The organism is Chitinimonas viridis, from assembly GCF_030409555.1.
GTDB lineage: Bacteria > Pseudomonadota > Gammaproteobacteria > Burkholderiales > Chitinimonadaceae > Chitinimonas > Chitinimonas viridis.
In genome coordinates this window covers 1-115,343 of the sequence record NZ_JAUFPU010000010.1, presented here as the reverse complement: position 1 = coordinate 115,343, position 115,343 = coordinate 1, and the positions used below count along the sequence as shown (strand labels likewise).

The following is a 115,343-nucleotide window of genomic DNA, read 5'->3' as shown; positions in this document are numbered from 1 at the left end:
CGCTGCATGCCGTACTGGCGCAGCTGGATGACTTCATCCTGGGCAAGCCACGCGAAACCCGCCTGGCCCTGGCCTGCCTGCTGGCGCGGGGCCATCTGCTGATAGAGGACGTGCCGGGCGTCGGCAAGACCACCCTCGCCCATGCCCTGGCTGCAACGCTGGGCCTTGCCTTCCAGCGTGTGCAGTTCACCAGCGACATGCTGCCGGCCGACCTGATCGGGGTCTCGATCTACGACCGCGACAGCCACGCCTTCCGCTTTCACGCCGGCCCGGTATTCAGCCAGGTGGTGTTGGCAGATGAGATCAACCGGGCCACGCCCAAGACCCAGTCGGCGCTGTTGGAGGCCATGGAGGAACGGCAGGTCACCCTGGACGGCGAAACCCGCGAGTTGCCCGACCCCTTCTTTGTCATCGCCACCCAGAACCCGTCCAGCCAGATAGGCACCTTCCCGCTGCCAGAATCCCAGCTTGATCGCTTCCTGATGCGCATCACCTTGGGCTATCCCGATGTGGCGGCCGAGCGCGCCATGCTGCTGGGCGAAGACCGGCGCGAGATGCTGCGCGACGCCAAGCCGGTGATCAGCCTGGCCGAGCTGGCCGACAGCCAGCACGCGGTACGCCGGGTACATGTAGCACCGGCCCTGGTCGACTATGTACAGGCCCTATGCCGTGCCACCCGCGAAGCGCCGGATTTCCACAATGGTCTGTCGCCCCGCGCAGCCCTGGGCCTCTTGGCCGCCGCCCGTGCCTGGGCTCTGTTGGCCGGCCGTGACATGGTGATACCCGAGGACGTACAGGCCGTATTTGCCGCTGTAGCCACCCACCGGCTGCTGGCACGGGCCAGCAACCGCCCGCAACCGGAGCTGGTGGCCAAGCTGCAAGCCGCTGTCGCCATCCCCTGAACCAAGCCATGCACCCAGCACCTCCCCCCCGCCGCACCTGGTTGGCTGGCCTGCTCGCCCCCTTGCAGCAGCGCTGGAACCGCTGGCTGCAACGGCGCCATCCACACGGCATCGTGGCGCAGCGGCTGACCCAGAACCGCGTTTACATCTTTCTCAGCCGTAGCGGCCTGGTGTTCTGCATCATGCTGGTGGCCATGCTGGGCGGTGCCATCAACTACGATCTGGCACTGGCCTACCTGCTGGTCTTCCTGCTGGCCTCGATGGCGCTGGCCTCGGTATTCCATACCTTCCGCAACCTGCTGGGCCTGAGCCTCATGCCCGGCAGGGCAGACCCCTGCTTTGCCGGCGAGGTGGCACGCTTTGAAGTGATATTGGAAAATGACAGCCGCCTACCCCGGCACAACCTTGGCCTGCGCTTCGAGGGCCTGGTCGAAGCCAGTGATGTCGCCCCCGGTGATACCGCGAGAGTCTGGCTGCCACTGTCGGCAAGCAAGCGCGGCTGGCTGGTGGCCCCTAGGCTACGGATAGAAACCCATTGGCCGCTGGGCGTATTCCAGGCCTGGTCCTATGCCTTCTTCAGCCAACGGGCCCTGGTCTACCCAAAACCGGAGAACGACCCGCCTCCCCTGCCCATGGCCGCCACCGGAGACGGTGAAGGCACCCTTACCCCGCGCGGCCAGGACGACTTTGCTGGTCTGCGGCCGTTCCAGCGCGGCGACTCGCCACGGCATGTGGCCTGGAAGGTTGCGGCGCGTGACGATGCGCTGATGGTCAAGGAATTCCACGGCCAGGCCGCAGAGGCCCTCTGGCTGGACTGGGACGCGGCATCCGGCCTGATCGACGCCGAGGCGCGCCTTTCCCGCCTTACCGCCTGGGTCCTGGCCGCCCATGCCGCCGGCCTGGCCTATGGCTTGCGCCTGCCGGGCGAAGTGCTGGCGGCAGACCAGGGCGAAGCCCATCGCGATGCCTGCCTGGCAGCACTGGCACTGCACGGCATACGGGAGGCCACATGAACCCGGACCGGCTGGACCGTACCCAGATACTGGCCTTGCTGGCGGTACTGACCGGCCTGCTGCTGCCGCACGCCGGCCGCCTGCCCAACTGGCTGCTGGGCGCCCTGGCCATTCTGTTCGGTTGGCGCATCTGGCTGATCCGCACCCAGGGGCGCATGCCGCCCAAATGGGTGCTGCTGCCCATCACCTTCGGCCTGATAGTCGGTGTCTTCATCGAATTCCGCACCCTGCTGGGCCGTACCGGCGGCATAGCCCTGTTCGCAGCCCTGATAGGCGCCAAGCTGCTGGAGACCCGTAGCCGCCGCGATGCCCTGCTCCTGGTCTACCTCGGCTACTTTCTGGTGGTGACCAACCTGCTGTTCGACCAGACCATGACCCTGGCCGCCTATCTGTGCGCCATGGTACTGATCATCACCACCCTGCTGATAGGCTGGCACACCCTGGGCGGCTGGACCGGCCAATGGCGGGTAGCCTTCAAACAGGCACGCTTTGCCGGCGTGCTGATGCTGCAGGCCCTGCCCGTCATGGCCCTGCTGTTCGTCTTCTTCCCGCGTATCGAAGGGCCGCTGTGGCGCTTGCCGCAGGATCGCGGCAGCATACGCTCAGGCCTGGCCGACAGCATGTCGCCCGGCAGCTTCTCGAATATGTCCAAGGACGACTCGGTCGCCTTCCGGGTGAGCTTCGAAGGCGAGCGCCCCGCCCAGGAATTGCTGTACTGGCGCGGCCCGGTATTCCTCGATTACGACGGCAGGACCTGGACCCAAAGCCCACCCAATGCCACCACCTCGCCCCGCATAGAAGGCGGCACCCAGCCGCCGCTACGCTATGCCATCACGCTGGAGCCCCACCAGCGCCCCTGGCTGCTGGCCCTGGACATGCCTGCCATGGTGCCGGACGAAGGCCGCATGTCCGACCAACTGCAACTGGTCGGCCGCCGCCAGGTCAGCAAGCGCCTGCGGCTGGAACTGTCGGCTTACCTGCAATACCGAGCCGGCGTGGACGAAGACGAGGCCATGCTGGCCCGTGCCCTGGTACTGCCCGAAGAAGGCAACCCCAGGGCGCGCCAGCAGGCTGCAGCCTGGCGCACTCTGCCGCCACAGGCACGGGTCGACGCCGTGTTGCAGCTGTTTACCGGCCAGGGCCTGCAATACACCCTGGCCCCGCCGCTATATGGCAGCAATGCGGTTGACGACTTTGTCTACGGCGGCAAGCAGGGCTTTTGCGAACACTTTGCTGGGGCCTTCGTCTTCATGATGCGGGCCGCTGGCGTCCCGGCCCGGGTGGTGGGCGGTTATCAGGGCGGCGAGGAAAACGGCGACTACCTGATCGTCCGCCAGGCCGATGCCCACGCCTGGGCAGAGGTCTGGCTCGAAGGCCAGGGCTGGCAGCGGGTAGACCCCACCTTTGCCGTGGCCCCCTCGCGTATCGAAGAAGGCCTGGCATCGGCCGTGAACGACTCCGACCTGCCCTATCTGCTGCGGCTGGACAACAATCTGGTCAAGCGGGCACAACTGGCGCTGGACAGCATGGTCAACGGCTGGAACCAGTGGGTCATAGGCTATACCCCGGAACGCCAGCGGCAGGTCCTGAAACGGCTGGGTATCACCGACCTGCTTTCGGGCAAGTTCGTGGCCGTTTTCCTGGGCAGCATCGGCCTTTGCATCGCCCTGATCGCCGGCTGGCTACTCTGGCGCATGCGCCCGCCCAAGCCCGATGCCGCACGCCAGCTGTGGGACAGCTTCTGCCGCAGGCTAGCCGCCTACGACCTGGTACCCGCCAGGGCCGAAGGCCCCCGCGACTTCGCCCACCGCGCCATGGCCCGGCTGCCACACCGCAAAACCGAGATACAGGCCATCCTCGACGGTTATCTGGCTGCGCGCTACGGCAGTGGTGGCGGGCTGGAGCAACTGAAACAGCGGGTGGTGGGGTTTGGCCGGTAGCAGTAAATCCACCTGCCTTCATTCATCGATACCGGTGTACCAAGAGAGGCACGCGGCAGTCCCGGTCATCAAAGCATCCAGGCAGGCTCCGGCTTGCACCGCACCGATACAGCAGCATGGCTACTGCTGTTCGCCCCCAAAAAAAACGGCACGGTTAACCCGTGCCGCTTTATCCATTGGCGTGCAGTCACCACACTCCCATATAAGCCAACATACCTTCCGCCGCCTGCCGGCCTTCGAACACCGCGCGCACCACCAGGTCAGCGCCCCGTACCTGGTCGCCGCCGGCAAACACCTTGGGATTGCTGGTCTGGTGCTTGAAGGTCTGCTTCTCGCGGGCCAGGGTGCGGCCGCGCTCGTCGGTCCGGATGCCATTCCCCTCAAACCAGGGCTCGGGTTGGACCTGGAAGCCGAAGGCGACGATGACATGGTCGCACTCTATGATTTCCTCCGAGCCTGCCACGATGACAGGCGCACGACGGCCCTTGGCGTCGGGCTCGCCCAGCTGGGTGGTGACCAGCTTTACACCCAGCTTGCCATTCAAGCGCACGATCTCGACAGGCTGGCGGTTCCACAGGAACTCCACCCCTTCTTCCTTGGCATTGGCCACTTCACGCTTGGAGCCGGGCATATTGGCTTCGTCGCGGCGATAGGCGCAGATCACCTTGGCAGCGCCCTGGCGTATGCTGGTGCGGTTGCAGTCCATGGCGGTATCGCCGCCACCCAGCACCACCACCCGCTTGCCCTCCATACTCAGATGGCTTTCGCCCTCCGGCAGGGTGGCCATGCGATGGCGGATGTTGTTGACCAGAAAAGGCAGCGCCTCGATCACGCCCGGCAGTTGCTCGCCGGGGAAGCCGCCCTTCATGTACTGGTAGGCACCCATGCCCATGAAGACGGCATCGTAGTCAGCCAGCAGGCTCTCGAATGCGATATCGGTGCCGATCTCGGTATTGAGGCGGAACTCCACCCCCATGTCCTCCAATATGGTGCGGCGCCGGCGGACGATATCCTTCTCCAGCTTGAACTCCGGAATACCAAAGGTCAGCAGGCCGCCGATTTCCTCGTAGCGATCGAACACCACTGGTGCCACACCATTGCGCACCAGCATATCGGCCGCTGCCAGGCCCGCCGGGCCGGCACCGATGATGGCGACGCGCTTGTCGGTCTTGATCACCTGCGACATATCCGGCCGCCAGCCCTGCTTGTAGGCCTCGTCGGTGATGTACTTCTCGACCGAGCCTATGGTGACGGCACCGAAGCCGCCCTGGTTCAGGGTGCAAGCCCCCTCACACAAACGGTCCTGCGGGCAGACGCGGCCGCAGATCTCGGGCAGGGAGTTGGTCTTGTGGCTCAGCTCGGCGGCCTCGAACAAGCGCCCTTCCTCCACCAGCTTGAGCCAGTTGGGGATGTAGTTGTGCACCGGGCACTCCCACTCGCAGTAGGGATTGCCACAGCTCAGGCAGCGGCCGGCCTGTTCGGCGGCGTCGCTTTTCTGCAGCGGCGCGTAGATCTCGATGAACTTGCTGCGGCGGAACGCCGCCTCGAACTTCTGGCCAGGATCGCGCGGCAGGTTCAAAAACTTGAATACGTCACCCATGTGATGCCTCGTGAGGTGGGATGGGCAAGGCTGGCGGGGTCGGCCCGCAGGCGCTTGCGCATCGTTTGATCTTCACAGAGCGTGGTAGGCATGCGGTGTCTCATCCCGCCATACCGGCCCCGCCCCTCACACTTAGTCTTTCAGCAGGCTATCGAGCCTGGCCGCCTTGGGCTTGACCAGCCAGAAGTAATCGACGTAGTCGTCGAAGTCTTCCAGGATCTGCGCACCAATTACCGAGCCGGTCAGGGCAACGTGCTGTTCGATCTTCTCCTTGAGGAAGGCACGGTACTGGCCCATGGCTTCGCCGTTGATCAGATGGATATCGATCAGCTCATTGTTGTAGCGATAGGCAAATTTCTCGTCGCGGTCGTAGACGAAGGCAAAGCCACCCGTCATGCCGGCACCAAAATTCAGCCCGGTCTGGCCCAGGGCAATGACACAGCCGCCCGTCATGTATTCGCAGCCATGGTCGCCCAGGCCCTCCACCACCGCCAGCGCGCCGGAATTGCGCACGGCAAAGCGCTCGCCGGCCAGGCCAGAGGCAAACAGCTCGCCGCCGGTTGCGCCATACAGGCAGGTATTGCCGATGATGGTGCCTTCGTGCGGCTGATACATCACACCTGCCGGTGGGTAGATCACCAGGCGGCCGCCATTCATCCCCTTGCCCACATAGTCGTTGGCATCGCCTTCCAGCGTCAGGTGCAGGCCCTTGGCATTCCATACGCCAAAGCTCTGGCCGGCCGAGCCCTTAAGCTGGATATCCAGGCAGCCTGCAGGCAAACCCTCGGCGCCATGCTGGCGGGCAATCTCGCCACTGAGGCGGGCACCGATGGAGCGGTTGATATTGCGTACCGCGTACTCCAGCTGGACCGGTGTCTTGCTGCTGATGGCCGCCAGGGCGTCCTTGACCATTTTCTCGGCCAGCTCGCCCTTGTCGAAGCTGGGGTTGCCCTCGCTAATGCAATAGCGCGGCTCATCCTCGGGTATGCCACCCTGGCTCAACAGCACATCCAGCCGCAGCTGGCCCTGGCGGGTGCTTTCGCCTTCCAGCAACTCCAGCAGCTCAGTACGGCCTATCAGTTCGGCCATGGACCGCACGCCCAGCTTGGCCATCCACTCGCGGGTCTCGCGGGCGATAAAGGTGAAGTAGTTCACCACCATGTCGGGCAGGCCGATGAAATACTTGGAGCGCAGCTTGATCTCCTGCGTGGCCACCCCGGTCGCGCAGTTGTTGAGATGGCAGATACGCAGGAACTTGCAGCCTAGCGCCACCATGGGGCCGGTACCGAAGCCAAAGCTCTCGGCTCCCATGATGGCGGCCTTGATCACATCCAGGCCGGTCTTGAGGCCACCGTCGGTCTGCACCCGCACCCGGCCACGCAGGCCGTTGGCGCGCAGTACCTGCTGGGCTTCGGTCAAACCCAGCTCCCAGGGCGAACCAGCATACTTCACCGAGCTCAGCGGCGAGGCGCCGGTACCACCGTCGTAGCCCGAGATGGTAATCAGGTCAGCGTAGGCCTTGGCCACACCAGCCGCCACGGTGCCGACACCAGGCTCCGCCACCAGCTTCACTGAGACCAGCGCACTGGGGTTGACCTGCTTGAGGTCAAAAATCAGCTGGGCCAGATCCTCGATGGAATAGATATCGTGGTGCGGCGGCGGCGAGATCAGGCTGATGCCTTCCTTGGCGTGGCGCAGGCGGGCAATCAGGCCGCTGACCTTGTCGCCCGGCAGCTGGCCACCCTCGCCGGGCTTGGCGCCCTGTGCCACCTTGATCTGCAGCACTTCGGCATTCACCAGGTAATGCGGGGTCACGCCAAAGCGGCCAGACGCCACCTGCTTGATCTTGGACATCTTGGCTGTGCCATAGCGCGCCGGGTCTTCGCCACCCTCGCCGCTATTGGAACGCCCGCCCAGGCGGTTCATGCCCTCGGCCAAGGCCTCGTGCGCCTCGGGCGACAGGGCACCCAGCGACATGCCGGCCGAGTCGAAACGCTTGAGTATGGCCTCCAGCGGTTCGACCTCATCCAAGGGAATGGGGGTGGCGCCTGCCAGCTTCAACTGCATCAGGTCGCGCAGCATGGCTACCGGCCGGGTGTTCACCAGCTCGGCATAGCGCAGGTACTCGGCATAGTCGCCGTTCTGCACGGCCTTCTGCAGCTGCATCACCACATCGGGGTTGTAGGCGTGATATTCCTCGCCGAACACATACTTGAGCAGCCCCCCTTGCGAAATCGGCCGCATGGGGTTGAACGCCAGCTTGTGCAAGGCCTTCATGTCGGCCTCGAAATCGGCAAACCCCGCCCCACCGACACGGCTGACGGTAAAGGGCATGCAGCGCTCGACGATCTCGTCGGCGATGCCCACGGCCTCGAATAGCTGTGCGCCGCGATAGGACGCCACGGTGGAGATGCCCATCTTGGACAGCACCTTGAGCAGGCCCTTGTTGATGCCCTTGCGGTACTTGCTCATGGCCTCGGACTGGCGGTCGGTCACCTGGCCGCCAGCGATCAGGTCGGCGATCACCTCATAAGCCAGGTAGGGATGCACTGCCGTCGCGCCATAGCCAATCAGGCAGGCAAAGTGATGCGGGTCGCGCGCCGTGGCGGTGTCCACCAGCAGGTTGGTCTTGCAGCGCAGGCCCGCATTGACCAGGGCGGTATGCACCGCGCCGGTGGCAAACAGCGCATGGATGGCCAGACGGTCGCGGCTGAGGTTGCGGTCGCTCAGCACGGCGATGGCAATGCCGTTACGCGAGGCTGCCACCACCGCCTCGGCCAGGGCAGCCAGGGCATCCGCCAGATTGGTGCTGGCCGGGTCGTAGCTCAGGTCAAAGCTCTGCGAACGGAACTGCTCATCGGTCTGTCCGGTCAGCAGCTTGAACTTCTCGAAGCTGAGCACCGGGCTGCTTACTTCGATCCGCTTGGCGTGGTCGGCCGTCTCTTCAAAGATATTCTTCTCGGAGCCGAACACCGTGTTCAGCGACATCACCACCGCTTCGCGTATGGGGTCGATGGGCGGGTTGGTCACCTGGGCAAACTGCTGGCGCAGGAAATCATAGGGCGAACGCACCCGTTGCGACAGCACGGCCATGGGGGTGTCGTCACCCATGGAGCCGACAGCCTCCTGGCCATCCTCGGCCAGCACCCGTATCACGGCGTCGCGCTCCTCGAACGACACCTGGAACTGCTTCTGGAACACATTGAGCTGCTCGCGCGACAGCTCAGGCCGGCCGCTGTCCTCGTCCATGCTCAGCTCCAGCCGGTTGGCGTACTGCTTGATCCAGCGCCGGTAGGGGTGGGCAGACTTCAGTTTCTGGTCGATCTCATGCGGCAACAGCAACTGGCCCGACTGCAAGTCCACGGCAATGATCTGGCCGGGCCGCACACGGCCCTTCTTCACCACATCCTCGGGCTTGTAGTTCCACACCCCGATCTCGGACGAGATGGTGAAATGGCGGTCGCGGGTCAGCACATAACGGGCCGGGCGCAGGCCATTGCGGTCCAGCATGCAGCCAGCGTAGCGGCCGTTGGTCAGCACGATGCCGGCAGGACCGTCCCACGGCTCCATATGCATGGAGTTGTATTCGTAGAAGGCCCGCAGCTCCTTGTCGGTGCTGTCCACGTTCTGCCAGGCCGGCGGTACCAAGAGGCGCAGCGCGCGGAAGAAATCGATGCCGCCCATCAGCAGGCCTTCGAGCATATTGTCCAGGCTCATGGAGTCCGAGCCATCGGTCTGCACGATGGGGCGGATGGCATCCATATCCGGAATCAGCGGCGAAGCCATGATGGCCTCGCGGGCGCGGGCCCAGGAGCGGTTGCCCGAGATGGTGTTGATCTCGCCGTTATGGGCCACATAGCGGAAAGGCTGTGCCAGCTTCCACTGAGGCCAGGTATTGGTGCTGAAACGCTGGTGGAACACCGCCAGCGAGGCGGTGAAGCGTTCGTCCTGCAGGTCGGGGAAGAACACCGGCAGGTTTTCGGGCGTCACCAGGCCCTTGTACGAAATGGTGTGGGCCGACAGCGTGGGTATATAGAAGCTGCTATCGCCGCCATTGGCCTTCTCGGCCAGACGACGGCCGATATAGAGGCGGCGCTCGAAGCTGGCAGCATCCATATGCGGCGGGCAGTTGACGAAGACCTGGGCAATGGCCGGCAGGGTCTTGAGCGCATAGGCGCCACAGGCACGGGTATCGGTCGGCACGGTACGGAAGCCGGCCACTTCCAGGCCCTGCTCTTCAAGCTGCGCCTTCAGGGTGGCCAGCGACTGCTTGCCCAGTTCCAGATCGGCACTATGGAATACCAGGCCGGCGGCGTAATGGCTACGCAGCTCCAGGCCCTTCTCCTTGGCCACGGTACGCAGGAAGCTGTCGGGCTTGCGGAACAGCAGGCCACAGCCATCACCCGATTTGCCATCCGCCGCGACTGCGCCACGATGAGTGAGGTTGGCCAGCGAGGAAATCGCGGTCGAAACCAGCCAGTGCGATGGTTTGTCGTCCATGTTGGCGATCAAGCCAAAGCCGCAGGAATCCTGCTCGAAGCTGGGTCGGTAAAGCGTGCCGTCAAGGCGGCGCTGTCTGTCATCCATGTCGTATTACCCGTACGCGAGCGGGGCGGCATTCGTTCATGCGAGCCGCTTGTGGCGGCAACATGCTGACGCGGCCCCTTTTTTTGGGGAGTGGCGCTTGGTTCCGGCCGGCGTGGAAACACGCTGGTGTGGCGTTGCGGCCGGCCCGGCGAGGGTCACTCTGCCGGGCGGCGGGTGCCGCGCGGGTGTCGCGGCATGGGGAGGCAACTGCGGAGAGGATGGCGGAAACAGCCGTCCAAGCGCTTCGAAAACAAAGCCTGCCGAACCAAGTGAGGTTCTGACAGGCTTGAACGATTCTAGCGGAGCGAGGGCGGCCGGCGCAATGGTTTTGTGCGCCGCACGAATTGTTTTTAATCAACAACTTACGTCAATATAACTGTCAAATATTTTCAACACATCGACAGATTATTACGAAAGCGCGACATCGGCCCTCATGTAGTGCTCTGGCCACGACAACATGGACACAATCCGGGATTACGGCAATGTATGGACAAGTTGCCCAGGACATTACGCCAACGCCAGTGCCAGACCCAAGGGCACGAACAGCAGGCTGGCCACATTGCCCAACAGCACGATGGAGGCGACCTTGTCCGGCTCCTGCTGGTAGCGCTCGGCAATCATGAAATTCATGACGGCTGGTGGCAGTGCCGCGTACACATAGAGCTGGCTCACCGCCATGCCCTGCAAGGGCAGCAGTTGCGCCGCCAGCCAGGCCACGGCCAGGCCGGCCAAGGGCCCCAGCGCAGCCCCGACTATGCCTACCCGCCAACCGGCCAGGCTGATATCGAGCATGCGTGCACCCAGGGCAAACAGCATCAGTGGAATGGCCGCCTCACCCAGCAGCTTGATGGGCAGCGACAGCCACTCCGGCAGGTGCATGCCCGCCAGGTTGCAGGCTATGCCCGCCAGCGAGGCCAGTATCATGGGGCTGCGCAACATGGCCCCCAGCGAGGCGCCCGGGTTGACCATGCGGGTGCCCACCGTGAAGTGCAGCATATTGGTCATGACAAACAGGGCCACCGCCGGTGGCAAGGCAGCCGGGCCAAATGCCAGCACAGCCAGCGGCAGGCCCATATTGGCGGTATTGCCGAACATCATGGGCGGCACAAAGGTACGCACATCCCAACGCCGCCAGCGTGCCACCAGCCAGGCCAGCCCCCCCGAGCCAAACACCACCAGCGCGCCCCCCAGCAGCAACCAGCGGTTGGCCAGCAGGTCAAAATCGCGCGAGGTCAACCCCGAGAACACCAGCAAGGGCGCCAGCAACTCGATGGTGAGGGTATTCATGGCCGCCAGATCAGGCTTGTGGCGGCGGGCATAGAGGTAACCCACCAGCACGATCAGCAGTACCGGGGTGATGATGGCAAGAATGCGAAGCAGCATGCTCCTAGCTCGGCAAAACCGTTTGTAGCCAGTCACGCCCTGTCAGGAAGTCGCTCAGCAGCGACGCCTCCGCGCTACCTGCCTCGGGGTGGTAGTCGTAGCGCCAGTTCACCACCGGCGGCAGCGACATCAGGATGGACTCGGTACGCCCCCCCGATTGCAAGCCAAACAGCGTACCCCTGTCCCAGACCAGGTTGAATTCGACATAGCGGCCTCGACGGTAGGCCTGCCAGTCACGCTCGCGCGGGCCGTAGGCCATCTGCCGGCGGCGTTCGACGATAGGCAGGTAGGCCGCCAGGAAGGCGTCGCCCACGGCGCGCGTCATGGCAAAGCTGCCCGCTTCGCCCAGTTCGGCAAAGTCGTCATAGAACACACCGCCTATGCCCCGTGGCTCGTTGCGGTGCTTGAGAAAGAAATACTCATCGCACCATTGCTTGAAGCGCGGGTATTTGTCGTCGCCTGAAGCCTGCAGAGCGTCGCGGCAGGTGGCATGGAAATGCATGGCATCTTCCTCGAAGCCGTAATAGGGCGTCAGGTCCATGCCGCCCCCAAACCAGAACACATCGGGCTCACCGGCCTGGTAGGCCCGGAACATCCGCACATTCATGTGCACGGTAGGGATATAGGGATTGCGCGGATGGAACACCAGCGACACGCCCATGGCCTCCCAGGCGCGCCCTGCCAGTTCAGGCCGGTGTGCGCTGGCAGATGGCGGCAGCTGGTCGCCCATCACATGGCTGAATCCCACCCCACCGCGCTCCAGCAGCTCGCCCCCTTCCAGCAGGCGGCTGATGCCACCGCCGCCGGCCGGCCGGGTCCACTCATCGCGCAGGAAGGCCTGCCCGTCGGCCGCCTCCATGGCACTCACGATGCGTTGTTGCAGATCGAGAAAATAGTCTTTGATGGGGCTGGTATTCATGGTGTCTGTTCTATATCCGGCCGCATAGGGCCACTTCTATCAATAAGCGCCGCCAGCCAACCCCGCCGCAGCCGGTGTGCAAGCTTGCCGTATGACCTGCTGCTGCGCGTCTGGCATGTGCTGCCGGGCTGGGCTATAGCACCAGTTGCGCAGCGCCTGCTCGGCCGACAGTGCTATATCCCGCCGCCCGGGTGCTGCAGCAGCACATCAGGGGTACGTTCCTCGTTGCCCGCGCCGTCCGTCGCATCGATCTGCACAAAGCCCTGGCCCTGGTAGAACCGTCGCGCTCTCAGATTGGCCGCAAAGCACCAAAGCTGGCGCGGTTGGCCATCGGCCAGCGCCTGGCCCAGCAACTGCGCACCCAAACCCTGCCCCTGCGCTACGGGCGCCAAATACAGGTGGTGTACCCAATGCGCATCGAAGCTGACAAAGCCTGCCAGGCAGCCCGCCGCGTCGTGCGCCAGCCAAACATGCTGCTCCGCCGGCAGCCCCGCCAGATAGGCCTGGGTCTCCGCCTCGCCATGCAGCTCCGGTAGCCAGGGCATGGCCTGCCGGCGGCTGGCCAGGAACACGGCGGTCAACGCCGCCACACAAGCGCTATCGGCTGTCGCCAGGCGGCTCAGCACAAAGGCGGATTCAGCCAAGCGTTACCTCCAGGTTGTCTATCAGCCTGGGCTTGCCCAGCCGTGCAGCGCCCAGCACCACCATCTCGCGGTCACCAGGGCGGGCATGCTCCAGCCTTTGCTGGTCACGTATTTCCACGTAATCCACGCGCCAGCCGTGGTTCTCCAGGTCTGCCCGCGCCGCTTCGGTCAACTTCACAAAATCTGTGGCACCCGCCTCCAGCGCAGTCTTGATGGCCATCAGATTGCGATAGAGCCTGGGCGCCTCAGCCCGCTCCTCGGCGGTGAGATAGCCATTGCGCGAGGACAGCGCCAGGCCATCGCCGGCGCGGCCGGTGTCCACCGGCACAATCTCGATGGGCATATCGAGGTCGGCCACCATGCCCTCAATCACCTTGAGCTGCTGATAGTCCTTCTTGCCGAACATGGCGGCATCAGGCTGGACGATATTGAACAGCTTGGTCACAACGGTGGCGACGCCACGGAAATGACCAGGGCGGAACTGGCCGCACAGCTCATTCTGTATGGCTGGCGGTTCCACCTTGTATTGCTGCTCGGTGCGCGGGTAGAGCTGATCCACCGTGGGGTGGAACAATGCATCCACGCCGGCAGCGACCAGCTTGTCGCAATCTGCCTCGAAGGTCCGCGGATAGGTGTTGAAGTCTTCGCCCTGCCCAAACTGCAGCGGATTCACGAAGATGGATACCACCACCTTGCCACCCCGCGCCTTGGCGGCCTGGCAAAGGGAGATATGGCCCTCGTGCAGGTTGCCCATGGTGGGCACGAAAGCAACCTGGCCGGCAGTTTTGCGCCAGGCCCTGAATTCAGCAACGGTAGTGAATATCTGCATGATATCGGTGGACTGTAGAAAGTGCGTTAAGGGCAGGCCAGGCAAACCCCGTTCGCCAGGCCCTCGCCAGTGCATGCCAGGCAAGTTGGTTGGGAAGTTCCAGGCATGGCTGACAGCCAGGCTTGCCAGCCTATGGAACTATCAGAACGTGTGTTCAGGCGCAGGGAAGGTCTTGCCCTTGACCTCGCGCACATAGGCTTCGATGGCGCCATGGATGCTGGTGACGCCCTGCATGAAGTTCTTCACGAAGCGGGCCTTCTTGCCGGGATAGACGCCCAGCATGTCATAGACCACCAGCACCTGGCCATCGACGTCGACACCGGCGCCTATGCCTATGGTCGGCACATGCAGGCTCTCGGTGATTTCGCGGGCCAAGGTCGCCGGCACCATCTCCATCAGCACCATGGCGGCACCAGCCGCTTCCAGCGCCTTGGCATCGCGTCTCAGTTGCTCGGCGCCCGCATCGGTCTTGCCTTGCACCTTGAAGCCGCCAAACATATGTACCGATTGGGGGGTGAGGCCGATATGGGCGCATACCGGAATACCTCGCTGCACCAGAAATTGCACCGTCTCCGCCATGTACTCGCCGCCTTCCAGCTTGACCATCTCGGCGCCGGCCGCCATCAGCCGGGCCGATGCCTCAAAGGCTTGCTGCGGGCTGGCCTGGTAGGCGCCAAACGGCAGATCAGCCAGCACCAGCGACTGCTTGGCATTCTTGGCCACACAACGGGTGTGGTAGACCATCTGCTCCAGGCTGACCGGCAGGGTCGAGCTTTCGCCCTGTATCACCATGCCCAGCGAATCGCCGACCAGCAGCACTTCCACTGCGGCATCGGCCATCATGCTGGCGAAGCTGGCGTCGTAGCAGGTCAGCATGGTGATCTTCTGCCCTTCCTGCTTGAGCTTCTGTAGCGTGGATACGGTGATCTTCATAGGCTTACGTCCTTGGGCTGCTCGCCCCACCTGGGTAAGGCAGGGCGCAATAAATTAGGTTTGCAGCGGCGCAACATACGGGCCTGCTCCGCCACCCCCGCCGCTTCGCGCATGGCATTAGATACCATGTTGAAAACAGGGGCTTAGGGCAACACCCTGCAGCCCCTTTCGGGCTGCTGCCATGCACCACCAAGTTGCAATCAAGCGCTTGCTTGCCTAGTGTCGGCTGTCAACGCCATCTTGTCCAGCCTGCCGATTCAAGCATTTAAGTCGCTTCAATGGCCTGCCGCCAGGCGCGCACGCTTTCGATGCGGCGCAACAATAGCCCAAACCCAAGGCATCACTCAACCTCGGCCCATCATGGCCGGCAGCCCGCTAGGCCTTGTTGAAGTATTCGCGTGCGCTACGCATGCCGGCAATACGGTCCAGCAGTAGCTGAAAATCGTCGCTATTGCCGGCCAGGTTGAGATTCTCGGTATTGACGCTCAGCACCGGCGCCTCGGTATAGTCATAGAAGAAGCGACTGTAACGCTCGGTCAACCGCCGCAGATAGCCATCGGGTATCTTGGCCTCATAGTCACGCGAGCGGCTCTGTACACGGCTGATCAGGGTATCGACGTCGGCTTGCAGGTAGATCACCAGATCGGGCGTCGCCGCCCTCACCCGCAGGTGGCGGTAGATGTCGGCATACAGCCGGAATTCATCGTCGCTCAGTATTAGCTCGGCGAACAGCGGATCCTTGTCGAACAGGAAATCCGCCACAGTCTGGCCGCCGAACAGGTCTATCTGGGTCAGGCTCTCCACCTGCTCCACCCGCTGGAACAGGAACGACAGCTGGGTGGGCAGCGCATAGCGCTGCATGTCCTGGTAGAACTTGGGCAGGAAGGGAATGGCATCCGGATCCTCCAGCAGGAGATTGGATTCAAGGCGCTCGGCCAGCTTGCGGGCCAAGGTCGTTTTGCCTACGCCTATGGGGCCTTCCACGACGATATAACGGTAACGCTCCAAACCCATGCCCAGCTCTCCTGGTATCACTTGGCTGCAAGTACCCGCGCACCGCCCACTGTAGGCGCCAATCTGCGGGTATACCCCGTTTCCTCATGGTGTCGATAGAAAGGCCACCAGCACAGTGCCCCTATCGTCGCCAGCAACATATCCTTGTGAGCATCCCACATATCACCCTGCTGCCCGTTGTAGGACTCGGCATCCTGCGGTGACAGCGTAATGGCAATCAGCCACTCAAACCATTCATAGGCCACACTGCTGGCCACCACCAGCAACACCGCCAGTTGCGCGGCCGGCCGCCAGGCGATGGCATGGCGCCGAGCCAGCCACTCCACCAGGGCAGGTGTCAGGCAAACGCCGTACAGCAGGTGGATCAGACGATCGGTATGGTTGCGCGTCACGCCCCAAGCCTGTCCTGGCGACCAGCCGAACATGGCGTCCATCCAGCGGTCGTACGGCACATTCGAATAGAGCCAGCGCGCCGCCAGGCAGTGCGCTGCAATAAACAGGCACACCAGGGCATAAGCCCGGACCGTCATTGCCGCACGCCTATCATGCCAGTACAACAGTATCAGCCCGACCACCGTAAGGCTGCTGTGCAAGGCCTGCTCGCGTGGCCAAAGGGGGTATAGCCAGCTGAGCCCGAATACCAGTAGCGTCATGCCCATCAGGCTGCGCTTGCCACTCATGCCAGCCTCTCCAGATCGCAGGTATCCAGCTTCGCCAACAGGGCAGCGCCATCCCCCAGTCCGGGTATCTGTATGGTCGGTGCTATCTCCAGCAGGGGCAGCATGACAAAACCCCGCGCCGCCATACGCGGATGCGGCAGGGTCAGCCTGTCGTCGTGACACACCGTGTCGCCATACAGCAGCAGGTCCATGTCCAGCGTACGCGGTGCGTTACGGAAGCTGCGCTGGCGACCGAAATGCTGCTCAATGGCCAGCAGGCCATCCAGCACCGCATGCGGCGCCAGCTCGGTCTCGATGGCGGCCACCGCGTTGGTGAAGTCCGGTTGATCAAGATAGCCCACAGGGGCGCTGCGGTAGAGCGAGGATCGCAGCAGCAGCCGGGTGCCGGGCAGGCTGCCCAAGCGCTGCATGGCCTCATCCAGCGTGGCGGCCGCGTCGCCCAAGTTGGCGCCCAGGCCGATATAGGCAAGGGTACTCACTGGGCGCTATCCGCCGCGGCCTCACCCTTGCCACCACTGCGCCGACGCCGGCGCTTCTTGTTGGCACCCTCGCCCGCTTGCGGACGCACCAGCATGGCCTCGCGCGCCTGGCTATCGGCTTGCTGGAAGGTCGTCCACCAATCGGCCAGCTCCTTGTCCACCTCACCCACCGAGGCGCGCAAGCACAGGAAATCATAGCCGGCACGGAAGCGCGGGTTCTCCAGCAGACGGAAAGGCTTGATCCCGCTACGCTGCTCGAAGCGCGGCTGCAGGGTCCAGATTTCCTTCATGGCAGTGCCATAGCGGCGTGGAATGGCCAGTTTTTCTTCCTGCACAGCCTCGACTTCATCGATGGCCGAGAACAGGGCCAGCATGGCCTTTTCGCCGGCCTGCTTGCGCTTGTCCCAGTTATCCAGCACTTCCAGCCACAGCAAGGCGGCAAACACATAGCCTGCCGAGACCGGCTTGTCCTCGCGTATGCGGCGGTCGGTATTCTCCAGCGCATTGCGCAGGAAAGCTTCGCCCTGGGGGGCCTTCATCATCTTGTCCAGCAGCGGGAAGAAGCCATGATGCAGCCCTTCGTCACGCAGCTGCATCAGGCAGGCCCAGCTCTGGCCGCTGAACAGCAGCTTGAGCATCTCGTCGAACAGCCGTGAGGATGGCACATTCTCCAGCAGCGAGGCCAGCTCGCGTATGGGCTTGCGGGTATCGGCATCGATGCTGAGCCCCAGCTTGGCAGCCAGGCGCACCGCACGCAGCATGCGCACCGGGTCTTCCCGGTAGCGCACGGCCGGCGTGCCTATCATGGTCATGCGCTTTTTCTCGATATCGGCCACGCCGCCGTGGTAATCGATGATCTCTTCCCGGTTCGGGTCGTAGAACAGCGCATTCACGGTAAAGTCACGGCGCTTGGCATCATCCTCCTGGCTACCCCAGGTATTGTCGCGAATGATGCGGCCGGCTTCGTCGGTCAACGATTCGCCACTGCCCCGGAAAGTGGACACTTCCACCACTTCGTCGCCGAACAGTACATGTACCAGCCGGAACCGGCGGCCGATGATGCGTGAGCGGCGGAACACCTTGTGGACTTCTTCTGGCGTGGCATTGGTGGCCACATCGAAATCCTTGGGATCCTTGCCCAGCAAGAGATCGCGCACGGCACCGCCCACAATGAAGGCCTCGTAGCCAGCTGCCTGCAGCTGATCCGTGGTCTTGAGGGCAAAGGAAGGCAAGCGGTTACGGCGTATGCCGTGGCGCTTGAGGGGGATTACCACGCGGCCGCCGCCATGACGCTTCTTAAGCTTGAGTACGCGACCGATCAGTTTGCGAATCATTGTGTTATTCGAGGGTTAGCGCTTCGGGAAGCCCGATTATACGGCCAAGCGTGCTCTCGCCTGTGAAGAACTATTTTGTCCCCTGGACACCTTGCCAAGGAGTGTTTGATGCCCGCAATACGCTATCGCCTGCTGAACGTGTTTGCCGAGACCCCATTCGGCGGTAATCCCCTGGCGGTGATCGAGGATGGCAGTGGCCTGTCCGATGCTGAAATGCAACTGGTTGCGCGCCAGTTCAACCTGTCAGAAACCACTTTTATCCTGCCCTCCACCCAGGCCACTGCCCGGGTGCGTATCTTTACCCCAGGGTATGAGATGCCCTTCGCTGGCCACCCTACCCTGGGTAGCGCCCAGGTGGTCAGAGCCTTGCTGGGCACAGGCGACGCCATCACGCTGGAGATGCAGGCCGGCCTCATCCCGGTCCTGGCAGACGGTGATCGCTGGACCTTGCAAGCCATGCCACCGGTCAACCGCCCGCTGGAGGCCAGCTCCACGCAGCTGGCCGCCATGCTGGGCCTGCCGGCATCAGCCATCGCCGGCCCTGGCCTGTGGGTGAGCTGTGGCAACGAACAGCCCATATTGCAGCTCAACTCGGTGGCGGCAGTACAGGCCTGCCGGCCCGACAGCGAACTGATACGCCGCTACTGCACCAATGCCGACGGCAAAGCCAAGGTCTATGTGTTTGCCCGCACCGACGAGGGTTTCGAATCACGCTTTTTCTGGACGCCCGATACCGGCATCAGCGAAGACCCAGGCACCGGCTCTGCCGCCGCCAACCTGGGCGGCTGGTGGCTGGCTACCCAGGGTGGTGCAGCGCTGAACGCCACCATACGCCAGGGCACTGCCATGGGCCGCCCCAATGTGCTGCGCCTGCAGATCGCCGACCAGCGCATCTACGTGGGAGGACGGGTGGTGGAGCTAGGGCGCGGCGAGCTGCACTGGTAGCGCATCAACGCGCAGGCGGCGCATCGCGACGGAATACCAGCCGGTCTTCCTGGCTGAGTGCCGCCTCGTAGCGATAGCCTTCCACATCAAAATCACGCAGCCCGTCCACCGTGCTGATGCGGCGCGTCAGGGCATAGCGCGCCATCAGGCCGCGGGCCCGCTTGGCGTAGAAACTGATGATCTTGTACTGCTCGCCCTTGCGGTCCTCGAACACGCACTCCACCAGCCTGGCCTTCAGGTGGCGGGGCCGGACAGACTTGAAGTACTCGTCGCTGGCCAGATTGACCAGCACGGCTGGCTTGTCGTGGGCCAGCTCCTTGTTCAAGGCCTCGGTAATGCGGTCGCCCCAGAAGGCGTACAGATTGCTGCCCGCCGGATTGGCCAGCCGCGTCCCCATCTCCAGCCGGTAGGCCTGCATACGATCCAGCGGTCGCAATACCCCGTACAAGCCTGACAGGATGCGCAGATGCTGCTGGGCGTAATCGAGGTCAGCCGCATCCAGGCTGGCCGCATCCAGGCCCTCGTAGACGTCACCCATGAACGCCAGTACCGCCTGCTTGCTGTTGTGGGCGGTATAGCGCGGCCGCCAAGCCTGGTAGCGTGAGACATTGAGCGCAGCCAGTGGCTCGGAGATGTCCATCAGGCTACCGATCTCAGCCGGCGTCTTCTGGCGCAGCAAGGCAATCAGCTCGGCCGATTGCTCTGTAAAGGCAGGCTTGGTGAACTTGGCTATATGGGCAGGGGTATCGTAATCGAGGGTCTTGGCAGGCGAGATGACAAACAGCATGGGCAGGCAGCAATCGGGGCGAAAACCGCATTTTACCTGCGGCCGGCCAGCCATGCGGCGCGAATCCCCAAGCACCCCCCAGGCTCCCAGGCTGGCCCTGGGTCACCTGCCCCTCCCGGCCCCAGGAGTGACGGGACCGGGAGGAGATGCCGCGCTCCCCAACGCGGTAGGTGATCTTGCGCTCGCAAACTGGGCTAATCTTTCTGACAGTACCCGGGCCGCTAGCGTCGCTGTTCTGGCTGGGTGCCGATGCAGCACCTGGGATGTAGCATCGGCCAGATTTGATATTCACAAAACGAATTAAAAATTCATTCAATATAACTTTTTGTACAGTTTAAGATACCCCTTATGCTTGGCCAGCACAGTCAGGCACCGCTTACCGCAAGGCCCGAACATCTTGATTCTTGATATATCCCTGCCACCCCCTAGAGAGGACAGCATATGAACAAGCGCACTTTCCTTACCACCCTGCTGGCTGTCGCCCTGGCCGCTACCGCCGGCGCTGCCGACCTGCTCGATACCGTGAAGCAGCGCGGCACGCTGAAAATCGCCCTGGAAGGCACTTACCCCCCCTTCAACTTCAAGAATACCAAGGGCGAGCTGGATGGCTTCGATGTGGAGATCGGCCGTGCCCTGGCGCAAAAACTGGGGCTCAAGCCCGAGTTCATCACCAGCGAATGGAGTGGCATCCTGGCCGGCCTGCAGGCAGGTAAATACGATGTGATCGTCAACCAGGTATCCGCCACCGACAAGCGGCGGGAGATTTTCGACTTCACCCAGCCCTACACCCTCTCCAGCGCCCAGCTGATCGTGCGCAAGGACGAAAAGCGCCAGTTCAAGAGTCTGGCCGACCTGAAAGGGAAGAAGCTGGGCGTAGGCCAAGGCAGCAACTATGCCGACCTGGCCAAGGCCGTCGAGGGTGTCGAGGTCAAGACCTACCCCAGCGCCGCCGAATACCTGCAGGACCTGGCGCTGGGCCGGGTGGATGCCGCCTTGAACGACAGCCTGCTGGTACCCTATCTGGTCAAGCAGGCCAAGCTGCCGCTCAAGGGTGGCGCGGGTGTCGGCTCGGTTGAAGGCAGTGCCATCCCTTATCTCAAGGGCAACCCACGGTTTGGCGCGGCGCTCGACAAGGCCCTGGCCGATATCAAGGCAGATGGCACCTTCCGCAAGATATCGATCAAGTACTTTGAACGCGATGTCAGCCGGCCACTGAACGCCAGTTGATACTATGCTGTAGCAGCGCTGGCACAGCACGGCGGCCGCAACCGACAGGTTGGCGGCCGCCTGCCATTGAATGGAACACCCTACCACGATGACTGAGCTTTACACCCTGCTGCTGGACGCCGCACCCATCCTGTTCAAGGCCACCGGCTGGACCCTGGTCTTTGCCCTGTCAGCCATGGTGGGCGGCCTGCTGCTGGCCAGCATCGTCGCCACCCTGCGCCTGCTGGGGCCACGCTGGCTGCAATACCTGCTTGATACCTATGTCAGCGCCTTCAGGGGCACGCCGCTGCTGGTGCAGGTATTCGTCATCTACTACGGCCTGCCCAGCGTCGGCCTACAGTTCGAGCCGCTCACCGCCGGCGTGCTGGCGCTCAGCCTGAATGCCGGCGCCTACCTGGCCGAAAGCCTGCGGGGCGCCATCAACGGCGTGCCGCAGGGACAGTGGCTAGCCGCCAGCAGCCTGGGGTTCGGCCGGGCCCAAAGCCTGCGCTACATCATCGCCCCCCAAGCCTTGCGCCTGGCCCTGCCCAGCATGGGCAACACCCTGATCAGCCTGATCAAGGACACCTCGCTGGTATCGGTCATCGCCGTCACCGAGTTGATGCTGGCCACCAAGGAGCTGATCTCCACCACCTTCCAGCCACTGCCGCTCTACCTGGCCGCCGCCGCCATCTACTGGGCCTTGAGCGCCCTGCTGGAGCGACTGCAACGCAAGCTGGAGCAAAAACTAGCGCGCGCCTATTAGGCAAAGTGGCAAAACTCAAATACTTGGGTACAAACCGAAGCGGGACTTATCGCCATACGCTACCCCCTGGAGCACAGCGCCTCACACCCTGCTTCGGCTTCGTAACGTTGAAGCTGATTCGCGTCAGGTCTGAACCCAGCAGCAAGCACGCCAGACATTGCGGAGCAGGCTCCTCGCCCAGCACCGCATAGCCTGCACCACGCGCCGCAGGACTCCCACCAAAAAAACGGGCGCACCTTGCGATGCGCCCCCGAAGTGAGACCCTAAGTAAAACACGGTAGTAATCAGGCTAGGCGTTTCTCGCTAGTCGGATCGAACAAAAGCGCCTTGGTGGGGTCCAGTGTCAGCTCCACCTGCTGGCCGGGCGCGCCAGCTGCGCGGGGATGGCAGCGAGCAACCGTCTTGATGCCATTGAAGGTGACGGTCACCAGGGTATCGGGGCCGGTCGGTTCGGTGATGGCCACGGTGGCCTGCAGGGTCTGCAGATTGCCGTGCTCGCTGTGGGCGCTTTCGGGGTCAGTCAGTTGTTCCGGCCGTATGCCCAAAACCACCTGCTTGCCCACAAAGGCCCGCTGGCTGTCGCTGATGGGGCTCAGCCTGACCTTCTGCACGGCACGGCCATTGTCCAGCTCCACCACAGCATGGCCATCCTCCTCGCGCAGTTGCACCGGGATGAAGTTCATCGATGGCGAACCAATAAAGCCTGCCACATAGAGATCAGCCGGGGCATCGTAGATTTGCTGGGGCGAGCCGAACTGGCGCACTTCGCCATCCTTCATCACGGCAATGCGGTCGCCCAGGGTCATCGCTTCGATCTGGTCGTGGGTCACATACACGATGGTCGTGCCCAAGCGCTGGTGCAGCAACTTGATCTCGGAGCGCATCTCCACCCGCAGCTTGGCATCAAGGTTGGAGAGCGGCTCATCGAACAGAAACAGGGTGGGGTTGCGGGCCAGCGCCCGGCCCATGGCCACACGCTGGCGCTGGCCACCCGACAACTGCATGGGCTTGCGGTCAAGCAGGTGCTCTATCTGCAGGGTCTTGGCCACCCTGGCGATGATTTCCTCCTGCTCGGGCTTGGGCACCTTGCGGATATCCAGGCCAAAGGCGATATTCTTGCGCACCGTCATATTGGGATACAGCGCATAGCTCTGGAACACCATGGCGATGTCGCGATCCTTGGGTGACAGCTTGTTGACCACCCGGTCACCGATGGCAATCTCGCCGGAGGTAATGTCGTCGAGGCCGGCGATCATATTAAGCAGGGTGGATTTGCCACAGCCAGAGGGGCCGACCAGGATCAGGAACTGGCCCTTTTCTATCTCCAGGTCTATGCCCTTGAGTATGTGGGTGTTGCCAAAGCTCTTCTTGACGTTGCGTATGCTGAGTGCGCCCATGTCGATTCTCCGCAAGGTTGGGCAGGTAGGGCGCCTGGGCAGGGTGCCGGCACCGCCTGCCTGTCCTCGGTTAGCCCTTTACCGCGCCGGCAGTCAGCCCGCGCACAAAATATTTGCCGCCTACCATGTACACCAGCAGGGTAGGCAAGGCCGCGATGATGGCGGCGGCCATGTCCACGTTGTATTGCTTCACACCGGTACTGGTGTTCACCAGGTTGTTGAGCGCCACCGTCATGGGCTGGCCCTCGCCCGAGCTGAACACCACGCCGAACAGGTAGTCGTTCCAGATCTGCGTGGTCTGCCAGATCAGGCACACCATGATGGTGGGCACCGAGATGGGCAGCAGTATCTTGAAGAAGATGCGGAAGAAACCCGCGCCGTCTATGCGCGCTGCCTTGACCAGTTCGCCCGGCACTGTCACGTAGTAGTTACGGAAGAACAGCGTAGTGAACTGCAGGCCGTAGATCACATGCACCAGCACCAGCCGACCGGTACTGTTCTCCAGCTGCAGCCAGCCCAGCACCTGGGCCATGGGCAGTATCACCACCTGGAAGGGCAGGAAGGTGCCAATCAGCAAGGCCATGAAGAACATGTCCGAGCCCTTGAATCGCCACATCGACAGGATGTAGCCATTGAAGGCCCCCACCAGGGTGGAGATAAGCACCGCCGGTATCATCATCTTGAGGCTGTTGGCGAAATAGCTCTTCATGCCGCCACACTCCACCCCGGTACAGGCGGTGGACCAGGCTGCGCTCCAGGCATCCAGGCTGAAGGTGCCAGGCAGCGACAGCAGGTTGCCGGCACGGATTTCATCGAGGGTCTTGAAGCTGGTGCTCAGCATCACGTACAACGGTGCCAGATACCACAAGGCCATCAGCACCAGCACAGCATAGATGCCGAAGCGTATGAGCTTTGCCTGCAGGGATTGTTGGTAATCAGCCACGACGCTCCCTCCTCAGTTCGGAATACAGCAGCGGCATGACCACGGCGCAGGCAGTGAACAGCATCATCATGGCGCTGGCGGCACCTAGACCAAGCTGGCCCCGGGTAAAGCCATGCTGGTACATGAAGATGGACGGCAGATCGGTGGCAAAGCCGGGGCCGCCGCCGGTCAGAGCCATCACCAGGTCAAAGCTCTTGACCGCGATGTGCGCCAGTATCATGAAAGCACTCAGGAACACCGGCCGCAGGCTGGGGATGATGATGCGGGTGTAAATGGTCGGCAGTGAGGCGCCATCCATCTGTGCCGCCTTGATGATGCTGTCGTCCACCCCGCGCAGGCCCGCCAGGAACAAGGCCATCACAAAGCCCGAGGACTGCCACACACCGGCAATGACCACGGTGTAGATGGCGAAGTCGGGGTTGATGATCCAATCGAAGGTGACGCCGGTAAAACCCCAGTCATGCGCCATCTTTTCCAGGCCCAGGCCGGGGTTCAATATCCATTTCCAGGCGGTGCCGGTCACGATGAAGCTCAGCGCCATGGGGTAGAGATAGAGCGTACGGATGGCGCCCTCAAAGCGGATCTTCTGATCCAGCAGCACGGCCATCAAGAGGCCCAGGGCCAGGCTGACCAGGATGAACAGACCACCAAAGATGCCCAGGTTCTGCATGGCGCCCCACCAGCGCTCATTGCCGAACAGCTCGACATACTGGACAAAGCCTGCCCACTCATAGCGTGGCAGCAGGCGGGATTCGGTGAACGACAACCAGGCCGTCCAACCTATGAATACATAAAAGCCGACCAGGCAGGCCAGCACCGTAGGCGCCAGCACCAGCTTGGGCAGGATCACATCGGCGAGCCGGCTTAACGAAAAACCGGGTGCGCCTTGACGGGAAGCAGTCATGGCGTCTCCTTGTGCAGGTTGGAAAAACAGCGGGTAGGGGACTCCGGCAGCCGTACAGGCCTGCCGGAGCGTTCACTCCTCGCTGGCGCGAGTTATTTACTGCTTGTTGTACTTATCAGGCACAGGCCTGGCCGCAGGACAAAGCGGGACGCTTGCCCACGGCAACCCGTCACGACACCAGCGCTGCTGGCGGCGCAGCGCTTAGCGCTTCTTGGCAGCAGCCAGCAACTTGGCAACGGCATCCTTGCTGCTCATGTTCGAGTTCATGAAACTCGACACCACATCCTGGATAGCACCTTGTGCGGCAGATGGCTGGGCCATTTGATGGGCAAAGGAAGGCACCAGGCCGCCCGACTTGTTGGAAGCCACGAAATCGGCCGCCGATTTCTTGGCGCAGTCGTCAAACTTGCTCATGTCGTGCCCCAGGCGCACCGGGACAGAGCCCTTGTTCTGGTTGAACACTTCCTGGAAAGGCGTGGACAGCACGGTGGAGGCAAAATCGGAAGTCGCCTTGAGATCCTTGTTCTTCTGCGCAAAGACGATAAAGGAGTCGATATTGAAGGTGAAGGCATTGGCCGTACCCGGTGCAGCCAGGCAGAGATAATCGGTACCGGGCTTCTTGCCAGCGGCGGCGAACTCACCCTTGGCCCAGTCACCCATGAATTGCATGGCAGCCTTGCCGTTGATCACCATGGACGTCGCCAGATTCCAGTCGCGGCCCGGCATGTCCTTGTCCATGTACTTGCGCACCATGCGCAGGGTATCGAAGGCCTTGATGGTGGTGGCGCTGTTGATGGCCGCCGGGTCCAGCTTCACGAAAGCCTTGTTGTAGTAGTCGGCACCGCCCACACCCAAAGCGATCGATTCGAATACCGTGTTGTCCTGCCAGGGCTGGCCACCATGGGCCACCGGAATGAAGCCGGCCTTTTGCAGCTTCTCTGCCACGGCAGGGAACTCATCCCAGGTCTTGGGTGGCTGCACGCCGGCCTTCTTGAAAACTTCAGGATTGGCCCACATCCAGTTGACGCGGTGTACGTTCACCGGCACGGCCACGTAATGGCCCTTGTACTTCATCACATTGGCCACCACGGGCGGCAGCAGGGTGTCCCACTTCTCCGTCGCCGATACACCGTCCAGATTGGCCAGCACGCCTTCGGCAGCCCATTCCTGGATGGCAGGCCCCTTCACCTGGGCAGCCACGGGCGGATTGCCCGATACCACGCGGGTCTTCAGTACGGTCATGGCATTGTCGCCACCACCGCCGGCCACGGCGAAGTCCTTCCAAGTATGGCCCTTGGCCTCTATCATTTTCTTCAGTTCAGCGGCGGACTTGGCCTCGCCACCGGAAGTCCACCAGTGCAGCACTTCAACAGTACCGGCAGAGGCTGGGAGGGAAAGCACACAGGCGGCGGCCAATGCCAGGGTCAGGCGACGGGGTTGCATCTGTCTCACTCCTTATTTGAATTAGGTCGGCTGCGTCATGCACACGACTGGAGCGAAATATAACTACGCATGTAAGCTTTGTGAAGGATTTTTGTAAGTTTTCAGTAAGTTTCAATATTGCATTGCACCATGAAAGCGCAAAGCTCCAGCCTGTGCTCCATTTCAAGGCGATCGCAGCACAGCATCGGGGCAAGGCCCACTGTGGTGTGGGGTACACTTAGTCATAGCCAACTGGGCAACATCTTGTTTTGTTACACAGTCGGTCGCCACCCCGGCCTGCTTGCAACCCACCACCGCAACCCGGCACCGCGCACTGGTATTGGTACCAAGCAGCCAGCTGCGTCTCAGTGGTAAAATTTATGACATATAACTGAGCCGATATCCTTACCCATTCGATGCCCTTCATCACCAAGCCCCGCACCCACGCAGAATCCGTCGTATTCAAGCAGGCACATGCCCTGCGTCCGCAAGCAGTCATCGAACCCGGCATGGCCTACGGCAGCGCTTCGCGCTCCTGCAGCCGCTACCAGTTCGATGAGTACGCCATGCCCTATGATGGCGACTTCGCCCTAGACAAGCCCGTACTGGCTGCGCTGCTGCCCACCCTGGTGCAGACTGATCCAGAAACGGCGGTGCTGCTGGTCGCCAGCACCCAGACCCTGCCCGACAAGCCGATGACACCGGAGCAGGCCAATGCCAGCTTCAACGCCTGGTATGGTCCGCTGAAGGATTCCTTGATCGGGCCGGGCAATATCGCTGGCAACATCCATGGCGTGGTTGAAAGCAGCCTGAGGGCCTACTGGGCCCGCCATGCCGCACAGGGCTTTGCCCGGCTGCGGGCTGGCGGCGTGCAGTCGATACGGCTCAGCCCCAACATCACCATCTACGCCCACCGCATTGGCGCCAACGGCCAGTTGCGGCGCGGCGCCCAGATACGGGTGACGGTACGCAACCTGCCTGTGCAGGTATTGCACCAGATACCCACAGCGGCATTTGGCGGCCGTGCCACCCAGTCGTTTGCCAGCATGCGCAGCAGCGCCCATGACATGCGCCGCCTGCAGGCCCTGGCCGATGGCGTAGCGGACTCCCGTGCGCAGTCGAGCATGCTGCTGCGTGCCGCCGGCAGCAAGGTGGGCGGCGGCATCCTGGCCTTTGGCCCCACGGCCGCCTTCGATTTTTACGACAGCACCAGCCGCACAGCCGATGGCCTAGCGGTGGACTGGCGTGGCTTCGCCGTGCGCTCGGCCAAGAGCCAGAGCGGCAATGCGCTGGGCGTTGCCGCCGGTACCGGCACCGCCGTGGCAGTGGGCATGATGGCGGCACGTGGCCTGCTGCTGCTCACACCGTTTGGCTGGCCTGTGTTTGCCCTGAGCCTGGTTGCCGGGGTCGCTGTGCAGGCCGCCTGGAGCCGCTACGGCGGCGACGAAGCCGCCGGCAACGCCGCCGCCTCGGCGCTCGGCGTCAAGCGATGACCCACCCGCCGGCATCCCTGCCGCTGCTGCTGGGCAAAGCCTGGCATGGCTGGCTGCTGGCCGTGCCGGCCAGCCTGGCCGTATGGGCACAAGCCGACTGGCGCTGGGCCTTGGCGGCCTTTGTCGTCCTGGGGTTCTACTTTCTGCTGGATGGGCTGGCGGTCTGCTATCTGTCGCTGTTCGGCAGCCGGGCAGCCATCATCAGCAGCCTGCACGCCTTGCTGTTCATGCTGCCCCTCTCCTTCTGCCTGGCAACGCTGGCCTTGGGCCAGGCACAGGCCGGCCTGACCTGGCTGGCGCTGCTGGCGGCCTACCTGATCGTGCTGGGCAGCATGGTCGTGCTGGAGTGGCGCAAGGCGCCCTGGCCCAACTCCGACGCCAAGACCCTTGCCTGGCCCGGTACCCAGATCAAGCTGGACAGCCGCCAGTTGCAGGCCAGCACCACAGCTGCGCAACGCAGCAAGGCCAGCTGGCTGATCGCCCCAGCAGCCTCGGTTCCGCTTTACCACGTCCTGCGCCCCTGGCTGGAGCAAGGCAGTGGCTTGCATTGGCTGGCCCTCTTGGGCAATCTGCTGTTGCTATGGATGGCTGCCACCCTGGGCCGCCCCTTGGCCCAAGGCTGCAAGCTGCGACTGCTAGAGCTGCGCAACCCTGCCAACAGCCCGCCGTTTACCAGCAACAGGCTGGCCGAGCTGGAACAGCTACGCCAGCAAACCGCGCCGGGCCGCTGGCTGCGGGCACGCTTCCCGCTACCGGCCGGTGTCTCTGCCCAAGCCAAGCCGGGAAAACGCGCCTAGCCCGTTTTCACTACCCATCAAAGACCCGAGTCCAAACAGGCTCTAAGTAAGCCGGAACCGAACCACCACACGCAGGCCATGGGGTGGTTTGTCCTGTAGCAGCACCTGGGCATGATGGCGGCGGGCAATCTCCTGCACGATGGCCAGGCCCAGGCCGCAGCCCTTGCCCTGCCCTTCCATGGCACCGCGATAGAAACGTTCGAACACCCGGCCGCGCTCGGCTTCGGCAATCCCTGGCCCGTTGTCGTAAACCGCCAGAACGGCATGGGCACCTTCGTCCACCACCCTGACACCGATTTCACTGCCTGCCGGGCAATACTGGATGGCGTTGTCGATCAGATTGCCCAGCAGTTCCCGCAGCAGACCGTCGTGACCACTGATCAGCAGCTTGGCCGGCGCATCATCCAGCCCCAGGTCTATCTGCCTTGCCAGTGCACGGGGTACGGCCTCCATGGTGACCTCACGGGCCAGCCGGACCAGATCCAGCGGCGCTAGCGGTAACGCTGCATCGGGTTCGGCCCGGGCCAGTGCCAGCAACTGGTTGACCAGCCGGATGGCGCGGGCCACGCTGGTCTCGATCTGTGCCAGACGCTGCAACAGGGCAGCACGGTCAGGCTCGGTCTGGTTCAACTCGCCGCGCACCAGCTCGGACTGGGACTTCAAGCCCGCCAGGGGCGTGCGTAGCTGATGGGCTGCGTCGGCGATAAACCGCCGCTGCGCCGCCACTTGGCCGTGCACCTCTTCCAGCAAGCTGTTGATGGCCCGTGCCAGCGCCCGCACCTCGGCCGGGGCGTTTTCCACCTCCAACGCACTCAGCTCACGCGGCGAATGTTTCTCCACCAGCCGGCGTAAATGCCGCAAGGGCGACAGACCACGGCTGATACCGGCCCACACCAGCACGCTGGTCAACACCAGCAGCAAAGCCAATGGCAGTGCGGTATCAATCAGGATATCCCGTTGCAGCTGGGTACGCAGCGCCGTGCTCTTGGCCACCTGCACCAGCATGGTCTGGGGCCGCTCCTCGGTACCGATGCGCAGGTACAAGGCGGCTACCCGCACCACACGGCCACGCAGGACGCCGTCGTAAAAATAGGGTTTGCCCACCTCGCGCGCCAGCTCACGCGGGGTGGGCGGGATATCCTTCTCACCAAGGATGAATTCACCGGGCGGAGTGCTGACCATGTAATACAAACGGTCGCTGGGGTCTTCTTCCAGTATCTCGCGGGCAGCGCGGGGAAAATCGATATACAGCCCCTCGCCCAGCGGTTTCACCTGACGTGCCAAGGCGCGGCTGGATTGCACCAGGCTGCGGTCTATCACCTCATCGGCATAGCGCAGCGCCACCGAGTACGACACAAATGCCGCCGCCAGCCACAGCAACAACTGCGGCGCCAGCAGCCAGATCAGCAGTTGCCGATGCAGCGATAGCTTGCGTGGTTTGCTCATGGCACCGGGCCTCCTACAGCGGCCGGGCTTCCAGCAGATAGCCCAGGCCCCGTACGGCCCTCACCCCGACACCGGCTGGCTCTATCTTCTTACGCAGGCGGTGCACATACACCTCGATGGCATTGGCGCCCAGTTCGTCGCCGCTCAGTTCAGCGGCAATCTGTTCCTTGGTCACCACCCGGTCGGCATTGCTCAGCAGCACATCCAGCACGGCCAGCTCCCGGGCCGACAGATCCAGCGGTTGATCATCGGCCCAAGCCCGCTGCCCGGCCCGGTCCAGCCGTAGCCGTCCAAACCGTGCCTCGTCGCGGGGGCTGCCCGCCGCCTTGCTACGGCGCAACAGCGCTCGCAGGCGTGCCTCCAGCTCGACAAACTCGAAGGGCTTGGCCAGGTAGTCGTCGGCACCGGCATCCAGCCCGGCCACCCGGTCTTCCAGCCCGTCCAGCGCCGTCAGTATCAGGATGGGCAGGCCGGGCTTCTGCGCCCGCACTTTGCGCAACACCGCCAAGCCACCCTGACCAGGCAGGCCCAGATCCAGGATCACGGCATCGTAATCGGCAGCCAGCAGCCTTTGCTCGGCTACCAGGCCATTGCTGACATGCTCAGCGGCAAAACCCAGGCGTGCCAGGCTAGTCAACAGAGCATCGGCCAATACAGCATCGTCTTCGGCTAATAGCAATTTCATAAGGGGTCGCCTGCTTGGTCCACGCGGCTCACAGTGTGCAAGCCATCAGATATTCGTCGTGCCATGTGCCATCCACCTGCATGCAGTGTGTCTCGGTGCCATACACGGTAAAACCCAGCGCTGCATACAGCGCCAGAGCCGGCGCATTGCGGGTATGTACCCCCAGGTTCAGCTGCCGCAGGCCTGCCATCCCGGCAGCCCGCTGTTTGAGTGACTGCAGCAAGGCCAGCGCCACGCCGCGACGCCGATGGCTAGCCGCCACATACATGCCCCAGACCACGGCCTTGTGCCGCAGTTTGCGCATGCGCTCTCGGCCCAAACCTACCACGCCGACCAGCACCTCTCCGTCGAAAGCACCCAGTATGCAGCCGTGTGGGCCGGCCTGCAGCCATTCGCTCATCTGGCCCGGTGGCAGTTCGGCTTCCTCCTCCAGGCTGGCGGCAAAGGCCGCCGGACACTCGCGCAAGCCTGCCAGGCGCAAAGCCCGAAACAGGTCCAGATCGGCAGGAACAAGCTGGCGTATCAACATGGGATGGAAAAACGCGACGGACGGTAGCGGATTCTATGCCGCCGCCCGCCCAGACGCCATGTTGCTTGCACACCACTCCCCGCTCGACCAAGATAAGGCCACACTAAGAGCGGCTAACAAAACCCAGCGTAGCGGTTCTGGCTAGGCGTGCGAGCGTAGACAGTACGTGGGTACGGCAAGCTCGCACAACAACGCCAGAAGGGTTTTGTTAGCGGCTCTAAGAAATGTCTTTTCGCCTCTTCGCCTAGGGTGAACTGGCCTCAAGGAGCATCTATGGCATGGCTGGGTTTGTTTGTCGGGTTGGTCATCGGTGCCGTGATATGGCACGACAGCGGCTGGCTGCTGGGCGGCCTGCTGGGCTGGTTACTCGGTCGCGAGCGTGATCACAGCGCACAGATACGGGCACTGCAGGCCAGGCTGCAGGCAGACGCGCCACCATCCCCATCGGCCGTGCCTGCGACCGCCCCGCCGGAGACCGTTGCCAGCCCGGTGCCGGAGACTCGCATCGACGCCGCTCTGGCGCTGCCCCCGCAGCCAGCAGCAACCGCAGCGGTGCAGCCTGCCGTCCAGGCGGCCGCGCCGGCGCCAGCACCGGCAGCCTTCCCCGAGCCAGCCTATGCCGCCGCCGTAGAGACCGGCCCCACCGTGGTTGATCGTGCACTGGCCTGGATAATGGCTGGCAACCCGGCCGTCAAGATAGGCGTGCTGCTGCTGATCATAGGCGTGTCCTTCCTGCTCAAGTACGCCGCCCAATATGTACGCTTTCCGGTAGAGAGCCGCTACCTGGCCGTCATGGCCGGTGCGGCTGCCGCCATCACCTTCGGCTGGCGCCAACGCGAGCGCAAGCCGGTGTTTGCCCATGCCTTGCAGGGCGGCGGCCTAGGCATTGCCTTCCTGACAGTGTTCGCAGCGCTGCACCTGCATCAGTTGCTGCCCGCAGGCGCTGCCTTCGCACTGCTGGCGGGCCTGGCCACCTTCTCCGCCGCACTGGCAGTCACCCAGTCGGCCCAGTCACTGGCCATCATCGGGCTGGCGGGCGGCTTTCTGGCCCCCATCCTGGCCAGTACCGGCCAGGGCAGTCATATCATGCTGTTCAGCTACTACGCTGTGCTCAATCTCGGCATCGCCTGGGTTGCCCGCCTGCGTGCCTGGCGCGGACTGAACCTGTTGGGCTTCCTGTTCACCTTCGTCATCGGCGCGGGCTGGGGCACCTTGCGCTACACCCATGAGCACTTCGCCACCACCGAGCCTTTCCTGGTGGGGTTCTGGCTGCTGTATGTGGCGCTGGCCGTCGCCTTTACCCGGCATAGACAGGCAGAAGCCAAGCTGGGCCAGCTGGTGCGCGATCCCGTCGATGCCACCCTGGTGTTTGGCGTGCCGCTGGTCGGCTTTGGCCTGCAAGTCATGCTGGTCAGCGATTTTGCCCATGGCAATGCCTGGTCTGCGGCCGCCATGGCCTTGGTCTATGGCGCGCTATGGCTAAGCCTGCGCCGCCGCCCCGGCATGGGGCTACTGGCTGAATCGTTCTGCATACTGGCCACTGGCTTTGCCACCCTGACCATACCGCTGGCGCTCGACGGCCGCTGGACAGCCGCCAGCTGGGCCCTGGAAGGCGCCGGCCTGCTGTGGCTGGGCCATCGCCAACAGCGCCTGCTCAGCCAGCTGACCGGCTACCTGCTGATCTTTGCCGCAGGTCTCATCGTACTGGCACAGCTGTCGCAGATAGAGCGGGAAATACACTGGTGGAATGGCCGCCTGTTAGCAGCCAGTCTGGTAGGCATCGCCGCCTGGCTGGCCGGCGCCGTATGCTATCGCGCCAGCCCCCGCACACCGCACCTGGTCTTGCTGCTGTGGGGCTTGCTGCTGTTGCTGGCTGGCGGCGGTGTCAGCCTGGCGCAATTCATGCCCGACCAACACCTGATCGTAGCCTGGCTCGCCCTCCTGTCCGGCCTGGCCTTGCTGGCCACTTTACTGTCCGGCCCACTGGCCTGGCCGGCATTGCGCTGGCCCGGTCTGGGTTTGCTGCCCGCACTGGCCGTGGTGTTGCTACTGGCAGCCGACCGCCAGGCCACCCCGCTGCAACAGGGCGGCTGGCTGGCTTGGCCGCTGGCTTATGGGCTGGCCATGGGCTTGCTGTATTACCGTGAGAGCACCTTGCCCAGGCTGGGCAGGCAGCTAGCCCACCTGATGGGAGGCTGGCTCCTGACGGCTTGGCTGGTGTGGGTGCTGGCCGATGGCAGCAGCCGCATAGGCAGTGGCTCGGGCTGGATCTGGCTGGGCGGCCTGGCTGCCCTTTGCCTGGCGCTGCTGTGCCAGACACTGGCCCCGCTGCAGGCCCGCTGGCCGTCACGCCGCTATCGGCGCGACTACCTGTGGCACCTACCCCTGCCGATCGCAGCCCTGACTGCTGGCGCCCTGCTGATCGCCCCCTGGGCCAGCAGCGGCAGCGCCAGCCCGCTGGCCTGGTGGCCCCTGCTCAATCCGCTGGACCTGGGCTGGTGGATGGCCGCCCTGGCCCTGCTGCGCTGGCTGCGCAGCCCCTACCCTGCCGCCAAGCTGGCCGAGCTGCGCCCAGCCATCCAGGCGGGTCTGGCCCTGCTGCTGTTTGCCTGGCTCAACAGCCTGCTGGCCAGGGGCTTCCACCACCTGGGCGGGCTGAACTTCAGCCAGGCATCGCTATGGCCCGATCAGGGCTACCAGGCTGCGCTATCGCTGCTGTGGACCAGCGTAGCCCTGGCCGCCATGTGGTCTGCCACCCGCGTCCGCTGGCGCGCGCTATGGGTGACTGGGGCCTGCCTGGTGGGGGTGACGGTACTCAAGCTGTTTGTAGTGGATCTTGCTGGCGCAGGCAGCCTGGCCAGGGTGGTGTCCTTCCTCGGTGTGGGTCTGCTGCTGGTCGCCGTGGGCTGGTTTGCGCCTGTACCGCCGGCACAGGCTGGCGAAGCAAGCAAGGAGAGGCCCTAGCATCCCCTACTCACTTACTCAGCGCATGACAGGCCCAAGTGGCTTCCATAGGCCTCGCTTTCTCCACAAGAGAAGACGCGCGCATAAAAGCCAGACGCAGCATATGACTGATATTTAAGGAGAAGCTTTTTTCCGCGCAACGCCATATTGCTGAGAGAGCGAGGTTTCTGGAAGTTCCTTCTAAGCGCCTGTTCAAAGTCTCTTCGCCGCGCGCCGGCCCGCTGCGCGTCTTGCGCCTTGCCCTTCATCCGGCAAGGTTGCGAACGACGCGGTGAAAAGACTTTGAACAGGCTCTAAGCTGAAAGCAGGATGAAGAGGCACACGGTGTCCCCTGGCACCCTGACAATGAAGCCTTACCGACGACAGCAGCACCACGCAGGATGACTGGTACCACAGGAAAGCACGCAGACCCCATGCATCGACTGCTAGTAGACCAACGGCCCGCCACCTCAGCCTCATCTGCAGGCAAGCGGCCCATGCTGACCTGGCACAGCCGCCTTGCCATGGCCCTGCTGCTGTGCCTGAGCGCGCAGGCTGCCCCCTTGACCGCCTATACGGTACCGGTCTTTCCCTGGACCTTTCCCGATCAACCCGAGCGCGGCGTCTCTCCCGAGATACTGCGCTTTCTGTTTGACCGTGCAGGCATCACGATTTCCCTGTCCACCCTGCCCTATGTCAGGGCGATCAACGGCCTGAAAAGCGGAGAGAACGTGGCCGCCGTCCTGATACCCGACGCCGAGCGAGACGAGTTTGCATCGCAGCTGTGTCAGATCGGACAGATACGCTCTGGTGTCCTCTACAAGCGCCAGCGCTATAAGCAGTTGGCCCCCTCGCGCCTGAGTGGCATGGTGGTAGGCGTACCCCGCGGCACGCGCGCGCTCGACAGGCTGAAATCGCTGGACGCCAACCTGTATCCATTGGAGTCGGTGGAACAAGGGCTGCGCATGCTGATGGCCGACAGGCTGGATGCCACTTTCGTGTCCCGCCCCGGCTCTATCAGCGCACTGGAGCAGGCTGGGCTGAAAAGCCGCGACTACCACTGGCTGGAGATCGATGTGCAGCCCGTGGTGATCTATATCTCGCATAAATCCCCGCTGATGCAGGATCAGGCCGCAATGGCCAGACTCAAGGCCGCTTGCGAGGGACCCGGCCAGGCCAGAATGGCCGCCTTGCTCAAGCGCTACCAGTAGCTTGGTGGCAAGCAGCCAATCATTTGCCAGGATTTAGAGCCGCTAACAAAACCCAGCGCAGCGGTTCTGGCTAGGCGTGCTAGCGCAGACAGTACGTGGGTACGGCAAGCTCGCACAACAACGCCAGAAGGGTTTTGTTAGCGGCTCTTAACCCGTTTCAGCACATGGCGCCGTTCAAGCATCATTCCACCCACGCGGAGACCGCCATGACCCCCAAGCACCTGACTGCCCTGCTGACCAGCATCTGGCTGGCCGCCTGCTCCACCCACCAGCCTGAGATCACTACCACGGCCGAAGGGAGCAAGGCAGAGAAGGCCGACAACGCCCTGCAAATAGCCGAAGCCGTTGCCCCACCGCCGCCACAGCAGCCCTTGCCAGCCGCAGAAGCCCCTGCAGCGCCTGCGGTGAGCCCTCTTGCCAGCGCCGATAGTGTTCGGGCCACCGGCCTGGCCAAGCCGCAAGTCTCGCTATCCAAGCGCATGCCCATGGGTGGCAACAGCCTTGCCTCCCCAGCAGTACGGCAGTATGTGCCGGCAGCACCGGAGAACCGCGAGCGTTACCAGGCATTGCAACGCAATGGCATTACCCTGGCAGCGGAATCGCCTGTCTCCACCTTCAGCATTGATGTCGATACCGGCAGTTACAGCAATGTGCGGCGCCTGCTCAACGGCGGCCAACTGCCCCCACGTGACGCAGTGCGGGTGGAAGAGCTGGTCAACTACTTCCCCTATGACTACCCCCTGCCCCAAGGCAAGGCCCCGTTTGCCGTCAGCACCGAACTGGCCCCCACGCCCTGGAACCCGAACAGCCTGCTGCTGCGGGTAGGCATACAGGCGGCCGACCCCGCCAAGCAGGCACTACCACCGGCCAACCTGGTGTTTCTGGTCGATGTTTCGGGCTCGATGAACTCGGCCGACAAGCTCCCCCTGCTGCGTGAGGCGCTGAAGCTGTTCACCCGCCAGTTGCGGCCGCAGGATCACGTCTCGCTGGTGACCTATGCCAGCGGCACCCGCGTGGTACTGCCGCCCACCAGCGGTGCCCGGCGTGGCGAAATCATGGCGGCCATCGATAGCCTGGAAGCGGGCGGCTCCACCGCAGGCGCCGCCGGCATCCAGCTGGCCTACCAGATGGCCGAGCAGGGCTTTGTGAAAGGCGGCATCAATCGCATCCTGCTGGCCACCGATGGCGACTTCAATGTCGGCATCACTCGCTTTGAGACCCTGAAGAATCTAGTGGAAGAAAAACGCCGCTCCGGTGTATCGCTGTCGTCGCTGGGCTTTGGCACCGGCAACTACAACGAACAGCTGATGGAGCAGATTGCCGATGCCGGCGACGGTGCCTACAGCTACATCGACACCCTGAACGAAGCGCAGAAAGTGCTGGTCGACGAGTTCACCTCCACCCTCGCTACCGTCGCAAGCGACGTCAAGATACAGATGGAATTCAACCCACAGACCGTGCAGGAGTATCGCCTGATCGGTTTTGAGAACCGCGCGCTCAAACGCGAGGATTTCAACAACGACAAGGTGGATGCCGGCGAAATCGGTGCCGGCCACCGGGTGACTGCCCTGTATGAGATCACCCTGGCGGGCAAGCGCGGTGCGGTGGAGCCCCTGCGCTATGGCATCAACAAGCCGCTGCTGACCGGCAAGGATCAGGAGCTGGGCTATCTGCGCCTGCGCTACAAGGCCGCGCACGGAGAAGACAGCAAGTTGCTGGCCTTCCCTGTGCGGCGCGATGCGATCAGCCCGCGCCCCAGCGAAGACCTGCGCTTTGCAGCCGCCGTGGCCGCATTTGGCCAGCGCCTGGCGGAAGGCGGCAAGCATCTGGGCAACTTTGACTTTGGCCAGATCAAGGCACTGGCCGCTGGCGCGCGGGGGGAGGATCGCTACGGCTACCGGGGGGAATTCCTGCGCTTGATCAGCCTGGCAGAAACACTGGTAGGGCAGGATGCGCAGGCGCAGCCGCAGATTGCCGAGTAAGCGCCGCTACGTTGGGTTTTGGTAGCCGCTCTAAGTTGCTGACCAGGCTGCCCGCACCCTACCCAGCCACAATGAGCGTAGGCAAAGGCGGCCCGGCAGGCTAGGCTTTTCCCTGATAGCGGCAGCATGCCGGGAACCAGACGGCGAGCCTACTACCAAAGCAAGCCCGCACGCTGCCTGCAGGGCAGGCCGGCACAACAACAATCGATAGAAAGAGGAAGAATGGTCATGCGCCAAAGAAACTACCTGTGGCTCCCCCTGGTTCCGCTGCTGCTCAGCGCCTGCAATACCGAGGTTGGCGTGGGTGAACCCGAGCAGCCAGGCACCAACCTGACCTATGAGTACAACCTGGATACCAGCGCACAGGGCTGGGTATCCGGCTTTGCCGATTTTGAGCAAGGCCAGGATACCTACTACGAGCTGACATCGTCCTGGCGTGCCTTGCCCGTGCCGTTTACGGTCAGGGGCATACATATGAGCGGCAACAACCACAGTACCGATCTGTGGATGTATGTGAAGCGCAAGATCGACAAGCTCAAGCCCAACCAGGCCTACAAGCTGACCTTTGAGGCGGAGTTCGCCAGCAACGGCAGCGCAAACTGCACCGGCGGAACCGGCTCCCCTGGGGAGTCGGTCTTCCTCAAGGCTGGGGCCAGCGTGCAGGAACCACTAGCCCTGGTGGACGCCAACAAGAACTGGCGGATGAACTGGGACAAGGGTAACCAGGAAACCAGTGGCCGCGATACCCGGGTACTGGGCAATGTCGCCACCGACAGCACCGATTGCGTCAACCGCCCCTACCGCAACAAGCTGCTGAGCAACAGCAGCAACCCGCTGTCGCTGACCACCAACGGTTCGGGCGAGCTGTGGGTGATGTTTGGCACCGATTCCGGCTACCGAGGCCGCAGTGGCATCTATTACACCCGCTTGAAGATCACTGCCAAAGAGGGCTGATCAGCCAGTGGAAGGCTACCACCCCAGCGTGGACAGTGCAGGCGGCGAGTCCGGCATTCCGCTACACTCGCCTGCCATGCAGCCTGCCCATGACGATACTGCCTTGATGCTTGCCTACGCCGGTGGCGAGGCGGTGGCGTTCGAGCGCCTGTACGCGCTGCACAAAGCCGGCTTGTACGGCTTTCTGCACCGGCAGTCGCCCCGTACAGCCTGGGTTGATGATGTGTTTCAGGAAACCTGGCTGGCGGTCGTCAACGCCCGCCACGATTATCGGCCCACGGCCAGCTTCCGTACCTGGCTGTTCGGCATCGCCCGCAACAAGCTGATAGACCGGATACGATTGAAGGAACCCGCCCTGCTGGGCGACTTTCTGAATGAGGACGACGAGGACCCGCTGGCCCGTGTAGCGGGAGACAGCCGCCAAGAGCCCGCCAGCCGCCTGGAAGGCAAGCAAGCGGGCCAGGCACTGGACACCGCCTTGCGTGCATTGCCTGCGGTGCAGCGTGAAGTGTTCCTGCTGCGCGAGCAGGCCGAAATGAGCCTGGAAGACATTGCCGCATTGACCGGCGTGCCCATGGAAACGGCCAAGAGCCGGCTACGCTATGCCGTGGCCAAGCTCAAAGCCACGCTGGCGGGGGTAAGCTGAGATGGACACCATGAAACCCGATGACGACGACAAGGCACTGAGCCAGGCCTACGCGGCACTGGAACAACCCTTGCCGCCGCCAGCATTGGACAGCGCCATCCTGGCTGCCGCCCGCAATGCGGTTCAAGACGGCGCCAAGGTCATCCCCTTCCCTGCCCGGCCCCGCCGCAACTGGGGTGTCCCCCTGGGATTGGCCGCCACGGTGATGCTGGCCCTGGGTATCAGCCTGCAACTACGCGACAGCGAGGAAACTCGGCTGGACGAGCCCATGCTGGCAGCAGAGATGTCAGCACCTGTGGCGGTGCCAGAAGCCCCGGCGGCCCCGTCTGCCGATGCAGCGGTCGGCAGCAAAGATGAAAAGAAGCTGGAATCGGCAAGCACCGCCGCAGCCGCTCCTCCGCCAGCGCAAGAAGAACCGGTGACCACCAGCGTACCGGCAACCCGCCGCAGCCTCGCACAGCCACGCCAGGCACCGCCGGCAGAGATGCGCCCGGCGATGGAGCCGGGGTTGATGGAGAGCGCCGAGCATGCGGCACCAGCTGCCTTGGCCGCACCGGCACCGGCACCGGAACCAGAACCGGCGCGGGAAGCCGAATCGGTAGCTGGCGACGCAATGGCCAGGCAGGACAAACGCAGCCCGCCCATCCTGGCGCCAGCCGCACCTGCGCCGCAGGCGATGCCCGCACCGGCACCTGCTGCGGCCAAACCTGCCGCCGGCCGCAGCCAGGAGCATACCGCCCCGGCGCTACGCAAGATGCTGGAAAGCATGCCACCACCGACGACCAAACCGGACGCTACACCGGAGCGCTGGATTACCAGCATCCGCCAGTTGTTGGAGGTGGGAAAGGAAAATGAGGCGCGCAGGCAAGCCCGGCTGCTACAGCAGCGCTGGCCAGACCACCCCTTGCCAAGGGAGCTGCGTTACCTGCTAGAGGACGCAGCCCAGCCCTGACTGGAGGTTTTCAGAAGGCGAGAAGGCCGGGTGACACTAAGCTTCGGCAGCCTTCTCTCCAGCCGGCGGCGGCTCCGGCACCACGGCGCCGGTCTGTGCCTGCCACTGCACGTAGCATTCCAGCCCGCAGACGGCCGCCACATAATCGGTAGCTTCGCTGCTGGCGGCTTCAGAAGCAGGAATCTCGGCCAGGCATACCTGGCAATTCAACGTGGGCAGGGCCGGCACCTGTGCCTGGGTGGGATGAGCATGCATGGCAATCTCCTGGTAAGCAGCATTGCTGCACCGATACACTCCCTCGTAGCCTGAATACAATCTTTCCGCCTCGCCGCCGGGTTCAATACCTTATCAGCCTCGAACGGTGTGATGAAAAGATCACAAACAGGCTCTCACACCACACTACGCCCACCCCAGCAGCTTGTGAAGTTGATACAGGCAATCAATCCGATAGCCGGCGCCCCCCCGCCAGGCAGCGGCTATTCCCCGCTCAGGTAGATCACCACAAACAGCAGCAGCAAGGCCAGCAAGATGGCCCCGGCGATCTTCCAGGCCGACCAGGGACGCTCGCCCTGGACTTCGCCAGTCTGGCCATTGACGACAAAGCGCCAAGTCTTGCCGCCATACTGGTAGCTGGACAACCAGATGGGCAACAGGATGTGCTTGAAGGTGATGTCGTAGTAGTGCGGCGACATATTGTGAATGCGCTGCTCGTCACCACCGATGTCACGCCGGATGGCCTCCCGTATGGTGGGCTCCATCAGCCCCTGCGCTGCGGTAAAGCCCGGTTGCAGGCCCAGTTGGTAGGCTTCCACGGTAAAGCCGGTGAGGTAGTCCTCGCGATAGGGCTGCAACTTGTCCAGGCGCCAGGGTTGCAGTCCATGCAGGTACTGCGTGGGCAGCGACTGGGTTGCCGGCACGGTGACATCGTCAAAACCCACGTGGACCTCGCCCGCAGCCGAAGACCAGCGGGTACGGCGTACCTGCCGGGTCTTGGTGACACCGTTGTCGGTATAGGTCTCGCTCACATAGTAGTAGTCGCCCCGCTCGCCACGGTAGGGCGTGTCGGTATTGGCATCATACGTCCAGTAAGGCAGGTAGATGCCCTTCAAGCCGCTGGCGGCGCGGTAGGCTTGCTTCAGGGCATTGGGGGCGAACCACAGGCCATGTATCCAGTCCTTGAAGCTGGCCCTGGCCTGGTTTTCCTTGATCTCGAACGGCGCTACCGCCTTGGGCTGTATGGTGCGCTGGGCATAGGCATTGCTGGCAATCAGCGGCACGGCACAGAAGGGGCAGCGGTCTGCCGTGGTATTGGCCGGCAGCTGCGATGCGGCACCACAGCCGGGGCACTTCACCGTCTGTCGCTCTATCTGCGGCTCATTGCCTGCCGCCTGGGCCAGGTAAGCCTGGTAATCGAGTTCGGTTACTGCGGTTTCCTGCTCCGCTACGTCCGCCACCGCAATGGCGTTCTGCGCGCCGCAATAAGGACACTGGAGCGCGTGTTGGCCAGGCGCGAATTCAAGCTTGGCACCGCAGGCCGTGCAAGGGTAATGGTTGGTGGTCATGTAGGCTGACGACTAGGTCGGGTCGAATGTTGTGGTTAGGGCTTGTGCTTGCCGAGCGCATTGTCGACTTGCTGTGCCGTGACTTGCTGCAGCGCGCGGTCGATGAAACCATCCTTGCGCATGGCCAGCAAGGCTTGCTCAAGCGGCACGATCAGATGGGTGTTGCGGGTATGGACATAATGGTAGACCGGCATGCTGTAGAACTCCCGCTCCAGCAAACGGGTATCCGCCGCCAACTCTCCGCGCTGGCGCATGCCTGCCAGTACAGCCGGCATGCTGATGGGGCTGCCAAGCACCACATCGACCCTACCCGCCAGCAACATGCGCACCATGGCATCGGGTGTCGTGGCGAAACTGACATCCATACCGGCCGTCCGGGCCTCTACCACCTTGACGCCGCGCTGCGCCGCCACCCGCCAGCCCCGCAGGTCTTCCCAATCACGCACCACGATTTCCGGCTTGAGCGTCAGGGCCGCCACGGTGAGCGACAGGGGTGAGGTCGGGACGACACGCAGATTGCTGTACTGCTGCTCCATCCCAGCGATACGTCCCAGCTCGGCGTCATACTTGCCGGCATCCACTACCGCCAGCGAACGCAGGCTGGGCAGCTTCTCCAGCTGCATCTCGTAGCCTATGCGCCGATAGGCCTCGCGCAAGACCAGCTCCCCCACCTGCACGGTGGCGTCCATGCCCTCAGGCGCGGCAACACGCACCACAGGCAGGGCTGGTGGCGGTGCAGCCGTCAACAGCACGCTACAGAGCAACAGCAGGAACTGGCCGAGCATTCGTATCATGGCGATGGCAGGGTTGTGAAAGAAACCCGGCGCCCACGGCGCCGGGTAGATCACATTACTGCGGTATGGGTGGTGGGACATGGGCGAACAGGGCTGCCAGCTCCGGCTGCTCGCCGGCCTTGCCCCAGGCGGCCATGCCGGCCTTCCAGACCAGGCTGTCGCGGTTGAAGCTACCCGCCTGCAGCTGCCCTTGCAGTGCCGCCAAGTCGAACGGGCCGGCCTGTTGGCCGTTCACCGCCACATGGAAGCTGACCGCACCCGGTATGGGCGGCGGAACCGGTGCTGCCGGCGCAGGTGCCGAACCCGAGATGCCGCCACCGGCCTGGGCAGGCTGCTGGAACAGATTGCCCATGCCCTGGTTGAGCATGCCGCCCACCCCTATGCCCATCATGGTGCCGGCCATGCCGGGGTTCTGCGCAGCATCGCGCATGGCCTGGGCTGCCTGGTACTGGCCAAACTGCTGCATATTGCCGATGGCACGCATGGCGCCTTGCTGGTCGATGGCTTTTTCGACCTCTTCCGGCAGGCCGATGTCCTGCACCTGTATTTCACACAGCTCCAGGCCCATGCCGGCGAAATCGCCCGCGATACGCTCACGTATCTTCTCGCCGACCAGGGTGACCTTGCCTTCCAGGTCTATCACCGGCACGCCGATCTCCGGCATCACTTCCTTGATACGGGTACCGACCTTGCCGCGCAGGTTGGCCTCGATATCCTCGGTGGTGAACTCGGCCTTGGTGCCCATGATGTCGACCAGGAAGGTCTTGGCATCGGCAATACGGATCACATACAGGCCAAAGGCGGTAACCCGCACCGCGCCGAACTCCGGATCGCGCATGGTGGCCGGGCCTGCCGTGCCCCACTTGAGATCGGTGAACTTGCGGGTGTTGAAGAAATACACCTCGGCCTTGAAAGGCGAATTGAAGCCATACTTCCAACCCTTGAGGGTGGCCAGTATGGGCATGTTCTCGGTATTGAGGGTGTACATGCCGGGCGTGAACACATCGGCCACCTGGTTCTTGCCCAGTTGCCCCTCGTTCACCACCACGGCCAGCTGGCCTTCGCGCACCGTGAGCTTTGCGCCCATCTTGAGTTCATTCTGATGCCGCTCGAACCGATGTGCCATCACCTCAGGCCTGTCCTCGGTCCACTCGACAATATCGATAAACTCAGCGGTGAGCTTGTTCCACAGACTCATTTCCATACTCCTTATGTATTGATCCCCCGGCTGCCTGGCAACCCGGAGGTTTACAACAATAGCCCTAGTCAGGTTCTAGGCCAAGCAAGACACCACGGTTCGGCAAAACGACCAAAGGCCAGTTGCCCACCGGGGCTATGCCAGTGCTCGCCCTCGCGGGGTGGGCAGGCATAACGGTAGTGGGTGTCGCCCAGGCTGAATTCAAGGGCATAGGCATGCAGATAGCCCCGGTCCGCCTCGCTGCCGCCGTAGCGCGCATCCCCCAGTATGGGGCTGCCCAGCGCCTTGAGGGCCACCCGTATCTGGTGTGTGCGGCCAGTCAGCGGCCTGACCACGAAGGCGCGCTGGCCATTGCCCACGCCTGCTGTGAAGAACTGGGTCACCGCCGGATCCTGGCGGCTTTGCAACAGACGCCAACTGCCATTGCGGCCTTTTTCCATATCGCCGCTGAGCGTGCCCTGCTTCTTGCCGGGCGCACGATCCGACAGCGCCAGGTAGTACTTGCGTATCTGCCGCTGGGCAAACAGTTGGCCAAATTCCGCCGCCGCCTCGGCACCCTTGGCCACCAGCAGCAGCCCCGATGTCAGTTGGTCCAGCCGGTGCACTGCATGCAGCTCCCCAACGCCAGTCTGTTCACGCAGCAACTCCAGCACGCCCCGCTTTTCGCCTTCGCGGTGAAAGCTCTGGCCAGCAGGTTTGTCTATCAGGATGAAGTGCGGCTCGTCCGCAAGCAGGGTCAGCATCAGGGAGCAGTATGCATACGCAGTATGACCTCCAGCTTGCGCTCACGCTGCAAGCGGGCCAGTCCGGCATTGAGAATCCGCAGAAAGGCATCGGCATCCGCCATCTGCGGGCTGATGGCAAAATGGGCCACTACCGGCGGGGTTTCCGGCAGGGGTCGGCCACGCAACAGATCGGCATCGTAGGGCAGGCGCCCAAGCCGACGTTGGCCAGCCATCACTTCCAGTGTTTCGATCAACATCTCGCAGCGCCCGAAGGCCAGCTTGGCCATGGCCGCCGGGTAATCCAGCGCACCGTTGTCCATCTGTTCTGGCCGCAGGCGGGTAAAGCCATAGTTGTAGCCATACAGGCCACACACCTTGTACCGGCTCAGCTCATCCAGCTGGCGTATCTGCAAACCCTGCGGATAGCGCCTGTGCAGATAGAAGTAACCTGGCTGAAACCGCAGATAGGCATCGCTGAAGCGATAAAGCCGCGCCCGTTCCGGGCTGTGCAGCATGCCCATGGCCAGCTGGAAGCGTTGGCCTTGCTCCACCTCGCGCTGGCAACGCAACCAGGGCAACAACGCAAACTCGACCCGGTAACCACTGCCCTGCAGGGCGGCGCGCAATACATCGGGTGAATACCCGGCCACCTCGGCGGTCTTGCTACCGTTGACGCGCTTGAAATAGCTGGAGGGTATCCACTCCCCCTCGCCACCGCAGGCACGCACCACGACCTCAGCCCGCAGCGGCAGGGAACACACCAGAATCAGCAGCAGTAAACGCAACATGGCGACGCCCATCATGCCGGGCTTCCAGCATAGACCGAGGACGTCGCCATGTGTTCAGCAGACTGATCAGGCGGCAGGCGTACGCTTTTGCAGGCGATTGACCAAGCCATCGAGGTTGGCCAGCGAGAACAGGTGGGCGTAGATCAGCGACATGGTGCCGTTCTTCAGCCACTCGTCAGCCTTGGCGGCCGAGATATTGCGCAGCTTGGTTTCGTCCACCACCCACATGCCGTCCATGCTGACCGGGCCGCCTGGCAGTTCGGCGCTGGCCGACACCTGGTGCAGCAGGCCTTCCTTGCCCAGCTCGTTGGCCAGGTCGCCGGAGCGCTTGCCATCGTCGCGCGACTGGAACATCAGCTGCGCAAACTGCTTCATGGCATCAGTGGGCTTGCCGTCGACGAAGATGGCAGCATCTTCTTCGCGCTGCATGGTGCGTGCCACGCTCTCTTCAATGCACAGCACGGCATCGTCGTTCTCGACTTCGACGGTGACAAAGGGGAAGCGGCGCACGAAGAAGGGGATATAGGGCGCATCCCAGTTGCCTTCGGCATCGACAAACAGGTTCTCCTGGGCACGCAGGCCCAGCATCACGGTGGGGGAGTAGGTCTTTTCACCGGTTTCAGCAAACACGATGGCGTAGTCGCGCATCAGCGAGGAGAACTCGGCGCCGACCACGGGCACGGCATGCACCTTGGCAGCAAAATTGAAGTTCTGAGCCAGACTCAGTTTCAGGTCAGCATGCTTGGTAGCATCCAGCGGGACGACGTTGTTGTAGAACATGGGTATTACCTCGAAGGTGACCCTGGGCGCATGCCCAGGCCATTGAATTATTCCGGTGGTGTGCCGCTGGCAGGTGACTTCGCCAACAGCAGGACGGCAGCGATGATAACCGCACCGCCCAAGCACTGCGAGACCGACAGTCGTTCACCCAGCAAGCAGGCGGCCAATACCACGGTCACCACCGGCTCGAAAGTGGACAACATGGCGGCTTCAGAGGCGCCCACGCGTGCCAGCCCGGCAAAGAAGGCCAGTGCGGCTAACACGCTACACATGACCCCGATAGCGGCGATGGCCCCCCAGCCCAAAGGGCTGTGCGGCATGACGGGCGCTTGCCACAGCGACACCAGCAAGAAAGTCAGGGCGCCCCCCAGCATGACCACGGTTGCACTGGGCAAGGCCCCGGCCTGGGGAGTCAGCTTGGTCCCCACGGCGATATAGACCGAATAGATCAGCGCAGCCCCCAGGCCAAAGGCGATGCCCACCGGCGAGCCGGACAAGGCATCGCCCACCGTCAGCGCCAGGCCGGCCGAGGCCAGCAACAGGGCCACCACCTTGCGACGGGTCAAAGGCTCATGCAGCCAGACCGCCGCTATCAGGGTGACGATGACCGGAAAGGTGTAGAGCAACAGAGCCGTCAGCGAAGCACTGGCATACTTGAGCGCGGTGAAATAGCTGAAGGCCTGGCCGGCATAGCCCACCGCCCCCATGGCCAGCAAGCCCAGCGCCAGCTTGCCCCGAGGCCAGCGCTCGCGGCGCAGCAGCATCAAGACGGCCAGCAAGGCGCCGGCAATGACAAAACGCAGCAACAGCACGGCCTGGGTATCCGCCCCTTCGGCATACGCCAGGCGGCCGAACAGCGGCATTACCCCGAAGCACAGGGCTGACAGCAGTATCAGCAGGGCGCCGCTGAGACGGCGGTTGTTGAGCAGGGACACAGACTACCTCACTATCCTTGTTGCGGCATGACGGCAGCTGGGCTGCGGCCATGCAACGGCGCCAGTAGCCAGCCCAGCAACGCACTGATCAGCAAGGCGCCGCCCGCCAGCAAGGTGGCCGTGCCGGCACCCAGGTACTGCGCCGCCACACCCAGCAACAGCAGGCCCAGCGGGCCGGCGCCGAAGCTGATGGCGCCCATGCCGGTAAAGACCTGGCCGGCCAGCGCCTTGGGGGTTTCTTCCTGCAACAGGGTCTGCTGCAAGGGGTTGCCGGCCCCCAACAGCAAGCCGGCCAGCGCTGAAGCGGCCAGCAAACCCGCTGGCGCCTGGGCCAGGCCGCACAGCACAATGGCCAGCGCCGTGCATAGCTGCCCGCCATAGAAGATGGCACTGCGGCTGAAATAGCGGCTCAGGCGCGCAAAGGCCAGCGCTCCCAGCGTGGCACAGATGCCAAAGGCCGACAGGCACAGCCCCAGCAGGGTGGTGTTGTGGTGTACCTGTACGGCCAGCAAGGGCAGCAGCAAGCCCAGAAAGGGCGAGAGCACGAAGTTGCCCATCATGCTCAGCAAGGCCAGGGGGCGCAGCCTGGGGTGGCGCAGGATAAAACGCACACCGGCCAAGGCCGATTCATCCGGCTCGCGCCGTGCCCGCACTGGCTTGCGCGGCACCAGCAAGGCCACCAGCAAGGCGCACAGCAGAAAGCTGGCCGCATTGACATACAGCGCGCCGGCCGCCCCCAGCAACCCAACCAGACCGACAGCCAGCATGGGGCCGGCGAAATCAGCGCCATTCTCCAGACCGCCCCGCAAAGCATTGACCCGCTCCAGCGGCTGCCGCGCCAACCGCGCCAGGCTGGGCACCAGGATCTGGCGGGCGGCCGAACCACTGGGGTCGAACAAGGCCCCCACGAATACCAACAGCAGTATCCAGGCCAACGGCAGTTGGCCATGCCAGGCAAACGCCAGCGGCAGGGCCAGCACCGATACACCGCTCAGCACATCGGCCAGTAGACTGACGCGCCACGGCCCGAACCGGTCTATGGCGCGGCCACCCACCAGGGCCGCCAGCAGGATGGGCAGCACCGCCACCGCACCCGCCAGGCCCGTCATCAAGGCGGAGCCGGTTTGCTGCAGCACCAGCAAGGGAATGGCCACCGCAGCCACCTGATTGCCCAGCAGCGAAAGCGTCTCCGCGCTGACCAGCCCAGCCAGGGGCAAATGGATTTTTTGGAACGACATCAACACTCACTATGTAAAACAATCACCCAGGCAAGCTGCGGGGGCGGGGAATGAAGCGAGGGATAGTGCCACATCAAGCTGCCGTCGCGGCTTGAGACCCACGACATGGTCAGCCTCCCCGGGTCTCCTGGGGCCGGCGCGGCAACTAACAATCTGAACCGCTTGCGCGCTTATGCAAGGCCCTCACATCACATCGAACACCGACCCCATCTTGGGCATGAACAGCTTCTGGAACTGCCGCGCCGCCTGCTCGTCGGTCAGGCTGGCGACGTGATCGCACACCACCCGGATGGCCGCCTCGGCATCAAGCGCTTCGGCATGCTGGCGGCGAGCTGTCTCGGGCAGGAAGCGCATGGGGTCGCTGGCGTAGACGGAAAACAGGTCGCCAACGATGCGCTGGCCCTTGAACTCCAGCATCTGGGTGCCCGGCAAGCCAATGACACGGCTGACCACCATGCCATGCAGGCTGCGCAGCAGACAGCGCTCGGCCGGCGGCAGGCTGGCCTGCCAGCGCAACATGGGATGCTGGAAGGCCTCATCCTCCACCAGCACGATGGACAGGATCAGGCGATGGACGATCTCGCCTATGGCCTCCTTGCGCTGATAAGGCTCGCCAAAGAACAGCTTGCCCAGCCTGTCCTGGTCAAACCAGGCCGGCAGATTGTCGGCCCTGGCCATGCTGGCCGCCCAGTCCTGCGGCCGCACCAGATCCAGCGAGGTGGCATCCTCCAGATCATGCACGCCATAGGAGATATCGTCCGCCAGCTCCATCAATGCGGTATCGAAACCCTTGTGACAGGGCTTGGCATGCTCCCCCTCAGCGCCAGCGACGATGGCCTGCAGCCGCTCGCGATCATCGCCGACAAAGGGCGCCAGCAACCACGCCACGATATCCGCCTCGCTGTCGAGGTAGCACTTGGGCGGTTTCAGTAGGCCGGCCCGCAGCTCGGTCAGGCCCACGCCAGGGTTCAAGGGTTGCTGATTCACCACCTTGCTATAGGGTGCCGGGTACTTGAGCACCCCCAGCAGGCTACGGCGGGTCAGGTTCATGCCGTGTTGCTGGCTGTAGCTTTCCAGCCGCCCAAGTATGCGCAGGGTCTGGCCATTGCCCTCAAAGCCACCATGCTCGCGCATATGGAAATTCAGCGCCATCTCGCCACCATGGCCAAACGGCGGGTGGCCGATATCATGCGCCAGGCAGATACACTGAATCTGCTGGTCGCTGGGCAGGAGCGCGGCCACATCGGCCCGCTGGGCCTCACGCAGGCCCAATGCCGGGCCATGCCCAGCCAGCCGGCGGCGCAAGGCCTGGACTATGCCGCTGCCTATGCGCGCCACTTCCAGCGAATGGGTCAGCCGGGTGCGGGGAAAGTCGCTTTCGGCCACACCCAGCGTCTGGGTCTTGCCCTGCAGGCGGCGAAATGCGGCGGAATGGACGATACGGGCGTAGTCACGCTCGTCCTCGGTACGGGTTTCATAACTGCGCTGGCTGACACCGCCCATGCGGTCGGCCAGTTGTTGCATGGATATCGTCATGACATTTACTCCAGAGCCTGTTCTGCGCACCATGGCCCATGCCCGATGCGCATCCGGTCTTGTTAGGGAAGCGCTGAAAACAGCTTGTTTGCGTCCGCGCGGCGCCTTGGTGGCGGCGCTTCCGACAGGTGATTGAATCGTATTTGCAGCTACCACAGTCCCGGCAATGCGCCGGGTAAAGCCTAGCTTGCCATAAAAAAAGCGCGCCACTAAGGGCGCGCTTCCAGCTACAGGGTCAAACTCAGGCCAGCTTTTGCAGCTGCGCCCGCATTTTCTCTACCGTTTCGCTGAAGTCGGCCAAGCGCTTGCGCTCCTGCTCCACCACGGCTGCCGGTGCCTTGTCGGCAAAGGCCGGGTTGGCCAGCTTGGCATTGGCCTTGGCAATTTCACCATCCAGCCGCGCCACTTCCTTGCTCAAACGTGCCCTCTCGGCCTCACGGTCTATCTCGACCTTGAGCATCAGGCGGGTGCCACCGACTACCTGTACCGGTGCATCGTCGGCCGGCAACTGCGCCACCACCTGCACCTCGCTGAGGCGACACAGCAAGGTCAGGTAAGGCCCGAACTCCGCCAGCTCGGCCGCCGTCCCTTCCAGGAACAAGGGCACCCGTTGCGACGGCGACAGGCTCATCTCGCTGCGCAGGGTACGGGCCGCCATGGTCAAGGCCTGGAACTGGGCCATACGACTGTTGGCCTGCTCGTCTATCTTCTCGACCTGCGCCAATGGCCAGGCCGCCAGCATCAGCGACTCGGTCTTCTTCGCATTGGCAAACGGTGCCACGGTCTGCCACAGCTCTTCGGTAATGAAGGGGATGATGGGGTGAGCCAACCGCAAGGCCACTTCCAATACCCGGACCAGGGTGCGGCGCGTGGCGCGCTGCTGTGCCTCATCACCTTGCTGTATCTGCACCTTGGCCAGTTCCAGATACCAGTCGCAATAGGCATTCCAGACAAACTCGTAGATGGCCTGCGCAGCCAGGTCGAAACGATAGGTATCCAGCGCCTCCTTCACCGCCATTTCGGTCTTCTGCAGCTCGCCGATGATCCACTTGTCGATGAAGCTGTAACTCAGCGGCAGGCTTTCATCCTGGCCGGTGTCCTGGCCTTCCACGTTCATCAGCACAAAGCGGGTGGCGTTCCACAGCTTGTTACAGAAGTTGCGGTAGCCTTCGGCACGCTTGAAATCGAAGTTCACATTGCGGCCCAGGGTGGCATAGCTGGCCATGGTGAAACGCAATGCGTCGGTACCGTAGGCCGGTATGCCCTCGGGGAACAGCTTCTCGGTGGCCTTGGCAATCTGCGGGGCCTTCTCGGGCCGGCGCAGGCCGGTGGTGCGCTTGCCCACCAGCTCAGGCAGAGCAATGCCGTCTATCAGGTCGACCGGGTCGATGACGTTGCCTTCCGACTTCGACATCTTCTTGCCTTCATGGTCACGCACAATGCCGTGGATGTAGACATCCTTGAACGGTACGCGGCCCATGAAATGGGTACTCATCATGATCATCCGGGCAACCCAGAAGAAGATGATTTCATAGCCGGTTACCAGTACACCGGACGGTACAAAGGCATTCAGGGCCGGGTTGGCGGCATCCTGCTCGGCATCGCCGGTCCAGCCCAGGGTGCTGAACGGCACCAGGGCCGAGCTGAACCAGGTGTCGAGCACATCATCGTCGCGGCGCAGCACCTTGCCACCGGCCTGGCGGACGGCATCCGCCTCGTTGCGGGCCACATAGACATTGCCTTGCTCGTCATACCAGGCAGGGATCTGATGCCCCCACCACAGCTGGCGGCTGATGCACCAGTCCTGGATATTCTTCATCCACTGGTTGTAGGTATTGACCCAGTTCTCGGGGATAAACCGGACCTGGCCGCTTTCCACCGCCTCGATCGACTTCTCGGCAATGCTCTTGCCGGTCGGATCACCCTCACCCACCCGTGTCATGGCCATGAACCACTGGTCGGTCAGCATGGGCTCCAGCACCGAACCGGTACGGTCGCCACGTGGCACCATCAGCTTGTGCGGCTTCACTGATTCCAGCAAACCCTGGGTCTCCAGGTCGGCCACGATGGCCTTGCGGGCCACATAGCGCTCCTTGCCGGCATAGCCGGCCGGCAGCGGGATGCTGCCCTGCACGCTGCCATCAAAGCCGAACAGCTGCGCCTCGTCCAGGATATGGGCGGTCAGCGACATCACGTTGATCAAGGGGAAACCGTGACGCTTGCCGACCTGATAGTCATTGGGGTCGTGTGCCGGGGTCACCTTCACCACGCCGGTACCGAACTCCTTGTCCACATATTCGTCGGCAATCACCGGGATGTCACGATCGCACAGGGGCAGGCGCACCCGCTTGCCCACCAGGGCGGTATAGCGCTCATCCTCCGGGTGCACCATCAGGGCCACGTCACCCAGCATGGTTTCAGGCCGGGTGGTCGCCACGGTCAGGTGGCCGCTGCCGTCCACCAGCGGGTAGCGGATATGCCACAGATGGCCGTCTTCTTCGGTGTTCTCGACTTCCAGATCCGACACCGAGGTGCCCAGCACCGGGTCCCAGTTCACCAGCCGCTTGCCACGATAGATCAGGCCCTGCTCGAAAAGGCGGACAAACACCTCGGTCACGGTTTCGGAGCGCGCACCATCCATGGTGAAGTATTCACGCGACCAATCCACCGAGCAGCCCATGCGGCGCATCTGGCTGGTAATGGTGCCGCCGGATTTCTCCTTCCACTCCCATATCTTGCCGACAAAGGCTTCGCGGCCCAGGTCGTGGCGGCTGACTTTCTGTTCGGCCAGCTGGCGCTCCACCACAATCTGTGTGGCAATGCCGGCGTGGTCGGTACCCGGCAGCCACAGGGTGTTGTGGCCCTGCATGCGGTAATAGCGGGTCAGGCCATCCATGATGGTCTGGTTGAAAGCATGGCCCATGTGCAGCGTGCCGGTGATATTGGGCGGCGGCAGCTGGATGCTGAAGGACGGGACCGATGTGTCCATGCTCGGCTTGAAATAGCCGGCCTGTTCCCAGGTTTGGTACCAGCGGCGCTCAATGTCACCGGGTTCGAAGCTCTTGGCGAGTTCCATGATGCGAATCTGTCTGCGTTGCGGAAGGTGCCGATTATACGGGCAAATCTGCAATCGCCAGCGTCGGGCAGCAGCCTGATGAACAGCCGGCATGACGGTTAATGGGCCGGGCAGGTAACATCGCCCCATGTCCTACCTCCCCCTTCCCTCCCGGCGCGCACCCAAGGCCCTGGCCCTGGGCGCGCTGGCGCTGGTATTGCTGGCCCTGCTTGCCGCTGGCAGCGGCGCCATCGACATCCCGGTGAGCGAGATTCCCGCCCTGTTGTGGGGTAGCGCCAGCGACGACCTGCGGCAGACCTGGCAGAGCGTGCTGCTGGATGTCCGGCTGCCACGCATCCTCCTGGCGCTGGCAGTGGGCGCGTCCCTCGCCGTGGCAGGCTGCGTGCTGCAAGCGGTGTTTCGCAATCCCCTGGCTGAGCCCGGCCTGATTGGTGCCTCCAGCGGCGCGGCCCTGGCCGCCACCCTGGCGCGTGTCATGCTGCCGGGCATGGCCGTTGCCCCCGCCGCCTTTGCCGGTAGCCTGCTGGCCACCTGGCTGGCCTGGGCCATTGGCCGGGGGCAGGATGCCGGCCGTCTGCTGCTGGCCGGGGTCGCCATCAATGCGCTGGCCGGCGGCGGCCTGTCACTGCTGACCTATCTGGCCGATGAGACAGCATTACGCGGCAGCACCCTGTGGGCGCTGGGCAGCCTGGCGGGTGCCGGCTGGATGCAGCTGGCCTGGCTGCTGCCGGTGCTGGGCATCTGCCTGGTGCTGATGTGGCGCGAATACCGCGCGCTGGATGCCTTGCTGCTGGGCGAGCGTGAAGCCTGGCACTTAGGCTATGAGCTGACCGGCCTGCGCCGTCGCCTGGTGACGCTGAGTGCGCTGACCGTCGCGCTGACGGTCTCGGTCTGCGGCGCCCTGGGCTTCGTCGGCCTCATCGCCCCCCATCTGGCACGGCTGCTGCTGGGCCCGAGTCACCGCCACCTGCTGCCTGGCGCAGCTCTGCTGGGTGCAGCCTGTCTGCTGGTTGCCGACTGGCTGGCCCGTACCGTGGTGGTACCGTCCGAACTACCCATAGGCGCGGTACTCAGCGTGGTGGGCGCCCCCTTCTTCCTGTTCCTACTGGTCAGGGCGCGTAGGCCGGTCGCCTGACCTTCCCTGTGACCCTAGTTCGAGCTGTGCCTGCTCTCCATAGTTGCCCCACATTTGGTACTTAGAGTCTGGGACTACATCATGGAGGACGCCGCTATGCCGCTCACACACCTGCCCCGCCTGCTGGTTTGTCTGGTCAGCGCCGGACTGACGGTCCAAGCCCACAATATTGATACCAATCAGGTCTCAAACACCTATCTGAGCGCCATCATCGTGCCGGACGAGGCCGAGATAGGCAGCACCACCCAGGTCTGGCTGGGCGCGCTCTATGGCGGACAGTGGTTTCTGCGTAATGCAAGCGGCGGCTGGCAGGCTTTCGAAGGCAGCTACCCGGTAGCCGTACCCGGCCTCACACTCGGCCCCGTCAATGCCATCGATATCAGCCAAGGCCTGGACCCAACCAGCCTGCCAGGCCTGGAGGTGTACCTGGGCTATGGCAGCAGCGTGGCCGCCTATAACAACACCCCCGGTCACTTGCGCAAAGTACACACGGTCACACCGGCCGGCTCGGCCGGACTATCGGCCGCGGTCGATGTCACCCGCTTGCCCATGGGCGACGGCAAGATCAGCAGCAGCCCTACCCGAGGCAGCATCTGGGCCTGCACGACCACTGGCGGTGGAGGCGGCGCCAGCCAGGCAGGCCCGTGGATACGCGGCGATGGCACTTATGACCTGACCGCCAAGCTGTCGGTAATCGGCTCGGTACCCTGGAGCGGCAGTTTCAGCGCCGTCGTCAATGGCAGCAGTCGTATCATCAGCGGCAATGGCCTACCCGGCCACACCACGGGCAGCTATCCCATTGCCAGTAGTGATCCGGCCTACCAATATGACCGCAACCCCAACAGCATCAGGGGCCAAACCGTCAGCCTGACCCTGCCGGTCCTACCTCAGTTGGCAGCAAGCAGCAGTTGCCTGCCTGGGGGCGCCATCGGCATCCTTACCAGCGGAGTGGTGATCTTCAATGGACTCGACGCCGAGAACCGCGATGCAGTGGCACACGAGGTGCAGGATCGTTGCCAAGGCCATCCCGAACGCAACGGCAGCTACCACTATCACAACATCAGCACCTGCATTGCCGAGAAGTCAGAACCCTCCGAGCACTCGCCGCTGGTCGGCTATGCCTATGACGGCTTCGGCATCTATGGCCGCTATGGCGAGGATGGCAAACTACTCACCAATGCCGACCTGGACGAGTGCCACGGTCACACCCATACGCTGGACTGGGACGGCCAGCAGCGCAGTCTGTATCACTACCATGCCACCTGGGAGTACCCCTATACCCTAGGCTGCTTCCGCGGCAACCGGGTAAGGTAGTCGCCTGAGCACCAGTCCTTCCGAGATCGGTTGCGGGCGAGTGCAGGGGTGGGAGTCAATCAAGGTGGCACCGCGGCCTGAGTTACCTCAAAGGGCCAACACCCGGGGCCCCTGCGCGGCACGTTTTCACCCTGCATTGTTTGAACATTACATACAGGCTCTCAAGCAAAACTCACACAGGCTATAGGCGGCAGCTCAGCCGACAGCCGCAGCCAGCTCTCACCAGCATCCTCACTCAGCCATAGCGAACCGGTAGTGGATGCCATGGCCAGCCGCAGGCCCTGATCATCTACCGCCAAACCATGCCGATAAACCAGATGGAAAGCCGGTGCAGCCGGCAAACCCAGATTGAGTTTGTCGTAGTGCCGACCGCCATCGCGGGTACGCAGCACATAGAAGTCGCCTTCCAGCGGTATCCGACGGTCATCAGCCGCCGCCGGAACAAACCAGGCAGTGTGTGGATCAAGCGGGTGAGCCGCCACGGCAAAGCCGAAATTGGATAGCGGCTCGGCAGGCCATATCTCCTCCCACTTGCCCAGATCATCCTGCGTGACAAACTGGCCGTTGTGGTGCTGGCACCAGACGGCTTGCGGCACCGCCTGGCACTGGGCCAGCCTATGGGTGTCCTGTATATCTGGGTCTTCCTTGGATTCGGGTGGCATATAGGCCGCCCATAAGCCGGTGCTGGCGTTTTCCCAAGTGCGCCCAGCATCGCGGCTACGCAAGACTCCACCGCAGGAGATGCCCACCACCAACCAGTCCGGGTCACGTGGGTCAACCAGGATGGAATGGATGCCGGGGTGGTCATACCCACCGCCGAACCATTTGGCCCGCTCGGGTCGCTGCCACAGGCTTTCCACCAGGCTCCAGCTACGCCCAGCATCGGTGGAACGGAACAGGCCCGCCGGTATGCCACCTGCCCATAGCGTACCGTCCTGGCCAGCCACTAGCGTCCAGATCAACTCCAGCACAGGCGCGCCTTCCATCCCCGCAGCAAAGGCCGGCATTTCCAGCTCGGTCCAGTTGGCGCCGCCATCATCACTGGCATGCAGCTTGGGGCCGAAGTGGCCATCCTGCAGCGCCGCATACCAGCGCCCGCCTGTGGCCAGCACCGCCGACACCGCCGTACCCAGAAAATGCTGGCCCAGCAACTGCCAGCCGTCTGTCCCCCTGAGGTAAACCAGCAGGCCTTTGCGGCTGCCTATCAAGAGCGTGTCCTGCATCTCATCCTCCCGAGAGGGCTTGCATTACATAGATTTCGGCGTCATCCGCCACGATGCTGTCCAACGCATCGCGACGCAACTCGCCATCGATAAACAGGGCCACATGCTTGCGCAAGCTACCTTGCTCATCCAGCACATAGCCACGTAGCTGAGGATACTCCGTGAATATCTGTTCCAGCGCGGCACGCGGCGTGTCTGCCGACACCGTCGAGGCAGTGGGCGGTGCATGACGGCGCAGATGCGGGGTGAAGGCTAGTTTGGGCATGTCCACTTTATAGACTAAGAGCCTATTTAGGACTTACAGGCAGCGTAGTCAGGACGCGACCACTGCAGGCACCCGGGTAACCCAGGTGCTGACCATTGCAGCATCTCTAGCCGCGGCTCTCCCCTGATCTAGCCCCACCCCTACCCCCGCCCGCCAGCGGGGAACCTCGCCGCGCTCGACTGCGCCCGTTTTGGACTTATAGGCAGCGTAGTCACGACGCGACCACCGCAGGCACCCGGGTAACCCAGGTGCTGACCGTTGCGGCCTCTCTAGCAGCTGCTGCCAGCCGCGATAGTCAAACAGATAGAGCGAGTGAGCGAAATTCCGCTGCCTCGCCACCAGGTAGAGCAACTCAATGCATCCGTTGTACTGGCCCTTCGGCGCCAGACCTTTGGCCCACTCTGTGCCACCTACCAAGACCTTGCAGCTATCCGATCTGGAGAGCATACAAATGGCAATTAAGCGCACGACTGAGTACCTGGATGACTTGGCTAACCAGGTCGAGCAGCAGCTCCTGACGCGAGCGAAGCTAGCCCCCCACATGGCAAAGCAAATTGCTGTCGAGGTAACAGATCACATGGCGCATCACTGGGGTGGTCTCAACCTGTACTTTGGCAAAGGGCTGCTTCGCAGGCTGTCTCACCGTGACCAATCAATCTATGATTCCTTCACGGGCTCAAACTTTGATGAGCTGGTCCGCAAAACAGGCCTCACCGAGCGACAGATCTACCGTATCGTTGAACAAGGGCGGAAGTTTGAACGGACGCGCAGACAGGTTGATATGTTTGCCGCAGCAGAAGAGACCGCGCCACACACTAGCCGGAAGTAACGCTTCGGAATCGTTGCGATCTATTTTTACCAGCTGCAACAGTCTTTCATTCCATCGTCCCGACTTGTCCCATATCATCCCAGCCAGTCCCAATTATCTACCCGCACCCTGTGGGTTTATCTCTCACCAACTCAAGCAGCGGCTCCCCCTTGATCGATTCCCACCCCTACCCCCGCCCGCCGGCGGGGAACCTCGCTACGCTCGGCAGGGCCTGTTTTGGACATACTCGGCAGCGTAGTCACGATGCGCTCAACGCAGACGCTCAGGTACGGGCCAAATGCCATACTCGCCCGCCCAGACAGCAGCGCTTGGCGCTATCATGGTGACCAGCGATCCCGTCTTGGACAAACACGCGACAAAACCATGCCCTATCTGACCGAACCCGAATTCCGCCATGATCAGCCCCGTCGCCTCGGCATACTGCTGATCAACCTGGGTACGCCGGCTGCGCCCACTGCGGCGGCGGTGCGGCCCTACCTCAAGCAGTTCCTGTCCGATCCACGGGTGGTGGAGATACCCAGGCTGGCCTGGTGGTTCATCCTCAACGGCATCATTCTCAATACCCGCCCCAAACAATCGGCCGCCAAATATGCCAGCATCTGGACACGCGACGGCTCTCCCCTGGCGATCTACACCCGCCAACAGGCCAAGCTGCTGCAAGGCTATATGGGCGATGCGGGGCAACAGGTGATGGTGGAATGGGCCATGCGCTATGGCCAGCCCAGTGTGGCCGACAAGCTGATGGCACTGAAGGCCGCAGGCTGTGATCGGGTACTGGCCGTCCCGCTCTACCCCCAGTACGCCGCCTCCAGCAGCGGTAGCGCCATGGACGCGCTGGCCGACGCCATCAAGGCCTTGCGCAATCCGCCCGAGCTGCGCATCGTCAAGCAGTTCCACGATAGCCCGGCCTATATCGACACGCTGGCGCGGCGGGTACAAAGCCATTGGGCCCAGCAGGGTCGTGGCGATCACCTCGTGATGAGCTTCCACGGCATTCCTCGCTTCAGCCTGGACAAAGGCGACCCCTACCATTGCCAGTGCCACAAGACTGCCCGCCTGCTGGCCGAGCAGCTGGGTTTGAACAAGGATCAGTACACCGTCGCCTTCCAGTCGCGCTTCGGCCGCACTGAGTGGCTCAAGCCCTATACCAGCGAGGTGCTGCAGCAACTCGGCAAACGCAAGACCGGCAAGCTCGATGTGATCTGCCCCGGCTTTGTGGCCGACTGCCTGGAAACCCTGGAAGAGATCGCCATCGAGGGCAAGGAAACCTTCCTGACCGCAGGTGGCGGCCAGTACCGCTATATCGCGGCACTCAATGCCGAACCTGACTGGATCATTGCCCTGGCCCGTATCCTGGCGCCCCACCTGGGTGGTTGGCTGGAGCACCAGGAAGACCAGCAGGCCACCACTGCCCGCCTGAGCCTCGCACGGGCACTGGGCGCAAAGCATTGATGTAAGAGCCTGTTCAAAGCCTTTTCGCCACGTCGCGGCCCGCTGGGCTCGCAGCCTTGCCGGATGAAGGGCAAGGCGCAAGCCGCGCAGCGGTACGGGTACCGTAAGCGGCTTGCAACGCTGCCATTCGCCGGCAAGGCTGCGAACCCGAAGGGCTGATCTGGAAAACGGCCATTCACTGCGTTGTGGCGCTTGGCAATAACTTGCTATTGCCCGCGCGCCACGCCTTGTGCCTGGCCATTTTCCAGATCAGCCCAGCGGGCCGGCGCGCGGCGAAAAGACTTTGAACAGGCTCTAAGGCCGACCAGATCAGCTTGCAGGCAGCCCACCCAGCACAACGGCCGCATCGCGGCCGTTGTGCTGATGCTGGCCGGGTTAGCCCATCAGGCCTGGCACTTGGTCTGGGCCTGCTGCGGTGTCAGGTTGCGGATGGAGGTATAGAACAACTCGCAGGTCTGTACCTTGTCGGTCACCTGCCACTTCTGGGTACAGGTATTGAGCGTGGCCGTCGGGTCGCTGGTCGGCTGCCCGCCCATGGTTGCCTGCCAGCAGGCGGCGGTGATGTCCTGACCCATCACCTTCAGCCCCATCGCGTCAGCCTTGGCCTGGTCGCCGCCATAATTGGCCGGATCTGCCGCATACCAGATATAGCTGGGGTGGTTGGAACCCAGCACCGACACACTCTGGCCCGGCGCCGCCGTAATACTGCCCAGGCCCAGCACACTGAGGCTGACGCCATACTGCGACTTGATCCAATCGCGCACCGGCCCGCCAAAGGCCACCATGGGCTTGCTGGGGCCGCCAGCGCTGCCCGGCGCCGTCAGTTGCGCCACCATGCCGGACTGATAGTCGGTGAAATAGCCGTAGATGTTCTCCAGCGTACTACCGGCACTGGCTGGCGCGGCGATGGGGGCAATATCGATAATGGTCTGATAGCCCGGCGTCGCATTCTTGGCCACGCCATTGGTTTCCAGCAGGCTGGCCCAGCGATCGGTAGTGGCCGATTCCAGGTAGTCCTGCGCGCGGGTCAGTGAATAATCCGGCGGAAAGTGCAACAGCTCCACGCTCTTGCGGTTCTCCAGCGCCATGCCCAATGGCAGGAAGAAATACCAGTTGTAGGCCCATTTGCCATCGGCATTGGCTTTGCTGGCGCCGGTATAGGCCAGGTCGCCGGTCTTCAAGAGTGCTTTCAGGGGCTTGTCGTAGCCTTGCGGCACGCCACGGAAGGTCGCATGCACGCGGCCCTTGCTGATGGTGGCCTTGACCTTGGCATCGGCGTAGCCATCACGCTGCAGGCTCTGCCCCAGGTAATGCTCCACCGTCTGCTGTAAGGTCCAGTTGCGATAGCAGATCACATTGCAGTTGTTGGGGTAGGCAAACAAGCGGATGACCCGCTCCTTGCTGCCCAGGTCTACCTTCACATCCTTGGCGTGGGCGGCCTGCACCAGCAGCATGCCGGCGACGACCATCATCCCTGTTTTCCAGCTCATACCGTCTCCTCTATGGGGGGGTTAGTTGCGGTGGGTAAAACACTGTCCAGCGCCTGCATCAACGCCTGCAGTGCTGCTACAAAGGCCTGCAGTGCCTCGCTGTAGTCGTGCTCAGGCTCGGCACTGGCCAGTTCCAGTGCCAATGCCAGCTGCGTCAGTTCGGATGCGCCCATATAGTCGGCAACCGACTTCAGTGTGTGGGCAATGCGGTGGACTTCCTCATGCTCGCCGGCCTGCGCCGCCTGCACGATACCCTGGGCCGTGGCCGCATGATTGCGCCGGAAATTGCCGAGGATGGAGAAATAGCGTTCGCGCCGGTTATTCAACCGACGCAAGCCCACCGCCAGATCTATGCCGGGGAACACCGGCAAAGGCAGCACATTGTCCGCCTCGGCCAGGCCGGACGGTAAAGCCTGCGGCACGCGCCCCATCCAGCGGGCCAGCATGGCACACAGAAGATCATGGTCCAGCGGCTTGGTCAGGTAGTCGTTCATGCCGGCGGCAATACAGCGCTCGCGGTCGCCCGACAGTGCATGCGCCGTCATGGCGATGATGGGCAGTTGGGCCAGCCTCGCCTCTTCGCGCAAACGCCGGGCGGCACTGAGGCCATCCATGACGGGCATCTGCACGTCCATCAGTACGGCATCAAACACCTGAGCCGAAGCCAACTCCACCCCCTGCTGCCCATTCTCGGCCACCGTCACCCTGACCCCGGCATCGTGCAGATAGGCCTCGGCAATCTCGCGATTGATGGGGTTGTCTTCCACCAGCAGCACATGGGCCCCCTGCAGCGCAGTGACTTCCACCGGTGTTGCCAAGGGCGGGTTGCGCGGCTCGGCTGCCGCCAGCGGCTCGGCTACCTGCAAGTCCAGGCTGAAACTGAAGCAACTACCCTTGCCAGGCAGGCTGTCCACCCACAACTGCCCTCCCATGGCCTCCACTAGCTGCTTGCAGATGGCCAGCCCCAGCCCGGTACCACCGTACTGCCGGGTAATCGATTCATCGGCCTGGGTAAAGGCATCAAACAAACGGTTGATCTGCTCGGCATTGAGTCCGATGCCGGTGTCGCGCACATCGAACTGCAGCCGCACCGTCCCTCCCTCCAGCAGCACCAGGCTGATACCGACCCTGACCTCCCCCTGATCGGTGAATTTGACCGCATTGCTCACCAGGTTGGTCAGTATCTGCCCCAAGCGTAACGGGTCGCCCTGCAAAGCACCCGGCACGTCCGGGCTGACCATGATATGCAGCCCTACCCCCTTGGCCTCGGCGCGGTGGAGCACCATGGAACTGACACTGTCCAGCACCTCGTCCAGGCTGAAGCGTATGTGCTCCAGCTGCAGTTTGCCGGCCTCCACCTTGGAGAAGTCCAGAATGTCGTTGATGATGCCCAGCAAGGCATCGGACGAAGCCCGTATCTTTTCCAGGTAATCAACCTGGCGGGGGGTCAGCTCGGTGCGCAACGACAGGCGCGTCATCCCCACGATGGCATTCATGGGGGTACGTATCTCGTGGCTCATCCTTGCCAGGAAATCCGATTTGGCCAAACTGGCTTGTTCAGCCTCCTGCAGCGCCAACTCCAGCGTGCTGGTCCAGTACACAAAAAAGCGATAGCCCAGGAAGGACATGGACAACAGCAGGATGGCCAGTACCCAGTAGACCGCCGAGGCCGCCTCATTGGCCAGCCTTGCCGCATGCCGCAAGGCCTCCACCTCGCTCATGCCGGGGTTGGGCAGGCTGGATTGCCGGGCCAGCACAAAGGACAGCAACAGAAAGCTCAAAACCCCCGCAACCAGGATGCCCGCCGCCATCAGCACCCGTTGCTGGTCATGGTCGCCATCGGCCACTGTGATGAAATGCCGGTCACGCCAACGCACCACTGCCGGGCTGACCAGGGCCAGCACCGGTGCCACGGTCAGCAACAACTGCACAAAGCCCCCCAGCCACCACCCCTGCCAATTGGTGAAGGCATCGTGCATGCCTATGGTGTTGGTATGGGTCCAGACAAAGGAGCCGCTGGCGCCCAGGATGCCGGACACAAAGGCCAGCAGCGCAAACAGCATGATGGAGTTGAGCGAGCGTAAGTCATAGGAGATGGGCACGGCCCGATAGACCACGGTAAATACCGCCAGCGCCAGGGGATCGGAAAATGCAAACAGCACCGACCAACCTAAGGGCATACCGGAATAGACCGCCAGTACCAAGGTAGAAACATAGGCCGGTATGGCGCCCCACCAGAAGCCAAACCACAGCACCCAGAAGGCGCAAATGGTCAACGGCGGGTAGGCCGTGAGATAGACATCCACCCCACCAAAATGCAGGGGCAGACCAGACCACTGATAGACGATGGAGGCAATGCCCAGACCTACACAGGCTAGCAAGGACAGGCACCAGGCTGCCATCAAGCCCTGAGTCGGCGGCTTGCCCCATTGCGCACGGACCTCGTACAGGGGCAGGTGGCGGTAGACGACACTGAATATTTCGTGGGCACGACTGGGCGTATGCAAGCGGGGTTTCCTCATCCTGGCGCCGGTCACTCGCCCACGTCATCGCAGGTCAAGGCACATTCCGGTCATGGCTCTTTCTAGCAGAGACACCGGCCAGGTGCGAGGAAATGCAAAAAGTAACGACGCGGTGCGCTATCGACGGCTATCTGCCGCCAGGTGCAAAGCCATGCCGCCCAGTACCGTCGCCATCAGCCAGCGCTGCAGGCGTACAAAGCCGGGCCGGTGTTGCAGCAAGGCCGCCACCCTGCCCGCCAGGTTGATCAGTGTCAGGTGTACGCACATGCTCACCCCTATCTGCACGCAACCCAGCAGCACACTCTGGCCCAGCACCGAAACCCCTTGTGGGTCGATGAACTGCGGCAGCATGGAGACATAGAAGATGGCGATCTTGGGATTGAGCAGGTTGGTAAACAAACCCGTCAGGAACAGCCGGCGGTCGCTCTCAGCCGGCAAGGTCCTGACTTCGAAGGGACTGTGTCCACCGGGTCGGATAGCCTGCCATGCCAGGTAGGCCAGATAGGCCGCGCCGCCCCAACGCAGCAGATCATAGGCCAGCGGCACCGCCAGCAGCAGGGCACTCAGCCCGATAGCAGCACTCAGCATATAAATCAGAAAGCCCAGCACCACGCCGGCCAGCGAGACATAGCCAGCCCGCCGCCCCTGGCAGAGCGAGCGCGACACCATATAGGCCATATTGGGGCCGGGTGTCAGCGCCATCATCAAGGCCAGCAAGGCAAAGGAAGACAAGGCTTCGGGGCTGGGCATGACAGACTCCGCACAAGAGGACGGTATAGCCTAGCCGGCCAGTACCGGCCACACCCGATACAGTGCGCGTGCAGCAACAGGTGCCTGTCCGAACTGGCTATGCACATCGGCGACTCAAGATCGGTGCAGACGGAATACCTACGGGGGGTGGCAAGGCAACCGCGGCAAGGGTGGGAGCCCATCCAGGGCGAGCTGTCACCGCCAGCGACGACGGTCATACTCCATCAGGCTCAGGCCGCCCAAGTAGAAAATAGCGATAGGGGGAATCAGCAGAAAACCCAGCAGGGCCGCCGCCAGCTGCAACGTGGGCTGCGACAGCGCCAGCAGCAGGCCCCAGTAGCACATATGGCCACAGCACAAGGCCTCGTTGGCCCATACCACCACGGCGGGTGCCACGTTCATGTCGTCGTCGTCGGGCACGATGGGCCAACGGGAATAGGCCAACAACAGCACCACCGCCAACCCCATCAGCAGGCGGATAAAATCGGCCAATCCCAAGCCCCCCGCCGCCAGCCAGACCAGCGCCAGCAGCAGGTTACCCACGGCCAGGCCGTGGTTGATGCAGCGCGCTGGATAGGACCAACGCTGAGGCGAGGGCTTGTCCATACCCACACTATAGGCAATGGATAAGCCGCCGCCAGCAGCACCTACCCCAGCTGTTGCGCGTGCCTGACGTGCCAGCACGCCGCCTCGAGCGCAGCGAGGTTCCCCGCCGGCGGGCGGGGGTAGGGGTGGGAATCAATCAAGGGAGAGCCGCTGTTTGAGAGTGCCAGGCAGGTTAAGCACCCGGGGTCCCCGGGTGCCGGATTAGCAGGTGGCCGCACTCCAACTGCCTGCCAGTGCAGAAAAGCGCCCTACGCTGCCAGATAGGCCGAGCGGGTCAAGCCCAGGCGCAGGGCATCCAGATAGGCGGTCCGTTCGGTTTCGGTCAGCCCTGGCGCACCTGCCACCTTGTCACGGTAGTGGGTCATCAGTTCAGCCGGCTCCAGGTGCACATAGCGCAACATGTCTTCTATGGTGTCGTGGGTCTCGATACCGTCATGCCGCACGGTGCCGTCGGCATCCATATAGACATTGACCGAATCGGTATCACCAAACAGGTTGTGCATATCGCCCAGTATCTCCTGGTAGGCCCCCACCAGGAACACCCCCAGCAGATAGTCCTCGCCCGGTTTGAGCACATGCACGGCCAGATTGTTCTCTATGCTCTGGCCATCGACATACTGCTTGATCTTGCCGTCGGAATCACAGGTCAAATCCTGCAGCACAGCGCGCCGGGTAGGCGTTTCATCCAGTCTGTGCAAAGGCAGGATGGGCAGTACCTGGTCTATCGCCCAGGTATCGGGCAGCGACTGGAACACCGAGAAATTGCAGATGTACTTGTCGGCCAGCTTGTCGTTGAGCTCGTCGAACACCTGACGGTGCGAGCGCTGGCCTGCCAGCAACTGGCCCTGCAGACGGCGGCAGATGGCAAAGTAGGCCTGCTCGGCCAGGGCCTTTTCGGCCAGGGTCAGCTTGCCTTCGGCAAACTTGGCCGATACTTCGCTCATATAGTGGGTGGCGCGATAATAGGTCTCGGTCGCCATCTCCAGCTCAGTCTGGCCCAACAGCTCGAACAGCCAACGTATGACTTCGGGCAGGGTGGCAATATCGTCCACCTGCGGGTTCTCGTCGTGGTGGCGCTCCACATCGGTCACCTGCATCACCAGCACGGCATGGTGCGCCGTCATGGCGCGGCCGCTCTCCGAGAAGATGTGCGGATGCGGCAGGTCGTTGTCGTCGCAGAATTCCTTGAGCATGGCGACCACCGTACCGGCGTAGTCGTCCATATCGTAATTGATGGAGCTGGGATTGCGGCTATGGGTGCCGTCATAGTCCACCCCCAGGCCGCCACCCACATCGACCACCTCAACCGGCAGGCCCAGGGCCCGCAGTTCACCGTAGTAGCGTATGGCTTCCTTGAAACCGGCCTGGTAGTCGGCCAGGTTGGCAATCTGGCTACCCATGTGGAAGTGCAGCAGCCGCAAGCTGTCCTTGAAGCCGGCGGCGCTGAAGCGCTCCACCACCGTCAGCAGTTGGGCGGCCGACAGGCCGAACTTGGCTTTTTCGCCACCGGTATCGGCCCACTTGCTGGAAGCCAGCGAGGACAGGCGCACGCGCAGGCCCACATTGGGCTGCACACCCAGGCTCCGGGCCTCGTCGATCACGAAGCCCACCTCGGACTCCTTCTCGATCACGATAAATACGCGATGGCCCAGCTTCTGGCCCATCAGGGCCAGGCGGATGAACTCCCTATCCTTGTAGCCATTGCAGACGATGGTGGCGCCACGCGGCGCCAGCGCCAGCACAGCCATCAGCTCAGGCTTGGAGCCGGCTTCCAGGCCGATGGCGGCATCAGCGGTGGCGATGATGGACTTGACCACCGCCTCCTGCTGGTTGACCTTGATCGGATACATGGCGGTATAGCGACCCTTGTAAGCCAGCTTGGCGATGTTCTCGTCAAAGGCACCGCACAGGTCGCGCACACGGTCTTGCAGAATATCTGGGAAGCGAACGATCAGCGGCAGGTCCAGGCCGGTCTTTTCCAGCTGCCCCACCAGGGTGTGCAGGTCCAGCGCATGGCCACCGGCGCCATGGGGCCGAACCAGCACGTGGCCGGTTTCGTTGATGTCGAAATAACCAGCACCCCAGTGACGGATGCCATAGACAGCGCGACTTTGCGCAACGGACCAGCTCATAGCGGTACTCCAGAGGGTGGCGGTGATGCCGCCTATTGTTTCGTTGGGTAGATCGAATTGTAACCGCAGATACTCAGTTAGCTGATTTGCCATCCAGGCCTGCCAGCAGGTTGGCGAGCTTGGCGCGGCCCTCCTGCTTGCTGACCACCACATTTTTCTGCCCTGCCAGGCGGCCACTGATGCGGATATCGTCCTGCGGCAGCTCCAGCAGAAAGCGGCTGGGCTCGACGATACTCCACTCCCCTGCCCGCTTGCGCTTGCCGCAATAGGTAATGGTAAGGCTGCGCTGCGCCCGGGTAATGCCCACGTACATCAGCCGCCGCTCCTCCTCCACCATGCCGCCATCAATGGACTGCTGGTGCGGCAGGATGCCTTCCTCGCACCCCACCAGAAAGACATGGCCGTACTCCAGCCCCTTGGAGGCATGCAGGGTGGAGAGCCGCACGGCGTCGACCTCTTCCTCGCTACGCCCCTCCAGCAGGGTGACCAAGGCTATCTTCTGCGCCATGTCTATCAGGCTGTCGCCGTTTTCCTCGGCCCGCTTGTCGAACCAGGCCACCAGCTCCAGCACGTTCTTCCACTTGGTCTCGGCCGGCCGGGGCTCGTCCGTCTCATACAGCCAGGTCTCGAACTCGATGGCCGTCAGTATCTCTTTCAGCAAGGCGCCGGCCGGCTCACGGTTGGCGCGGCCGGCGATACGGTTGATAAAGCCGCAGAAAGTCTGCAGGGCTTCATACTGCGCCGCCTGCACCAGGCCCTCCAGGCTGGGCATGAACACCGCCTCGAACAGGCTGATCTTGCGCTCGGCCGCCAGGCCGCCCAGCTTCTCCAGCGTCACATTGCCTATGCCGCGCTTGGGTGTGGTGATGGCGCGGATAAACGCGGGGTCGTCGTTCTGGTTGGCGATCAGCCGCAGGTAGGACAGCACGTCCTTGATCTCGGCCTTGTCGAAGAAGCTCTGCCCACCAGCAATCTGGTAGGGAATCTTGTGGTTGCGCAACTGGCTTTCCAGTATCCGTGCCTGGTGGTTGCCGCGATACAGGATGGCGTAGTCACTGAACTGGGTACGGTTCTCGAACTTGTGGGCGAGCAGGCGCATGGCCACCATCTCGGCCTCATGCTCCTCGTCCTTCATCTCCACCACGCTGATGGGGTCGCCTATGCCCAGCTCACTCCACAGCTGCTTCTCGAACAGCTTGGGATTGTTGGAGATCACCGCGTTGGCCGCCTTCAGTATGCGGCTGGTGGAACGATAGTTCTGCTCCAGCTTGATCACCTCCAACCGCGGAAAATCCTCTTTCAACAGGTTGAGGTTCTCCACATTGGCACCACGCCAAGCATAGATACTCTGGTCATCGTCCCCCACCGCAGTGAACTTGCCATGAAAGCCGGTGAGCTGCTTGATCAAGCGATACTGGCAGACGTTGGTGTCCTGGTATTCGTCTATCAGCAGGTAACGCAGCTTCAGCTGCCATTTGGTCAGTATCTCGGGCTCACGATCAAACAGCTCCACCGGCAGTCGTATCAGGTCGTCGAAGTCCACCGCCTGATAGGCAAACAGGGTGTCCTGGTAAGCGCGATAGACGCGGGCGATGCGCAGCTCGCCATCGCTCTGGGCCGAGGTCAGCGCCATGTCCGGGCTGACAAAGTCATTCTTCAGGCGTGAGATGGTGCTGACTGCGCCGCGTATTTCGTCCTTGTCGGTGGTCGCCAGGATATCGGACACGATCTTCATCGCATCGGCGCTATCGAGTATGGAAAAGCGCGGCTTATAACCCAACGCCGCATGTTCCATCCGCACCAGCTGCAAACCCAGCGAGTGAAAGGTCGATACCGTTAGCCCCTTTAGCCGGCTGGCATCCATCAAATGCCCCACCCGCTCCTGCATCTCGCGCGCCGCCTTGTTGGTAAAGGTGATGGCGGCGATATTGCGGGCATCGTAGCCCGCCTGCTCGATCATGTAGGCGATCTTCTGGGTAATCACCCGGGTCTTGCCCGAACCCGCACCGGCCAGCACCAGCAAAGGGCCGTCCAGATGCCGTACAGCGGCTTGTTGCGGGGAGTTGAGCTTGTGCAGCATGAGGGGGCAAGTCCTTGAAGGGGCGCGGATTTTAGCATGCTGGCGCAGCATAGCCAGACGAGATGGCATTTCTGCCCATGCTGCCTAAACTCATATGACACCCATGTGACAAGCGGGGGCGTACAGCTGCGTCAGTTTCCTCGCCAGACGGGCAGATGACCACACCGCCTGACGGGCAACGCCGGTTTGTAGGCAGCCCCTTGATAAAGCGCCGGAACCAGGAATACCAACCTAGAACAGGAGCAACATCGTGTACCAACGCCCCCATCGCTTGCTGACCGGCCTGCTGCTGGCCGCCCTGCTGCCTGTCGGCATGGCCCAAGCCGCCGACAAACCTGCCAGCGTCAACATCTGTACCGAAAATGAAGAATCCTACCCCTGGCTGCTGAAGGATAGGCCAGGGCTCAATATGATCATGATGCGCCAGGTAGAAAAACAGCTGGGCACCAAGATCGAGATCAAGACACTGCCCTGGAAGCGCTGCATGGAAGAGGTCAAGGCCGGCACCATGGATGGCTTGTTCAAGATCAGCTTCAAGGCCGACCGCATGGACATAGGCCACTATCCGATGACAGGCGACAAACCCGACAGCAGCAAGCGCATGCTGGATGACAGCTATAGCCTCTACCGGCTCAAGGGCGGCAAGCTGGAGTGGGACGGCAAGGCCATCAAGAATGCCGACGGCGCCGCCATCGGCGCGCAGGCCGGTTTTTCCATCGTTGACCAGCTCAAGGGCCTGGGCGTGCGGGTGGACGATGGTACCCGCAGTGCCGACGACAACCTGCAAAAGCTGGTCAACGGCCGCGTAGCTGGGGTAGCGCTGCAGACCCTGGAGGGCGATATCAGCATTGCCGGCAAGCCTGAGCTGGCCGCCAAGCTGGAGAAGATCAGCCCCCCCTTGGTGGTGAAGCCCTATTTTCTGATGCTGTCCAAGCCCTTTGTGGCCAAGTACCCCGCCTTTGCCACCCAGGTGTGGGATACCGTCGCCGCCGTGCGCGAATCCGCCGAGTACAAGAAGCAGGTCCAGCAGTTCAAATAGCATCTTGCTCGCCCGCCAGTGCGCAAATCAGACACTGGCGGGCGGTGCCAGCGCTGCCCCTGGCATGCCTCCTCAGCACACCAACAAGGCCGTGGCACAGCCCCGCAGCGCAGAAAAAGCCCACCTCCACGCCCGCCGTATGCCCTGCGCAGTACCGTCCGTACGGGCGCCCCACCCCTTCAGCCCCGCCTTAAGCACTGAATGCAAAAGCGAAATTGACACCGACATACAAAGTGGCTATAGTTCGGCCTCTTTTGCGTGACCGCCGCCTGTCGCGACGAGCTATCAGCCTCGCCACAAGCCAGTCGAAGAACATTTTTCAGTAAATCAGTCGGGAGTCCAAAATGGCTCGAGTATGCAAGATCACCGGCAAGCGTCCGATGGTCGGGAACAATGTTTCCCACGCCAACAACAAAACCAAGCGTCGTTTCCTGCCCAACCTGCAATATCGCAAGTTCTGGGTGGAAAGCGAAAACCGTTGGGTGCGCCTGCGTGTTTCCAACGCCGGCCTGCGCAACATCGACAAGCTGGGCATCGATGTGGTGCTGGCTGACCTTCGCGCCCGTGGCGAACTGTAATCCGGGAGAGATGAATCATGCGTGAAAAGATCAAGCTGGAATCGACCGCAGGCACGGGTCACTTTTACACCACCACCAAGAACAAGCGCACCATGCCGGAAAAGATGGAGATCAAGAAGTTTGATCCCGTCGCCCGTAAGCATGTTGCCTACAAAGAAACCAAGCTCAAGTAAGCACGGTTTCCGCTCAAGTCAGCCGACACTTGAGCGCTGGTGATGCATACTCGCAAGCCCCCGCCTCGTGCGGGGGTTTTGTTTTGTCACGCAAGCCGCCATCATGGCAGCCATGACCCAACACGCCATCATCCTGTTCGCCCACGGTGCCCGCGACCCCTTGTGGGCAGCACCCTTCGAGAAACTGGCCGCCCTGGTGGCGGCACGCCGCCCGGATCATCTGGTGCGGCTGGCGTTTCTGGAGCTGATGACACCCAATCTGGCCGATTGCGTGGCCAGCCTGGTAGCCGAGAATATAGCCAGCATGACCATCGTACCGGCCTTCATGGCCCGTGGCGCACACCTGCGACGGGATCTCCCCTTGCTGGTGGCGGCACTGCGCGAGCAGCACCCCCACCTGCAGATCAGCGTCACCGATGCGCTGGGCGAGACCGATGCCGTCCTGGGTGCCATGGCCGACTGGATTGCAGCCAGCCAGGACGCCTGAAGCGCCGCCGCTACTGAAAGGCAATCTCCGCCGTAGGCAGGGCCACGATCTCCGGCCCGAAACTGGTGATATCGGGCAGCGTGGCATTGTGGTGGGTTCTTATCTGCAAGGCCGTGGCGTGGGCCTTGTCATGGGTGGTGTGGGCATCTGCCGCCAGCACCACCGGGTAGCCCAGTGCCGCCGCACGGCGGGTAGTGGTATCCACGCAAAACTCCGTGGCATACCCGCAGATCACCAACCGCGACACCCCATGCTGCACCAGCAACTCGGCCAACGGGGTGCGCAGGAAGGCATCGGGCGTGGTCTTGCGCACCATGATATCGCCAGCCGTCACCAGCAGATCTTCCTGCAACTGCCAGCCCTCCGAGCCATGCGCCAGCGCGCTGCCCAGGCGTTCATGCTGCACCATCATCACCGGCATGCCCGCCTCGCGCGCACGGATAGACAGCTGATTGATGCGATCCACCACGGCATCCGCCTCATAGGGATGCGGCAAGGGATCGAACAAACCGCGCTGGACGTCGATGATCAATAGGGCAGATTTCATAGGCTATGTATGTCCATCAGGTTGGTCAGGCGTATGCCCTCAGGCATGCGATGCCGGCGATGATACCGGAGCGGCGCCGCACTCCCGGTTACAAACCACGCTCCGGCCAAACATCCCGCAGTATCTCCAGCAGCAGCCGCACCAGCACATCGTCGGCCATTTCGGCGGGGTAGATAAAAGACAGCGGCACGGTGACCTCGGCGTCGCCCCATATCCACAAACGCCCCTCCTGCTCTGCCGCCTCGGCCACATCGCGACGCAGCATGCACAGGCCCAGCCCGGCCTCTACGCACACCAGCATGGCCTGCTCCTGGTCCACGTCGTAGACCTTCTTGGGGGCAATATTGTGCTCACGCCAGATATCGGCATGCAGCTTGGACAGGCTGGAGAACTGGGTAGCGCCCACCCAGGGCTGGCGGCCAAGCGTGCGCCAGTCGCAACCCTGCAGGGTTTCGCGCCAGGCAGCAGGCGCTGCCACCACATAAGGTAGCTCCTCCAGCGTCAGGGTATGCACCGTCTGGTAGGGGTTCTTGCCGATAAAGAAACCGGCATCCAGCTCCTTCTTGCGTACTTCGTTGAGTATGGAGCCGGATATGCCCTGCAAGGTGCTCAGCTGCACCAGCGGATACCGCTGCTTCAGCAAGGCCAGCATGGGCCCCAGCCGCAACAGCTCCGGGCTCAGTATGGTACCCAGCCGCAGCTTGCCGCTGAGCTGCCCCTTGAGCGCACGGGCCTTGTTCAGCATTTCGCGGCTGCCGGCCAGTATCCGCTCTGCCTCCGGCAGCAGCAGCTTGCCGGCCTCGGTCAGCTGCACCCCGGCCGAACTGCGCTCGAACAGGCTGATGCCGGTTTCCTCCTCCAGCGCCTTGATCTGGGCGGTTACCGCCGGCTGGCTCAGATGCAGTATCTCCGCCGCCTGGGTCAGGTGGCCCTGCTGCGCCACCGTCACAAAGGTGCGCAGTTGGTAGATTTCCATTGCTCACTCCAGGTTTTCTTATCTGCCTATTGTGCAGCTTGCCGCAGACCCACGCCATCAGCGAAATCTATCAGCGCCATCAGCACCATTGCGCATCCGCCCCCGAAACCCGCACCAATACTGGGCTTATCGCACTGCAGCATCGCTCGGCAAATGGCGCGTATCCGAATTTGCGATTGGATGGGCATTGGCAAGCAGGCGTAGTTTTGCGCCACGACACCGGCCGGGCCTGCCCGCAGCGTGATCACCATGGCCCACCAGAGGCCGCAACCTTGATGGGCGTAAGCCCGCCAGAGAAGATGGAGACATTGCAATGACAGATATCGCCAATGCGGCGCCCGGCGTGAATGCCGAGCCCAGGCCCATGACCCGAGAAGAACGGAAAGTGATTTTCGCCTCTTCGCTGGGCACGGTTTTCGAGTGGTATGACTTCTACCTGTACGGTTCGCTGGCCGCCATCATCGCCAAGCATTTCTTTGCCGGCGTCAATGACACCACCGCCTTTATCTTTGCCCTGATGGCCTTTGCCGCCGGCTTTGCAGTACGGCCTTTCGGTGCCATCGTGTTTGGTCGCCTGGGCGACATGATAGGCCGCAAGTACACCTTCCTGGTCACCATCCTGATCATGGGCCTGTCCACCGCCATAGTCGGCATCCTGCCCAGCTATGGCACCATAGGCATTGCGGCGCCCATACTGCTGATCACGCTGCGGCTGCTGCAAGGGCTGGCACTGGGTGGTGAGTATGGCGGTGCAGCCACCTATGTGGCCGAGCATGCACCCCATGGCAAACGCGGCCTCTACACCAGCTTCATCCAGACTACCGCGACCCTGGGCCTGTTCCTGTCGCTGCTGGTGATCTGGCTCTGCCGCAATGCGCTGGGTACCGAAGCCTTCCAGGAATGGGGCTGGCGCATTCCCTTCCTGGTCTCCATCGTGATGCTGGCTGTATCGGTCTATATCCGCATGCAGTTGCACGAGTCGCCCGCCTTCAAGAAGATGAAGGAGGAAGGCAAGCACTCCAAGGCACCGCTGACTGAGTCGTTCGGCCGCTGGCCCAACCTCAAGATCGTGCTGCTCTCGCTGTTCGGCGGCACCGCCGGCCAGGCGGTGGTGTGGTACACCGGCCAGTTCTACGCATTGTTCTTCCTCACCAAGACCCTGGGGGTGGAAGCGGACAGGGCCGACCTGCTGATCGCCGTTTCGCTGGCCATTGCCACCCCCTTCTTTGTGATCTTTGGCGCCCTGTCGGACAAGATAGGCCGCAAGAAGATCATCATGGCCGGCTGCCTGATTGCCGCCATCAGCTACTTCCCCATCTTCAAGGCGCTGACCCACAACGCCAACCCCGCGCTGGAGTCTGCCATCGCCCGCGCACCGGTCAAGGTCGTGGCAGACCCGGCCAAGTGCGCCTTCCAGTTCGATCCCATAGGCAAGGCGACCTTCAAGCAGTCCTGCGACATCATCAAGTCGGCATTGGCCAAGAAGGGCATACCCTACGAGAACGTGGCCGCGCCTGCAGGCACCCTGGCAACTGTCAGCGTGGGCGAAACCGTCATTACCAGCTTTGAAGGCGAAAGTCTGGACAAGGATGCCTTCAAGGCCCAGGCCGATGGCTTCAACAAGTCGCTGGGCAGTGCCCTGACCACCGCCGGCTATCCCGCCAAGGCAGACCCTGCCAGCATGAACACCCCCATGGTGGTGACGCTGCTCACCATCCTGGTGATCTTCGTGACCATGGTGTACGGCCCCATCGCGGCCTGGTTGGTCGAGCTGTTTCCGACCAAGATACGCTATACCTCGATGTCCCTGCCCTACCATATCGGTAATGGCTGGTTTGGCGGCTTCCTGCCTACCGTGGCCTTTGCCATGGTGGCAGCCACCGGCGATATCTACTACGGCTTATGGTATCCCATCCTGTTTGCCCTGATGACCTTCGTCATTGGTTGCCTGTTCGCACCAGAAACCAAGGACAGGGATATCTACGCCAACGACTGAGCCTGACTCTCGGCAGGGTGGCGTCCCTGGACGGAGCCACCCTGCCGCTCGACAGATCAAGCTATGGTTTCGTTTTCTCCGGCACAAGCCCAGAATAGTCTGGTCTCTGGTTCTGTTGCCCCTTGCCTTGCCCAAGCGAAGCAAGCGCCAACAGCGTCACAGCAAGCACTCAAAAACAAAGGAGCCCCTCAATGTCCACGCTCGATTCCATACTCAAGGAAACGCGCCTTTTCCCACCGTCGGACGAGTTCCGGCACCGTGCCACCATACCCGGCATGGATGCCTACAACGCCCTGTGCGAACAGGCGGACGACCACTACCTGTCCTACTGGGGGGATATCGCCCGCGAGCTAATCAGCTGGAAAAAACCGTTCAGCCGGGTACTGGACGATAGCAATGCACCGTTCTTTAAGTGGTTCGACGACGGCGTGCTCAATGTCAGCTACAACTGCCTCGATAGGCACCTGGCCCAGAACGCCAACAAGATCGCCATCATCTTCGAGGCCGACGATGGTGCCGTCACCCGCGTCACCTATGCCGAGCTGCACAGGCGGGTATGCCAGTTCGCCAACGGGCTCAAGGCACTGGGCATCAAGAAGGGCGAGCGGGTCGTCATCTACATGCCCATGAGCATAGAAGCGGTGGTGGCCATGCAGGCCTGCGCCCGCATCGGCGCCATCCATTCCGTGGTATTTGGCGGCTTCTCGGCCAAATCGGTACAAGAGCGCATACAGGACGCCGGCGCTGTTGCCGTCATCACGGCCAACGAAGGCATGCGCGGCGGCAAGGCCGTGGCACTCAAGGCAGTGATCGACGAGGCCATCAGCCTGGGGGGTTGCGAATCCGTCCGCCAGGTGGTGGTCTACCAGCGTAGCAACAACGGTGCGACCGTATGGGCAGATGGCCGCGATATCTGGTGGCACAAACTGACCGAAGGCCAGGCCGAGCAATGCGAGCCGGAATGGATGAATGCGGAAGACCCGCTGTTCATCCTCTACACCTCGGGCTCCACCGGCAAGCCCAAGGGCATCCAGCACTCCAGCGCCGGCTACCTCTTGGGGGCTATGAACTCCTTCCGCTGGGTATTCGATGCCAAGCCCAATGATGTGTTCTGGTGCACGGCCGACGTAGGCTGGATCACCGGCCACAGCTATGTCTGCTACGGCCCGCTGGGCATGGCGGCCACCCAGGTGATCTTCGAGGGTGTGCCCACCTACCCCGACGCCCATCGCTTCTGGCAGATGATAGAGAAGCACAAGGTCAGCATCTTCTATACCGCCCCGACGGCCATACGCTCACTGATCAAACTGGGCGCGGATTTCCCGCAGCAACACGATCTCTCCAGCCTGCGCCTGCTGGGTACGGTGGGCGAGCCCATCAATCCCGAGGCCTGGATCTGGTATCACGAGGCCGTCGGAGGCGGGCGCTGCCCCATAGTCGATACCTGGTGGCAGACCGAGACCGGCTCGGTGATGATAGCCCCGCTGCCCGGTGCCGTGGCCACCAAGCCGGGCTCCTGCACCCTGCCTTTGCCCGGCATCATCGCCGATATCGTCGATGAATCCGGCGCACCGGTCGAAGCCGGCAAGGGCGGCATGCTGGTCATCAAGAAACCCTTCCCCAGCCTGGTGCGCACCATCTGGGGCGACCCGGAACGCTTCAAGAAAACCTACTTCCCCGAGGAGTTCAACGGCCAGTACTACCTGGCCGGCGACTCGGCCCACCGCGATGAGCATGGTTACGTCTGGATCATGGGCCGCATAGATGATGTGCTGAATGTCTCCGGCCACCGCTTGGGCACCATGGAAATTGAATCAGCGCTGGTGGCCAACCCGCTGGTGGCCGAAGCCGCCGTGGTGGGCAAACCGCACGAGATCAAGGGCGAGGCCGTGGTGGCATTCGTGGTGCTCAAGGGCGCACGCCCTACCGGCGAAGACGCCAAAAAAATGGTTGAGCAGCTGAAGAACTGGGTAGCGCACGAAATCGGCAAAATCGCCCAGCCAGACGATATCCGCTTTGGCGACAACCTGCCCAAGACGCGTTCTGGCAAGATCATGCGGCGGCTGCTACGTGCCATTGCCCGCGGTGAAGCCATCACCCAGGACACCTCCACCCTGGAGAACCCAGCCATCCTGCAACAGCTGCAAGAACCCGCCTGAGCATTGCACACAGCCAACAAAAAGCGCCGCAAGGCGCTTTTTGCTGTCACCACCCAGTACATCGCCAGCCATCACCCTCATGGTGAGCCCGCCGCGCTCAGCCCTGCAAGGTCCAAGCACCTCGCGCCAGCCGGTTGGCCAAGTCTATGGCAGGCAATGGCGGGCTGACCAGGTAACCCTGCACCTCATCGCAGCCCTCCTGCTTGAGGAAAGACCATTGCTCCGGCGTCTCCACCCCCTCGGCAATGACCTGCAGGCCTAGGTTGCGCGCCAGGTTGACCACGGCGCGGGTGATGGCGCTGTCGTCCGCATCACCCGGGATATCCATCACAAAGGAGCGATCCACCTTGAGCTTGTCGACCTTGAAGCGCTTGAGATAGCTGAGCGAGGAATAACCGGTGCCGAAATCATCGATGGCCAGTTTGAGCCCCATGGCCTTCAGCGCGGCCAGGGTGGCGATGGTGGATTCCACATCCTGCACGATCACGCTCTCCGTCACCTCCAGCGCCAGCCAGCGGGCATCCAGCCCCGTCTCCTTCAGTATGCCGGTGATATCCTCAGCCAGGTCGCGGCGGTAGAACTGCATGGCGGAGAGATTGACCGCCACCTCGATGGGGGGCAGGCCCTCATCCTGCCAGGCACGATTCTGCCTGCAGGCTTCACGCAGCACCCACTCGCCTATATCGCCTATGAGTCCGCGCTCCTCCGCGATGGGAATGAACTGCATGGGTCCGATCAGGCCACGCTCCGGATGGCGCCAGCGTATCAGCGCCTCGACGCCCACAATGGCCCCGCTGCTCATGGCCACCTGAGGTTGGTAATGCAGCACGAACTCGTCGCGCTCCAGTGCACGGCGCAGCTGATTCTCCACGGCCAGTATCTCGCGCGCCCTGGCATTCATATCGGCGGTATAGAAGCGGAAGGTGTTACGACCATGCTCCTTGGCGTGGTACATGGCCGCATCGGCATTGCGCACCAAGGTGTCGTAATCCTCGCCATCCTCGGGGTAGAGCGCTATCCCCAGCGAAGGCGTCACCACCAGTTCATGCTCATCCACGACAAAGGGACGCGCCAGCCGTTCCAGCACCCGGCTGGCCACATAGCTGGCATCCTCGCCGCTGTCCAGATTGCGTAGCAAGATGACGAACTCGTCCCCTCCCAGCCGGCCGACGGCATCACCGGCACGCAGGGCATCGTTGAGGCGGCTGGCCACTTCCTTGAGCAATTGGTCGCCCACATCATGGCCTAACGAATCGTTGATGGTCTTGAAGTGATCCAGGTCCACAAACAGCAGGGCACGGTGCACGCCATGCCGGTGCGCCTCGGCGATGGCCTCCTCAGCCAGTTCACGGAAATACGCCCGGTTGGGCAAGACAGTCAGCGCATCGAAGCGCGCCAGATGCAGAATGCGTTCCTGAGCCGCCTTGGCATCGCTGATATCGCGTATCAGCAGCACCACATCGCCAATGCGGCCCGTCACATCGCGCACCACATTGATCTGGGCCCAGGCCGTAAACACCCCGCCGGACTTGCGCCGGAACGGCACTTCGCCCTGCCAGGCGCCGCCATTGGTGTAGTTCGCGTTGATTTCCTCGTACACCCTGGTTTCTACCGAAGGGTCACGCAATACGCTACTGGGCTGGCCGACGATTTCATCGGCGTGGTAGCCCAGGATATCGGTAAAGGCACGGTTGACCGAAGTAATACGGTTGTCCGGCGCAATCACCATGATGGCTTCGGCCGTGTTGTCGAACACCTTGGCCGCCAGCTCCATGCGTTGGGCCGCCGCCTTGCGCTCGGTCAGGTCGCGCAGGATGCGCCAGATGCCTATGGCGCGTCCATCCACGTCACGCATCAGCACCCCCTTGGCGCTCACCGGCAACAGCCCTGCGCTGGGGCGGTACAGCTCGATCTCATATTCGTTGCAATGACCATCCACCAGCACCCGGTGCTGCATCATATGGTCATCGTAGCTGCGCCAATCCTCCGCCACGAACTGGCTCATGGGCCGGCCAACCAGGGCCGCGCTGGGTACGCCCAGCAGCGCCAGCATGGCCGGATTGGCATCCTGCACCCGGCCATCCATGTCCACCACGCAGATGCCATCGAGGTTGGAGACAAACAGTTCGCGGTACTTGGCCTCGGAAGCCCGCAAGGCCTCCTCGGTCTGCACGCGCTCCACGATATCCTGCTCCAGTGCCTCGTTCTTGTCGTTCAGTTCGCCAAACAGGCGGTGCAGCTCGCCCCTGGCCCACTCCAGCTGCCGGCCCAGATCGCCTATCTCGTCCTCGCGGGTCCAGACGGTACCCGGTGGCGCCTCATGGTTGGTCAGCGCCCGCGCCTGCTCCGACAAGCGCCGCAGTGGTACCAGAAAACGCGAATCCAGCAGCAGCAGGATAAGCAGCAGACTGACGACCAGCATCACACCGATCAGCAGCACGTATTCCCGCCCCTGGGCGGCCAGTCGGCGGCGCAGATCACCGTCATCAAAGGTAATGGTGACCTTGCCTATGATCTGGTCGCCAAAGTGCACCGGGCGGGAGAGGTGGGTCACCACACCCTGCCGGCGCTCAGGCAGGCTGACTGCAATAAAGGGCTCGCCAGGGAAGGTGCCATCCACCTGTACCGATACGATGCGGGCGTCCTTCATGGCGGTGTCCACCAAGGGCTGGCCGGCATTGAGGGAAAGATCCCACAAGGGCTGGCGCAAACCCAGCGCCAGGGTCTCCAGCACCCGCTCCTGCTCGGCCCGGAACTGCAAGGTCAGCTCGTGACGGCGCCACTCCAGCATCAACAGGGTAAAGATGACGCCAGGCGCCAGCAGCCCCACGGCGACAACCAGCACAAATACCTGCCGCAGGCTAAGGTGGGTCAGCCAATGCTTGATGCGCAACCAGGGTGAGGTGGCTGGCACAGTGCTAGTCGAGACTGCTGTATCCAATCGAATCTCCGTACTTGCAGCAGCTGCCGCTAGCGCACCCCACCTGATGGTGGGCGCACGGCACCGCGCGGCAGACAAGGCCGATTCTGCAGTATCTGTCACCCGACCGACAGAAGCAAAACCACCATGAAAAAAAGCCCGGTAAAAACCGGGCTTTTTCTGCTTTCAACCTGGCTATCAGGCTTCGGCGGGTGCTGCAGGTGCGGCTTCATCAGCCAGCGCTGCCTTGATGCTGAGGCGCACACGGCCCTTCTCATCCTGCTCCAGCGCCTTGACGCGAACAATCTGGCCTTCCTTCAGGTAGTCAGCCACATTGTTGACGCGCTCGTTGGCGATCTGGCTCACATGCACCAGGCCATCACGACCCGGCATGATCTGCACGATGGCGCCGACGTTCTTGTCCAGGATCTTGATCACCGGGCCTTCGTAGATCTTACCGATCTCGATTTCAGCGGTGATTTCGGCGATGCGGCGCTTGGCCTCATCGGCACCGTCGCTGGAAACCGATGCGATGGTGATGGTGCCGTCATCCTGGATATCGATCTGGGTGCCGGTTTCCTCGGTCAGGGCACGGATCACGGCGCCACCCTTGCCGATCACATCACGGATCTTCTCCGGATTGATCTTCATGGTGTAGAGGCGCGGTGCGTGTTGCGACACTTCCTCACGGGCGTGGTCCAGCGAACCCTTCATGATGCCGAGGATATGCAGGCGGCCTTCCTGTGCCTGATCCAGCGCCACCCGCATGATCTCCTTGGTGATGCCGTTGATCTTGATATCCATCTGCAGGGCGGTCACGCCCAGTTCGGTACCGGCTACCTTGAAGTCCATATCACCCAGGTGATCTTCGTCACCCAGGATGTCGGACAGCACGGCGAAACGGTTGCCTTCCTTGATCAGGCCCATGGCGATACCGGCCACGTGCGACTTCAGGGGCACACCCGCATCCATCAGCGCCAGGCTGCCGCCACAGACCGAAGCCATGGAGGACGAACCGTTGGACTCGGTGATTTCCGACACCACGCGCATGGAGTAGCTGAAATCTTCCTTCTTCGGCAGCACGGCGATCAGCGCGCGCTTGGCCAGGCGACCATGGCCGATTTCGCGGCGCTTGGGCGTACCGACACGGCCAGTCTCACCGGTCGAATAAGGAGGGAAGTTGTAATGCAGCATGAAGCGGTCGGTGTATTCACCCATCAGCGCATCGATCTTCTGCTCATCCAGCTTGGTGCCCAGGGTGGCAACCACGATGCCCTGGGTTTCACCACGGGTGAACAGCGCCGAGCCGTGGGTACGCGGCAGCACGCCGGTGCGAATCTCGATGGGACGCACGGTACGGGTGTCGCGACCATCGATACGAGGGTAGCCGTCCAGTATCTGGTTACGGACGATCTTGGCTTCCAGGCCGTGGAAGATATCCTTGATCTGGTTGGCACGCAGGGTGTCGGTGTTCTCGTCGATCAGCGCTGCCTTGACCTTGGCCCAGGTGTCGTTGATCTGCGCCACGCGCAGCTGCTTTTGCGGAATACGGAAAGCCAGCTTGAGGCCTTCGTCGGACAGGGCGGCGACCTGGGCCACCAAGGCCTCATCGACCGCAGGCTCCTGCCAGTCCCAGACTTCCGGGTTCACTTCGTCAGCCAGCGCATTGATGGCGTTGATGGCAGCCTGCATCTGCTCGTGGCCGAACACCACAGCACCCAGCATGATGGATTCGGACAGTTCCTGTGCTTCGGACTCCACCATCAGCACAGCCTGGGCGGTACCCGCCACCACCAGGTCCAGCTGCGACTCAGCCAGTTCGGCCTTGGTGGGGTTCAGCAGGTACTGGCCATTGGCGTAACCCACGCGGGCGGCACCAATGGGGCCCTGGAACGGCAGGCCGGAGATGGCGAGGGCAGCCGATGCGCCGATCAGCGCAGGGATGTCCGGATCGATCTCGGGATCCACCGACATCACCGTGGCGACGATCTGGATCTCGTTGTAGAAGGCTTCCGGGAACAGCGGACGGATGGGGCGATCAATCAGGCGCGAGGTGAGGATTTCCTTTTCCGAAGGGCGACCTTCACGCTTGAAGAAGCCGCCGGGGATCTTGCCGGCGGCGTAAGTACGTTCCTGGTAATCCACGGTCAGTGGGAAGAAATCCTGGCCGGGTTTGACATTCTTGGCACCCACCACGGTGACCAGCACCACGGTATCGTCCATGGAAACCATCACGGCGCCGGAGGCCTGACGGGCAATCTCGCCAGTTGCGAGAGTAACAGTGTGCTTGCCGTAGGCAAACGATTTGGAGATGCGATTGAACACGCTTTTCGTCCTTTTCGACTGGTCATGTCCAGCGACCATGACCCATATCCGCCGACGCGCTGAATTCGGTGATTACATAAACCGACGCCGGGGTTCCAGCCAGCTTGCTTGCCGCAGGGCGTGGCCGGAACCACTTCACGCCCAACAGAATACGGAGCAGAGACTCCTGCCATGCGCCCTGTGGCGCATCGCAGCAGTGCCCGGTCCTGAAATGCAAAAAGCCGCTGCAGTTAGCAGCGGCTTTTCTTGAAACGCTTACTTACGCAGACCCAGCTTGGCGATCAACTCGCGGTAGCCATCCAGGTTGGTGCGCTTGTAATAGGCCAGCAGCTTGCGACGCTGGTTAACCATCTTCAGCAGACCACGACGGCTGTGGTGATCCTTGGCGTTAGCCTTGAAGTGGCCGGTCAGGTCGTTGATACGAGCCGTCAGCAGGGCAACCTGCACTTCGGGGGAACCGGTGTCGCCCTGGGCACGTTGGTATTGCTTGACGATCTCGGCTTTTTGTTCGACGGTCACTGCCATTTTGTGTAACTCCACATACTAAAAAGCACCGTTCAGCGGTGCAGACGAGCAAGGCGAGTCGGCTATGCCGCCAACCCCTCCTGGCTTCCTCGCCGCTATCAACTGTGAACCACAGTAGACAGCAATCTGCGCGGAGACAGCACCTGGTCGGTCAATTCAGCCAGCCCCAGAAAGGTCGGCTGCCCGGCACCGGTGTCGCCATAAACGCGCAAGCCGGCGATTATCCCACCATCTGATGGAAAACGCACGGACAATCCGTGGGTTAGCTTATCGGTCTGGGCGGCATCCAGCGTCACGGCAGGCAAATCCGCCAGCAGGCTATCGGCCGGCAGCAGCAAAGCATCGCGCTGTTCTAGCGCGAGGGCCTCGAACTGCTCAACCGTAATCGCATCCTCCAGCCTGAAGCCCGCCGTCTGGGTGCGCCGCAGGCCAATCAGGTGGGCGCCGCAACCCAGCAGCGCAGCAATGTCCTCTGCCAGGGTACGGATATAGGTCCCCTTGCTGCAGCGCACATCCAGCACCAACTCGTCTCCCGCAAAATGCAGCACTTCAATGCCGTAGATGTTGATGCGGCGCGCCTCCCGTTCCAGCGTGATGCCTGCCCGCGCATATTCGTACAGGGGCTTGCCCTCATGCTTGAGGGCCGAGTACATCGGCGGCACCTGCTCGATCTCGCCGACAAAGCGAGCCACCGCAGCATCCACCGCCATCCGGTCGCACTGTACCGGCCGGGTATCCAGCACCTCGCCTTCGGCATCGCCCGTGGTGGTGGTCACCCCCAGCTTGAGCGTGGCGACATAGCGCTTGTCGGCATCCAGCATGCGCTGGGCAAACTTGGTGGCATCGCCAAAACACAGTGGCAGCAGGCCGGTAGCCAAGGGGTCGAGCACGCCGGTATGGCCGCCCTTCTCCGCCTGCAGCAGCCAGCGGCACTTCTGCAGGGCCTGGTTGCTGGAAGCCCCATAGGGCTTGTCCAGCAACAGCACGCCGTGTACCGGTCGCTTAATCCTTTTTATCTGCGTCTGCTTCATCGTCAGCCGGCCCGGTGGTCTGCATGGCTTGGTCTATCAGCTTGTCCAGCGACATGCCATATTCGACCGAGCGGTCGTATTCAAAGTGCAGCTCGGGCATCTTGAACAGCTTGATGCGCTTGGACAGCTCGCTGCGCAGCCAGCCTGCCGAGCGGTTCAGGGTGTACTGCGACTCCAGCTCATCGCCCTTCATCAGGGTGTAGAACACCTTGGCATGGCTCATGTCACGGGTCACTTCCACACCGGTCAGCGTGACAAAACCGATACGCGGGTCTTTCAGCTCCAGGCGGATCAGCTCTGCCAGCTCGCGCTGCATCTGCTGGGCCACTCGATCAGAGCGGGTAAAGTCTTTAGGCATGATGTATGGCCTCGGGCGTGAGAACCAGGTTGCAGCCCCCACGCCATGTTGGATTCTTAAAGTACAACAGGCGCCAAGCCCAGTCGGGCTTCGCGCCTGTCGATGTAGCAGGGCCGGCGCACCGCACGCCCTGCCCACTACGGCTTACAGGGTACGGGCAACTTCGATGATCTCGAAGACTTCCAGCATGTCGCCTTCCTGGATGTCATTGTAGTTCTTCAGTTGCAGACCGCACTCAAAGCCCGCCTTGACTTCCTTGGCGTCGTCCTTGAAGCGCTTGAGGCTCTCCAGCTCGCCCTGGTGGATGACCACGTGGTTACGCAGCAGGCGTACGCCAGCACCGCGCTTGACCACGCCTTCGTGCACCAGACAGCCGGCGATGGAGCCAACCTTGGACACGGTGAAGACCTGACGGATCTCGACCGAACCAATGATCTGTTCCTTCTTCTCCGGCGCCAGCATGCCCGACAGCGCAGCCTTCACCTCATCCACTGCGTCGTAGATGATGTTGTAGTAGCGCACATCCACGCCTTCGTTCTCGGCCAGGCGGCGAGCCATGGCATCGGCACGCACGTTGAAGCCGATGATGACCGCCTTGGAAGCCAGCGCAAGGTTGACGTCGGACTCGGTGATGCCACCCACGCCTGAGTGCAGGATGTTGACGCGCACTTCGTTGGTGGACAGCTTCTGCAGGCTTTGCGACAGCGCCTCGAAGGAGCCTTGCACGTCGGCCTTGATGATGATGGGGAGGTTCTGCACCTCGCCATCGGCCATCGCTGCCATCATGTTCTCCAGCTTGGCGGCCTGTTGCTTGGCCAGCTTCACATCACGGAACTTGCCTTGACGGAACAGGGCGATTTCACGCGCCTTGCGCTCGTCCGACAGCACCATGGCGTCTTCACCGGCATTCGGCACTTCCGACAGACCGAGTATCTCGACCGGAATGGAAGGACCGGCTTCGTTGATGTTCTTGCCGTTCTCATCGAGCATGGCGCGAACCTTGCCGAATACACCACCGGCCAGCACCACGTCGCCCTTGCGCAGGGTACCGGACTGCACCAGCATGGTGGAGACCGGGCCACGGCCCTTGTCCAGGCGGGCTTCGATGATCAGGCCCTTGGCCGGTGCATCCACCGGCGCGGTCAGTTCCAGCACTTCGGCTTGCAGCAGGATGGCATCCAGCAGACCGTCGATATTGGTACCCATCTTGGCCGACACCTCGATGAACTGGGTATCACCACCCCAATCCTCGGGCACCACCTCGTGAGCCACCAGTTCCTGGCGGATGCGCTCGATATTGGCACCCTGCTTGTCGATCTTGTTCACCGCCACCACGATAGGCACCTTGGCAGCCTTGGCGTGGTGGATGGCTTCAATAGTCTGGGGCATCACGCCGTCATCGGCAGCCACCACCAGCACCACGATATCGGTCGCACTCGCACCACGGGCACGCATGGCGGTAAACGCTTCGTGGCCTGGGGTATCGAGGAAGGTAATCATGCCCTTCTCGGTTTCCACGTGGTAGGCACCGATATGCTGGGTAATCCCGCCGGCTTCGCCCGCCGCCACCTTGGCGCGACGGATGTAATCCAGCAGCGAGGTCTTGCCGTGGTCGACGTGACCCATCACGGTTACTACCGGGGCGCGCGGCAGCAGCTCATGCTCCTGCTTCTCGCTGCCATCCAGATAAGTTTCCGGATCATCCAGGCGTGCGGCAACAGCCTGATGGCCCATTTCCTCGACCACGATCATGGCCGTTTCCTGGTCCAACACCTGATTGATGGTCACCATCATGCCCATCTTCATGAGCACCTTGATCACTTCCGCAGCCTTGACCGCCATCTTGTGGGCCAGATCGGCCACCGAGATGGTTTCCGGCACATCGACTTCGCGCGAGATAGGCTCAGTGGGGGCCTGGAAGCCGTGGGCGTTGTTATCGTCACCACCACCGCCCTTGCCACGGCCACCCTTCTTGCCGCTCTTCCAGCCACCAGTGCCGGTATCGCCGCCACGGGTCTTGAGGCCACCACGGCGCTTGGCGCCATCGCCCCAGCCATCCTTGGCGGGTGCGGCGGCCTTCTTCACGTCGGCAGCAGCCGGCTTGGCATCCTTCTTGACCTCGCCCGGCTTGCTGGGCGCGCGGTGCAGGGTATGTTCGGTATTGGCGGGCTTCTTGGGTGCTGCAGCAGCCTCGGCCGCTGCCTTGACAGCCGCTTCCTGCGCAGCCTTGCGGGCTGCTTCGCGGTCCTGCTTGGCCTTGATATCGGCAGCCTGGCGCTCGAACAGGGCGCGCTGGCGGGCGGCCTGAACTTCACGTGCATCCAGCTCAGCCTGACCCAGCACATCGGCGCGCGACAGCGGCGCAGCAGCCGGCGCAGGGGCCGCAGCCTCAACCACGGGGGCCGCTACCGGCTCCACCTTGGGCTCAGGCTTGGCCTTCTCTTCGGCCCTGGGCTTATCTTGCTTGGGCTTGGCTTCCACCTTAGGCTCTGCCACCACGGCAACCGGGGCTTCCACCACCGGCTCGGGCACCACTTCAGGCGCCGCCTCGACCACGGGTGCAGCTTCAACCACCGGTGCGGTCTCCACGACAGCCTCGGCTACCACAACGGTTTCCGCCACGGCAACCGGCTCAGCCACCACGGCCGCTTCAATCACCGGCTCCGCCACATGGGCATCAGCCTCTGGCTGGGCACTCGCCGCAGCCTCAGGCGTCAGCAACACGCGCTTCTTCTTCACTTCCACCTGGATGGTACGGGCCTTGCCCGTGGCATCGGACTTCTTGATCTCGCTGGTCTGCTTGCGCGCCAGGGTGACCTTGGGCTTGTCCATGGCCGAACCATGCACGCTGCGCAGATAGGCCAGCAGTTTGGTCTTGTCCTGTTCGGTCAAGGCGTCATCGACACCGGCCTTGTCCACGCCGGCTGCGCGTAGTTGGTCTAACAGATGCTGCGGCGGCATCCTAAGATCGGCCGCAAATTGGCTAACGTTCATTTGACTCATTCTGGCTCCCGTCTCCTTGCCGTGTCCGGCTTACTGCTGCTCGAACGCCTGGTTTTGCTCAAACCAGTGGGCGCGGGCGGTCATAATCAATTGCTTGGCGGCTTCAGCGTCCATGCTGGTCATCTCGACCAGCTCGTCCACGGCCAGCTCGGCCAAGTCGTCGCGGGTAGCTATGCCATTGCTGGCCAGCGCGCGAGCGATATCGGGGGTCATGCCCTCCAGGTGCTGCAACTCTTCAACGCTGTTCTCGACCTGTTCTTCCTTGGCAATCGCCTGGGTCAAGAGGGCATCACGAGCGCGGCTACGCAGCTCGTTCACCAGGTTTTCGTCAAAGCCGTCGATATCCAGCATCTCGTCGATGGGCACATACGCAACTTCTTCCAGGCTGCCGAATCCTTCCTGCACCAGGATCTCGGCCACTTCTTCATCCACATCCAGGGCAGCCATGAACAGTTCGCGCACCTTGGCGTATTCCACCTCGTGCTTCTGCTCAACCTGCTCCAGCGTCATGATGTTGAGGTTCCAGCCCGTCAGCTCGGCGGCAAGGCGCACGTTCTGACCACCGCGGCCGATGGCCATGGCAAGATTTTCCTCGTCCACAGCCACGTCCATGCTGTGGCTTTCCTCGTCCACCATGATCTTCTGCACTTCGGCCGGCGCCAGGGCGCCCAGCACGAACTGCGCCGGATCGGCCGACCACAGCACGATGTCCACGCGCTCACCAGCCAGCTCACCGGTCACAGCCTGCACGCGCGAACCGCGCATGCCGATACAGGTGCCTTGCGGGTCTACCCGTGGATCGTTGGACTTGACGGCGATCTTGGCGCGCGCACCCGGATCACGGGCAGCACCACGGATCTCGATCAGGCCTTCCTCGATTTCCGGCACTTCCAGCTCAAACAGCTTGGCGATGAACTCAGGCACCGTACGGCTCAGTATCAGTTGCGCGCCACGGCCATCACGGTCGATCTTGACCAGATAGGCACGGACTCGGTCACCGACCCGCAGGTTTTCCTTGGGGATCATGTGCTCACGCGGCAGCTTAGCTTCCAGCTTGCCCACTTCGACGATGGCATTGCCACGCTCGATGCGCTTGATGGTGCCGGTTACCAGGTGCTCCTTGCGATCCAGGAAGTCATTGAGGATCTGCTCGCGCTCGGCATCGCGGATCTTCTGCAGGATCACCTGCTTGGCAGTCTGAGCGCCGATACGGCCGAATTCGATGGGCTCCAGCGGCTCCTCGTAGAAGTCGCCTATCGTCAGCGCCAGGCCTTTTTCCTTCACGTCGGTGATCGCAAACTGACGCGAGGGTTCTTCGTGGTCATTGTCCTCGACCACTTCCCAGCGACGGAAGCTTTCATAATCACCAGACACGCGGTCTATCGCCACGCGTACATCCACATCATCGACATACCGCTTCTTGGTGGCCGAGGCCAGCGCCATTTCCAGCGCGCTGAACACGATGTCTTGCGCTACGTTCTTCTCGCGCGCCAAGGCATCGACCAGCAACAGGATTTCACGACTCATTTCTCGAATACCTCCAACCGTATCGCTTCGGGCACAGGCCCCAATCTCTAAAAACCCCTATCCCGCACAGCATCCGCTCTATCGAACAGATACTCAGAACACCGGCACCAAACGCGCCCGGTCGATCTGCGCCAGGGGCACCGCCACCAACTGGTCAGGGGCCAGCAGCACCTCCACCTTGCCATCGGAGATGCCTTTCAATTCGCCTTGCAGCATCTTGCGGCCACCTTCCAGCGGCACGCGCAACTTGATCTTCACCTGTTGCCCCGCGAAACGGACGAAGTCCGCCTCCTTCTTCAGCGGACGATCGAGACCCGGCGAGGAAATCTCCAGGCGCTCATAGGGCACGTTCTCCACGGTGAACAAGTGGGAGAGATGATTGCTCACCTTCACACAGTCATCCAGCGTGATGCCCGTCGGGCTGTCGATAAACACCCGAACCAAGCCATCCCGGCCGATCTCCAGATCAACCAGCTCATAACCCAGGCCAGGTAGCGTGGTGTCCAACAAACGTTGCATGTCCATAGCGCGCCGCAGAAATGAAAAATGGGCCCTCGAGCCCACTTCAGATACACAAAGAATTGAAATCCCCGCTATTTTAGCGACTTAGCGGCGGAAACGGAACCCCAATAGCATTACTAATACAGCTGTTGTATTGACTGAGCATGTGCTTGGTTGGCACTTGGCGCAACTTTGGCTATTCCGGTACAGTGCCAGCCGGTGGTGCAAGGATGCGGTTGAGCCTTGTGACACGGCTTGCAGCACGGGCTTGCAAGCCCCATGCCGCAAGGGTCAGCCAGTAATAATGATACCGCCCCTGCCCCGACGGGCAGCACAAAGACCAGCAGACACGGAGACAGCAGAGATGGAAAAAATCTGGTTGAACCAGTATCAGTCCGGCGTTCCCGCCGAAATCGACGTCAACGAATTCCAGTCGGCGGGCGAAGTCTTCGAGAAAAGCGCCAAGAAATTCGCTGACCGGCCAGCTTTTGCCAACTCGATCAAGTTCGCCAGCCGCACCATGAACTATGGCGAGGTGGAAGCCGCCTCGCGCGATCTGGGCGCCTACCTGCAGCATGAACTGAAGCTGGGCAAGGGCGAACGCGTCGCGGTCATGATGCCCAACCTGCTGCAATACCCTGTCTGCGTGTTCGGCGTGTTGCGTGCCGGCCTCACCGTCGTCAACGTCAATCCGCTCTACACCCCCCGTGAACTGGAACACCAGCTCAAGGATTCCGGCGCCACCACCATCATCATCGTCGCCAACTTCGCCCATGTGCTGGCCGAAGTCATAGGCAAGACCCCGGTGAAGAACGTCATCGTCACCGAAATGGGCGACATGCTGGGCTTCAAGGGCTCCATCATCAGCTTCCTGCTCAAGCATGTGAAGAAGATGGTGCCGGCCTACAATCTGCCGCAGGCTGTCTCCTTCAATGGCGCCCTGGCCATCGGCCGCCGCCACGAGCTCAAGAAGGTCCCGGTCGGCCACGACGACATTGCCTTCCTGCAGTACACCGGCGGCACCACCGGCGTCTCCAAGGGAGCCATGCTGACCCACCGCAACATCATCGCCAACATGCAGCAGGCCCACGCCTGGCTCAGGCCACTGGTGGAAGAAGGCAAGGAAGTCATCGTCTGCGCCCTGCCGCTGTACCATATCTTCTCGCTGACAGCGAACTGCATGGTGTTCTCCAAGATAGGTGGCATGAACGTGCTGATCACCAATCCGCGCGACATCCCGGCCTTTGTGGAGGAGCTGAACAAGTTCCCCATCACCTGCATGACGGGCGTCAACACCCTGTTCAATGCCCTGACCAACAATCCCGATTTCAAGAACGTCAATTTCCGCACCTGGAAACTGGCGCTGGGTGGCGGCATGGCCGTACAGAAAGCCGTGGCCGAGCACTGGAAGGAGATGACCGGCGTACCGCTGATCGAAGCCTACGGCCTCACCGAGACCTCGCCGGCCGCCTGTATCAACCCCATGAACCTCAAGACCTACAACGGCGCGATCGGCCTGCCGGTGCCGTCCACCGACATCCAGGTACGCGATGCAGACGGCAAGGAACTGGGCTTCGAAGAAGCTGGTGAGCTCTGGATCAAGGGACCGCAGGTCATGAAGGGCTACTGGAACCGCCCGGAGGAAACCGCCAAGGTCATCGATGCAGATGGCTGGCTGGCGACCGGTGACATGGCCATCGTGCATCCCGATGGCTTCGTCAAACTGGTTGATCGCAAGAAGGACATGGTTCTGGTGTCGGGCTTCAACGTCTACCCCAACGAAGTGGAAGACGTGGTCGCCATGCACCCCGGCGTGCTGGAAGTGGCCTGTATCGGCATTCCTGACGACAAGTCCGGTGAAGTGGTGAAGATATTCGTGGTGAAGAAGGATGCCACGCTGACCGACACCGCCGTCATCGAGCACTGCAAGAAGAACATGACAGGCTACAAGGTGCCCAAGTACGTCGAATTCCGCACCGAGCTACCCAAGACCAATGTGGGCAAGATTCTGCGCCGCGCCCTGCGTGACGAAGAGCTGGCCAAGGCCAAGTAAGCCCCGCCACCTACCGGCAAACCCAAGGCAAACCCGCTCTATGGCGGGTTTGCCTTTTTTTGCCGTGCTAAACTGATGGCATAAATCCGCTCATGCAAAGACACTCATGAACCTGCTCCCCTTCTTCAAGATGATGGCCGAGAAAAAGGCCAGCGACCTGTTCGTTACTGCAGGCAGCCCGGTGCAGGTCAAGATCCAGGGCGTGCTCTACCCGGTTAACAAGCAGGTACTGGAGTCCGCACATGTGCAGACCCTGGCCTACGAGCTGATGACCGAGGACCAAAGGGCCACGTTCGAATCGGAATGGGAAATGAACTTCGGCCACCCCATCGAGGGCATAGGCAACTTCCGTATCAACATCTTCCGCCAGCGCGGCAATGTCGGCATCGTGGTCCGTTATATCAAGGCGATCTCCCCCACCATCGATGACCTGCGCCTGCCCGACGCACTGAAGCAGTTGATCATGGAGAAGCGGGGCCTGATCTTCGTGGTCGGCTCCACCGGCTCGGGCAAGACGTCCACCATTACCGCCATGCTGGAGCACCGCAACACCACCTCGCCGGGCCATATACTCACCATCGAAGACCCGATCGAGTACATCTACCCCCATCGCAAGAGCATCGTCAGCCAGCGTGAAGTGGGCATAGACACCCACAGCTTCTCCGATGCGCTCAAGAACGCCATGCGGGAAGCGCCCGACGTCATGATGATAGGCGAGATACGCGACAAGATGACCATGCAGCATGCCCTGACCTATGCCCAGGCAGGCCACCTGATCATCAGCACGCTGCACGCCAACAACAGCTACCACTCGATGAACCGCATCATCAACTTCTTCCCGCATGAAGCTCGCGAGAGCCTGTTGATGGACTTGAGCGTCGCGCTCAAGGCTGTCATCTCGCAGCGTCTGGTCAAGAACAAGCAGGGCCAGCTGACCCCGGCAGTGGAAGTCATGGTCAACTCCAGCCGTATTGCCGAGCTGATCAAGAACGGCGAGATCGACCAGATGAAGGAAGCCATGGAGCAAAGCCTCTACCAGGGCTCCCAGACGTTTGAGCAGGCCCTGTACAAGCTCTATCGCGAAGGCGAGATCACCTACGACGAAGCCATGACCAATGCCGACTCGGCCACCAACCTGGCCTGGCTGATCAACAACGCCCAGTCGCAGGAAGAAAAAGACGCCGAGCGCAGCCAGAAGCGCGCGCAGTCCGATGCAGCCCGCGCCGCACCGGCCGAGCCCGAAATCAGCTTCGATATCGACCTGCACTGAGCCACCAGGCCTGTCCCGGCCGGACCCATCTCAGCCGGGCAAGCTGCCCGGCCTCAACCGCCATCCCGATACATGATGAAACTGCACGGCATACCCAACTGCGACACCGTCAAGAAAGCCCGTAGCTGGCTCAATGAACACGGCCAGGCACATGACTTCCACGATTTCAAGAAGCAAGGAGTGGATGCCGCCCAACTGGTGGGCTGGATCGCCAAGCTAGGCTGGGAGCCGCTGGTCAATAAGCAGGGCACTACTTGGCGCAAGCTGGACCCGGCCCGCCAGGCCCAGGTGGTGGATGCCGCCAGCGCCATCGCCCTTATGCTGGAACAGCCCTCGGTCATCAAGCGGCCGGTGCTTGAGCATGGCGATCAACTGACTGTCGGCTTCAAACCCGACCAATACGCCCGGCTGTTCGCAACTTAGGCCCACACCCTCCATGACCGACCCTACCCTGCTACTGACCCAGCAACTGGTGGGCCTGGACTCCATCACCCCCACCGATGCCGGCTGCCAGGACCTACTGATAGCGCGGTTGGCCGCCCTGGGCTTCGCCATAGAGCGCATGCGCCATGGCGAAGTAGACAATTTCTGGGCACGGCGCGGCACGGCAGCACCGCTGCTGTGCTTTGCCGGCCACACCGACGTGGTACCCACAGGCCCGCGCGATCAATGGCATAGCCAGCCCTTTGCGCCGGAAATCCGGGACGGCCAGCTTTACGGCCGAGGCGCCGCCGACATGAAAGCCTCGCTGGCGGCCTTCATCACGGCGGTGGAGGATTTTCTCGGCCAGCATCCGGAGCCCGCCGGCTCCATCAGCTTCCTGATTACCTCAGACGAAGAAGGTCCGGCGCTGGATGGCACGGTCAGGGTGGTAGAGGCCTTGGCGGCAAGGGGAGAGACCCTGGACTACTGCATCGTTGGCGAACCCACCTCGGCCCAGGTCTTCGGCGACACCATCAAGAATGGCCGGCGCGGCTCGCTCTCGGGCAAGCTCACCATCCACGGGGTGCAAGGCCACATTGCCTACCCCCACCTGGCCCGCAACCCGGTACACGAAGCCGCCCCTGCGCTGGCCGAGCTGGCTGCCACCGTGTGGGATGAAGGCAACACCTACTTTCCCCCCACCACCTGGCAGATATCCAATATCCACGCCGGCACCGGCGCCACCAATGTCATCCCGGGCGAACTGGTAGTGCAGTTCAACTTCCGCTACAGCACCGCCAGCACGGCCGAGAGCCTGCGCGACAAGGTAGACGCCATACTGGATAGCCACGGCCTGGATTACGCCATAGCCTGGACCTTGAGCGGCCGCCCCTTCCTGACCGAGCCTGGCGCCTTGTCGCAGGCACTGCAGACCGCCATACAGGCCGAGACCGGCCAACTGGCCGAGCTGTCCACCAGCGGCGGCACCTCCGACGGCCGCTTTATCGCCGCCATCTGCCCCCAGGTAGTGGAGTTCGGCCCGCTCAATGCCACCATACACAAGCTCAACGAATGCGTGGCCGTAGCCGATCTACCCAGGCTGTCGGCCATCTATCGCCGCACCCTGGAGCACCTGCTGACTTAGCATCCCATTAAAGCCTTTTCGCCTCACGCCGGCCTGAAGGCGAAAGATCTTTGAACAGGCGCTTGGCCACATACGGCCCACCCCTAACCGACGCCAGGATACCCACCATGACACAACCTATCGCCCTCGTCACCGGAGCCAGCAGCGGCTTTGGCCTGGCCACCGCCCAGCGCCTGCTGGCACGCGGCTACCGCGTGATCGCCGCCGCCCGCCGACAAGACAAGCTGGCCGCGCTGGCCGACCAACATCCCGGTCAGGTATTGGCACTGCCGCTGGATGTCAGCGATCGCCAGGCCATACGCGCTGCGCTCACCGCGCTACCCGGCGACTGGGCCGCCATCGACCTGCTGGTCAACAACGCCGGCCTGGCCCTGGGCCTGGCACCGGCCCAAGGCGCCAGCCTGGACGACTGGCAGACCATGATAGACACCAACTGCCTGGGCCTGGCGGCCGTCACCCACGCCGTCCTGCCTGGCATGGTGGCCCGCAACCGCGGCCTGATCATCAACATCGGCTCCATTGCCGGCGACTACGCCTACCCTGGCGGCAATGTCTATGGCGCCACCAAGGCCTTCGTGCACCAGTTCAGTCTCAACCTCAAGGCCGACCTGCTCGGTACCGGCGTCAGGGTCAGCAGCATAGAACCCGGCCTGGCCGGCGGCAGCGAATTCTCCAATGTGCGATTCAAGGGCGATGATGCCAAGGCCGCCAGTGTCTACCAAGGCACCCAGCCGCTACTGCCGGACGATATCGCCGCCACGGTGGAGTGGCTGGCCAGCCTGCCCCCCCACGTCAACATCAACGTCATCGAGATGATGCCCACCTGCCAGGCCCCCGGCCCCCTGGCCATACACCGTCAAGCCTGACCCAGCACCAATAAAAACGCCCCGCAATGCGGGGCGTCGCTTTACCTGCAGCCAGCTCAGGCCGGCTCGGCAGCCACTTCCTTGATATCCAGCCTTACCACATCCGCCTCATCGACATCGATGGTCACCTCGCCACCACCGGCCAGCCGGCCAAACAGCAACTCGTCTGCCAGCGCCTTGCGTATGGTGTCCTGAATCAGGCGCGACATCGGTCTGGCACCCATCAGGGGGTCGAAACCCTTGCGTGCCAGATAGGCCTTGAGCGCCTCGCTGAAGTGGGCTTCCACCTTCTTCTCGTGCAACTGGCTCTCCAGCTGCATGAGGAACTTGTCCACCACCTGCAGGATGATCTCCTGCGTCAGCGGGGCAAAGCTGATGGTGGCATCCAGCCGATTGCGGAACTCCGGCGTAAACAGCCGCTTGATCTCGGCCAGCTCGTCACCCACCGCCTTGCTGTTGGTGAAGCCTATGCTGGCCTTGTTCAGGGATTCGGCCCCCGCATTGGTGGTCATGACGATGATCACATTGCGGAAATCCGCCTTGCGGCCGTTGTTGTCGGTCAGCGTACCGTGGTCCATCACCTGCAGCAGCACGTTAAAGATGTCAGGATGGGCTTTCTCGATCTCATCCAGCAGCAACACAGCATAAGGATGCTTGGTGATGGCCTCGGTCAGTAGCCCGCCCTGATCGAACCCCACATAGCCGGGAGGCGCGCCTATCAGCCGGCTGACCGCATGGCGCTCCATGTATTCGGACATATCAAAGCGGATCAGCTCGATACCCAGGGTATAGGCCAGTTGCCGCGCCACCTCGGTCTTGCCTACCCCGGTCGGGCCGGAGAACAGGAAGGAGCCGATGGGCTTTTGCGGATTACCCAGGCCTGCACGGGCCATCTTGATCGAAGCCGCCAGCGCATCAATGGCCTTCTCCTGTCCAAACACCACGTTCTTCAGGTCACGATCCAGGGTCTTGAGCGCGTTGCGGTCGTCGCTGGACACATTCTTGGGCGGAATGCGGGCGATCTTGGCCACGATCTCCTCGACCTCACCCTTGCCTATGGTCTTCTTCTGGCGCGACTTGGGCAGTATCTTCTGTGCCGCGCCAGCCTCGTCTATCACATCGATGGCCTTGTCGGGCAGATGGCGGTCGTTGATGTACTTGGCCGACAGCTCAGCCGCCGTGGCCAGCGCCGCCGCCGTGTACTTGACGCCATGATGCTCCTCGAAGCGACTCTTGAGCCCCTTCAGTATCTCCACCGTCTGCTCGATGGTGGGCTCGCTCACGTCTATCTTCTGGAAGCGACGGCTGAGCGCATTGTCCTTCTCGAATATGCCGCGAAACTCGGTATAGGTGGTGGCGCCTATGCACTTGAGCGCACCATTGCTCAGCGCCGGCTTGAGCAGGTTGGAGGCATCCAGCGTACCACCAGAAGCCGCGCCCGCCCCCACCACGGTATGGATCTCGTCTATGAACAGGATGCCATTGCGATCCTCGCCCAACTGCTTGATCACCGCCTTGAGGCGCTGCTCGAAATCACCACGGTACTTGGTGCCCGCCAGCAAAGCGCCCATGTCCAGGGCGTAGACCGTGGCATCCACCAGGATGTCAGGCACTTCGCCGTCGACGATGCGCTTGGCCAGGCCCTCGGCAATGGCCGTCTTGCCCACGCCAGCCTCGCCCACCAGCAGGGGGTTGTTCTTGCGCCGGCGGCACAGCACCTGTATCACCCGTTCGATCTCGGCGTCGCGCCCAATCAAGGGGTCAATACGGCCCTGGCTGGCGGCCTGGTTAAGGTTCAGGGTAAAGCTCTCCAGCGCCCCATGGTTCTGGGTTTCCGCTTCGCTCTCGTGCTCCGCCTCACCGCCCTTGGGCGCCGCCTGGCCGCCCGATTGCGGTGCCACCTTGCTGATGCCGTGAGAGATGAAATTGACCACATCCAACCGGGTGATTCCCTGCTGATGCAGGAAGTACACGGCATGCGAATCCTTTTCGCCGAAGATGGCGACCAGCACGTTGGCGCCCGTTACTTCCTTCTTGCCGGACGACTGCACATGCAGGATGGCACGCTGTATCACGCGCTGGAAACCGATGGTGGGTTGGGTTTCCACCTCGCCGGTACCGGCCACCATGGGCGTGTGCTCCGCCACGAAGTCGGTCAGTTCGCGGCGCAACTGGTCGATCTTGGCGCCGCAGGCGCGCAGCACTTCCGCCGCGCTCTGGTTGTCGAGCATGGCCAACAGGAGGTGTTCCACCGTGATGTATTCGTGGCGTTTCTGACGCGCCTCCACAAAAGCCGTATGCAGGCTTACTTCGAGTTCCTGGGCAATCATCAGTTTTCCTCCATGACGCACTGTAGCGGGTGCTGATGCCGCCGTGAAAAATCCATTACCTGCGCGACCTTGGTCGCCGCCACATCCTTGGGATACAACCCGCAAACACCTTTGCCCTCCGTATGTACTTGGAGCATCACACGGTTGGCCCGTTCATGATCCATGGCAAAAAACTGCTGCAGTACCACCACCACGAACTCCATGGGTGTGAAGTCGTCATTGAGCAGCAGCACCTTGTACATCGACGGTGGTTTGACTCGGGTGGGTGACTTGGCGAGTTCAACGCCGTCGTTGTGCTTTATGGCCATGATCAAGTTGTGTGAGAAGAGCAGTTGCTACTGTTACCTAATTTTGGCCCGTGCCGCCAGCATTTCAAGTGGTGTATTTGTGATGTATTTCCCCTACAACCCGCCAAGTGGCACGCATAGGGTGCTTGACGGCCATATTCGGCGGGGGGTACAAGGCAAACGTTTGGATTCAAGTTGGAAGCTAGTACCGGCTGTCGGCTGTACGCGATTGCGTAGTACATAGAAGTGCCAGTCTTGCGAGCCTTGAACCATAACAACACCCAAGCGGCTCGCCGCTTTTATCTTCGCACCCGCAATTGAGGAATTAGCACAATGGCAACTGGTACCGTCAAATGGTTTAACGACGCCAAGGGTTTTGGTTTTATCACCCCCGATGATGGTGGTGAAGACCTGTTCGCCCACTTCTCGGCGATCAACATGAATGGCTTCAAGACCCTGAAGGAAGGCCAAAAGGTCTCTTTCGAAGTGACCCAAGGCCCCAAGGGCAAGCAAGCGTCGAACATTCAGAACGCCTAAGCGTTCCGAAGTTTCATGCAAGCGTCAGAAAACCCCGCCTCGGCGGGGTTTTTTGTTGCCACAATCTTCCGGGCAATCACTAGCAGATGTGCTAGCCCTGCATTTGTAACAAAATTACCTGTCTGCACATCGACCAGATCGCCGAATTCCGCCCGATTTGACCGCCCCTGCCGGGCAACACCATGGCCGCCACGCAAACCGGTCGCTGCCCGATGCGCCGCCCCGGCCAGCACCCACCGGCAACGGCGCCTTAAGGGCGCCTGGCGCCACGCCAGACGCGCCTGGCAAGCGAAGTAGCCAGAGCCGCCTTCAGTGCCTGCAAGGCCGCCTGCAGCGGCAAACACACAAGCCCGCCCCGGCTGAAAAACAAAACCCCGCCGAGGCGGGGTTCTGCTTTGCCGACGAACGGCAGGCGCGCGCGCAATTACATGCGGGCAATCATGGCATCGCCAAAGGCCGAACAGCTGACTTCGGTAGCGCCATCCATCAGGCGGGCAAAGTCATAAGTGACCTGCTTGTCGCCGATGGCCTTTTCCATGGAGCTGATGATGAGGTCGGCCGCTTCGGTCCAGCCCATATGGCGCAGCATCATTTCAGCCGAGAGTATCAGCGAACCGGGGTTCACCTTGTCCTGGCCGGCATACTTGGGGGCTGTGCCGTGGGTGGCTTCGAACATGGCCACATCGTCGCTCAGGTTGGCGCCTGGAGCGATACCGATACCGCCGACCTGGGCCGCCAGGGCGTCGGAGATGTAATCGCCGTTCAGGTTCAGGGTAGCCACCACATCGTATTCAGCCGGACGCAGCAGAATCTGCTGCAGGAAGGCATCGGCGATTACATCCTTGATCACAATGCCGCCAGGCAGCTTGAGCCACGGGCCGCCGTCGATCTCGACGCCGCCGAACTCGTTCTTGGCCAGGGCATAGGCCCAATCACGGAAGCCACCTTCGGTGAACTTCATGATGTTGCCCTTGTGCACAATGGTCACGCTCTTGCGGCCGTTGTCGATGGCGTACTGGATGGCCTTACGCACCAGGCGCTCGGTACCTTCCTTCGAAACCGGCTTGATGCCGATACCGGAGGTGGCCGGGAAGCGGATCTTCTTCACGCCCATCTCGTTCTGCAGGAAGCCGATCACCTTCTTGGCGCCTTCGGATTCCGACGCCCATTCGATACCGGCGTAGATGTCTTCGGTGTTCTCGCGGAAGATCACCATGTCGGTCAGGTCGGGACGCTTCAGCGGCGACGGTACGCCAGTGAAGTAGCGAACCGGGCGCAGACAGGTGTAGAGGTCCAGCTCCTGGCGCAGTGCCACGTTCAGCGAGCGGATGCCGCCACCCACCGGGGTGGTCATCGGGCCCTTGATGGAGACCACGTAGTCCTTCAGTGCGGCCATGGTCTCTTCCGGCAGCCAAACGTCGGAGCCATAGACCTTGGTCGACTTCTCACCGGCGTAGATTTCCATCCAGTGTATCTGCTTCTTGCCGCCATAGGCCTTGGCCACGGCAGCATCCACCACCTTCTTCATCACCGGGGTGATGTCGATACCGATGCCGTCACCTTCGATGAAAGGGATGATGGGTTGATCGGGAATGGCCTGGCCGGGGACGATCTTCTGGCCACCAGCGGGAACCTTGATGTGCGATTGAGTGCTCATGCCTGCTCCGAAAGAGTTTGCTTGGGGGGTATGGATGGCTGCTTGTGACAGCCCTTGCTTGATTCGAGTTCTTGGTACAGCGTGCAGCGGGTCATCTCACGTTGTAAACCTTGCTATTATCGGGCAAAACCCTGCTTTTCTGCCAGTTCGGCCGTATATATGCCTGATGTCATCCTGTTCAACAAACCCTACGGCGTGATCACCCAGTTCTCCGACCACGCCCTGCACCCCACCCTGTCGAACCATATCGACGCGCCGGGCTTCTATCCCGCCGGCCGGCTGGATACCGACTCGGAGGGGCTGCTGCTGCTGACCAATGACGGCAAGCTGCAGGCCCATATTGCCGACCCGCGCCACAAACTGCCCAAGACCTACTGGGTACAGGTGGAGGGCAACCCCAGCGATGAGGCCCTGGCGGCCCTGCGTCGCGGCGTGGATCTGGGCGACTTCACCACGCTGCCTGCCCTGGCAGAGCGGCTGGCCCCACCTGATATCTGGCCACGCACACCGCCTATACGGGTGCGGAAATTCATCCCCGACAGCTGGATCGCCCTGACCATACGCGAAGGCAAGAACCGCCAGGTCAGGCGCATGACGGCCAAGGTGGGCCTGCCTACCTTGCGGCTGATACGCATGCAGGTAGGCGACTGGACGCTGGAGGGCATCGCCCCCGGCGCATGGCGCCAGCTCAGTGTGGACCTGCCACCCACCGCCGCTCCCCGCAACCCACGCAAGCCCATGAGGCCCTGATGCTGATACCCGCCGGCCAACACCCCAAGGCGATTGCCATCGCCCAGGCACTGATCGATGGCTTTGACCGCCATTACAGCATCTTCCGGCAGGTGAGCCGGGCGGCCAAGGCCCGCTTCGAAGCAGGCGACTGGCATGCCGTGCAGTCGGCCTCCAAGGAGCGGATACGCTTTTACGATGAACGGGTGGACGAGTGCGTGGCAAGGCTGCACGAGGAATTCCACGCCGACTGGCTGGATGACGATATCTGGCAACAGGCCAAGCTGCTGTTCATCGGCATGCTGGTCAACCACAAGCAGCCCGAGCTGGCGGAAACCTTCTTCAACTCGGTCTGCTGCAAGATCCTGCACCGCAACTATTTTCACAACGATTTCATCTTTGTGCGGCCGGCCATCTCGACCGAATACATCGAGTCCGATCCGCCCACCTACCGTAGCTACTACCCCCGGGCCGGCGGCTTTCGCCGCAGCCTGCGCCGCATCGTCGAGGACTTCAGTTGGGACCGCAACTTCGCCGACCTCGATCGTGATATCGACTATGTCATCCAGACAGCGCTGCAGCACGTGGGCGGCAAATGGCCCGAGATCGAGGCGAACTTCCAGATACAGGTGCTATCCAGCGCCTTTTACCGCAACAAGGCCGCCTACATCATCGGTAAGGCAGTCAACGGCGGGGTGGAATACCCGTTCGCCGTACCCGTATTGCACGACCAGTACGGCCGCCTCTGCCTCGACACCCTGCTGCTGGAACCGCGCCGCATCGCCGTGCTGTTCTCGCTGAACCGGGCCTACTTCATGGTGGACATGGCCTCGCCCTCTGGCTATGTCGGTTTTCTGCGCTCCATGCTGCCATTCAAGCCCAAGGCCGAGCTCTATACCATGCTGGGGCTGGCCAAGCAGGGCAAGACCGTGTTCTACCGCGACCTGATGCACCATCTGCGCCATTCCCGCGATGATTTCATCATCGCCCCTGGCATACGTGGCCTGGTGATGCTGGTATTCACCCTGCCCTCCTTCCCCTACGTGTTCAAGCTGATCAAGGACGAGATCGCCCCCACCAAGGATGTCACCCAGGAGATAGTCCGCGCCAAATACCAGCTGGTGAAACAGCATGACCGGGTAGGACGCATGGCCGATACCCTGGAATTCAGCAACGTGGCACTGCCCAAGGCCCGGTTTACCGAGGAGCTGCTGACCGAGCTGCGCACGCTGGCACCCAGCCTGCTGGAGGAAGATGAGCACGAAGTGGTCATCCGCCACCTCTATATCGAGCGCCGCATGGAACCGCTCAACCTCTTCCTCAACCGTGCCACCACCGAGCAGCTTGAAATGGCCGTGGCCGACTACGGCAATGCAATCCGGGAGCTGGCCACGGCCAATATCTTCCCCGGTGACATGCTGTTCAAAAACTTCGGCATCACCCGCTATGGCCGCGTCGTGTTCTACGACTACGACGAAATCGAGTACATGACGGACTGTAACTTCCGCGAGATACCCGAGGCCCCTTCGCCCGAGATGGAAATGGCCAGCGAGCCGTGGTATCCGGTCGCCCGCAATGATGTCTTCCCTGAAGAGTTCGCCCGCTTCCTGTTGGGGCCCAGCGAGATACGACGGGTGTTCCTGCAGCACCATCGCGATCTGCTCAATCCCAGGTTCTGGCGTAGCCGGCAGGACCGCATCCGCGCAGGCCACGTGGAAGACTTCTACCCTTACCCGCACGAATTGCGTTTCTGCCACCTGTTCGGCCAAGCCGCCGACTCGGCGGCATAGCCCCTCAGCCATGCAAAAAGCGCCGCCGGAAGGTTTCCGGCGGCGCTTTTTCACATGCTCACAACAACTAGCGGCTTAGCTAAGCCAGATGGCGCCCACTGCGGCAGTCAACAGGCCTGCCAACACAGCAGCCAGCAGTGCCCGCATGCCTATCTCCGCCATGGTCTGCTGCTTGCCTGGCGCCATGGCGCCGATCCCGGCCACGCAGATACCTACCGAGGAGAAGTTGGAGAACGACGACAGCGCAAAGGTCGAAATCAGGATGGAGTGCGCCGACAAGAGGCCCTGCTCCTTCATGCGGCCCAGATCCAGGTAGGCAATGAACTCGTTGACCACCACCTTCTGGCCCAGCAGCGAACCCACCAGCAAAGTCTCATTCCAGGGCACACCCAGCAGCCACGCCACTGGCCGGCACAACTGGCCAAACAGATACTGCAGGGTCAGGCCCGAGAATGCACCACCGGTGCTGTCACGTATCCAGCTGTTGACGCCCAGCATCTCGCCCAGCCAGTTCTGGCTGAGATGGTTGATCAGTGCGATCAGGGACACGCACACCATCAGCACGGCCGCCACAATGGCCGCCAGCTTCAGGCCTTCCACCGTACCTGCCACCAGGGCATTGATAAAGTGGCCCTGGTGCCCATGGTCGTAATCCATGCGGTTGGACGACATATGCTCGGGATCGTCCTCCGGCATCATGATCTTGGCAAAAATCACGGCGGCTGGGGCATTCATCAGCGAGGCCAGCAGCAGCCAGGTGGCAAACTTGGCCTGCTCGACCGGATTGGGACCACCAAGAAAGCTCACATAGGCGGCCAGCACTGAACCCGCCAGGGTCGCCATACCGCCCACCATCAGGCAGAACAGCTCGGAGCGGGTCATGCGGCTGATATAGGGTTTGACCAGCAAGGGTGCCTCGGACTGGCCCATGAAGATATTGGCTGCTACCGACAGGCTCTCCGGCCCCGACAGCTTCATCGTGCGCTTCATCAGCCACGCCAGCCCAAACACCACGCGCTGCAGGATACCAAAGTGGTACAGCAACGCCGACAGGCCCGAGAAGAACATCAAGATGGGCAGAACGTTAAAGGCAAAAATGAAAGCCAGCTTGCCGCCAGGGTTGGCCAGATCGCCAAAGATGAATCGCGCACCATCGCCCGAGAAATTGAGCATGTGCACAAAACCGGCGCTGAAGCTCTCCAGCATATGGCGGGCCACCACCACCTTGCTGAACAACAGGCAGAAGCCTGAATGCAGCACCAGACCTATACCGATGATGCGCCAGTTGATGGCGCGGCGATTGGCAGAAAATGCGTAGGCGATCGCCAGCAGGCTGATGATGCCGATCAAGGATTGCAGGGCCACCGACATGGCGCGCTCCGGGGAACTTTATAAAGCGCGCGATTCTATATCAGCGCCATGCTGCGGCACCGATTAATTTTGACCACTGTCTGATTATGGCCCCTTCATGGGCGAGCAAGCAGCCGACTGACGCTACCAAACTGAAATCAAAGGAGAAACCCGGTAGCAGCTTGGCGTGCCCCCTTAGTGAGCCGCAGCAAATCCGGCCCGCCAGAGTGACAAGAAGGCGCCTTGGGCCGCACCAACCCCAATCGGCATGCGGCCTAAAGCGGCTAGCGTTGCTGCGGCAGCACGGTGGCCGGCACTTTCGCAGCGACCTGGCCCTGTGCGTAATACAGGCCGGTAAAGATGATGGCGAGACCCGCCACATGGTAGAAGGCCAGTTGCTCGCCCAGCAGCACCCCGGCACCCACCGCGCCAAAAGCGGGAATCAGGTGCAGGAAACCGGCGGCACGCGTCGGCCCCAACACATTTACCGCTCGCATATAGGCCAGCAGGGCAATGACCGAGGGGAAGATGCCCAGGTAGAGCACGCTGGCCAGATTGGCGCCCGATGCCGCTGGCAGGCCCACATTGCTCAACTCCCAGACCAGGAAGGGCAGCAGCATGACCAAGCCCAGGGCGATGGTGACCGCCAGCACGGCGAATCTATCCATGCTCTCGCGCACGCCTCGCAGCAGCACGGTATAGACCGACCAGCAGGCCAGCCCCGCCACCACCAGCGCATCACCGCTATTGAAATCCAGCGCCAGCAAACGGCCCAGTTGGCCGTGGCAAATGATGAGCAACACACCGAACAGCGAGCCGGTCATGCCCAGCCACTCTCGACCAGCCAGCGGCTTGCGCCATACCGCCCAGCTCAGCAGCATCACCATCAACGGTATGAGCGCGTTGAACAGCACAGCATTAGTGGCATTGGTATGGTGCAGGCCGATATAGATCAGGGTATTGGAGGTGGCAATGCCGTAGGCAGCCAACCAGAACAGGCGCTTCCAGACGCGGCGCAGCTGCGGCAGCTGCTCACGGATGCGGGGCCAGGCAATGGGCAGCAGCACCAGCAGGGCGACCAGCCAGCGGCCAAAGGCCAGGGTAATCGGGGCGATATCGGCGTGCATGGCACGCGCCAGGATGAAATTGCCGGCCCAGCACAGGGTGGCAAAAACCAGCAGGACATACGGCAGGGCAACCGCAGAGGGGAGCAGACGACGCAACATGGAGCGACCTCGGGTAGAGGGTGGTGTAGCCCGGTGCTTGTGGCACCAGGGTGATGACATCAACCCCTGCCGGCCGTGCCGTAGGGATGGATGCTGCGCACCGACCGGGTAAGGCCAATACGCAAGGTCGCGGATTTTAAAGAAAAAACAGAAAAACACCAGCAGAAATTGTGCACTGCAACAGTGCAGTCGCACCACCAAGGTGCATCACTATAGCCAGCGTCGCCGCCAGAAGAACAAGCCCATCCCCAGGCCCAGGGTCGCCATCAGTGCCAGCACCGTGGCATAGCCATAGTGCCACTTCAGTTCCGGCATGTACTCGAAGTTCATGCCATAAACGCCAGCAATAAAGGTCAGCGGCATAAAGATGGTGGCGATCACCGTCAGCATCCGCATTTCCCGGTTCAGCCGATTGCCCTGATTGGACATATAGAAATCGGTCAGGCTGCCTATCATGTCGCGCAGCATTTCCTGCGCCTCGATCAGATGTACGGCATGGTCATAGACATCGCGCAGATAAATCTGCGTCTCGCTCAGGAAGAAATCTGCATCGTCACGCTGCAGGGCATTCAATACCTCGCGCATGGGCCACAGGGCTCGCCGCAGATACAACATCTCGCGGCGCAAGGCGTGGATATGGGTCAGCACCTCGGGCTTGGGGCTCTCCAGTACCACGTCCTCCAGCGTCTCCACCCGCTCCCCCAGTGCTTCCAGCACCCCGAAATAGCGGTCGACCAGCTTGTCCAGCAAGGCATAGACCAGGTAATCGGCTCCCAGCCTGCGCACCTGCCCTGCGCCTTTGCGCAACTGGTCACGCACTTCGCCAAAGGTGCCGCTGGGATGCTCCTGGAAGGTCAGCACCCAGCCACGTCCCAGTACGATGGAAATCTGCTCGGTCAGTACGCAGCCACTTGCGTCATCGAAGCGGGCCAGCTTGGCCACGATATAGAGGTAGTGCTCGAAGGTCTCGACCTTGCTGCGCTGGCCGGTATTGAGTATGTCCTCCAGCGTCAGTGGGTGCAGCTTGAAGCGCCGTGCCACCTCCTGCAGCAAGGCATGGTTGCCCAGGCCATGGATATTCAGCCACAAGGTCCCGTGACTAGGCTGGAAGCCCTGCCCCTGCGCCAGCGAGGTAAAGCAGGTTTCCCGGAGGTCATGCTCGCCCGGGCCATACTCAATCAAGGTGGCCAGCGTCTCGGCCTGCGCATCGACATGATTGCCAGCCGGCTTGGCCGCATGGTGGGCCAGCAGGCGCCGCTTCTTGGCCATCTCAGCTCCAGTGCAGGAAATTACTGGATAGCTGCAGCACCTGGCCAATCTCGCGCCACTCCTCTGCCTCTTGCAGCAGCGCAGTGTGGGTAAGGGGATTATTCGCCAGCCAGTCGTCTTCTGCCGTCAGGCTGAAACCATTGCCCAGTGCCACCAGTTGCACAGGCGGCAAAGGGCGGTCGGTACGGCTGCGGCAGCACAGCACAGCCAACCGCAGCGACAACACCCTGGCCCAACGGTCACGCGCATGGCCACTGCCCAGCTTCTTCAGCCCACCCTTATGGCCTAGCACCAGCAACGCCAATCGGGCTTGCTCATGGCTGGAGAAACCCGGCATGTCGGCATGCTGCAGGATATAGGCCGAGTGCTTGTGATAACTGGAATGCGAAACCGACAGGCCGATTTCGTGCAGGCGCGATGCCCACTGCAAGAGATTGAGATCCTGCTCTGCATCCAGGCCCATGCTGGCGGCCAGCTGCCGGTAGAAATGCTCGGCCAGGGCGGCCACCCGGTTCTGCTGGGCCATGTCGACATGGTATCGGCGCTTGAACTGGGCTACCGTCACTTCGCGCAGATCACGCTGATGCTGGCGGCCTATCAGGTCGTACAGCACGCCATCACGCAACGCCCCCAGGGTGATGCCCATCTTGTCCACCCCCAGCTCGGCAAACACCGCCGCCATGATGGCAAACCCGCCAGGCAGTACCGGTCGCCGGTCCGCCCGCAGGCCATCCAGATTCACACTGTCTATGTGTCCGGCCTTGAGCATGATCTCGCGCAGCTTCTCCATGCCCGCAGCCGTAATGCCGCTCTCGGTCAGCCGGTTCATCTCCATGATATCGCTGAGCGAGCGGGCAGTGCCGGAGGTACCGATCGCCAGCTGCCAGTGCTCATGGTTGAAATCCTGGACGATGGCCTGCAACTCGCTGCGGGCAGCCAGCTCAGCATCGCGCAGTGCCTGCTTGGTCAAGCGCCCATCGGGGAAGAATTTGAGGCTGTAGCTGACGCAGCCCATCAGCAGGCTCTCAGTCTTGAGCGGCTTGTACTGCTGGCCGACGATAAACTCGGTAGAGCCGCCACCGATATCCACCACCAGCCGTCGCTCCTTGCTGGCAGGCAGGGAGTGGGCCGCGCCGATATAGATCAGGCGTGCCTCTTCGCGGCCGGCTATGACCTCGATGGGAAAGCCCAGTGCCGCCTCGGCGCGTGGCAGGAAGTCACTGGCGTTCTTGGCCACCCGGAGGGTGTTGGTTGCCACCACGCGCACATGCTCGGGCGCCATGCCACGCAGGCGCTCGCCAAACCGCGCCAATGCCGCCAATGCACGCTGCTGGCCCTTGTCGTTCAGGCGCCCCTGGCCATCCAGGGCAGCGGCAAAGCGTACCGTGTCCTTCAAGGCATCCAGCGGATAGATATGATCCTCCACCACGCGCGCCACCTGCAGGCGGAAGCTGTTGGAGCCAAGATCGACGGCGGCTATGGTGTGCGAGGGACTCATCGGTCTTCTTCTAGCGAGGCGGGGATGGGCGGATTGTCGGAAGCGGCCAGACAAAAAACAAGCCCCCCGTGCAAACGAGGGGCCTGATATGCGCAAATAGACTTAAGAAGCCTGCTTCTCTATCTCTTCCAGCGGGCTGTGGCGCACGTCGATGCCCTTGACCAGGTAGACCACATACTCGGCAATATTCTTGGCATGGTCGCCCACGCGCTCGATGGCCTTGGCAATCTCGATGATCTCCAGCGCCAGGGTGATGGTGCGCGGGTCTTCCATCATGTAGGTAATCAGCTGCCGCTGTATGGCCTTGAATTCCTCGTCCAGCTTGATGTCCTCGCGCGCCACCTGGCCGGCAACGCTGGGGTCCAGCCGGGCAAAGCCATCCAGTGCGGTACGCAGCATGGTCAGGGCGATATTGGACTGATAGGTCAGGTCGGACAGGCGCGGCACATTGATGCGCCCACCTTCATAGATCAGGCGGGCACGGCGGGCGATCTTGCAGGCCTTGTCGCCTATGCGCTCCAGATCGTTCACCACCTTGTTGACAGTCAATACCATGCGCAAATCGCTGGCTGCAGGCTGGCGACGGGCGATGATATGCATGCAGTCATCGTCTATCTCCATGTGCATGGTGTTGACCTGGTTCTCGGTTTCGATGACCTTGTCTATCATCTCGGCGTCACCGGTCTCCAGCGCCCTCATGGCGTCGCGAAACTGCTCCTCCACCAGGCCGGCCATGGCCAGTATCTTGCCGCGTGCGGTTTCCAGCTCTACATCGAACTGCTTGGAAATATGTTCGGACATGGTGTGCTTCCCTCTTCGGACTGGGGTCTATCCCTCACGGCGCTAGCTTGGCACGAGCCATGCCCAGCGCCAAACGAATTTTCCGTGACATTTTTCTTACAAGTAGCGCAGCAACCGGCCTGGCGTGACCAGGCCTGCGCGCCAACTTACTGGTAGGTCTGCACGCCAGTGGCGGTACCTAGCAACAGCACATCAGCACGCCGCCGTGCAAACAGCCCGTTGGTCACCACACCCACGATCTGGTTGATCTCGCCTTCCAGCTTGCCCGGCTCGGCAATGGCCAGGCCATGCACGTCCAGTATCACATTGCCGTTATCGGTAATCACCCCCTCGCGGTAGACCGGGCGCCCACCCAGTTGTACCAGCTCGCGCGCCACATGGCTGCGTGCCATGGGTATCACCTCCACCGGTAAGGGGAACTTGCCCAGGACATCCACTAGCTTGGTTTCATCGGCGATGCAGACAAACTTCTCGGCCACGGCAGCCACGATTTTTTCCCGGGTCAAGGCGGCGCCACCGCCTTTGACGGCATGCAGGTGGCGATTGATCTCATCGGCACCGTCCACATAAATGGGCAGCCTATCAACGGCATTGAGGTCATACACCGCAATGCCATGCGATTTCAAGCGCGCGGCCGAAGCCTCCGAGCTGGCCACGGCACCGTCGATGCGGCCCTTGATCTCGGCCAGCGCATCAATGAAATGATTGGCTGTCGAACCCGTTCCCACACCCACCACGCAGTTATCAGGGACAAAGGCGATGGCAGCGCGGGCGGCTGCGCGTTTCATTTCATCAAGGGTCATGGTGCTACTCCAGAAGAGACGGCGAAAACCGGATTATACGGTGCCTGCGCGCTGAATCTGCAGCACGAATGCCTGTATGCCGCTCAACAGCATCTCGATGGCGATCGCCGTCAGTATCAGGCCCATCAGCCGCTCGAAGGCCATGGTGACCTGCTCACCCAGGAAGTCGGCAATACGCTCGGCAAAACCGAGCACCACGGCCGAAACCAGCATGGCCACGGTCAGCGCGCCTATCCACTCCAATTGGCGATGCGGCTCGCGGGCGACCAGCAGCAACACGGTGGCAATGGCGGAAGGGCCGGCAATGAAAGGGATGGCCAGGGGCACCAGAAAGGGTTCACCCTTCACCTGGTGGGCAAATGCCCCCTCCGGATGCGGGAATATCATCTTGAGCGAAATCAGGAACAGGATCACCCCACCCGCTATACCCAGCGAAGTTTCGCTCAGATGCATGACCGCCAGCACCTGCCGGCCAAAGAACAAGAAGAACAGCAGGATGCCGAAAGCCAGGCAGACTTCCCGGATGATGATGCGCCGCCGCCGCGCCGGATCCACCTGCCGGAGCAAGCCGATGAACAAAGGGATATTGCCCAGCGGATCAGTGACCAGGATCAGCAGGATGGTGGCGGAGATAAAGGTAGAGGTTTCCATGGCTTACAGCATAGTGGGAAAAACAAAGCCCCCACAGCAAAAAGCAATGGGGGCCGGGTTCGTACGGGCCGTAACACTTACAGTGCGGCGACGATCTTGATCTCTACCTTGTACTCAGGCGTGGCCAGGCGTGATTCTACCGTGGCGCGGGCCGGGGTATGGCCTTGCGGCACCCAGGCAGACCAGGCTTCGTTCATGGCATCGTAATCCGCTATATCGGCAAGCCAGATCTGGGCAGTCAGTATCTTGGTCTTGTCGCTTCCAACCTCGCCCAGCAGCCTGTCTATCATGCCCAGTATCTCCTCAGTCTGGGCCTTGGCGCCGTCCGCCAAGGTCGCCTCGGCCACTTGGCCGGCCAGGTAGACGGTATTGTTGTGGACGACGATTTCAGACAGGCGGGGGCCAACGTGATAGCGCTGTATGGACATGTTTTTCCTCGGGCTTGAAAGGGATCCCCAGAAGACTCGACTTCCCATCGAGACGAAAACGGGAATGCCCTGAATGCAAAAGGGGCGGCTGATCAGCCGCCCCGGGCAAGATATGGACCGTATTATGCCAGCGCCACGCCGCGCAGTCGCAGCGAGAAATCGCGCAAGGCTTCAATCCCGCTGGCCTCAGCACGTGCGCACCAGTCCTGCAGCTGCTTCAGCAACTGCTCTTTGGACGACGAGGAACGCTCCCACAAAGCCGTCAGCTCCTGCCGCATGTTGTAGACGGTGTCCAACACCTTGGATTCTGCCAGCAAGGCATCCAGCTTGGCCTGGTCCGCCAGTGGCGTGTCCTTGCGATCCTGCTTGAGCCAGCGCTTCATCGCCCGCTTGGGGTTGAACTGGAACTGCGAGATATGCGGTGCGTGTTCGCGCAACTGCTCCAGCTCTCCGGCTACCGTCGCCTTCAACTGGCGAGCATAGGCCGAGGCAATCTCGTAGCGGTTGGCAATGATGGCCTGCAGGGTATCGAAGTCCGCCTGGGGCTTGGGCGCCACCTCGCGCACTGACGGCGCCACCCGACGTACTTTGGCCAGGCCCAGCAACTCCAGTATACGGATATACATCCAGCCTATATCGAACTCCCAAGCCTTGTTCGACAGCTTGGCCGAGGTACCAAAGGTATGGTGATTGTTATGCAGCTCCTCACCACCGATCAGGATGCCCCAGGGGACGATATTGCGGGAGGCATCTTCATTCTCGAAATTGCGGTAGCCCCAGTAGTGACCAATACCGTTGATGATGCCGGCAGCCGTCACCGGTATCCAAAGCATCTGCACAGCCCACATCCAGATACCGTTGGCACCGAACAGCAGCAGATCCAACACCGCCATGGTGACCACACCCCAGACACTGCGCTTGGCGTAGAGATTGCGCTCCAGCCAGTCATCCGGCGTGCCATGGCCGAACTTCTCCATGGTTTCGCGGTTCTTCGACTCAGCACGGTAGAGCTCGGCACCCTCAAAGAACACCTTCTTGATGCCCAGCACCTGGGGGCTGTGCGGGTCTTCCTCAGTCTCGCAACGGGCGTGGTGCTTGCGGTGGATGGCAGCCCACTCCTTGGTCACCATGCCAGTGGTCAGCCACAGCCAGAAGCGGAAGAAATGGCTGGGAATAGCGTGCAGATCCAGTGCGCGGTGCGCCTGGTGGCGATGCAAGAAGATGGTTACCGATGCGATGGTGATATGGGTAAGTACCAGGGTAACAACAATGTAACCCCACCAAGGCAGATCGATCAGGCCATTAAGCCAAGAGAGCATGGGTGTTCCTTGTAAAGGAATATAAGCAGACGACGGGATTCTACGGCAAATCAATCACCTAGCGCGTGCTCGAAGTTTGATCCAGGGCAAAGTTCTTATCCTGCGCCGCAGCAATCAGATGCAGATCGCGACGCGGATAGGGAATTTCTATGCCGTGCTCGCGGAAAGCCCGCCAGATCTTCATGTTCAGATCAGAACGCAGGGCTAACGTTCCCTTGTCCGAATCCCCTATCCAGAAAGCCAGCTCCAGGTCTATGCCGCTCTCACCAAACCCCCTGACAAAGAAGGCAGGTTCAGGCTCGGCCAATATCCGCTCCTCGCCCTGGGTTTGCGCCACCAGCAGCGCGCCCACTGCCTCAAGATCGCTGTCATAGGCCACCTGTATGGGCAGGACCACCCGCTGCTTGCTGTCCGAATGCGACAGATTGAGCACGGTCGACGTGATCAGGGCCTCGTTCGGGATGATGGCCTCGGAGCCATCGCCCAGCTTGAGCACCACATAGCGCGAGGTAATACCCGATATGCTGCCCTGGCGGCCTTCGATATTCACCAGATCGCCTATGCGCACCGACCCATCCAGCAGGATGATGAAACCCGACACATAGTTGCTGGCAATCTTCTGCAGGCCAAAGCCCAGGCCGACGCCCAGCGCACCGCCAAATACCGACAGCACCGTCAGGTCTATGCCGACGATAGGCAGGGCTATCATCACCCCCACCACCACCAGGACGGTACGCATCACCTTGGTGGCCACCACCCGGAAGCTCAAATCCAGCGAGGTGGCCGACATCACCCGCCGCTCAGCCAGACGACCGAGCCAGACCGCCACCAGCATGGTGACCGCCACCGACAGCCCGCCATTCACCACCATCAGCAGCGAGATCCGCTGCTTGCCCATGGCAAAGGCCACGCTGTCGAGTAGCCTCTGTATCTCGGGCAGCACACCGGTAATATGCAGGGCAAACACCAGCCAGATCAGCCAGGCCAGCAGGCGCACCGCCTTCTTCACCCACTCCGACTGGATAAACGACTCCTGCAGCAGGTAGGCCACCGTACGCACGATGACTAGTACCGACAGCAGGCTGGAACCCAGGCGCAACAGGGTCACGCTCTGGCCGCTGGGCCAGAACACGATCACCAGTTCCACAAACAGCCAGAACAGCACGGGATACATCACCCGTGCCATACCCTCGGAACTGACGCGCCAGCGCGCCAACCCCGCCTGCCGCAAGCGCGGCTGCAGCACACGGCTGGCCACCCAGGCCAGCAGGGCACACCCCAGCAGGGCCAGCGCCTGACTCAGAAGATGGGTTTCACCCAGGCCCAGCCGCTGAAACTCCTCAATGAACTCGTATAGCGGTGTACGTTGCAACTCCTTCACCATGAGTTCAGCCCTCTGCGGCGCGTATCTTGCGCAGGGTCTGGGTAGTGGAGGTATCAAACAGGAATGGGATGGAATGCACCTGCCCGCCGCGCGCCAGCACTTCAGTGCTGCCCACTATCTTGTCGGGCTGCCAGTCGCCCCCCTTCACCAGGATATCGGGCTGTACTGCCAGTATCTCGGCAATGGGTGTATCGGCGTCAAACCAGGTCACCAGGTCGACCGAAGCCAGTGCAGCCAGTACGGCAGCACGGTGCTCGGTCGGGTTGATGGGCCTGTCATCCCCCTTGCCCAGGCGCCGTACCGAAGCATCGGTATTCACCGCCACCACCATGGCCGCACCCAGCGCACGCGCCTGGGCCAGATAGGTCACGTGGCCCCTGTGCAGGATATCGAAGCAGCCATTGGTGAACACCAAGGGCCGGGGCAGGCGGGCGATCCGCTCTGCGAGTTGTTCAGGAGGACAAAGTTTGTTCGTGAAATCAGGGTTGCTATAGGCAGTCATCGTGGTCTTGTCATGCCGCAGTCAGCCCCCCTTGGACGGAGTCTCTGGCCAGGAGCTGTCGCTGCACTTCTTTGCGGTAAAGGTTTAGTTGACCAACAGTATCAAAAGTTCGGTCAAACAGGCTGGATAGATTGCGCAAGATACCGCCAACCACGCGCGCTTCCCAGTCCTTATCGAACACAATCTGCTGGTCCAGCCAGCGCTCCAGCCAGGAAGGATCGGGCAAACGGCTCTGTATGGTGTCATTGGGAAAGAGCGCCTGGTTCACATGCAGATTGGTCGGGTGCAGGGGCTTGCCCGATTTGCCGCTGGACGCCATCAGCACGCCTATCTTGGCAAAGGCGTAGCGGGCATCATCCCCCATGCGCTCTATCGCCCGCTTCATATACTTGAGATAGGCCCCACCATGGCGGGCCTCATCCTGCGACAAGGTCTTGTAGATATGCTTGATCACCGGCTCGGTATGCCAGTCTGACGCACGCCGATACCACTGGGTCAGCCGCACCTCGCCACAGAAGTGCAGCATCAGGGTCTCCAGCGCCGGTGCCGGATCGAACTCGAAGCGAACGGCATGCAGTTCCTGCTCGGTCGGCAGCAGATCAGGCCGGAACCGGCGCAGATACTCCATCAACACCAGGGAGTGCTTCTGTTCCTCGTAGAACCAGACCGACATAAAGGCAGAGAAGTCGCTGTCATCACGATTGTCACGCAAAAACATCTCTGTCGCCGGCAGCGCCGACCACTCAGTGATGGCATTGAGCTTTACCGTCTGGGCCTGTTCGTCGCTCAGCAAGCTGGCGTCGAAACTATTCCAGGGTATATCGCTCTGCATATTCCAGCGGGCTTTTTCCAGCGAGGCAAACAACTCGGGATACAGCATGGCGATTCTCCTAGGCGCGATCTGACTAGCATAGCGCAGGGTAGAGGACAGATTGATGACATAAATTGTACCGGACAATTGCTGTACATTGCTCATCTATCTACACCGGAGCATCACCAGGCAAGTCCACCCAAAGGCGCTATCTACTCTTCTGGCCAGGTGGGCAGTAGAACGTTCCTGGCCCCAGGCAGGTAGCAGATTTTTCCTTGCCGCCTCAGGCGCTAAGCAGCACGCCGACTAGGGCAGGCCAGGTAGCATGCGACACACCCATACTAGGCAAGCAGACGCCATGCCCTAGGGGGAATGGTATCTGTCATACCCAAAGGCTTGAGGCACTATGCTGCCTAGCACCGCTCTCCTGCGCCAACTAGACTCGGCACTGACCAACCTGCCCATGCGCTTTCATCGTATCCACCCCATTGCTGCATTTACTTGCACGGTAATTGCCGCAATGGTTATTCCTATGGCGGCTTATTACTGGCCTAGCTCAAGCACTCCTGACCTTCCGGCGTTGTTATATCGACTACTGCTGGGATCAACGGTCATCTGTTCCGGCTTGCTCTATAGCTTGATCGTCAATGATCCATCGCCGTCCAAACAAGTCAGGCTGCTACGTACGCTGGCAGCCGCTCTGCTAGCACCCTTTCTTGCTGGCTACCTTAGCTTATTCATAGGCTTTACGCTTCTTGGCTGGCAGCTCTAGCCAGCCAAGGCACTCTGGGTCACCTGACTAGGAGGCACGCTCCCGCAAAGCGGGCAGGATTTCGTCTCGCAATAGCTCCAGCAGACTTTCAACACTGGGGATCAGGTCGATTAGCTCCCGGTGCAAATCAGCCTGCTCCTCCAGAACGCAGCCCGAACAGAAAGGACGCTGTCCAGCAGGTCGCCCGGGTACATCTGACCACCCGCAGCCGGATTTTCCGCCAAGTGCTCGAATGCCAGAGGCAACACATACGGCAAGCCTATCTCCTGCCCTATCAAGAACCGCAAGTCATCAATAGACAGCGATTCGAGCGCCAGCTTACGGAGTCGTTGCCCTCGCTGCACCACATTCGACGGATAGGGGTTGTATTCCCATACCGCACTCTCCAGTTGCTCTATGGATTTGCTGAGATCCATCGTGATTGCTCCGCAATAGCGATATTCTGAACCTGTGCATTTTCCGCTGCCTACGCAGCTGCCAATCGCCAGTCCCAAACCCGCAAAGCAAAAGCCCCAGACTCTGCTGAGTCTGGGGCTTTCAAGGGGAGCCTGGCGGTGACCTACTTTCACACGGGTAGTCCGCACTATCATCGGCGCTGCCTCG

Annotated in this window: 96 protein-coding genes (1 of these 96 running past the window's edge); 32 read left to right on the top strand and 64 right to left on the bottom strand. The window is 62.1% G+C overall.

Annotated elements, in window-relative coordinates:
• The 3 genes in view from QWZ03_RS12730 to QWZ03_RS12720 are tightly spaced (at most 8 nt apart) and all read left to right on the top strand, a layout consistent with a single transcriptional unit that may run on beyond the window.
• A protein-coding gene (locus tag QWZ03_RS12730) for an AAA family ATPase (protein WP_290333063.1) crosses the window boundary here: on the top strand, positions 1–902 show its 3' portion. Its footprint begins 37 nt before the window's first position; 902 of the gene's 939 nt are visible here — the last part of the coding sequence; its start codon lies beyond the left edge, outside the window; its stop codon occupies positions 900–902.
• An 8-nt stretch (positions 903–910) separates the two neighbouring features.
• The gene (locus QWZ03_RS12725) at positions 911–1,915 is read left to right on the top strand and encodes a DUF58 domain-containing protein (protein WP_290333062.1); all 1,005 of its coding nucleotides are present in this window, start codon (positions 911–913) and stop codon (positions 1,913–1,915) included.
• Entirely contained in the window at positions 1,912–3,855 is a 1,944-nt protein-coding gene (locus QWZ03_RS12720) for a transglutaminase TgpA family protein (RefSeq protein ID WP_290333061.1), read from the top strand. Before QWZ03_RS12725 ends, QWZ03_RS12720 begins: the two co-directional genes overlap by 4 nt.
• A gap of 187 nt (positions 3,856–4,042) precedes the next feature.
• Here the strand turns inward: QWZ03_RS12720 and QWZ03_RS12715 are convergent, their stop codons facing one another.
• From QWZ03_RS12715 to pcnB, 11 genes are all read right to left on the bottom strand, one after another.
• Positions 4,043–5,455, bottom strand: coding sequence for a glutamate synthase small subunit GltD family protein (locus tag QWZ03_RS12715; RefSeq protein WP_290333060.1), 1,413 nt, complete (start codon positions 5,453–5,455; stop codon positions 4,043–4,045).
• Between the two features lie 132 nt (positions 5,456–5,587).
• Entirely contained in the window at positions 5,588–10,042 is a 4,455-nt protein-coding gene (gltB, locus tag QWZ03_RS12710) for a glutamate synthase large subunit (RefSeq protein ID WP_290333059.1), read from the bottom strand.
• 507 nt (positions 10,043–10,549) lie between these two features.
• The gene (locus tag QWZ03_RS12705; RefSeq protein ID WP_290333058.1) at positions 10,550–11,425 is read right to left on the bottom strand and encodes an AEC family transporter; all 876 of its coding nucleotides are present in this window, start codon (positions 11,423–11,425) and stop codon (positions 10,550–10,552) included.
• Between the two features lie 4 nt (positions 11,426–11,429).
• A complete protein-coding gene (hemF, locus tag QWZ03_RS12700; RefSeq protein ID WP_290333057.1) occupies positions 11,430–12,344 on the bottom strand; it encodes an oxygen-dependent coproporphyrinogen oxidase in 915 nt (304 codons plus the stop codon).
• A gap of 173 nt (positions 12,345–12,517) precedes the next feature.
• Entirely contained in the window at positions 12,518–12,988 is a 471-nt protein-coding gene (locus QWZ03_RS12695; protein WP_290333056.1) for a GNAT family N-acetyltransferase, read from the bottom strand.
• A complete protein-coding gene (gene panC / locus QWZ03_RS12690; protein WP_290333055.1) occupies positions 12,981–13,817 on the bottom strand; it encodes a pantoate--beta-alanine ligase in 837 nt (278 codons plus the stop codon). The genes QWZ03_RS12695 and panC overlap by 8 nt, the downstream gene beginning before the upstream one ends.
• 141 nt (positions 13,818–13,958) lie before the next feature.
• On the bottom strand, positions 13,959–14,750 hold the full coding sequence (gene panB, locus QWZ03_RS12685; RefSeq protein ID WP_290333054.1) for a 3-methyl-2-oxobutanoate hydroxymethyltransferase: 792 nt from the start codon (positions 14,748–14,750) through the stop codon (positions 13,959–13,961).
• Positions 14,751–15,125: 375 nt separating this feature from the next.
• On the bottom strand, positions 15,126–15,764 hold the full coding sequence (locus QWZ03_RS12680) for a deoxynucleoside kinase (RefSeq protein WP_284198242.1): 639 nt from the start codon (positions 15,762–15,764) through the stop codon (positions 15,126–15,128).
• Positions 15,765–15,781: 17 nt separating this feature from the next.
• Positions 15,782–16,444, bottom strand: coding sequence for a DUF2238 domain-containing protein (locus tag QWZ03_RS12675; protein WP_290333053.1), 663 nt, complete (start codon positions 16,442–16,444; stop codon positions 15,782–15,784).
• Positions 16,441–16,923, bottom strand: coding sequence for a 2-amino-4-hydroxy-6-hydroxymethyldihydropteridine diphosphokinase (gene folK, locus QWZ03_RS12670; RefSeq protein WP_290333052.1), 483 nt, complete (start codon positions 16,921–16,923; stop codon positions 16,441–16,443). Before folK ends, QWZ03_RS12675 begins: the two co-directional genes overlap by 4 nt.
• Positions 16,920–18,257: a polynucleotide adenylyltransferase PcnB gene (gene pcnB, locus QWZ03_RS12665; protein WP_290333051.1), complete on the bottom strand. Its 1,338-nt coding sequence runs from the start codon at positions 18,255–18,257 to the stop codon at positions 16,920–16,922. Before pcnB ends, folK begins: the two co-directional genes overlap by 4 nt.
• 108 nt (positions 18,258–18,365) lie before the next feature.
• Here pcnB and QWZ03_RS12660 point away from each other — a divergent pair, with 108 nt between their 5' ends.
• Complete coding sequence (locus QWZ03_RS12660) at positions 18,366–19,202, top strand: PhzF family phenazine biosynthesis protein (RefSeq protein ID WP_290333050.1); 837 nt, start codon at positions 18,366–18,368, stop codon at positions 19,200–19,202.
• A 4-nt stretch (positions 19,203–19,206) separates the two neighbouring features.
• On the opposite strand, the gene yaaA is transcribed toward QWZ03_RS12660, so the two are convergent.
• Positions 19,207–19,989: a peroxide stress protein YaaA gene (gene yaaA, locus QWZ03_RS12655; protein WP_290333049.1), complete on the bottom strand. Its 783-nt coding sequence runs from the start codon at positions 19,987–19,989 to the stop codon at positions 19,207–19,209.
• Positions 19,990–20,430: 441 nt separating this feature from the next.
• Here yaaA and QWZ03_RS12650 point away from each other — a divergent pair, with 441 nt between their 5' ends.
• The gene (locus tag QWZ03_RS12650; RefSeq protein WP_290333048.1) at positions 20,431–21,216 is read left to right on the top strand and encodes a transporter substrate-binding domain-containing protein; all 786 of its coding nucleotides are present in this window, start codon (positions 20,431–20,433) and stop codon (positions 21,214–21,216) included.
• An 88-nt stretch (positions 21,217–21,304) separates the two neighbouring features.
• The gene (locus QWZ03_RS12645; protein ID WP_290333047.1) at positions 21,305–21,961 is read left to right on the top strand and encodes an amino acid ABC transporter permease; all 657 of its coding nucleotides are present in this window, start codon (positions 21,305–21,307) and stop codon (positions 21,959–21,961) included.
• A 284-nt stretch (positions 21,962–22,245) separates the two neighbouring features.
• Here QWZ03_RS12645 and QWZ03_RS12640 read toward each other — a convergent pair whose 3' ends face one another.
• From QWZ03_RS12640 to QWZ03_RS12625, 4 genes are all read right to left on the bottom strand, one after another.
• Complete coding sequence (locus QWZ03_RS12640; RefSeq protein ID WP_290333046.1) at positions 22,246–23,358, bottom strand: ABC transporter ATP-binding protein; 1,113 nt, start codon at positions 23,356–23,358, stop codon at positions 22,246–22,248.
• A 70-nt stretch (positions 23,359–23,428) separates the two neighbouring features.
• A complete protein-coding gene (locus tag QWZ03_RS12635; protein WP_308447560.1) occupies positions 23,429–24,301 on the bottom strand; it encodes a carbohydrate ABC transporter permease in 873 nt (290 codons plus the stop codon).
• Positions 24,294–25,205, bottom strand: coding sequence for a carbohydrate ABC transporter permease (locus QWZ03_RS12630; RefSeq protein WP_290333045.1), 912 nt, complete (start codon positions 25,203–25,205; stop codon positions 24,294–24,296). The genes QWZ03_RS12635 and QWZ03_RS12630 overlap by 8 nt, the downstream gene beginning before the upstream one ends.
• 201 nt (positions 25,206–25,406) lie before the next feature.
• A complete protein-coding gene (locus QWZ03_RS12625; RefSeq protein ID WP_284198232.1) occupies positions 25,407–26,648 on the bottom strand; it encodes an ABC transporter substrate-binding protein in 1,242 nt (413 codons plus the stop codon).
• A gap of 395 nt (positions 26,649–27,043) precedes the next feature.
• Between QWZ03_RS12625 and QWZ03_RS12620 the strand changes: the two genes are divergently transcribed.
• The gene (locus tag QWZ03_RS12620) at positions 27,044–28,120 is read left to right on the top strand and encodes a hypothetical protein (protein WP_290333044.1); all 1,077 of its coding nucleotides are present in this window, start codon (positions 27,044–27,046) and stop codon (positions 28,118–28,120) included.
• Positions 28,117–28,917: a hypothetical protein gene (locus tag QWZ03_RS12615; RefSeq protein WP_290333043.1), complete on the top strand. Its 801-nt coding sequence runs from the start codon at positions 28,117–28,119 to the stop codon at positions 28,915–28,917. Before QWZ03_RS12620 ends, QWZ03_RS12615 begins: the two co-directional genes overlap by 4 nt.
• A gap of 42 nt (positions 28,918–28,959) precedes the next feature.
• Here the strand turns inward: QWZ03_RS12615 and QWZ03_RS12610 are convergent, their stop codons facing one another.
• The 3 genes from QWZ03_RS12610 to QWZ03_RS12600 are packed head-to-tail and all read right to left on the bottom strand — an operon-like array spanning position 28,960 to position 31,577.
• Entirely contained in the window at positions 28,960–30,363 is a 1,404-nt protein-coding gene (locus tag QWZ03_RS12610) for a sensor histidine kinase (protein WP_290333042.1), read from the bottom strand.
• A gap of 13 nt (positions 30,364–30,376) precedes the next feature.
• Entirely contained in the window at positions 30,377–31,048 is a 672-nt protein-coding gene (locus QWZ03_RS12605; RefSeq protein WP_284198228.1) for a response regulator transcription factor, read from the bottom strand.
• 28 nt (positions 31,049–31,076) lie between these two features.
• Entirely contained in the window at positions 31,077–31,577 is a 501-nt protein-coding gene (locus QWZ03_RS12600) for a GNAT family N-acetyltransferase (protein WP_290333041.1), read from the bottom strand.
• Positions 31,578–31,850: 273 nt separating this feature from the next.
• Here QWZ03_RS12600 and QWZ03_RS12595 point away from each other — a divergent pair, with 273 nt between their 5' ends.
• The 6 genes from QWZ03_RS12595 to QWZ03_RS12570 all read left to right on the top strand — a co-directional run bounded on the left by QWZ03_RS12595 (position 31,851) and on the right by QWZ03_RS12570 (position 40,265).
• Entirely contained in the window at positions 31,851–34,541 is a 2,691-nt protein-coding gene (locus QWZ03_RS12595) for a DUF2339 domain-containing protein (RefSeq protein ID WP_290333040.1), read from the top strand.
• A gap of 476 nt (positions 34,542–35,017) precedes the next feature.
• Positions 35,018–35,731, top strand: coding sequence for a substrate-binding periplasmic protein (locus tag QWZ03_RS12590; RefSeq protein ID WP_290333038.1), 714 nt, complete (start codon positions 35,018–35,020; stop codon positions 35,729–35,731).
• Between the two features lie 206 nt (positions 35,732–35,937).
• Complete coding sequence (locus QWZ03_RS12585; protein ID WP_290333037.1) at positions 35,938–37,713, top strand: vWA domain-containing protein; 1,776 nt, start codon at positions 35,938–35,940, stop codon at positions 37,711–37,713.
• Positions 37,714–37,941: 228 nt separating this feature from the next.
• Positions 37,942–38,667, top strand: a complete 726-nt coding sequence (locus QWZ03_RS12580) for a hypothetical protein (RefSeq protein WP_290333036.1) — start codon at positions 37,942–37,944, stop codon at positions 38,665–38,667.
• A gap of 7 nt (positions 38,668–38,674) precedes the next feature.
• Entirely contained in the window at positions 38,675–39,313 is a 639-nt protein-coding gene (locus tag QWZ03_RS12575; protein WP_290333035.1) for an RNA polymerase sigma factor, read from the top strand.
• A 10-nt stretch (positions 39,314–39,323) separates the two neighbouring features.
• Entirely contained in the window at positions 39,324–40,265 is a 942-nt protein-coding gene (locus tag QWZ03_RS12570; protein ID WP_290333034.1) for a hypothetical protein, read from the top strand.
• A gap of 36 nt (positions 40,266–40,301) precedes the next feature.
• Here the strand turns inward: QWZ03_RS12570 and QWZ03_RS12565 are convergent, their stop codons facing one another.
• The 11 genes from QWZ03_RS12565 to QWZ03_RS12515 form a co-directional block, all read right to left on the bottom strand.
• The gene (locus QWZ03_RS12565; protein ID WP_284198219.1) at positions 40,302–40,520 is read right to left on the bottom strand and encodes a DUF3330 domain-containing protein; all 219 of its coding nucleotides are present in this window, start codon (positions 40,518–40,520) and stop codon (positions 40,302–40,304) included.
• 221 nt (positions 40,521–40,741) lie between these two features.
• Positions 40,742–41,827, bottom strand: coding sequence for a TFIIB-type zinc ribbon-containing protein (locus QWZ03_RS12560; protein WP_290333033.1), 1,086 nt, complete (start codon positions 41,825–41,827; stop codon positions 40,742–40,744).
• A gap of 35 nt (positions 41,828–41,862) precedes the next feature.
• Positions 41,863–42,702, bottom strand: coding sequence for a substrate-binding periplasmic protein (locus QWZ03_RS12555; protein WP_290333032.1), 840 nt, complete (start codon positions 42,700–42,702; stop codon positions 41,863–41,865).
• On the bottom strand, positions 42,677–43,819 hold the full coding sequence (locus QWZ03_RS12550) for an SPFH domain-containing protein (RefSeq protein WP_290333031.1): 1,143 nt from the start codon (positions 43,817–43,819) through the stop codon (positions 42,677–42,679). Before QWZ03_RS12550 ends, QWZ03_RS12555 begins: the two co-directional genes overlap by 26 nt.
• Before the next feature lie 68 nt (positions 43,820–43,887).
• A complete protein-coding gene (locus tag QWZ03_RS12545) occupies positions 43,888–44,562 on the bottom strand; it encodes a TIGR01621 family pseudouridine synthase (RefSeq protein ID WP_290333030.1) in 675 nt (224 codons plus the stop codon).
• A complete protein-coding gene (locus tag QWZ03_RS12540) occupies positions 44,562–45,347 on the bottom strand; it encodes a substrate-binding periplasmic protein (RefSeq protein WP_290333029.1) in 786 nt (261 codons plus the stop codon). The genes QWZ03_RS12545 and QWZ03_RS12540 overlap by 1 nt, the downstream gene beginning before the upstream one ends.
• A gap of 51 nt (positions 45,348–45,398) precedes the next feature.
• Positions 45,399–46,112: a SapC family protein gene (locus QWZ03_RS12535; RefSeq protein ID WP_290333028.1), complete on the bottom strand. Its 714-nt coding sequence runs from the start codon at positions 46,110–46,112 to the stop codon at positions 45,399–45,401.
• Positions 46,113–46,159: 47 nt separating this feature from the next.
• Positions 46,160–47,047 (bottom strand): DMT family transporter, encoded by an 888-nt coding sequence (locus QWZ03_RS12530; RefSeq protein ID WP_290333027.1) that lies wholly within the window; start codon positions 47,045–47,047, stop codon positions 46,160–46,162.
• A gap of 11 nt (positions 47,048–47,058) precedes the next feature.
• Entirely contained in the window at positions 47,059–48,285 is a 1,227-nt protein-coding gene (locus QWZ03_RS12525) for an MFS transporter (RefSeq protein ID WP_290333026.1), read from the bottom strand.
• 183 nt (positions 48,286–48,468) lie between these two features.
• On the bottom strand, positions 48,469–49,821 hold the full coding sequence (locus QWZ03_RS12520; RefSeq protein WP_290333025.1) for an anti-phage deoxyguanosine triphosphatase: 1,353 nt from the start codon (positions 49,819–49,821) through the stop codon (positions 48,469–48,471).
• A gap of 241 nt (positions 49,822–50,062) precedes the next feature.
• A complete protein-coding gene (locus QWZ03_RS12515; protein ID WP_290333023.1) occupies positions 50,063–52,897 on the bottom strand; it encodes a valine--tRNA ligase in 2,835 nt (944 codons plus the stop codon).
• Positions 52,898–53,024: 127 nt separating this feature from the next.
• Here QWZ03_RS12515 and QWZ03_RS12510 point away from each other — a divergent pair, with 127 nt between their 5' ends.
• Both QWZ03_RS12510 and QWZ03_RS12505 read left to right on the top strand, forming a co-directional pair.
• Positions 53,025–54,032: a FecCD family ABC transporter permease gene (locus QWZ03_RS12510; protein WP_290333022.1), complete on the top strand. Its 1,008-nt coding sequence runs from the start codon at positions 53,025–53,027 to the stop codon at positions 54,030–54,032.
• A gap of 96 nt (positions 54,033–54,128) precedes the next feature.
• Positions 54,129–55,346 carry a YHYH protein gene (locus QWZ03_RS12505; protein WP_290333021.1) on the top strand — a complete coding sequence of 406 codons (1,218 nt, stop codon included), beginning with the start codon at positions 54,129–54,131 and terminating at the stop codon, positions 55,344–55,346.
• A gap of 161 nt (positions 55,347–55,507) precedes the next feature.
• Here the strand turns inward: QWZ03_RS12505 and QWZ03_RS12500 are convergent, their stop codons facing one another.
• Together QWZ03_RS12500 and QWZ03_RS12495 are read right to left on the bottom strand one after the other, a co-directional pair.
• Complete coding sequence (locus QWZ03_RS12500; RefSeq protein WP_290333020.1) at positions 55,508–56,569, bottom strand: WD40/YVTN/BNR-like repeat-containing protein; 1,062 nt, start codon at positions 56,567–56,569, stop codon at positions 55,508–55,510.
• 1 nt (position 56,570) lies between these two features.
• On the bottom strand, positions 56,571–56,834 hold the full coding sequence (locus tag QWZ03_RS12495) for a ubiquitin family protein (protein WP_290333019.1): 264 nt from the start codon (positions 56,832–56,834) through the stop codon (positions 56,571–56,573).
• 451 nt (positions 56,835–57,285) lie between these two features.
• Between QWZ03_RS12495 and QWZ03_RS12490 the strand changes: the two genes are divergently transcribed.
• Both QWZ03_RS12490 and hemH read left to right on the top strand, forming a co-directional pair.
• Positions 57,286–57,663, top strand: coding sequence for a Mor transcription activator family protein (locus tag QWZ03_RS12490; RefSeq protein ID WP_290333018.1), 378 nt, complete (start codon positions 57,286–57,288; stop codon positions 57,661–57,663).
• 363 nt (positions 57,664–58,026) lie between these two features.
• Complete coding sequence (gene hemH / locus QWZ03_RS12485; RefSeq protein ID WP_290333017.1) at positions 58,027–59,115, top strand: ferrochelatase; 1,089 nt, start codon at positions 58,027–58,029, stop codon at positions 59,113–59,115.
• Between the two features lie 383 nt (positions 59,116–59,498).
• Here the strand turns inward: hemH and QWZ03_RS12480 are convergent, their stop codons facing one another.
• The 6 genes from QWZ03_RS12480 to QWZ03_RS12455 all read right to left on the bottom strand — a co-directional run bounded on the left by QWZ03_RS12480 (position 59,499) and on the right by QWZ03_RS12455 (position 68,695).
• A complete protein-coding gene (locus QWZ03_RS12480; RefSeq protein WP_290333016.1) occupies positions 59,499–60,605 on the bottom strand; it encodes a hypothetical protein in 1,107 nt (368 codons plus the stop codon).
• Positions 60,602–63,112: a hybrid sensor histidine kinase/response regulator gene (locus QWZ03_RS12475; protein WP_290333015.1), complete on the bottom strand. Its 2,511-nt coding sequence runs from the start codon at positions 63,110–63,112 to the stop codon at positions 60,602–60,604. Before QWZ03_RS12475 ends, QWZ03_RS12480 begins: the two co-directional genes overlap by 4 nt.
• Before the next feature lie 132 nt (positions 63,113–63,244).
• Positions 63,245–63,877 (bottom strand): LysE family translocator, encoded by a 633-nt coding sequence (locus tag QWZ03_RS12470; protein WP_290333014.1) that lies wholly within the window; start codon positions 63,875–63,877, stop codon positions 63,245–63,247.
• A 195-nt stretch (positions 63,878–64,072) separates the two neighbouring features.
• The gene (locus QWZ03_RS12465; RefSeq protein WP_290333013.1) at positions 64,073–64,561 is read right to left on the bottom strand and encodes a hypothetical protein; all 489 of its coding nucleotides are present in this window, start codon (positions 64,559–64,561) and stop codon (positions 64,073–64,075) included.
• Between the two features lie 170 nt (positions 64,562–64,731).
• On the bottom strand, positions 64,732–66,615 hold the full coding sequence (gene speA / locus QWZ03_RS12460; protein ID WP_290333012.1) for an arginine decarboxylase: 1,884 nt from the start codon (positions 66,613–66,615) through the stop codon (positions 64,732–64,734).
• Positions 66,616–66,688: 73 nt separating this feature from the next.
• Positions 66,689–68,695, bottom strand: coding sequence for a UvrD-helicase domain-containing protein (locus QWZ03_RS12455; protein ID WP_290333011.1), 2,007 nt, complete (start codon positions 68,693–68,695; stop codon positions 66,689–66,691).
• 250 nt (positions 68,696–68,945) lie between these two features.
• Here QWZ03_RS12455 and QWZ03_RS12450 point away from each other — a divergent pair, with 250 nt between their 5' ends.
• The 4 genes from QWZ03_RS12450 to QWZ03_RS12435 all read left to right on the top strand — a co-directional run bounded on the left by QWZ03_RS12450 (position 68,946) and on the right by QWZ03_RS12435 (position 70,972).
• Positions 68,946–69,734: a substrate-binding periplasmic protein gene (locus QWZ03_RS12450; protein ID WP_290333010.1), complete on the top strand. Its 789-nt coding sequence runs from the start codon at positions 68,946–68,948 to the stop codon at positions 69,732–69,734.
• Positions 69,735–70,078: 344 nt separating this feature from the next.
• The gene (rpmB, locus tag QWZ03_RS12445; RefSeq protein WP_284198195.1) at positions 70,079–70,312 is read left to right on the top strand and encodes a 50S ribosomal protein L28; all 234 of its coding nucleotides are present in this window, start codon (positions 70,079–70,081) and stop codon (positions 70,310–70,312) included.
• 17 nt (positions 70,313–70,329) lie between these two features.
• Positions 70,330–70,485 carry a 50S ribosomal protein L33 gene (gene rpmG / locus QWZ03_RS12440; RefSeq protein WP_072427662.1) on the top strand — a complete coding sequence of 52 codons (156 nt, stop codon included), beginning with the start codon at positions 70,330–70,332 and terminating at the stop codon, positions 70,483–70,485.
• Between the two features lie 112 nt (positions 70,486–70,597).
• Positions 70,598–70,972: a sirohydrochlorin chelatase gene (locus QWZ03_RS12435; RefSeq protein WP_290333009.1), complete on the top strand. Its 375-nt coding sequence runs from the start codon at positions 70,598–70,600 to the stop codon at positions 70,970–70,972.
• A gap of 10 nt (positions 70,973–70,982) precedes the next feature.
• Here the strand turns inward: QWZ03_RS12435 and QWZ03_RS12430 are convergent, their stop codons facing one another.
• Together QWZ03_RS12430 and QWZ03_RS12425 are read right to left on the bottom strand one after the other, a co-directional pair.
• Positions 70,983–71,519, bottom strand: coding sequence for a cysteine hydrolase family protein (locus QWZ03_RS12430; RefSeq protein WP_290333008.1), 537 nt, complete (start codon positions 71,517–71,519; stop codon positions 70,983–70,985).
• Positions 71,520–71,607: 88 nt separating this feature from the next.
• Positions 71,608–72,495 (bottom strand): LysR family transcriptional regulator, encoded by an 888-nt coding sequence (locus QWZ03_RS12425; protein WP_284198192.1) that lies wholly within the window; start codon positions 72,493–72,495, stop codon positions 71,608–71,610.
• Between the two features lie 313 nt (positions 72,496–72,808).
• On the opposite strand from QWZ03_RS12425, the gene QWZ03_RS12420 reads away from it, so the two are divergent.
• Together QWZ03_RS12420 and acs are read left to right on the top strand one after the other, a co-directional pair.
• The gene (locus QWZ03_RS12420; RefSeq protein ID WP_290333007.1) at positions 72,809–74,491 is read left to right on the top strand and encodes an MFS transporter; all 1,683 of its coding nucleotides are present in this window, start codon (positions 72,809–72,811) and stop codon (positions 74,489–74,491) included.
• A 191-nt stretch (positions 74,492–74,682) separates the two neighbouring features.
• Complete coding sequence (acs, locus tag QWZ03_RS12415) at positions 74,683–76,650, top strand: acetate--CoA ligase (RefSeq protein WP_290333006.1); 1,968 nt, start codon at positions 74,683–74,685, stop codon at positions 76,648–76,650.
• 97 nt (positions 76,651–76,747) lie between these two features.
• On the opposite strand, the gene QWZ03_RS12410 is transcribed toward acs, so the two are convergent.
• The 8 genes from QWZ03_RS12410 to rimP all read right to left on the bottom strand — a co-directional run bounded on the left by QWZ03_RS12410 (position 76,748) and on the right by rimP (position 88,864).
• Positions 76,748–79,591, bottom strand: a complete 2,844-nt coding sequence (locus QWZ03_RS12410) for a putative bifunctional diguanylate cyclase/phosphodiesterase (RefSeq protein WP_290333005.1) — start codon at positions 79,589–79,591, stop codon at positions 76,748–76,750.
• 177 nt (positions 79,592–79,768) lie between these two features.
• Complete coding sequence (gene pnp, locus QWZ03_RS12405; protein ID WP_373322413.1) at positions 79,769–81,934, bottom strand: polyribonucleotide nucleotidyltransferase; 2,166 nt, start codon at positions 81,932–81,934, stop codon at positions 79,769–79,771.
• Between the two features lie 216 nt (positions 81,935–82,150).
• On the bottom strand, positions 82,151–82,420 hold the full coding sequence (rpsO, locus tag QWZ03_RS12400) for a 30S ribosomal protein S15 (RefSeq protein WP_284198187.1): 270 nt from the start codon (positions 82,418–82,420) through the stop codon (positions 82,151–82,153).
• Positions 82,421–82,518: 98 nt separating this feature from the next.
• Positions 82,519–83,451: a tRNA pseudouridine(55) synthase TruB gene (truB, locus tag QWZ03_RS12395; protein WP_290333002.1), complete on the bottom strand. Its 933-nt coding sequence runs from the start codon at positions 83,449–83,451 to the stop codon at positions 82,519–82,521.
• The gene (rbfA, locus tag QWZ03_RS12390) at positions 83,423–83,809 is read right to left on the bottom strand and encodes a 30S ribosome-binding factor RbfA (protein WP_284198185.1); all 387 of its coding nucleotides are present in this window, start codon (positions 83,807–83,809) and stop codon (positions 83,423–83,425) included. The genes truB and rbfA overlap by 29 nt, the downstream gene beginning before the upstream one ends.
• A gap of 144 nt (positions 83,810–83,953) precedes the next feature.
• Positions 83,954–86,812, bottom strand: coding sequence for a translation initiation factor IF-2 (gene infB, locus QWZ03_RS12385; RefSeq protein WP_290333001.1), 2,859 nt, complete (start codon positions 86,810–86,812; stop codon positions 83,954–83,956).
• A gap of 30 nt (positions 86,813–86,842) precedes the next feature.
• Positions 86,843–88,339: a transcription termination factor NusA gene (gene nusA / locus QWZ03_RS12380; protein ID WP_284198183.1), complete on the bottom strand. Its 1,497-nt coding sequence runs from the start codon at positions 88,337–88,339 to the stop codon at positions 86,843–86,845.
• Between the two features lie 93 nt (positions 88,340–88,432).
• Positions 88,433–88,864 (bottom strand): ribosome maturation factor RimP, encoded by a 432-nt coding sequence (rimP, locus tag QWZ03_RS12375; RefSeq protein WP_308447086.1) that lies wholly within the window; start codon positions 88,862–88,864, stop codon positions 88,433–88,435.
• Positions 88,865–89,204: 340 nt separating this feature from the next.
• On the opposite strand from rimP, the gene QWZ03_RS12370 reads away from it, so the two are divergent.
• The 5 genes from QWZ03_RS12370 (at position 89,205) to QWZ03_RS12350 (ending at position 94,596) form a co-directional block, all read left to right on the top strand.
• Entirely contained in the window at positions 89,205–90,893 is a 1,689-nt protein-coding gene (locus tag QWZ03_RS12370; protein WP_290333000.1) for an AMP-binding protein, read from the top strand.
• A gap of 106 nt (positions 90,894–90,999) precedes the next feature.
• Positions 91,000–92,163, top strand: coding sequence for a PilT/PilU family type 4a pilus ATPase (locus tag QWZ03_RS12365; protein WP_290332999.1), 1,164 nt, complete (start codon positions 91,000–91,002; stop codon positions 92,161–92,163).
• Positions 92,164–92,235: 72 nt separating this feature from the next.
• On the top strand, positions 92,236–92,586 hold the full coding sequence (locus tag QWZ03_RS12360; protein ID WP_290332998.1) for an ArsC family reductase: 351 nt from the start codon (positions 92,236–92,238) through the stop codon (positions 92,584–92,586).
• Between the two features lie 13 nt (positions 92,587–92,599).
• Positions 92,600–93,730: a succinyl-diaminopimelate desuccinylase gene (gene dapE, locus QWZ03_RS12355; protein ID WP_290332997.1), complete on the top strand. Its 1,131-nt coding sequence runs from the start codon at positions 92,600–92,602 to the stop codon at positions 93,728–93,730.
• A gap of 107 nt (positions 93,731–93,837) precedes the next feature.
• On the top strand, positions 93,838–94,596 hold the full coding sequence (locus tag QWZ03_RS12350) for an SDR family NAD(P)-dependent oxidoreductase (RefSeq protein ID WP_284198177.1): 759 nt from the start codon (positions 93,838–93,840) through the stop codon (positions 94,594–94,596).
• A 56-nt stretch (positions 94,597–94,652) separates the two neighbouring features.
• Here QWZ03_RS12350 and clpA read toward each other — a convergent pair whose 3' ends face one another.
• Both clpA and clpS read right to left on the bottom strand, forming a co-directional pair.
• The gene (gene clpA / locus QWZ03_RS12345; protein WP_284198176.1) at positions 94,653–96,926 is read right to left on the bottom strand and encodes an ATP-dependent Clp protease ATP-binding subunit ClpA; all 2,274 of its coding nucleotides are present in this window, start codon (positions 96,924–96,926) and stop codon (positions 94,653–94,655) included.
• Positions 96,926–97,234, bottom strand: coding sequence for an ATP-dependent Clp protease adapter ClpS (gene clpS, locus QWZ03_RS12340; RefSeq protein WP_284198175.1), 309 nt, complete (start codon positions 97,232–97,234; stop codon positions 96,926–96,928). The genes clpA and clpS overlap by 1 nt, the downstream gene beginning before the upstream one ends.
• 312 nt (positions 97,235–97,546) lie before the next feature.
• Between clpS and QWZ03_RS12335 the strand changes: the two genes are divergently transcribed.
• Positions 97,547–97,750, top strand: a complete 204-nt coding sequence (locus QWZ03_RS12335; protein WP_284198174.1) for a cold-shock protein — start codon at positions 97,547–97,549, stop codon at positions 97,748–97,750.
• 424 nt (positions 97,751–98,174) lie between these two features.
• On the opposite strand, the gene icd is transcribed toward QWZ03_RS12335, so the two are convergent.
• Complete coding sequence (icd, locus tag QWZ03_RS12330; RefSeq protein ID WP_290332996.1) at positions 98,175–99,407, bottom strand: NADP-dependent isocitrate dehydrogenase; 1,233 nt, start codon at positions 99,405–99,407, stop codon at positions 98,175–98,177.
• Positions 99,408–99,566: 159 nt separating this feature from the next.
• On the opposite strand from icd, the gene QWZ03_RS12325 reads away from it, so the two are divergent.
• Complete coding sequence (locus QWZ03_RS12325; RefSeq protein ID WP_290332995.1) at positions 99,567–100,157, top strand: pseudouridine synthase; 591 nt, start codon at positions 99,567–99,569, stop codon at positions 100,155–100,157.
• Entirely contained in the window at positions 100,157–101,926 is a 1,770-nt protein-coding gene (aceK, locus tag QWZ03_RS12320) for a bifunctional isocitrate dehydrogenase kinase/phosphatase (RefSeq protein ID WP_284198171.1), read from the top strand. The genes QWZ03_RS12325 and aceK overlap by 1 nt, the downstream gene beginning before the upstream one ends.
• A gap of 75 nt (positions 101,927–102,001) precedes the next feature.
• On the opposite strand, the gene QWZ03_RS12315 is transcribed toward aceK, so the two are convergent.
• The 13 genes from QWZ03_RS12315 to QWZ03_RS12255 form a co-directional block, all read right to left on the bottom strand.
• Complete coding sequence (locus tag QWZ03_RS12315) at positions 102,002–103,297, bottom strand: NupC/NupG family nucleoside CNT transporter (protein ID WP_290332994.1); 1,296 nt, start codon at positions 103,295–103,297, stop codon at positions 102,002–102,004.
• A gap of 263 nt (positions 103,298–103,560) precedes the next feature.
• Entirely contained in the window at positions 103,561–104,502 is a 942-nt protein-coding gene (locus QWZ03_RS12310; RefSeq protein WP_290332993.1) for a DMT family transporter, read from the bottom strand.
• A gap of 210 nt (positions 104,503–104,712) precedes the next feature.
• Positions 104,713–105,771, bottom strand: a complete 1,059-nt coding sequence (gene corA / locus QWZ03_RS12305; protein WP_290332992.1) for a magnesium/cobalt transporter CorA — start codon at positions 105,769–105,771, stop codon at positions 104,713–104,715.
• 1 nt (position 105,772) lies between these two features.
• Positions 105,773–107,269 (bottom strand): exopolyphosphatase, encoded by a 1,497-nt coding sequence (gene ppx, locus QWZ03_RS12300; protein WP_290332991.1) that lies wholly within the window; start codon positions 107,267–107,269, stop codon positions 105,773–105,775.
• A gap of 102 nt (positions 107,270–107,371) precedes the next feature.
• A complete protein-coding gene (gene phoU / locus QWZ03_RS12295; protein ID WP_284198166.1) occupies positions 107,372–108,070 on the bottom strand; it encodes a phosphate signaling complex protein PhoU in 699 nt (232 codons plus the stop codon).
• 146 nt (positions 108,071–108,216) lie between these two features.
• A complete protein-coding gene (gene rpiA / locus QWZ03_RS12290) occupies positions 108,217–108,873 on the bottom strand; it encodes a ribose-5-phosphate isomerase RpiA (protein ID WP_290332990.1) in 657 nt (218 codons plus the stop codon).
• A gap of 33 nt (positions 108,874–108,906) precedes the next feature.
• Positions 108,907–109,524, bottom strand: coding sequence for a MarC family protein (locus QWZ03_RS12285; protein WP_290332989.1), 618 nt, complete (start codon positions 109,522–109,524; stop codon positions 108,907–108,909).
• 77 nt (positions 109,525–109,601) lie between these two features.
• On the bottom strand, positions 109,602–109,952 hold the full coding sequence (locus QWZ03_RS12280; protein WP_284198163.1) for a RidA family protein: 351 nt from the start codon (positions 109,950–109,952) through the stop codon (positions 109,602–109,604).
• 122 nt (positions 109,953–110,074) lie between these two features.
• Positions 110,075–111,271, bottom strand: coding sequence for a DesA family fatty acid desaturase (locus tag QWZ03_RS12275; RefSeq protein WP_284198162.1), 1,197 nt, complete (start codon positions 111,269–111,271; stop codon positions 110,075–110,077).
• 58 nt (positions 111,272–111,329) lie between these two features.
• Positions 111,330–112,655: a mechanosensitive ion channel family protein gene (locus QWZ03_RS12270; protein WP_290332988.1), complete on the bottom strand. Its 1,326-nt coding sequence runs from the start codon at positions 112,653–112,655 to the stop codon at positions 111,330–111,332.
• A gap of 4 nt (positions 112,656–112,659) precedes the next feature.
• The gene (gene rfaE2, locus QWZ03_RS12265; RefSeq protein ID WP_284198160.1) at positions 112,660–113,157 is read right to left on the bottom strand and encodes a D-glycero-beta-D-manno-heptose 1-phosphate adenylyltransferase; all 498 of its coding nucleotides are present in this window, start codon (positions 113,155–113,157) and stop codon (positions 112,660–112,662) included.
• A 10-nt stretch (positions 113,158–113,167) separates the two neighbouring features.
• Positions 113,168–114,037 carry a ferritin family protein gene (locus QWZ03_RS12260; RefSeq protein ID WP_284198159.1) on the bottom strand — a complete coding sequence of 290 codons (870 nt, stop codon included), beginning with the start codon at positions 114,035–114,037 and terminating at the stop codon, positions 113,168–113,170.
• 813 nt (positions 114,038–114,850) lie between these two features.
• A partial coding sequence (locus QWZ03_RS12255) for a contact-dependent growth inhibition system immunity protein (RefSeq protein ID WP_290332987.1) occupies positions 114,851–115,343 on the bottom strand: 493 nt, incomplete at its 5' end.

Coding starts and splice junctions, on each gene's coding strand:
- QWZ03_RS12725 (WP_290333062.1), top strand. CDS start 911: ATGCACCCAGCACCTCCCCCCCGCCGCACCTGGTTGGCTGGCCTGCTC.
- QWZ03_RS12720 (WP_290333061.1), top strand. CDS start 1,912: ATGAACCCGGACCGGCTGGACCGTACCCAGATACTGGCCTTGCTGGCG.
- QWZ03_RS12715 (WP_290333060.1), bottom strand. CDS start 5,455: ATGGGTGACGTATTCAAGTTTTTGAACCTGCCGCGCGATCCTGGCCAG.
- gltB (WP_290333059.1), bottom strand. CDS start 10,042: ATGGATGACAGACAGCGCCGCCTTGACGGCACGCTTTACCGACCCAGC.
- QWZ03_RS12705 (WP_290333058.1), bottom strand. CDS start 11,425: ATGCTGCTTCGCATTCTTGCCATCATCACCCCGGTACTGCTGATCGTG.
- hemF (WP_290333057.1), bottom strand. CDS start 12,344: ATGAATACCAGCCCCATCAAAGACTATTTTCTCGATCTGCAACAACGC.
- panC (WP_290333055.1), bottom strand. CDS start 13,817: ATGCAGATATTCACTACCGTTGCTGAATTCAGGGCCTGGCGCAAAACT.
- panB (WP_290333054.1), bottom strand. CDS start 14,750: ATGAAGATCACCGTATCCACGCTACAGAAGCTCAAGCAGGAAGGGCAG.
- QWZ03_RS12680 (WP_284198242.1), bottom strand. CDS start 15,764: ATGGGTTTGGAGCGTTACCGTTATATCGTCGTGGAAGGCCCCATAGGC.
- QWZ03_RS12675 (WP_290333053.1), bottom strand. CDS start 16,444: ATGAGTGGCAAGCGCAGCCTGATGGGCATGACGCTACTGGTATTCGGG.
- pcnB (WP_290333051.1), bottom strand. CDS start 18,257: ATGATTCGCAAACTGATCGGTCGCGTACTCAAGCTTAAGAAGCGTCAT.
- QWZ03_RS12660 (WP_290333050.1), top strand. CDS start 18,366: ATGCCCGCAATACGCTATCGCCTGCTGAACGTGTTTGCCGAGACCCCA.
- yaaA (WP_290333049.1), bottom strand. CDS start 19,989: ATGCTGTTTGTCATCTCGCCTGCCAAGACCCTCGATTACGATACCCCT.
- QWZ03_RS12650 (WP_290333048.1), top strand. CDS start 20,431: ATGAACAAGCGCACTTTCCTTACCACCCTGCTGGCTGTCGCCCTGGCC.
- QWZ03_RS12645 (WP_290333047.1), top strand. CDS start 21,305: ATGACTGAGCTTTACACCCTGCTGCTGGACGCCGCACCCATCCTGTTC.
- QWZ03_RS12640 (WP_290333046.1), bottom strand. CDS start 23,358: ATGGGCGCACTCAGCATACGCAACGTCAAGAAGAGCTTTGGCAACACC.
- QWZ03_RS12630 (WP_290333045.1), bottom strand. CDS start 25,205: ATGACTGCTTCCCGTCAAGGCGCACCCGGTTTTTCGTTAAGCCGGCTC.
- QWZ03_RS12625 (WP_284198232.1), bottom strand. CDS start 26,648: ATGCAACCCCGTCGCCTGACCCTGGCATTGGCCGCCGCCTGTGTGCTT.
- QWZ03_RS12620 (WP_290333044.1), top strand. CDS start 27,044: ATGCCCTTCATCACCAAGCCCCGCACCCACGCAGAATCCGTCGTATTC.
- QWZ03_RS12615 (WP_290333043.1), top strand. CDS start 28,117: ATGACCCACCCGCCGGCATCCCTGCCGCTGCTGCTGGGCAAAGCCTGG.
- QWZ03_RS12610 (WP_290333042.1), bottom strand. CDS start 30,363: ATGAGCAAACCACGCAAGCTATCGCTGCATCGGCAACTGCTGATCTGG.
- QWZ03_RS12605 (WP_284198228.1), bottom strand. CDS start 31,048: ATGAAATTGCTATTAGCCGAAGACGATGCTGTATTGGCCGATGCTCTG.
- QWZ03_RS12600 (WP_290333041.1), bottom strand. CDS start 31,577: ATGTTGATACGCCAGCTTGTTCCTGCCGATCTGGACCTGTTTCGGGCT.
- QWZ03_RS12595 (WP_290333040.1), top strand. CDS start 31,851: ATGGCATGGCTGGGTTTGTTTGTCGGGTTGGTCATCGGTGCCGTGATA.
- QWZ03_RS12590 (WP_290333038.1), top strand. CDS start 35,018: ATGCTGACCTGGCACAGCCGCCTTGCCATGGCCCTGCTGCTGTGCCTG.
- QWZ03_RS12585 (WP_290333037.1), top strand. CDS start 35,938: ATGACCCCCAAGCACCTGACTGCCCTGCTGACCAGCATCTGGCTGGCC.
- QWZ03_RS12580 (WP_290333036.1), top strand. CDS start 37,942: ATGCGCCAAAGAAACTACCTGTGGCTCCCCCTGGTTCCGCTGCTGCTC.
- QWZ03_RS12570 (WP_290333034.1), top strand. CDS start 39,324: ATGAAACCCGATGACGACGACAAGGCACTGAGCCAGGCCTACGCGGCA.
- QWZ03_RS12565 (WP_284198219.1), bottom strand. CDS start 40,520: ATGCATGCTCATCCCACCCAGGCACAGGTGCCGGCCCTGCCCACGTTG.
- QWZ03_RS12560 (WP_290333033.1), bottom strand. CDS start 41,827: ATGACCACCAACCATTACCCTTGCACGGCCTGCGGTGCCAAGCTTGAA.
- QWZ03_RS12555 (WP_290333032.1), bottom strand. CDS start 42,702: ATGTCCCACCACCCATACCGCAGTAATGTGATCTACCCGGCGCCGTGG.
- QWZ03_RS12550 (WP_290333031.1), bottom strand. CDS start 43,819: ATGAGTCTGTGGAACAAGCTCACCGCTGAGTTTATCGATATTGTCGAG.
- QWZ03_RS12545 (WP_290333030.1), bottom strand. CDS start 44,562: ATGCTGACCCTGCTTGCGGACGAGCCGCACTTCATCCTGATAGACAAA.
- QWZ03_RS12540 (WP_290333029.1), bottom strand. CDS start 45,347: ATGATGGGCGTCGCCATGTTGCGTTTACTGCTGCTGATTCTGGTGTGT.
- QWZ03_RS12535 (WP_290333028.1), bottom strand. CDS start 46,112: ATGTTCTACAACAACGTCGTCCCGCTGGATGCTACCAAGCATGCTGAC.
- QWZ03_RS12525 (WP_290333026.1), bottom strand. CDS start 48,285: ATGTCGTTCCAAAAAATCCATTTGCCCCTGGCTGGGCTGGTCAGCGCG.
- QWZ03_RS12520 (WP_290333025.1), bottom strand. CDS start 49,821: ATGACGATATCCATGCAACAACTGGCCGACCGCATGGGCGGTGTCAGC.
- QWZ03_RS12515 (WP_290333023.1), bottom strand. CDS start 52,897: ATGGAACTCGCCAAGAGCTTCGAACCCGGTGACATTGAGCGCCGCTGG.
- QWZ03_RS12510 (WP_290333022.1), top strand. CDS start 53,025: ATGTCCTACCTCCCCCTTCCCTCCCGGCGCGCACCCAAGGCCCTGGCC.
- QWZ03_RS12505 (WP_290333021.1), top strand. CDS start 54,129: ATGCCGCTCACACACCTGCCCCGCCTGCTGGTTTGTCTGGTCAGCGCC.
- QWZ03_RS12500 (WP_290333020.1), bottom strand. CDS start 56,569: ATGCAGGACACGCTCTTGATAGGCAGCCGCAAAGGCCTGCTGGTTTAC.
- QWZ03_RS12495 (WP_290333019.1), bottom strand. CDS start 56,834: ATGCCCAAACTAGCCTTCACCCCGCATCTGCGCCGTCATGCACCGCCC.
- QWZ03_RS12490 (WP_290333018.1), top strand. CDS start 57,286: ATGGCAATTAAGCGCACGACTGAGTACCTGGATGACTTGGCTAACCAG.
- hemH (WP_290333017.1), top strand. CDS start 58,027: ATGCCCTATCTGACCGAACCCGAATTCCGCCATGATCAGCCCCGTCGC.
- QWZ03_RS12480 (WP_290333016.1), bottom strand. CDS start 60,605: ATGAGCTGGAAAACAGGGATGATGGTCGTCGCCGGCATGCTGCTGGTG.
- QWZ03_RS12470 (WP_290333014.1), bottom strand. CDS start 63,877: ATGCCCAGCCCCGAAGCCTTGTCTTCCTTTGCCTTGCTGGCCTTGATG.
- speA (WP_290333012.1), bottom strand. CDS start 66,615: ATGAGCTGGTCCGTTGCGCAAAGTCGCGCTGTCTATGGCATCCGTCAC.
- QWZ03_RS12455 (WP_290333011.1), bottom strand. CDS start 68,695: ATGCTGCACAAGCTCAACTCCCCGCAACAAGCCGCTGTACGGCATCTG.
- rpmB (WP_284198195.1), top strand. CDS start 70,079: ATGGCTCGAGTATGCAAGATCACCGGCAAGCGTCCGATGGTCGGGAAC.
- rpmG (WP_072427662.1), top strand. CDS start 70,330: ATGCGTGAAAAGATCAAGCTGGAATCGACCGCAGGCACGGGTCACTTT.
- QWZ03_RS12435 (WP_290333009.1), top strand. CDS start 70,598: ATGACCCAACACGCCATCATCCTGTTCGCCCACGGTGCCCGCGACCCC.
- QWZ03_RS12430 (WP_290333008.1), bottom strand. CDS start 71,519: ATGAAATCTGCCCTATTGATCATCGACGTCCAGCGCGGTTTGTTCGAT.
- QWZ03_RS12425 (WP_284198192.1), bottom strand. CDS start 72,495: ATGGAAATCTACCAACTGCGCACCTTTGTGACGGTGGCGCAGCAGGGC.
- QWZ03_RS12420 (WP_290333007.1), top strand. CDS start 72,809: ATGACAGATATCGCCAATGCGGCGCCCGGCGTGAATGCCGAGCCCAGG.
- acs (WP_290333006.1), top strand. CDS start 74,683: ATGTCCACGCTCGATTCCATACTCAAGGAAACGCGCCTTTTCCCACCG.
- pnp (WP_373322413.1), bottom strand. CDS start 81,934: ATGGTCGCTGGACATGACCAGTCGAAAAGGACGAAAAGCGTGTTCAAT.
- rpsO (WP_284198187.1), bottom strand. CDS start 82,420: ATGGCAGTGACCGTCGAACAAAAAGCCGAGATCGTCAAGCAATACCAA.
- truB (WP_290333002.1), bottom strand. CDS start 83,451: ATGAAGCAGACGCAGATAAAAAGGATTAAGCGACCGGTACACGGCGTG.
- rbfA (WP_284198185.1), bottom strand. CDS start 83,809: ATGCCTAAAGACTTTACCCGCTCTGATCGAGTGGCCCAGCAGATGCAG.
- infB (WP_290333001.1), bottom strand. CDS start 86,812: ATGAGTCAAATGAACGTTAGCCAATTTGCGGCCGATCTTAGGATGCCG.
- nusA (WP_284198183.1), bottom strand. CDS start 88,339: ATGAGTCGTGAAATCCTGTTGCTGGTCGATGCCTTGGCGCGCGAGAAG.
- rimP (WP_308447086.1), bottom strand. CDS start 88,864: ATGGACATGCAACGTTTGTTGGACACCACGCTACCTGGCCTGGGTTAT.
- QWZ03_RS12370 (WP_290333000.1), top strand. CDS start 89,205: ATGGAAAAAATCTGGTTGAACCAGTATCAGTCCGGCGTTCCCGCCGAA.
- QWZ03_RS12365 (WP_290332999.1), top strand. CDS start 91,000: ATGAACCTGCTCCCCTTCTTCAAGATGATGGCCGAGAAAAAGGCCAGC.
- QWZ03_RS12360 (WP_290332998.1), top strand. CDS start 92,236: ATGATGAAACTGCACGGCATACCCAACTGCGACACCGTCAAGAAAGCC.
- dapE (WP_290332997.1), top strand. CDS start 92,600: ATGACCGACCCTACCCTGCTACTGACCCAGCAACTGGTGGGCCTGGAC.
- QWZ03_RS12350 (WP_284198177.1), top strand. CDS start 93,838: ATGACACAACCTATCGCCCTCGTCACCGGAGCCAGCAGCGGCTTTGGC.
- clpA (WP_284198176.1), bottom strand. CDS start 96,926: ATGATTGCCCAGGAACTCGAAGTAAGCCTGCATACGGCTTTTGTGGAG.
- clpS (WP_284198175.1), bottom strand. CDS start 97,234: ATGGCCATAAAGCACAACGACGGCGTTGAACTCGCCAAGTCACCCACC.
- QWZ03_RS12335 (WP_284198174.1), top strand. CDS start 97,547: ATGGCAACTGGTACCGTCAAATGGTTTAACGACGCCAAGGGTTTTGGT.
- icd (WP_290332996.1), bottom strand. CDS start 99,407: ATGAGCACTCAATCGCACATCAAGGTTCCCGCTGGTGGCCAGAAGATC.
- QWZ03_RS12325 (WP_290332995.1), top strand. CDS start 99,567: ATGCCTGATGTCATCCTGTTCAACAAACCCTACGGCGTGATCACCCAG.
- aceK (WP_284198171.1), top strand. CDS start 100,157: ATGCTGATACCCGCCGGCCAACACCCCAAGGCGATTGCCATCGCCCAG.
- QWZ03_RS12315 (WP_290332994.1), bottom strand. CDS start 103,297: ATGTCGGTGGCCCTGCAATCCTTGATCGGCATCATCAGCCTGCTGGCG.
- QWZ03_RS12310 (WP_290332993.1), bottom strand. CDS start 104,502: ATGTTGCGTCGTCTGCTCCCCTCTGCGGTTGCCCTGCCGTATGTCCTG.
- corA (WP_290332992.1), bottom strand. CDS start 105,771: ATGGCCAAGAAGCGGCGCCTGCTGGCCCACCATGCGGCCAAGCCGGCT.
- ppx (WP_290332991.1), bottom strand. CDS start 107,269: ATGAGTCCCTCGCACACCATAGCCGCCGTCGATCTTGGCTCCAACAGC.
- phoU (WP_284198166.1), bottom strand. CDS start 108,070: ATGTCCGAACATATTTCCAAGCAGTTCGATGTAGAGCTGGAAACCGCA.
- rpiA (WP_290332990.1), bottom strand. CDS start 108,873: ATGACCCTTGATGAAATGAAACGCGCAGCCGCCCGCGCTGCCATCGCC.
- QWZ03_RS12285 (WP_290332989.1), bottom strand. CDS start 109,524: ATGGAAACCTCTACCTTTATCTCCGCCACCATCCTGCTGATCCTGGTC.
- QWZ03_RS12280 (WP_284198163.1), bottom strand. CDS start 109,952: ATGTCCATACAGCGCTATCACGTTGGCCCCCGCCTGTCTGAAATCGTC.
- QWZ03_RS12275 (WP_284198162.1), bottom strand. CDS start 111,271: ATGCTCTCTTGGCTTAATGGCCTGATCGATCTGCCTTGGTGGGGTTAC.
- QWZ03_RS12270 (WP_290332988.1), bottom strand. CDS start 112,655: ATGGTGAAGGAGTTGCAACGTACACCGCTATACGAGTTCATTGAGGAG.
- rfaE2 (WP_284198160.1), bottom strand. CDS start 113,157: ATGACTGCCTATAGCAACCCTGATTTCACGAACAAACTTTGTCCTCCT.
- QWZ03_RS12260 (WP_284198159.1), bottom strand. CDS start 114,037: ATGCTGTATCCCGAGTTGTTTGCCTCGCTGGAAAAAGCCCGCTGGAAT.